At 62.1% G+C, this 113,000-nt stretch carries 104 protein-coding genes and 20 pseudogenes; 67 read left to right on the forward strand and 57 right to left on the reverse strand.

What is annotated here, in order from left to right; translation table 11 throughout:
* Nucleotides 1–368 precede the first annotated feature (368 nt).
* The 3 genes from AC07UH_RS18450 (at nt 369) to AC07UH_RS18460 (ending at nt 2,495) form a co-directional block, all read left to right on the forward strand.
* Nucleotides 369–1,088, forward strand: coding sequence for a 4'-phosphopantetheinyl transferase family protein (locus AC07UH_RS18450; RefSeq protein WP_495181668.1), 720 nt, complete (start codon nt 369–371; stop codon nt 1,086–1,088).
* A 547-nt stretch (nt 1,089–1,635) separates the two neighbouring features.
* Complete coding sequence (locus tag AC07UH_RS18455) at nt 1,636–1,944, forward strand: type II toxin-antitoxin system TacA family antitoxin (RefSeq protein WP_495181669.1); 309 nt, start codon at nt 1,636–1,638, stop codon at nt 1,942–1,944.
* Nucleotides 1,941–2,495, forward strand: coding sequence for a GNAT family N-acetyltransferase (locus AC07UH_RS18460; RefSeq protein WP_495181670.1), 555 nt, complete (start codon nt 1,941–1,943; stop codon nt 2,493–2,495). Before AC07UH_RS18455 ends, AC07UH_RS18460 begins: the two co-directional genes overlap by 4 nt.
* Nucleotides 2,496–2,629: 134 nt before the next feature.
* Here the strand turns inward: AC07UH_RS18460 and AC07UH_RS18465 are convergent, their stop codons facing one another.
* The 3 genes from AC07UH_RS18465 to AC07UH_RS18475 form a co-directional block, all read right to left on the reverse strand.
* Entirely contained in the window at nt 2,630–3,310 is a 681-nt protein-coding gene (locus AC07UH_RS18465; RefSeq protein ID WP_495181671.1) for an ImmA/IrrE family metallo-endopeptidase, read from the reverse strand.
* Entirely contained in the window at nt 3,307–3,672 is a 366-nt protein-coding gene (locus AC07UH_RS18470; protein ID WP_495189908.1) for a hypothetical protein, read from the reverse strand. The genes AC07UH_RS18465 and AC07UH_RS18470 overlap by 4 nt, the downstream gene beginning before the upstream one ends.
* A gap of 188 nt (nt 3,673–3,860) precedes the next feature.
* Complete coding sequence (locus tag AC07UH_RS18475) at nt 3,861–4,100, reverse strand: hypothetical protein (protein ID WP_495181673.1); 240 nt, start codon at nt 4,098–4,100, stop codon at nt 3,861–3,863.
* Between the two features lie 380 nt (nt 4,101–4,480).
* Between AC07UH_RS18475 and AC07UH_RS18480 the strand changes: the two genes are divergently transcribed.
* Both AC07UH_RS18480 and AC07UH_RS18485 read left to right on the forward strand, forming a co-directional pair.
* The gene (locus tag AC07UH_RS18480; protein WP_495181674.1) at nt 4,481–4,705 is read left to right on the forward strand and encodes a DUF2188 domain-containing protein; all 225 of its coding nucleotides are present in this window, start codon (nt 4,481–4,483) and stop codon (nt 4,703–4,705) included.
* An 83-nt stretch (nt 4,706–4,788) separates the two neighbouring features.
* Nucleotides 4,789–5,037 carry a DUF3892 domain-containing protein gene (locus AC07UH_RS18485; protein ID WP_495181675.1) on the forward strand — a complete coding sequence of 83 codons (249 nt, stop codon included), beginning with the start codon at nt 4,789–4,791 and terminating at the stop codon, nt 5,035–5,037.
* A gap of 148 nt (nt 5,038–5,185) precedes the next feature.
* On the opposite strand, the gene AC07UH_RS18490 is transcribed toward AC07UH_RS18485, so the two are convergent.
* Nucleotides 5,186–5,470 (reverse strand): hypothetical protein, encoded by a 285-nt coding sequence (locus AC07UH_RS18490; protein WP_495181676.1) that lies wholly within the window; start codon nt 5,468–5,470, stop codon nt 5,186–5,188.
* A gap of 167 nt (nt 5,471–5,637) precedes the next feature.
* Here AC07UH_RS18490 and AC07UH_RS18495 point away from each other — a divergent pair, with 167 nt between their 5' ends.
* The 3 genes and pseudogenes from AC07UH_RS18495 to AC07UH_RS18505 all read left to right on the forward strand — a co-directional run.
* Nucleotides 5,638–6,240, forward strand: a complete 603-nt coding sequence (locus tag AC07UH_RS18495; RefSeq protein ID WP_495181677.1) for a hypothetical protein — start codon at nt 5,638–5,640, stop codon at nt 6,238–6,240.
* A 147-nt stretch (nt 6,241–6,387) separates the two neighbouring features.
* Nucleotides 6,388–6,633 (forward strand): annotated as a pseudogene (locus AC07UH_RS18500) (transposase); the annotation flags it as partial.
* A gap of 112 nt (nt 6,634–6,745) precedes the next feature.
* A pseudogene (locus AC07UH_RS18505) lies at nt 6,746–7,090 on the forward strand (IS21 family transposase); the annotation flags it as partial.
* An 11-nt stretch (nt 7,091–7,101) separates the two neighbouring features.
* On the opposite strand, the pseudogene AC07UH_RS18510 reads toward AC07UH_RS18505, so the two are convergent.
* Together AC07UH_RS18510 and AC07UH_RS18515 are read right to left on the reverse strand one after the other, a co-directional pair.
* A pseudogene (locus AC07UH_RS18510) lies at nt 7,102–7,533 on the reverse strand (transposase); the annotation flags it as partial.
* A 108-nt stretch (nt 7,534–7,641) separates the two neighbouring features.
* A complete protein-coding gene (locus AC07UH_RS18515) occupies nt 7,642–8,319 on the reverse strand; it encodes a PAS domain-containing protein (protein ID WP_495181678.1) in 678 nt (225 codons plus the stop codon).
* Nucleotides 8,320–8,649: 330 nt separating this feature from the next.
* On the opposite strand from AC07UH_RS18515, the gene AC07UH_RS18520 reads away from it, so the two are divergent.
* A complete protein-coding gene (locus tag AC07UH_RS18520; RefSeq protein ID WP_495181679.1) occupies nt 8,650–9,093 on the forward strand; it encodes a hypothetical protein in 444 nt (147 codons plus the stop codon).
* A 192-nt stretch (nt 9,094–9,285) separates the two neighbouring features.
* A pseudogene (locus AC07UH_RS18525) lies at nt 9,286–9,577 on the forward strand (integrase core domain-containing protein); the annotation flags it as partial.
* A gap of 17 nt (nt 9,578–9,594) precedes the next feature.
* Here the strand turns inward: AC07UH_RS18525 and AC07UH_RS18530 are convergent.
* Complete coding sequence (locus tag AC07UH_RS18530; RefSeq protein WP_495181680.1) at nt 9,595–10,584, reverse strand: LysR family transcriptional regulator; 990 nt, start codon at nt 10,582–10,584, stop codon at nt 9,595–9,597.
* A gap of 121 nt (nt 10,585–10,705) precedes the next feature.
* Between AC07UH_RS18530 and AC07UH_RS18535 the strand changes: the two genes are divergently transcribed.
* Together AC07UH_RS18535 and AC07UH_RS18540 are read left to right on the forward strand one after the other, a co-directional pair.
* Nucleotides 10,706–11,845, forward strand: coding sequence for an MFS transporter (locus tag AC07UH_RS18535; protein ID WP_495181681.1), 1,140 nt, complete (start codon nt 10,706–10,708; stop codon nt 11,843–11,845).
* Nucleotides 11,846–12,085, forward strand: coding sequence for an epoxide hydrolase N-terminal domain-containing protein (locus tag AC07UH_RS18540; protein WP_495181682.1), 240 nt, complete (start codon nt 11,846–11,848; stop codon nt 12,083–12,085).
* Here the strand turns inward: AC07UH_RS18540 and AC07UH_RS18545 are convergent.
* The 3 pseudogenes from AC07UH_RS18545 to AC07UH_RS18555 all read right to left on the reverse strand — a co-directional run.
* Nucleotides 12,086–12,259 (reverse strand): annotated as a pseudogene (locus AC07UH_RS18545) (integrase core domain-containing protein); the annotation flags it as partial. It abuts the gene before it with no gap.
* Between the two features lie 234 nt (nt 12,260–12,493).
* Nucleotides 12,494–12,886 (reverse strand): annotated as a pseudogene (locus AC07UH_RS18550) (transposase family protein); the annotation flags it as partial.
* A 214-nt stretch (nt 12,887–13,100) separates the two neighbouring features.
* Nucleotides 13,101–14,293, reverse strand: a pseudogene (locus tag AC07UH_RS18555) (IS701 family transposase).
* Nucleotides 14,294–14,945: 652 nt separating this feature from the next.
* Between AC07UH_RS18555 and AC07UH_RS18560 the strand changes: the two are divergent.
* A pseudogene (locus AC07UH_RS18560) lies at nt 14,946–15,062 on the forward strand (IS481 family transposase); the annotation flags it as partial.
* Nucleotides 15,063–15,107: 45 nt separating this feature from the next.
* Nucleotides 15,108–15,525 (forward strand): annotated as a pseudogene (locus AC07UH_RS18565) (IS3 family transposase); the annotation flags it as partial.
* Nucleotides 15,526–16,204: 679 nt separating this feature from the next.
* On the opposite strand, the gene AC07UH_RS18570 reads toward AC07UH_RS18565, so the two are convergent.
* Genes AC07UH_RS18570 through AC07UH_RS18580 form a run of 3 tightly spaced genes read right to left on the reverse strand, consistent with a single transcriptional unit; the run spans nt 16,205 to nt 19,367 of the window.
* A complete protein-coding gene (locus AC07UH_RS18570; RefSeq protein ID WP_495181684.1) occupies nt 16,205–16,867 on the reverse strand; it encodes a TadE/TadG family type IV pilus assembly protein in 663 nt (220 codons plus the stop codon).
* A complete protein-coding gene (locus tag AC07UH_RS18575) occupies nt 16,864–17,427 on the reverse strand; it encodes a TadE/TadG family type IV pilus assembly protein (protein ID WP_495181685.1) in 564 nt (187 codons plus the stop codon). Before AC07UH_RS18575 ends, AC07UH_RS18570 begins: the two co-directional genes overlap by 4 nt.
* Nucleotides 17,428–17,444: 17 nt before the next feature.
* Nucleotides 17,445–19,367, reverse strand: coding sequence for a TadE/TadG family type IV pilus assembly protein (locus AC07UH_RS18580; protein ID WP_495181686.1), 1,923 nt, complete (start codon nt 19,365–19,367; stop codon nt 17,445–17,447).
* Nucleotides 19,368–19,554: 187 nt separating this feature from the next.
* Between AC07UH_RS18580 and AC07UH_RS18585 the strand changes: the two genes are divergently transcribed.
* Nucleotides 19,555–20,727, forward strand: coding sequence for an IS110 family RNA-guided transposase (locus AC07UH_RS18585; protein WP_495181791.1), 1,173 nt, complete (start codon nt 19,555–19,557; stop codon nt 20,725–20,727).
* A 167-nt stretch (nt 20,728–20,894) separates the two neighbouring features.
* Nucleotides 20,895–21,054: pseudogene (locus AC07UH_RS18590) on the forward strand (IS3 family transposase); the annotation flags it as partial.
* 215 nt (nt 21,055–21,269) lie between these two features.
* Here the strand turns inward: AC07UH_RS18590 and AC07UH_RS18595 are convergent.
* Together AC07UH_RS18595 and AC07UH_RS18600 are read right to left on the reverse strand one after the other, a co-directional pair.
* Nucleotides 21,270–22,428, reverse strand: a pseudogene (locus AC07UH_RS18595) (IS110 family RNA-guided transposase); the annotation flags it as partial.
* A pseudogene (locus AC07UH_RS18600) lies at nt 22,427–22,819 on the reverse strand (transposase); the annotation flags it as partial. The pseudogenes AC07UH_RS18600 and AC07UH_RS18595, both read right to left, overlap by 2 nt.
* A 144-nt stretch (nt 22,820–22,963) precedes the next feature.
* On the opposite strand from AC07UH_RS18600, the pseudogene AC07UH_RS18605 reads away from it, so the two are divergent.
* A pseudogene (locus AC07UH_RS18605) lies at nt 22,964–23,715 on the forward strand (IS5 family transposase).
* An 88-nt stretch (nt 23,716–23,803) separates the two neighbouring features.
* On the opposite strand, the gene AC07UH_RS18610 reads toward AC07UH_RS18605, so the two are convergent.
* Nucleotides 23,804–24,682, reverse strand: a complete 879-nt coding sequence (locus AC07UH_RS18610) for a LysR substrate-binding domain-containing protein (protein WP_495181687.1) — start codon at nt 24,680–24,682, stop codon at nt 23,804–23,806.
* 76 nt (nt 24,683–24,758) lie between these two features.
* Here AC07UH_RS18610 and AC07UH_RS18615 point away from each other — a divergent pair, with 76 nt between their 5' ends.
* On the forward strand, nt 24,759–25,607 hold the full coding sequence (locus AC07UH_RS18615; RefSeq protein ID WP_495181792.1) for an NmrA family NAD(P)-binding protein: 849 nt from the start codon (nt 24,759–24,761) through the stop codon (nt 25,605–25,607).
* Here AC07UH_RS18615 and AC07UH_RS18620 read toward each other — a convergent pair.
* On the reverse strand, nt 25,602–25,817 hold the full coding sequence (locus AC07UH_RS18620; RefSeq protein ID WP_495181688.1) for a hypothetical protein: 216 nt from the start codon (nt 25,815–25,817) through the stop codon (nt 25,602–25,604). The two genes, AC07UH_RS18615 and AC07UH_RS18620, sit on opposite strands and share 6 nt — an antisense overlap.
* 65 nt (nt 25,818–25,882) lie before the next feature.
* On the opposite strand from AC07UH_RS18620, the gene AC07UH_RS18625 reads away from it, so the two are divergent.
* Both AC07UH_RS18625 and AC07UH_RS18630 read left to right on the forward strand, forming a co-directional pair.
* Entirely contained in the window at nt 25,883–26,122 is a 240-nt protein-coding gene (locus AC07UH_RS18625) for an SDR family NAD(P)-dependent oxidoreductase (protein WP_495181689.1), read from the forward strand.
* A gap of 56 nt (nt 26,123–26,178) precedes the next feature.
* Nucleotides 26,179–26,346, forward strand: coding sequence for a hypothetical protein (locus AC07UH_RS18630; RefSeq protein WP_495181793.1), 168 nt, complete (start codon nt 26,179–26,181; stop codon nt 26,344–26,346).
* Here the strand turns inward: AC07UH_RS18630 and AC07UH_RS18635 are convergent.
* A pseudogene (locus AC07UH_RS18635) lies at nt 26,287–26,656 on the reverse strand (integrase core domain-containing protein); the annotation flags it as partial. The gene AC07UH_RS18630 and the pseudogene AC07UH_RS18635 sit on opposite strands and share 60 nt — an antisense overlap.
* 153 nt (nt 26,657–26,809) lie before the next feature.
* Here AC07UH_RS18635 and AC07UH_RS18640 point away from each other — a divergent pair.
* Nucleotides 26,810–27,055, forward strand: a pseudogene (locus tag AC07UH_RS18640) (IS110 family transposase); the annotation flags it as partial.
* Nucleotides 27,056–27,119: 64 nt separating this feature from the next.
* On the opposite strand, the pseudogene AC07UH_RS18645 reads toward AC07UH_RS18640, so the two are convergent.
* Nucleotides 27,120–27,452, reverse strand: a pseudogene (locus AC07UH_RS18645) (response regulator); the annotation flags it as partial.
* Nucleotides 27,453–27,578: 126 nt separating this feature from the next.
* Complete coding sequence (locus tag AC07UH_RS18650) at nt 27,579–28,505, reverse strand: DUF3313 domain-containing protein (RefSeq protein WP_495181690.1); 927 nt, start codon at nt 28,503–28,505, stop codon at nt 27,579–27,581.
* Between the two features lie 129 nt (nt 28,506–28,634).
* Between AC07UH_RS18650 and AC07UH_RS18655 the strand changes: the two genes are divergently transcribed.
* Together AC07UH_RS18655 and AC07UH_RS18660 are read left to right on the forward strand one after the other, a co-directional pair.
* Nucleotides 28,635–29,327 (forward strand): response regulator, encoded by a 693-nt coding sequence (locus AC07UH_RS18655; protein ID WP_495181691.1) that lies wholly within the window; start codon nt 28,635–28,637, stop codon nt 29,325–29,327.
* Nucleotides 29,324–30,511, forward strand: a complete 1,188-nt coding sequence (locus AC07UH_RS18660; RefSeq protein ID WP_495181692.1) for a sensor histidine kinase — start codon at nt 29,324–29,326, stop codon at nt 30,509–30,511. The genes AC07UH_RS18655 and AC07UH_RS18660 overlap by 4 nt, the downstream gene beginning before the upstream one ends.
* A 124-nt stretch (nt 30,512–30,635) precedes the next feature.
* On the opposite strand, the pseudogene AC07UH_RS18665 reads toward AC07UH_RS18660, so the two are convergent.
* Nucleotides 30,636–30,773, reverse strand: a pseudogene (locus AC07UH_RS18665) (IS481 family transposase); the annotation flags it as partial.
* A gap of 212 nt (nt 30,774–30,985) precedes the next feature.
* Here AC07UH_RS18665 and AC07UH_RS18670 point away from each other — a divergent pair.
* The gene (locus tag AC07UH_RS18670; protein ID WP_495181693.1) at nt 30,986–31,441 is read left to right on the forward strand and encodes a thermonuclease family protein; all 456 of its coding nucleotides are present in this window, start codon (nt 30,986–30,988) and stop codon (nt 31,439–31,441) included.
* A 218-nt stretch (nt 31,442–31,659) separates the two neighbouring features.
* Here the strand turns inward: AC07UH_RS18670 and AC07UH_RS18675 are convergent, their stop codons facing one another.
* A complete protein-coding gene (locus AC07UH_RS18675; protein ID WP_495193962.1) occupies nt 31,660–32,430 on the reverse strand; it encodes an AraC family transcriptional regulator in 771 nt (256 codons plus the stop codon).
* A gap of 101 nt (nt 32,431–32,531) precedes the next feature.
* Here AC07UH_RS18675 and AC07UH_RS18680 point away from each other — a divergent pair, with 101 nt between their 5' ends.
* From AC07UH_RS18680 to AC07UH_RS18700, 5 genes are read left to right on the forward strand one after another with little or no spacing between them, the layout of a single operon-like run.
* Nucleotides 32,532–33,470 carry an NmrA family NAD(P)-binding protein gene (locus AC07UH_RS18680; protein WP_495181695.1) on the forward strand — a complete coding sequence of 313 codons (939 nt, stop codon included), beginning with the start codon at nt 32,532–32,534 and terminating at the stop codon, nt 33,468–33,470.
* Between the two features lie 14 nt (nt 33,471–33,484).
* On the forward strand, nt 33,485–34,627 hold the full coding sequence (locus AC07UH_RS18685; protein WP_495189905.1) for an oxidoreductase: 1,143 nt from the start codon (nt 33,485–33,487) through the stop codon (nt 34,625–34,627).
* A 10-nt stretch (nt 34,628–34,637) separates the two neighbouring features.
* Complete coding sequence (locus tag AC07UH_RS18690; protein WP_495181697.1) at nt 34,638–35,051, forward strand: hypothetical protein; 414 nt, start codon at nt 34,638–34,640, stop codon at nt 35,049–35,051.
* A complete protein-coding gene (locus AC07UH_RS18695) occupies nt 35,038–35,925 on the forward strand; it encodes an alpha/beta fold hydrolase (protein ID WP_495181698.1) in 888 nt (295 codons plus the stop codon). The genes AC07UH_RS18690 and AC07UH_RS18695 overlap by 14 nt, the downstream gene beginning before the upstream one ends.
* 2 nt (nt 35,926–35,927) lie before the next feature.
* Nucleotides 35,928–36,839: a hypothetical protein gene (locus tag AC07UH_RS18700; protein WP_495181699.1), complete on the forward strand. Its 912-nt coding sequence runs from the start codon at nt 35,928–35,930 to the stop codon at nt 36,837–36,839.
* A 55-nt stretch (nt 36,840–36,894) separates the two neighbouring features.
* On the opposite strand, the gene AC07UH_RS18705 is transcribed toward AC07UH_RS18700, so the two are convergent.
* Nucleotides 36,895–37,143, reverse strand: a complete 249-nt coding sequence (locus AC07UH_RS18705) for a DUF885 family protein (protein ID WP_495181794.1) — start codon at nt 37,141–37,143, stop codon at nt 36,895–36,897.
* On the opposite strand from AC07UH_RS18705, the gene AC07UH_RS18710 reads away from it, so the two are divergent.
* Nucleotides 37,033–37,479 (forward strand): aromatic-ring hydroxylase C-terminal domain-containing protein, encoded by a 447-nt coding sequence (locus AC07UH_RS18710; protein WP_495181795.1) that lies wholly within the window; start codon nt 37,033–37,035, stop codon nt 37,477–37,479. The two genes, AC07UH_RS18705 and AC07UH_RS18710, sit on opposite strands and share 111 nt — an antisense overlap.
* Nucleotides 37,480–37,528: 49 nt before the next feature.
* The gene (locus tag AC07UH_RS18715) at nt 37,529–39,127 is read left to right on the forward strand and encodes a hypothetical protein (RefSeq protein ID WP_495181700.1); all 1,599 of its coding nucleotides are present in this window, start codon (nt 37,529–37,531) and stop codon (nt 39,125–39,127) included.
* 331 nt (nt 39,128–39,458) lie between these two features.
* Here the strand turns inward: AC07UH_RS18715 and AC07UH_RS18720 are convergent, their stop codons facing one another.
* Both AC07UH_RS18720 and AC07UH_RS18725 read right to left on the reverse strand, forming a co-directional pair.
* The gene (locus tag AC07UH_RS18720; protein WP_495181701.1) at nt 39,459–40,184 is read right to left on the reverse strand and encodes a hypothetical protein; all 726 of its coding nucleotides are present in this window, start codon (nt 40,182–40,184) and stop codon (nt 39,459–39,461) included.
* Between the two features lie 569 nt (nt 40,185–40,753).
* On the reverse strand, nt 40,754–41,539 hold the full coding sequence (locus AC07UH_RS18725; protein ID WP_495181702.1) for a TetR/AcrR family transcriptional regulator: 786 nt from the start codon (nt 41,537–41,539) through the stop codon (nt 40,754–40,756).
* 219 nt (nt 41,540–41,758) lie between these two features.
* Between AC07UH_RS18725 and AC07UH_RS18730 the strand changes: the two genes are divergently transcribed.
* Together AC07UH_RS18730 and AC07UH_RS18735 are read left to right on the forward strand one after the other, a co-directional pair.
* Entirely contained in the window at nt 41,759–42,871 is a 1,113-nt protein-coding gene (locus AC07UH_RS18730) for a BPSS1187 family protein (protein WP_495181703.1), read from the forward strand.
* A gap of 137 nt (nt 42,872–43,008) precedes the next feature.
* Complete coding sequence (locus AC07UH_RS18735) at nt 43,009–45,438, forward strand: TonB-dependent receptor (protein WP_495181704.1); 2,430 nt, start codon at nt 43,009–43,011, stop codon at nt 45,436–45,438.
* A gap of 217 nt (nt 45,439–45,655) precedes the next feature.
* Here the strand turns inward: AC07UH_RS18735 and AC07UH_RS18740 are convergent, their stop codons facing one another.
* The 8 genes from AC07UH_RS18740 to AC07UH_RS18775 form a co-directional block, all read right to left on the reverse strand.
* Nucleotides 45,656–46,315: a response regulator transcription factor gene (locus AC07UH_RS18740; RefSeq protein ID WP_495181705.1), complete on the reverse strand. Its 660-nt coding sequence runs from the start codon at nt 46,313–46,315 to the stop codon at nt 45,656–45,658.
* A gap of 63 nt (nt 46,316–46,378) precedes the next feature.
* Nucleotides 46,379–47,323: a DMT family transporter gene (locus AC07UH_RS18745; RefSeq protein WP_495181706.1), complete on the reverse strand. Its 945-nt coding sequence runs from the start codon at nt 47,321–47,323 to the stop codon at nt 46,379–46,381.
* A gap of 115 nt (nt 47,324–47,438) precedes the next feature.
* Nucleotides 47,439–48,188: an SDR family NAD(P)-dependent oxidoreductase gene (locus AC07UH_RS18750; protein WP_495181707.1), complete on the reverse strand. Its 750-nt coding sequence runs from the start codon at nt 48,186–48,188 to the stop codon at nt 47,439–47,441.
* A gap of 79 nt (nt 48,189–48,267) precedes the next feature.
* Entirely contained in the window at nt 48,268–49,413 is a 1,146-nt protein-coding gene (locus AC07UH_RS18755; RefSeq protein ID WP_495181708.1) for an AAA family ATPase, read from the reverse strand.
* 96 nt (nt 49,414–49,509) lie between these two features.
* Entirely contained in the window at nt 49,510–49,992 is a 483-nt protein-coding gene (locus AC07UH_RS18760) for a hypothetical protein (RefSeq protein WP_495181709.1), read from the reverse strand.
* A gap of 131 nt (nt 49,993–50,123) precedes the next feature.
* On the reverse strand, nt 50,124–50,543 hold the full coding sequence (locus AC07UH_RS18765; RefSeq protein WP_495181710.1) for a hypothetical protein: 420 nt from the start codon (nt 50,541–50,543) through the stop codon (nt 50,124–50,126).
* A 95-nt stretch (nt 50,544–50,638) separates the two neighbouring features.
* Complete coding sequence (locus AC07UH_RS18770; RefSeq protein WP_495181711.1) at nt 50,639–51,991, reverse strand: ATP-binding protein; 1,353 nt, start codon at nt 51,989–51,991, stop codon at nt 50,639–50,641.
* Nucleotides 51,988–52,722 (reverse strand): response regulator, encoded by a 735-nt coding sequence (locus tag AC07UH_RS18775; protein WP_495181712.1) that lies wholly within the window; start codon nt 52,720–52,722, stop codon nt 51,988–51,990. The genes AC07UH_RS18770 and AC07UH_RS18775 overlap by 4 nt, the downstream gene beginning before the upstream one ends.
* A 128-nt stretch (nt 52,723–52,850) precedes the next feature.
* Between AC07UH_RS18775 and AC07UH_RS18780 the strand changes: the two genes are divergently transcribed.
* Entirely contained in the window at nt 52,851–53,852 is a 1,002-nt protein-coding gene (locus AC07UH_RS18780) for an aspartyl protease family protein (protein WP_495189904.1), read from the forward strand.
* A gap of 249 nt (nt 53,853–54,101) precedes the next feature.
* On the opposite strand, the gene AC07UH_RS18785 is transcribed toward AC07UH_RS18780, so the two are convergent.
* Nucleotides 54,102–54,818 carry a TetR/AcrR family transcriptional regulator gene (locus AC07UH_RS18785; RefSeq protein ID WP_495181714.1) on the reverse strand — a complete coding sequence of 239 codons (717 nt, stop codon included), beginning with the start codon at nt 54,816–54,818 and terminating at the stop codon, nt 54,102–54,104.
* Between the two features lie 100 nt (nt 54,819–54,918).
* On the opposite strand from AC07UH_RS18785, the gene AC07UH_RS18790 reads away from it, so the two are divergent.
* A complete protein-coding gene (locus AC07UH_RS18790) occupies nt 54,919–55,770 on the forward strand; it encodes an SDR family oxidoreductase (RefSeq protein ID WP_495181715.1) in 852 nt (283 codons plus the stop codon).
* Nucleotides 55,771–55,786: 16 nt separating this feature from the next.
* Here AC07UH_RS18790 and AC07UH_RS18795 read toward each other — a convergent pair whose 3' ends face one another.
* Nucleotides 55,787–56,671 (reverse strand): LysR family transcriptional regulator, encoded by an 885-nt coding sequence (locus AC07UH_RS18795; protein ID WP_495181716.1) that lies wholly within the window; start codon nt 56,669–56,671, stop codon nt 55,787–55,789.
* 94 nt (nt 56,672–56,765) lie between these two features.
* Here AC07UH_RS18795 and AC07UH_RS18800 point away from each other — a divergent pair, with 94 nt between their 5' ends.
* Nucleotides 56,766–57,869: an aldo/keto reductase gene (locus AC07UH_RS18800; RefSeq protein ID WP_495181717.1), complete on the forward strand. Its 1,104-nt coding sequence runs from the start codon at nt 56,766–56,768 to the stop codon at nt 57,867–57,869.
* A gap of 165 nt (nt 57,870–58,034) precedes the next feature.
* A pseudogene (locus AC07UH_RS18805) lies at nt 58,035–58,163 on the forward strand (IS5 family transposase); the annotation flags it as partial.
* Nucleotides 58,164–58,179: 16 nt separating this feature from the next.
* Here the strand turns inward: AC07UH_RS18805 and AC07UH_RS18810 are convergent.
* The 4 genes from AC07UH_RS18810 to AC07UH_RS18825 all read right to left on the reverse strand — a co-directional run bounded on the left by AC07UH_RS18810 (nt 58,180) and on the right by AC07UH_RS18825 (nt 60,669).
* The gene (locus AC07UH_RS18810; protein WP_495181718.1) at nt 58,180–58,776 is read right to left on the reverse strand and encodes a nuclear transport factor 2 family protein; all 597 of its coding nucleotides are present in this window, start codon (nt 58,774–58,776) and stop codon (nt 58,180–58,182) included.
* A 99-nt stretch (nt 58,777–58,875) separates the two neighbouring features.
* On the reverse strand, nt 58,876–59,265 hold the full coding sequence (locus AC07UH_RS18815; protein ID WP_495181719.1) for a DoxX family protein: 390 nt from the start codon (nt 59,263–59,265) through the stop codon (nt 58,876–58,878).
* A gap of 31 nt (nt 59,266–59,296) precedes the next feature.
* The gene (locus AC07UH_RS18820; RefSeq protein ID WP_495181720.1) at nt 59,297–59,602 is read right to left on the reverse strand and encodes a PEP/pyruvate-binding domain-containing protein; all 306 of its coding nucleotides are present in this window, start codon (nt 59,600–59,602) and stop codon (nt 59,297–59,299) included.
* Between the two features lie 149 nt (nt 59,603–59,751).
* Nucleotides 59,752–60,669: a LysR substrate-binding domain-containing protein gene (locus tag AC07UH_RS18825; RefSeq protein ID WP_495181721.1), complete on the reverse strand. Its 918-nt coding sequence runs from the start codon at nt 60,667–60,669 to the stop codon at nt 59,752–59,754.
* Nucleotides 60,670–60,961: 292 nt separating this feature from the next.
* Between AC07UH_RS18825 and AC07UH_RS18830 the strand changes: the two genes are divergently transcribed.
* From AC07UH_RS18830 to AC07UH_RS18855, 6 genes are read left to right on the forward strand one after another with little or no spacing between them, the layout of a single operon-like run.
* The gene (locus tag AC07UH_RS18830) at nt 60,962–62,074 is read left to right on the forward strand and encodes an S-(hydroxymethyl)glutathione dehydrogenase/class III alcohol dehydrogenase (protein ID WP_495181722.1); all 1,113 of its coding nucleotides are present in this window, start codon (nt 60,962–60,964) and stop codon (nt 62,072–62,074) included.
* On the forward strand, nt 62,074–62,805 hold the full coding sequence (locus AC07UH_RS18835) for a CoA transferase subunit A (RefSeq protein WP_495181723.1): 732 nt from the start codon (nt 62,074–62,076) through the stop codon (nt 62,803–62,805). The genes AC07UH_RS18830 and AC07UH_RS18835 overlap by 1 nt, the downstream gene beginning before the upstream one ends.
* Nucleotides 62,805–63,446 (forward strand): CoA transferase subunit B, encoded by a 642-nt coding sequence (locus AC07UH_RS18840; RefSeq protein WP_495181724.1) that lies wholly within the window; start codon nt 62,805–62,807, stop codon nt 63,444–63,446. The genes AC07UH_RS18835 and AC07UH_RS18840 overlap by 1 nt, the downstream gene beginning before the upstream one ends.
* The gene (fghA, locus tag AC07UH_RS18845; RefSeq protein WP_495181725.1) at nt 63,443–64,285 is read left to right on the forward strand and encodes an S-formylglutathione hydrolase; all 843 of its coding nucleotides are present in this window, start codon (nt 63,443–63,445) and stop codon (nt 64,283–64,285) included. Before AC07UH_RS18840 ends, fghA begins: the two co-directional genes overlap by 4 nt.
* A 2-nt stretch (nt 64,286–64,287) precedes the next feature.
* A complete protein-coding gene (locus AC07UH_RS18850; RefSeq protein WP_495181726.1) occupies nt 64,288–64,605 on the forward strand; it encodes a 2Fe-2S iron-sulfur cluster-binding protein in 318 nt (105 codons plus the stop codon).
* 60 nt (nt 64,606–64,665) lie between these two features.
* Entirely contained in the window at nt 64,666–65,931 is a 1,266-nt protein-coding gene (locus AC07UH_RS18855) for an NAD(P)/FAD-dependent oxidoreductase (protein WP_495181727.1), read from the forward strand.
* A gap of 414 nt (nt 65,932–66,345) precedes the next feature.
* On the opposite strand, the gene AC07UH_RS18860 is transcribed toward AC07UH_RS18855, so the two are convergent.
* Nucleotides 66,346–66,531 carry a serpin family protein gene (locus AC07UH_RS18860; protein ID WP_495181728.1) on the reverse strand — a complete coding sequence of 62 codons (186 nt, stop codon included), beginning with the start codon at nt 66,529–66,531 and terminating at the stop codon, nt 66,346–66,348.
* On the opposite strand from AC07UH_RS18860, the pseudogene AC07UH_RS18865 reads away from it, so the two are divergent.
* A pseudogene (locus tag AC07UH_RS18865) lies at nt 66,467–66,828 on the forward strand (transposase); the annotation flags it as partial. The gene AC07UH_RS18860 and the pseudogene AC07UH_RS18865 sit on opposite strands and share 65 nt — an antisense overlap.
* Before the next feature lie 24 nt (nt 66,829–66,852).
* Here the strand turns inward: AC07UH_RS18865 and tnpC are convergent.
* From tnpC to tnpA, 3 genes are all read right to left on the reverse strand, one after another.
* On the reverse strand, nt 66,853–68,406 hold the full coding sequence (gene tnpC / locus AC07UH_RS18870) for an IS66 family transposase (RefSeq protein WP_495181729.1): 1,554 nt from the start codon (nt 68,404–68,406) through the stop codon (nt 66,853–66,855).
* Between the two features lie 61 nt (nt 68,407–68,467).
* Nucleotides 68,468–68,815: an IS66 family insertion sequence element accessory protein TnpB gene (tnpB, locus tag AC07UH_RS18875; protein ID WP_495181730.1), complete on the reverse strand. Its 348-nt coding sequence runs from the start codon at nt 68,813–68,815 to the stop codon at nt 68,468–68,470.
* Nucleotides 68,812–69,174 carry an IS66-like element accessory protein TnpA gene (gene tnpA / locus AC07UH_RS18880; RefSeq protein ID WP_495181731.1) on the reverse strand — a complete coding sequence of 121 codons (363 nt, stop codon included), beginning with the start codon at nt 69,172–69,174 and terminating at the stop codon, nt 68,812–68,814. The genes tnpB and tnpA overlap by 4 nt, the downstream gene beginning before the upstream one ends.
* A gap of 137 nt (nt 69,175–69,311) precedes the next feature.
* On the opposite strand from tnpA, the pseudogene AC07UH_RS18885 reads away from it, so the two are divergent.
* Nucleotides 69,312–69,612 (forward strand): annotated as a pseudogene (locus tag AC07UH_RS18885) (transposase); the annotation flags it as partial.
* A gap of 402 nt (nt 69,613–70,014) precedes the next feature.
* Here AC07UH_RS18885 and AC07UH_RS18890 read toward each other — a convergent pair.
* The 7 genes from AC07UH_RS18890 to AC07UH_RS18920 all read right to left on the reverse strand — a co-directional run bounded on the left by AC07UH_RS18890 (nt 70,015) and on the right by AC07UH_RS18920 (nt 78,728).
* Complete coding sequence (locus AC07UH_RS18890) at nt 70,015–70,818, reverse strand: SDR family NAD(P)-dependent oxidoreductase (RefSeq protein WP_495181732.1); 804 nt, start codon at nt 70,816–70,818, stop codon at nt 70,015–70,017.
* A gap of 51 nt (nt 70,819–70,869) precedes the next feature.
* Nucleotides 70,870–71,850: a 3,5-dioxohexanoate:acetyl-CoA acetone transferase gene (kce, locus tag AC07UH_RS18895; protein ID WP_495181733.1), complete on the reverse strand. Its 981-nt coding sequence runs from the start codon at nt 71,848–71,850 to the stop codon at nt 70,870–70,872.
* The gene (locus tag AC07UH_RS18900; RefSeq protein WP_495181734.1) at nt 71,847–74,582 is read right to left on the reverse strand and encodes an alpha/beta fold hydrolase; all 2,736 of its coding nucleotides are present in this window, start codon (nt 74,580–74,582) and stop codon (nt 71,847–71,849) included. Before AC07UH_RS18900 ends, kce begins: the two co-directional genes overlap by 4 nt.
* Nucleotides 74,583–74,593: 11 nt before the next feature.
* Nucleotides 74,594–75,445: a fumarylacetoacetate hydrolase family protein gene (locus AC07UH_RS18905; RefSeq protein WP_495181735.1), complete on the reverse strand. Its 852-nt coding sequence runs from the start codon at nt 75,443–75,445 to the stop codon at nt 74,594–74,596.
* An 89-nt stretch (nt 75,446–75,534) separates the two neighbouring features.
* A complete protein-coding gene (locus AC07UH_RS18910; protein WP_495181736.1) occupies nt 75,535–76,461 on the reverse strand; it encodes a VOC family protein in 927 nt (308 codons plus the stop codon).
* 37 nt (nt 76,462–76,498) lie between these two features.
* Nucleotides 76,499–77,701 carry a cytochrome P450 gene (locus AC07UH_RS18915; protein WP_495181737.1) on the reverse strand — a complete coding sequence of 401 codons (1,203 nt, stop codon included), beginning with the start codon at nt 77,699–77,701 and terminating at the stop codon, nt 76,499–76,501.
* A 64-nt stretch (nt 77,702–77,765) separates the two neighbouring features.
* Nucleotides 77,766–78,728 carry an alpha/beta hydrolase gene (locus AC07UH_RS18920; protein ID WP_495181738.1) on the reverse strand — a complete coding sequence of 321 codons (963 nt, stop codon included), beginning with the start codon at nt 78,726–78,728 and terminating at the stop codon, nt 77,766–77,768.
* A 286-nt stretch (nt 78,729–79,014) separates the two neighbouring features.
* On the opposite strand from AC07UH_RS18920, the gene AC07UH_RS18925 reads away from it, so the two are divergent.
* The 4 genes from AC07UH_RS18925 to AC07UH_RS18940 all read left to right on the forward strand — a co-directional run bounded on the left by AC07UH_RS18925 (nt 79,015) and on the right by AC07UH_RS18940 (nt 85,053).
* Entirely contained in the window at nt 79,015–79,935 is a 921-nt protein-coding gene (locus AC07UH_RS18925; protein WP_495181739.1) for a LysR family transcriptional regulator, read from the forward strand.
* A 109-nt stretch (nt 79,936–80,044) separates the two neighbouring features.
* On the forward strand, nt 80,045–82,354 hold the full coding sequence (locus AC07UH_RS18930) for a TonB-dependent receptor (RefSeq protein WP_495181740.1): 2,310 nt from the start codon (nt 80,045–80,047) through the stop codon (nt 82,352–82,354).
* Nucleotides 82,355–82,407: 53 nt separating this feature from the next.
* Nucleotides 82,408–83,805, forward strand: coding sequence for an MFS transporter (locus AC07UH_RS18935; protein ID WP_495181741.1), 1,398 nt, complete (start codon nt 82,408–82,410; stop codon nt 83,803–83,805).
* A 121-nt stretch (nt 83,806–83,926) separates the two neighbouring features.
* Nucleotides 83,927–85,053, forward strand: a protein-coding gene (locus tag AC07UH_RS18940; protein ID WP_495181742.1) for an IS3 family transposase whose coding sequence is annotated in 2 segments (ribosomal slippage) — nt 83,927–84,188 and nt 84,188–85,053 — 1,128 coding nt in all. Because the reading frame shifts where the segments join, the coding sequence is not laid out codon by codon here.
* A gap of 279 nt (nt 85,054–85,332) precedes the next feature.
* On the opposite strand, the gene AC07UH_RS18945 is transcribed toward AC07UH_RS18940, so the two are convergent.
* Entirely contained in the window at nt 85,333–86,460 is a 1,128-nt protein-coding gene (locus tag AC07UH_RS18945) for a hypothetical protein (RefSeq protein ID WP_495181743.1), read from the reverse strand.
* Between the two features lie 176 nt (nt 86,461–86,636).
* Between AC07UH_RS18945 and AC07UH_RS18950 the strand changes: the two genes are divergently transcribed.
* On the forward strand, nt 86,637–87,869 hold the full coding sequence (locus AC07UH_RS18950; protein WP_495181744.1) for an integrase: 1,233 nt from the start codon (nt 86,637–86,639) through the stop codon (nt 87,867–87,869).
* Between the two features lie 499 nt (nt 87,870–88,368).
* On the forward strand, nt 88,369–88,638 hold the full coding sequence (locus tag AC07UH_RS18955; protein WP_495181745.1) for an HU family DNA-binding protein: 270 nt from the start codon (nt 88,369–88,371) through the stop codon (nt 88,636–88,638).
* An 808-nt stretch (nt 88,639–89,446) separates the two neighbouring features.
* On the opposite strand, the gene AC07UH_RS18960 is transcribed toward AC07UH_RS18955, so the two are convergent.
* On the reverse strand, nt 89,447–89,887 hold the full coding sequence (locus AC07UH_RS18960) for a hypothetical protein (protein WP_495181746.1): 441 nt from the start codon (nt 89,885–89,887) through the stop codon (nt 89,447–89,449).
* A 215-nt stretch (nt 89,888–90,102) separates the two neighbouring features.
* Nucleotides 90,103–90,285: a hypothetical protein gene (locus AC07UH_RS18965; protein ID WP_495181747.1), complete on the reverse strand. Its 183-nt coding sequence runs from the start codon at nt 90,283–90,285 to the stop codon at nt 90,103–90,105.
* A 215-nt stretch (nt 90,286–90,500) separates the two neighbouring features.
* On the opposite strand from AC07UH_RS18965, the gene AC07UH_RS18970 reads away from it, so the two are divergent.
* Nucleotides 90,501–90,683: a hypothetical protein gene (locus tag AC07UH_RS18970; RefSeq protein WP_495181748.1), complete on the forward strand. Its 183-nt coding sequence runs from the start codon at nt 90,501–90,503 to the stop codon at nt 90,681–90,683.
* Between the two features lie 795 nt (nt 90,684–91,478).
* Here AC07UH_RS18970 and AC07UH_RS18975 read toward each other — a convergent pair.
* Nucleotides 91,479–91,961 carry an acyltransferase gene (locus AC07UH_RS18975; RefSeq protein WP_495181750.1) on the reverse strand — a complete coding sequence of 161 codons (483 nt, stop codon included), beginning with the start codon at nt 91,959–91,961 and terminating at the stop codon, nt 91,479–91,481.
* Between the two features lie 942 nt (nt 91,962–92,903).
* Between AC07UH_RS18975 and AC07UH_RS18980 the strand changes: the two genes are divergently transcribed.
* The 9 genes from AC07UH_RS18980 (at nt 92,904) to AC07UH_RS19020 (ending at nt 105,641) form a co-directional block, all read left to right on the forward strand.
* Nucleotides 92,904–93,368 (forward strand): hypothetical protein, encoded by a 465-nt coding sequence (locus tag AC07UH_RS18980; protein WP_495181751.1) that lies wholly within the window; start codon nt 92,904–92,906, stop codon nt 93,366–93,368.
* Nucleotides 93,369–94,475: 1,107 nt separating this feature from the next.
* The gene (locus tag AC07UH_RS18985; RefSeq protein ID WP_495181752.1) at nt 94,476–94,748 is read left to right on the forward strand and encodes a hypothetical protein; all 273 of its coding nucleotides are present in this window, start codon (nt 94,476–94,478) and stop codon (nt 94,746–94,748) included.
* On the forward strand, nt 94,745–95,146 hold the full coding sequence (locus AC07UH_RS18990; protein WP_495181753.1) for a hypothetical protein: 402 nt from the start codon (nt 94,745–94,747) through the stop codon (nt 95,144–95,146). Before AC07UH_RS18985 ends, AC07UH_RS18990 begins: the two co-directional genes overlap by 4 nt.
* 481 nt (nt 95,147–95,627) lie before the next feature.
* Nucleotides 95,628–97,478, forward strand: coding sequence for a methyl-accepting chemotaxis protein (locus AC07UH_RS18995; protein ID WP_495181754.1), 1,851 nt, complete (start codon nt 95,628–95,630; stop codon nt 97,476–97,478).
* Nucleotides 97,479–98,167: 689 nt separating this feature from the next.
* Entirely contained in the window at nt 98,168–100,630 is a 2,463-nt protein-coding gene (locus AC07UH_RS19000; RefSeq protein WP_495181755.1) for a bifunctional diguanylate cyclase/phosphodiesterase, read from the forward strand.
* A 571-nt stretch (nt 100,631–101,201) separates the two neighbouring features.
* Nucleotides 101,202–102,350 (forward strand): DNA adenine methylase, encoded by a 1,149-nt coding sequence (locus AC07UH_RS19005; protein ID WP_495181756.1) that lies wholly within the window; start codon nt 101,202–101,204, stop codon nt 102,348–102,350.
* Nucleotides 102,351–102,353: 3 nt separating this feature from the next.
* Nucleotides 102,354–103,061, forward strand: coding sequence for a hypothetical protein (locus tag AC07UH_RS19010; protein ID WP_495181757.1), 708 nt, complete (start codon nt 102,354–102,356; stop codon nt 103,059–103,061).
* The gene (locus AC07UH_RS19015) at nt 103,021–104,052 is read left to right on the forward strand and encodes a beta-ribofuranosylaminobenzene 5'-phosphate synthase family protein (RefSeq protein WP_495181758.1); all 1,032 of its coding nucleotides are present in this window, start codon (nt 103,021–103,023) and stop codon (nt 104,050–104,052) included. Before AC07UH_RS19010 ends, AC07UH_RS19015 begins: the two co-directional genes overlap by 41 nt.
* Nucleotides 104,040–105,641 (forward strand): non-canonical purine NTP pyrophosphatase, encoded by a 1,602-nt coding sequence (locus tag AC07UH_RS19020; RefSeq protein ID WP_495181759.1) that lies wholly within the window; start codon nt 104,040–104,042, stop codon nt 105,639–105,641. Before AC07UH_RS19015 ends, AC07UH_RS19020 begins: the two co-directional genes overlap by 13 nt.
* Before the next feature lie 222 nt (nt 105,642–105,863).
* Here AC07UH_RS19020 and AC07UH_RS19025 read toward each other — a convergent pair whose 3' ends face one another.
* A complete protein-coding gene (locus tag AC07UH_RS19025) occupies nt 105,864–106,820 on the reverse strand; it encodes an AraC family transcriptional regulator (protein WP_495181760.1) in 957 nt (318 codons plus the stop codon).
* A gap of 60 nt (nt 106,821–106,880) precedes the next feature.
* Between AC07UH_RS19025 and AC07UH_RS19030 the strand changes: the two genes are divergently transcribed.
* Nucleotides 106,881–107,630: an SDR family oxidoreductase gene (locus AC07UH_RS19030; RefSeq protein WP_495181761.1), complete on the forward strand. Its 750-nt coding sequence runs from the start codon at nt 106,881–106,883 to the stop codon at nt 107,628–107,630.
* A gap of 60 nt (nt 107,631–107,690) precedes the next feature.
* Here the strand turns inward: AC07UH_RS19030 and AC07UH_RS19035 are convergent, their stop codons facing one another.
* Nucleotides 107,691–108,557, reverse strand: a complete 867-nt coding sequence (locus AC07UH_RS19035) for an SDR family oxidoreductase (RefSeq protein WP_495181762.1) — start codon at nt 108,555–108,557, stop codon at nt 107,691–107,693.
* Nucleotides 108,558–108,658: 101 nt separating this feature from the next.
* Between AC07UH_RS19035 and AC07UH_RS19040 the strand changes: the two genes are divergently transcribed.
* A complete protein-coding gene (locus AC07UH_RS19040; protein WP_495181763.1) occupies nt 108,659–109,552 on the forward strand; it encodes a LysR family transcriptional regulator in 894 nt (297 codons plus the stop codon).
* 90 nt (nt 109,553–109,642) lie between these two features.
* Here the strand turns inward: AC07UH_RS19040 and AC07UH_RS19045 are convergent, their stop codons facing one another.
* Nucleotides 109,643–110,539: a LysR family transcriptional regulator gene (locus AC07UH_RS19045; protein WP_495193963.1), complete on the reverse strand. Its 897-nt coding sequence runs from the start codon at nt 110,537–110,539 to the stop codon at nt 109,643–109,645.
* Between the two features lie 125 nt (nt 110,540–110,664).
* Between AC07UH_RS19045 and AC07UH_RS19050 the strand changes: the two genes are divergently transcribed.
* The 4 genes from AC07UH_RS19050 to AC07UH_RS19065 all read left to right on the forward strand — a co-directional run bounded on the left by AC07UH_RS19050 (nt 110,665) and on the right by AC07UH_RS19065 (nt 112,925).
* The gene (locus tag AC07UH_RS19050) at nt 110,665–111,222 is read left to right on the forward strand and encodes a peroxiredoxin-like family protein (RefSeq protein ID WP_495181765.1); all 558 of its coding nucleotides are present in this window, start codon (nt 110,665–110,667) and stop codon (nt 111,220–111,222) included.
* A 164-nt stretch (nt 111,223–111,386) separates the two neighbouring features.
* The gene (locus AC07UH_RS19055; protein WP_495181766.1) at nt 111,387–112,055 is read left to right on the forward strand and encodes a glutathione S-transferase family protein; all 669 of its coding nucleotides are present in this window, start codon (nt 111,387–111,389) and stop codon (nt 112,053–112,055) included.
* A gap of 234 nt (nt 112,056–112,289) precedes the next feature.
* A complete protein-coding gene (locus AC07UH_RS19060; RefSeq protein ID WP_495181767.1) occupies nt 112,290–112,529 on the forward strand; it encodes an NADPH-dependent F420 reductase in 240 nt (79 codons plus the stop codon).
* A gap of 132 nt (nt 112,530–112,661) precedes the next feature.
* On the forward strand, nt 112,662–112,925 hold the full coding sequence (locus tag AC07UH_RS19065; protein WP_495181768.1) for an NAD(P)-binding domain-containing protein: 264 nt from the start codon (nt 112,662–112,664) through the stop codon (nt 112,923–112,925).
* Nucleotides 112,926–113,000: the final 75 nt, after the last annotated feature.

The following is a 113,000-nucleotide window of genomic DNA, read 5'->3' on the forward strand; positions in this document are numbered from 1 at the left end:
TACAGGTCGCTCATTCACGGTCTCCTCACGGAGCCTCAATCAGATCGCGCCTCTCCCATCAATGGGTCCTGACCCTAGTTGACGACGACCTTGTACGATGTCGTATAGTCTGATGTCGTAGCCATCCACAGTCCTTTTCTAGGCTTTCCCGGACAGCGCCGCGCCTGTCCACGCCTGACGCGATCTAATGTCGGCAGATGACGGACGAATGACATTCCTGTTGCAGAAATTATTGCATATCGCCGAACGGCTGATTCCGTATTGCTTACGCCGTCGCCGGCATGCGATCGGGATGGCATGGCTCGGGACGGGATGCAGCGCGCAGGCGGACTCGCCCTGAGAGTGAGGGGTTAGGGCTACGCCGGCAAATGGAGCCTGATCCGTTTCCGCCAATCCCGATGATGCGGCGCCTGGCACTCGACCCGTCCCTTGTGCCCGAGGACGTCGAACTGTGGTGCGTCGAACTCGACCCCGAATATACGATCGCCACCGAAGCCCTGAGCCTCCTCAGCGCCGACGAAGAACGCCAGCTCTTGCGCTTCCGTTACCAAGAGGATCGCGCGAGATTCGCTATGACCCGGGCCGCGTTGCGATGGGTCCTGGCGCGACGCCTGCGCGTGCCGCCAAGGTCGCTCTGGTGGGTCTACGGTCCTCATGGCCGTCCCGAACTCGGGCCTGATCGGGCGTTGTCGTTCAACGTCTCGCATTCCGGCCGCCGCGCTCTCATCGGTCTATCGGATCGGAGATCGATTGGGGTAGATATCGAATTCGTGACGCCTACGCTCGACTGGCGAGAATTGGCACCCATGGTGCTTACCGATACCGAGCGGGCAATGGTGGCTGCGCAACCTACGGGCGCGCAGGCTCGTTCATTCTATCGGATCTGGGTTGCGAAGGAAGCGGTAGTCAAGGCGACCGGCCTCGGCTTGTCCCATCATATCAGGAGCTTTTCGGCTTTTAATATAGGCGAAGAGATTGCAAGCCGGTTATATTTTCCAGAATGGGATATTGTAAAAAATATTAACACAATACGGGTATTGATCGACTTCAATTATGAAGCGGCGTTAACATGTTTGCCATCTGTATAAATAGAATATTTTAGAGTCGTGCCCGTACTTTGAACAAGTGATCTTGCAATAAAGATCTATTTAGAGACTCTCAATTACCTGATCTATTACGTTCGAATGTCAAATGGAAACTGGCGAGCCTTGTCGACCTCGGCTGATGACCCTTTGGTTAAGGAGGCACATCCCCTCCAAATTGACCTTGGTTACGACACCGTGGATACTGGCTCCATCGCGGAAAGTTGGTGCTTTGATTGCGCCAAGCCGGCATACCGCATCCCGTTCAATCGAGCCGATCTCATTGTGGCGCTTGCCGCAGCTGGACGAGACAAGGAATTGCCAGAAGGGTCGTCGAGACGATAGCGTCTACACACGAAAACGGTCAGAGCCATATCGCTCCCATTCTACCATCCTGCCAAGAGAGGCGATCACGGTAGCGTCTGGCTTTTTCAACAGCCACGGACGTTTGTGACACTACAGTGGATTTAATCAAATCGAGCGACTTTCAACCTTTTGTTGAAATGTACGCCACTAAGACGTACATGGGGCTGCAGGTTGAATGAGGTGTGCCATGCTTGGCTTTCAGGATCAGGTCGGCGCCATTGAGGAGCGCAGCAGCGAGCGGATGAACTTCCGCACCAAGCCGCGCATCAAGCAGGCGATCCAGCAGGCTGCCGCTCTTTCTGGCGTGGACGATTCCGTCTTCACGATGAACGCGGCCTATCGTTCCGCAATGGAGACGATCGCGGCGTACGAACGCACCACCCTGCAGCCGGTCGACCACGTGCGGTTCTTCGCGGCCCTCGACACGCCGCCGGCAACCACCGATCGCCTTCGGGCAGCATTCGCGCGGCATCGTGAGACGATCGTCAGCAGGTGACGGCGACAGAAGACACAAAGCCCTTCACCATCGAACCGCTCGATCCTGCCAAGCACGATCGAGCGGCCTTTTCTTGTGGCATCACGCAGGTTGACAATTTCTTTCGTCGAACCGCGAACAAGCTCGCCAAGGCGGATAACGTCCGCACCTTCGTAATGGTCGGCCCCGAAGGCCAACTGATCGGCTTCTACGCCACCAACGCCCATGCGATCGACTATACCGAGCTGCCCGATCGGTTTGCCCGCAACCGGTCTGCGCACGGCAGTATCCCTGCCGCGTATATCTCGATGATCGGCGTCGATAGCCGCTTTCAGCGGCAGGGCTATGGCGGCGATCTGTTGGTTGATTGCCTCAAGCGCTTGGCCATGGCGGCCGATGCGCTCGGCATCGCCGTCGTCATGCTGGACGTGCTCGACTGCGGCGACCCGGAGAAGGTGGCGAAGCGCATCGCGCTCTATACCGGCTATGGCTTTGAGCCGCTGCCCTCCAACGGCTTGCGGTTGTTCCTACCGATCGCGACGGTTCGGACTCTTACGCAAGCGGATGCGTAGGTTGGGAATTGCCGGCGCGTAACTTGCCTAGTTCAAAGCCCCATGCTGCGCGGTCCTAATCGAGCATCTGATCTTTCAGCGTCAGAAGGGCGAGCACATCATTCCCGAAGCCTTTGACGCACTCCTCAGTCAGCTTAAACCGATCGGCGCCCCGGTGATCGAACCATGCGTCCGCCCCGATGATCGTCGGCCGCGACCGATCTGTCTTTCCGTGCAAGTTTCATCGCCTCTGACTCGGGATCGAGATCACCGCGGGGAAACCAGTAATCCGGAATGCCGCCATTGCGTCGAAACCATCGGCGTCCGTTCTGACCGTGGCAAACGATCATACTGGGCCAAGGGCTATGGTCGATGAACCGTAGCGCCGTTGCCAACCGGCTGGTGGAAAAGGCAGCAGCCAGAACGACGATTGCTTCGAACGACGGCCGCCGGTGAGCGGCTGCAAGCGGTCGAAACAGATAGGCCGGCATCAACAGGTCGGCAGCATAATTATCAGCTTGCCGCTCAATGCCGGCACCGCTCTGGCTGAAACTCCCGATCTCACTCGCCCGGCAGACCGACGACCGGCCGCGATGATGCTGCCAGTGGCCCAGCTCATGCGCGATCGAGAAGCGACGGCGACGCGGATCGCCATCGCCTTTCACAGTGATGATCGCCTGATCGCGGAAGCCGATGATCCGGGCTTCGCAGCTCTCCAGAATGCCGTTGCGCACCTTCGCACCCATCGTCCAGGCGATCGCCTCGACATCGATTTCATCCGGACTGGTGACGCCGAAGGACTGCAAGAGCTTTTCGGCTTGGCCGAGCCCCTTCAAATCGGGTTGCCATCTTCATCGATGGCGCCAAGCTCTCGCAAATCAGCGAGAATATCATCCATCTCTTTTTCGGTGATGCCTTGGCCATTGCGAGCAGCCATCGTCAGCCGACTTTTCAGCTTGGTGTCGTCGTTGGCGAACCAAGCGAGGACAGCAGCCCGATCCCTGAGAGGAAGCTGGTGGACTTGCCCCCGGCCCGTTCCGGCTGCGCGATCGATCTCCGCTCGCGCAGCCTGGAGGCGCGATTTTCCAGATCGGGCGGTTGCGGTCGAGATGATAGCGCGGATGCGGTCGGCTTCATCCTTGGCATTCAGTCCTTCGGCCTCAACCTCCGCCAGTAATTCTGCGTCCGACATAGCCATGATGTCTGCGACCAGTTCATCCGCCAGACGATCGAACGGTGGGACAGGGCGCCCAGCCCCACTCACGATGACAATCCATTCGGAAACGCCGCATCTATCGTGCGACGGACACGGCGTTGGATAGTGGCATACGCCGTCATATCGACACCGATCATGGTCATGATCTCCTCCTTCGGCAGGTCGTCCAGTTACGCCCACAGGAACAGGGTTGCTTCCTCATCATCGACAAACAAGGTTTCCAGCGCGTTTCGCCGAGCCGACGCATCTTCACTTGAAAGCGCCAGTTCCTCGGCATTGGGTTTCGTTTCTACCGGCTCATACAGGCACCGGCCCTCGGCGTCGGTGGCATCGGCCGACACCAATTCGGGTTCGACCTTCTGTTGTCTGCCCGACGCACGGCTGCGCATGACGCCGATCAGGAATGGCACCATTTCCATCCCACGCGGACAATTCCGAACGCCCTCAATTGTCTGACATACCGCTTCGTTGAGTAGATCGTCGGCCTCACACCCGGCCGCAAACGCATATTGTCGTCCCGCCTTCCTCAATTTGAGGAGGTCGGTCGAAGTCAGGCACTCGATCGCCTGCCGCGCTTCCGCAAGATCAAGGTTGGCTCACTCAACTCCGCCGGCTTCCTAACGGAGTAGGCTGACTTTCAGCACGGCTCGGACACGACACGAAAAAAATCGTGTCGAGATGTCCGAGGGCACCCGCCGTTTCAGCCTACCCCCTTGATAGTCAATGAAGACGATCGGGAGCGGGGTCGCAAGCCGTCTTACCCTTAAAGCGCGAGGAAGGAGGTAGAATTATGTCCGGAAAGAACCAGCATGTCGTCCCGCAAGCAGGTGGTTGGGCTGTTCGCGGTGCCGGCAACGGTCGTGCGACGTCGGTCCATGACACCCAGCGTGACGCGATCGATGCTGCGCGAGGCATCGCGCAGAACCAGCACAGCGAACTTCTGATCCACGGCCGCAATGGCCAGATCAGGGATCGCGACAGCTACGGCAGCGACCCCTTCCCGCCGCGAGGCTGACCAAGCGGGCCTTGCCCCAAAGGCACGGCCCGTCCCACTGATGCGTGCAATGAAAGGACAAGACGATCATTGTCAGGCGCCAGGTGACCAAGAGCGGCAATGACAAGGACGGCGACATCACAAAGCTCTGCAATGCCGGGCAGAGCTGGTCGCCCCGCCTCAAGGCGGATGCGATCCGTGATATCGAGAACGGCGACCACCAATATTACGTCGCGTGGACTGATGGCCAGGAGACGCCGGTCACGGTCGTGAATGGCACGACGGGGAAGTATCTCCGCACCCGCCGCGATAGCTCGACCAGGAACAACCTCGACGATCTGCCCGATTGCTAAGGAAGGAGCAGGGGGCAGCCGCCCCCTCCCGCCTCGTCGATCAGCGGAAGAAAGGTAGACCTTTTTGCCGTCAGCCCTCAGCCGCCAGGGCAGTAGCCGCCGCATGGAGCCGGGCAAAAGCCACCTCAACGGTTTCACGGTCCCGGCGTCACAGGCGAGCGTTGATCCACTCCCAAGTCGCCTTGTTCAGCCATCCCTGATGTTCGCCGCTGTTGAGCTTGGAGACGAAAAGCCGGTCATTGTTATCCAGCTTCTGGCGAAGGTCGGTATCGATTTGCGTGGCCGTCGAGCTTGTCGAAATCCACCGCACCGTCTCCAGTCCGGAATCCTTGACGTTCTGGTAGCGTTCAAGATGCTGGATGAAGGCCTGTCGCGCCTGCGCGTAGTTGGATCGCTCCTGGTTGAGATTCCACGTCACCACGTAAACGGCCATCGTACTCTCCTGTTTTTATGACGGGGTAGGTATCGAAATCGGGAAGTCGGGCCAACACTTCGTCGCCCGGCAGTACCGGTTCACGCCGGCGTCATCGATAACACGCAAAGGAACGAACGACGCCCGATAGCGTCCTGCCCGTTCCTGATAACCGAAACGAGAGAATCATGAGTTTCCGCAAAGCGACGTTCCCGATCCTCGCGGCTCTGGCCGTGACGGCCGGGCTTCAGACACCTGCCTCGGCGCAGCGGCAAGGAACGTCGGCGCAACGAGTCGAAAACGCCCGTGCCGCAGCCGATCTTCAAGCTCGGATCGGGACCACGGAAGCCCGGATCACCGCGGCGCAGCGCACCGGCAAGATCACGCGGGCGCGCGCCACGGCATTGCACCGTCAGGTGACGCAGACCGGGGCGAGCATGACACAGCTGTCGCGCCAGCAAGGCTTCGTCAGCGCCGCAGAGATCGCATCCTACCGGCGCACGCTGGGCGCGATCGACACTGAACTTGACCGCCGCGGTGTGAAGCGCAGCTACGGTAACGACATGCTTCCTGCCGCGAACGGACCTGTGCACAGCTACGGCAACGACGCGTTGCCCAGCGCGGAAGTCACCGCATTCCAGAAGGTCGATGCCCGGCTGGGTTATCGCAATGCGCGGATCGATTACGACGCGCGCGGCTGCGCTGTCTATCAGGGCACTGCGCGAGGCGGTCAGGCGCGAACCGAGCAGCTTCTCTCTCCGAATGGCCGCCCGATCTGCACCCGTCGCTAGCAGAGTGCGCACCGCCGCCGTGATCTGCGGCGGTGCGCAACAACGACTTGGGTCATGGTGTCACAACCGAACAAGACCGTTGAAAACGCATGCTTGCTACCGCCCGGGCAGCGTGATTCATTCCTGCGAACAGCGGTGAGTAGGGACATGATGGGTCGGCAGGTAGCGCAGGGCGCGCTGTTCTACGGGTTCCGGCTCGATGATCACGTGCCCGCTGACCACCTGCTCCGACGTATCGACGGCCTCTTTGATTTCGGCTTCGTGCGCGACGCACTGGCGGCGAGCTACAGCACGACCGGGCGACCCTTGATCGATCCGGAACTGATGCTGCGGATACTGCTGGTCGGCTACCTGTTTGGCATCCGCTCAGAACGGCGCTTGTGCGAGGATGTGGATCGGCGTGGAAAAAGGACCCCGGTAGCGGGGTGATCGGCGTCGAAAAAGGACCCCTCATCCCGGTGGTCTAGGCTGCACTCTTGGCGGTGTGTCAGGCGGCGAGATCGGGATGTTGGTATTGGAGACGGTGTTGAGGATCCGGCGCGAGCATGCGGCGGGGAAAGCCATCAAGGCGATCATGCGAGACCTGCATTTATCTCGCAAAGTGGTGCGCAAGGCGATCCGGTCGCCGGAGGCGGACATGGGCTACCGGCGCAAGGTGCAGCCGCTGCCCAAGCTGGGGCCGTTCCAGGCGCGACTGGACGCGTTGCTGGAGGAAGACGAGGCGCGGCCGCGGCGCGAGAAGCCGCGCATCACGCGCATCCACGATCTGCTGCTGCGCGAGGGGTTCGATGGCTCATACGATGCGGTGCGTCGCTATGCAGCCCGCTGGCGGCAGGCACGTCGTCGGGACGTGATGACTGCGCGGGCGTTCACCGCCAGCAACTCGCGCCCGAACAGGTCGAGCTTGCGGCACAGCACCACGAACGCGCGGAACACCGCCTTGAACGCGGCCCGGTTGTCGCGGCGGAAGTCGGCGATGGTCCGGAAGTCCGGCCGTACCCCGCGCAGCAGCCAGAGCAGCTCGAGATTGCGGCCTGCCTCCGCCGCCAGGCGCCGGCTCGACCGCACCCGGTTGAGGTAGCCGTAGAGGTACAGCTTGAGCATGTCGGCCGGATCGTAACCGGGACGTCCCGTTGCCTTCGGTCGCGACCGCTGGAAACCCGCATGCCCCAGATCGAGGTCGTTGACGAAGGCGTCGATGAACCGCACCGGGTTGTCCGTCGTCACATAGTCCTCGATCGATGCCGGCAGCAGCAGCGCCTGGTCGCGAGCATGACCTTCGATGTATGCCATGCCCGAAGACTACACCGCCTGACACGCTGCGGAATCCAGACCGTCCTTCTTTGGGCGATCCCTCATCGTCCTCGAGAAACGTACATTTCCGCACGCCTGCGTTGAGTTCTACAGATCATCACTATGCCGGCTCACCATGTGGGAGGCCCTATTTGTCGCTGCCTTGGTGTCGCCCGCCAGCCGCTTCACCTCGTTCGCCACGACAGCAAAACCTCGGCCCGCGTCTCCCGCGCGCGCCGCCTCTATCGTTGCGTTGAGCGCAAGCAGATTGGTCTGCCCCGCAATCCCGGAGATCGACGTCACAATCTCGCTCAGGTCGGCAACCGTCGCGCGTAGCGCAGCTTGGCGATGCTCAAGCGCGCGTTCCAGCATGACCTTTTCTGTTATATCCGTTGCGATCTTCAATATGCGATGGACCTGCCCGTCTCGGAACATGGGGGTATAAGCAGCTTGAAGCCATAACTCCGCTCCATCTCGTCGGCGCCGCGGATAGGCACCGCGGTCGAAGCGACCGGCACGCAGCTTGGCCCATAAGTCGGTATATTCCGGCGACGCGGCATATTCCGCTACGCACAGCACCCGATGATGCTGACCGACCAGCTCTTCCCGACTATATCCGACGACGTTCAGAAACTCGTCGTTAGCCCAGGTTATAAGGCCTGTTACGTCGAACTCGATAACCGCCTGCGAGGCACACACGGCGTTCCATGCCTCGCGACAGTAACCGTCGCTTGGCCCCTGCTGTGAACGCTCCTGATCGCGAGCATGACCTTCGACGTACTTCATGTTCCCACGCTACACCGTTCCACTGTGCCATGGTATTCAGAACGGCGTTTTCGGACGGTCTGGAACGGCGCGCGAGACGGCCGGGGCATTCATTGGGATGGAGACCGTCCGAAAACTCTCCGCAGGAGGGGCCGAGCGCGCGCAACGCGGTAAAGCGGTGCAAGGACGTATCTTGAGCCTCAAGGCGTGGTGAGGCCGGCATGAGTGTCGTATGGAACCATATCGATCGCGTAACCCGATTTTAAGATGTAGTAGGTCATGATCCACGCTTGAGAGTTCAGAATGAGCCGATCTTTCACAAGTTGCGTGGATCAATGGCAGGAAATTGGCATGCATCTCTATCAAGGAATGATGGATTGTCACCGCTGCCTCCTCTCTGCAGCCGAAGCATTGCGTGAAGAAATAAGTGGAAACGAGGTCACGCCCAGACTTCTCCGTCTACGATATGAGATGGCTATTGTTGCGCGTGATAATTCAGCCATGACGCAGCGGCTCTGGTCCCGTATCGAGCGAGAGGTTCCGGACATCAAAAGGCGTATACGGAACTACGATCGCCTGAAGGCCGCGGAAAGTGATCTGCATGTTCGGTACGCCAATCACATAGCAGTATGGCCCGTTGACGCCATCTCCTCCGACTTCACGGCGTTCGCGCGTAGTAAGAGGCAGTTCCTCGACGATCTGCGTGACCACACCCTTAGGCTGGAAACCCAGCTGTTCGAACCCGCCAGCCAAACCCTGAAAAAGCAAGCCGGTCGAGAGGCCCGAGTGGCATAACTGGACTAGCAGAACGACCGTTCCGTCGCATTGACCACCGAGATGCGCCCGATTCCTGAAACTTGATCCTTTGGGAAAGCCTCGGCCGTCTCGCCCACCCTTCCTCTGCGGAAAACCGGGTCGGCCCCGCAGCAGCCCCGCAACCGTAATACCGCCTGGTCGCGCCAGATGCGCTTCGACATGATCTGCGAGGCAAACGACATCGAACATCGCCTGACCAAACCCAACCACCCGTGGACGAACGGTCAGGTCGAGCGGATGAACCGGACCATCAAGGAAGCGACCGTCAAACGCTTCCACTACGAGAGCCACAACCAGTTCCGGACCCACCTCGCCGACTTCATCGCCGCCTATAACTTCGCCCGCCGGCTCAAAAACGCTGAGCGGCCTCACACCCTACGAATACATCGCCAAGATCTGGACGTCAGAGCCAGACCGGTTCATCGTCAATCCGATCCACCAGATGCCGGGACTAAACACCTAGTTTGATAAGCTCTGATCTCAGCCGAGTTCGTCTATGATGAAGTCGACAAACGCCCGCACCCGGGCGGGAGTACTGACGCCCGCAAAGATGGCGCTCAGCGGGTCGGTATCGCCAGGATTGAAAGCCTCAAGAAGCGGGACCAACCGCCCATGGGCGATGTCTTCGTCACAGATATACGATCCGACGCGGGCGATCCCGACGCCGGCGACCGCGAGTTGGGCAAGCGTCTCTCCGTTGTTCGCCTCAATCGTCCCGCTCACTGGAAGCGTGAAATCGCGGCCATCGCGGCGAAACGGCCATGCCGGCTCCGCTCGTCTGAAATTGAAGTTCAAACAATTATGCCGATGCAGGTCCTCGGGCGCTTGCGGGATCCCGCAGCGGGCGAGATAGGAAGGCGAGGCGACCACGACGCGACGGTTCTCCCCGAGTTTGCGGGAGATAAGGTCGCTATCCGGTAGCACGCCGAACCGCAGCGCAACGTCCACCTCGCCGGCCGCGACATCCAGCACGGCGTCGGTCAGCATGATATCGACGAGGATGTGGGGGTGAAGTTCACTGAATCGTCCGAGGAGGGGCACGACCTTCAACCTGCCATGCGCCATGGCGGCGCTGACCCGCAGCCGCCCACGGGGCAGACCTGTATCGGCAATGCGCTGTTCCGCTTCGTCGAGGTCGGTGAGGATCTGGCGTGCGGCCAGATTATAGGCGCGTCCTTCGGTCGTCAGCGACAAGGAGCGAGTAGACCGGAGGATCAGTCGAACGCCAAGTCGTTCCTCGATCCGGTCGACCGCGCGGGTTACCGTCGATGGCGTGACGCCCAACGTACGTCCAGCCGCCGAGAAGCTTCCCTGATCGACCACGGTGACAAAGATCGCGAGCGTACGGGCGCGATCCTCCCTCGCGATCGCTTTTGCAGCCTTCGCAAAGCTGATCGATCCCTGGTGGCCGTTCTCAAGATACAAAGCAGACCTCACATGACGGATCGTAGCGTGAGTGAGGTAGATCATGGGTATCGGACACGATCAACCGAGCAGCGCGGGCGTCCCCTTTCGACCCTCGGTCGACCACCATCGGTCATCCCGTTCACTGAACCGTCGAGATCACCCCACGACCGCGCCAGCGTACGTCTTGGCGGCGCTCTGCCTGGGCGCCTTCTCGTTCGGGACGGCCGAGTTTTCCGTCATGACCTTCTTGCCGCAGCTTGCTCGCAACCTGCATGTCTCCGAGCCTCGAGCCAGCCTGCTCGTGAGCCTCTACGCCATTGGAGTTGTGATCGGTGCGCCGGTGATCACGTTGGTAGCAGCATCTCTCCCCCGGCGCGGACTGCTCCTCGCGCTCCTCGCGTGGTTCGCGGCCGCGAACGGGCTGAGTGCGGTGGCGACCAGCTTCGGCGAACTCGTGGTCTTCAGGTTCGCGGCGGGCCTTCCGCACGGCGCTTATCTGGGCATCGCCGCCCTCGTTGCGGCGGGTCAAGTGGAGTCGCGGCGCAAAGCGTGGGCCGTGTCCCGGGTCTTTCTCGGATTGACCGTCGCCACGCTTGTGGGTGTCCCGCTAGCAAGTTGGTTGAGCCAGGCGTTCAGCTGGCGGCTGGCGCTGTGGATCGTCTCCTGCCTCGCCGCAGTCAGCGGCCTGTTGTTGTTCTTCGCCCCGACATTACTCGCGTCAGCGCGAGGACGACCGCTGCAGGAACTCCGGTCTCTCCGCAATCCGCAGGTATGGCTGACGCTTGCAATCGGAGCGATCGGGTTCGGAGGCATGTTCTGCGTCTACGCCTATCTAGGCTCGACGCTTGTCGAAATCACCGGGCTGCCTTCGAGCTACGTGCCGGCTTTCTTCTGCCTGTTCGGCCTCGGCCTGACGATCGGCAACATCGTCGCGCCGACCTTCGCCGACAGGGCGGCGCTGCCATCGGCAGGCGGTGTCCTGCTCTGGAGCGTGGCTGCGCTGGTCGTCTATCCTCTCGCCGCGCGATCTCCCATTTGGATCGGGGTGGACATCCTCCTGATCGGCGGGAGTCAGGCGCTTGGCGTCGTGTTGCAGACACGGCTGATGGAGGTCGCCGGAGACGCGCAGGCGCTACCGGCGGCGTTGAACCATTCGGCCTTCAACATCGCCAATGCGATCGGCCCCGCCATCGGCGGTCTCGCGATCTCTCGCGGGCTGGGATGGACGGCAATTGGACCCGTCGGCGCGAGTTTGGCCGGCTGCGGCCTATTGGTGTGGGTCGTGGCGATGAGCCTGAATCGTCGAACCCGGAAAGGCAATTAGATGACCAACGAAGCAACCGAATGGGCCACGGGCGCAACAGGAGCCGCCATCCGGCCTTTGACAATAGACGTCGCGGATGACGTGATTGCACGGATCCTGGAGAAGGTTCGACAATTTCGGTGGCCGGCCTGGCGGGAGCCAGTCGATGGGACGGATTGGCGTTACGGCCCGCCCGTTTCGTACATGCGCGACCTGTGTGCCTACTGTGAGCAGCCCCCACCGGGTGGTCCCGGTAGATAGTTATTGCATCGTCGTCTCCGCCGCCATTGCCGGGCGTAGGTGGAGCGAAGCGGAACCGGAGGCCGGCAATGGCGGTGTCGCCGCCTCCGGTGCCGGCGGGCGGTAGCCCAGGCTGGTGTGCGGGCAGACGGTGTTGTAGTGACGCCGCCACGCCTCAATCAGCACCTTGGCTTCACGCCGTCATCAAGACGGGGACAGAGTACCGGCCGTTTGTCGAACGGTCGGATGCCAGGTGGAAGGCCCCCTCTCTGCAAGTGCCGTGAGGGCGCTCGTCGAGCGACCCTGTAGATAATGTTCGGGCCTTCCACCTGGGTGCGTATCTCGTTTTAAGGATGGTGAGGACCACGGCCGCCCCGGCGCCGCTGGATCTTCGTATTTGCTATGGCAGGGAGCGATCCCGTTGACGGTGGGGTAACGCTTGAAGCGCTGCCGCTTTGGCTTGTCGCCCCCGATATCCGGTAATCGTGAGATGCCGTGCCGCTGCAGGCACCGATGCAGCGCTGATCGTGTCAGGTGCGGGATCGATGGCTGCAAGGCGTAGAGGCAGTCGTCGAGCGGCAGCAGCGTGTGGCGCCGGAACGCCACAACCATCGCCTCCTCGACTTCAGTGAGGGTGGTCGAATGAGGGGCCTTCGGCCCGGTCTTCAAATCCTCGACCGTCGCCCGCTTCCGCCACTTCGCGACCGTCTTCGGGTTGATCCCCAGCTCCCGGCTCAACGTCGCGAGCGAAGCTTGCGATCGCTGTATTGCTGCTCGGACGGCGTGCGTGGTCGTGGCGCTCCCGTGACGAACTTGTCCCATACGGCTTCCTTCCATTCCAGCGAAAGCATCGCACCATCAAACCGCGGGATCAAACACCTAGCATTACAGTTGCATTTCGCCTGGAGGTGAGCGTGGCGGGCGGCGGCTTGGTGCGCTCGTCGCCATAACGACCATGCGATGATGTGGGCGGGCGCGATACGGCGCTGAGCGAGCCGAACAGCAATGCGTCTAACCTCTTGTATGGACCAGCGGATCAGCGCCGGAGTGTCGTGCGCATGCTTTTTGGGGGCGTCACCTCGTTTGCGTGGTGGCGGATCACCGCCATCATGGCGAACGCGAGCATGACCAGCGATACGTGGCGATGCCATCCATGCCAGGACCGGGTTTCGTTATGGTCGAGGCCGAGTTCGTTCTTGGTCGTCTCAAAGCTGTCCTCGATCGCCCAGCGGTGGCCTTCACCCTGCACGAGCGCGTCGATCCCAGTCCCGGCCGGGCACCAGGTTGTGAAGAACGCCAGTTCACCGTCCGCGACATGTCGTCGGATCAGCAAGCCGCGTGTCCACATCCCTCGGCGTCCTTCACCGTAATTGGTAGCCTCGATGCCGGCGAGTTCGAGATAGGCCCAGTCGTGCAGTCTCGCTCCCTTCGTGCCCTCGCCTGCCGACAGGCGATGCCAGGCGGCGGGATCGAGATGCTGTACGATCTCGCCTGCAGTGCCGAAAACAGCGGGTTTCCCTACCCAGGAGCCAAAGTGATGGTTGGAGCCAACGCCAAGGACATAACCTTTTCCAGCTTTGCGTAGCGCCTGCTCGACGTCGCCGACGCCGTACACACTATCAGCGGCGACCCAGGCGAACGGGACGTTGGCAGCAATCGCGCGTGCGATCATTTGCGCTGCCAGTGCGGGCTTGGTCGCGAACCGCGTCTCCGTCGGGCCATGGGCCGCATCCATGCGCGCGCTGTCACTCGTCCAAACCTTCGGCAGACACAGCGCCCGGTCGATAAAGGCATGACCGCTGTGCGAGACATAGGCGGCAAAGACGCCGATCTGGCAGTTGGTGATCTTGCCCGCAGACCCGGTGTATTGGCGCGAGACACCACACGACGCCTTGCCCGCTTAAGGAAGCCCGTCTCGTCGATCACGAGCACCGCATCCTCGGCAGCCAGCGTCTCGACGACATAGTCGCGTACGATATCGCGCAGCGCGTCAGCGTCCCACCGACCGCGGCCGAGGATCGCCTGCTGCCGCCACGGTCCCGGATCGCCTGCCGCTTCCGCACGCATCCAGCCGGTCTTGCGCCGTTCGTCGCCTAGCACCCCCTCCAAGAACAACCCCGCGGACGCCGCGACACGTTCCTGCGTGAACAAACCCCGCATCCGCGCCTTCACATCACGCAGCGAAGTCGCCCAAAGCTCCAGCGTCGTCTCAATCGATGCACCCGTCATCCACGGCCTCCTGCCATGGCGACCCATTAATTCAGACTTTGATCAAATGCGCAACTGTAATGCTAGGACCATGGGACGCCAAGACAGCCTACACGCGGGAGATCTTACGCAATATAAATGTATAAATGACTCACATATTTGATGCTGATCAAGCCGATCGCCAAGCTGATCACATCAATTTGTCCGTTGTCTGGCCAGCGGACAAAAGACGCAGGCGACGCACGCAAGAACTGCTAGACTCCGGGGCGCTTCAAGTGGTGAAGACCTTTACCACGCAGCCTTTATATTTCAGCATGGCAGCAAAGCTGATGATTATTTAAAGGCCCAACTATTATCAATGGTAGCCGCAGCTAGAGGGAATGCGGGAGCGATCTGGATATCTGCCGCGACGCTCGACAGATATCTTTGGGCCATTGGCAGACCGCAAGTGCTGGGTACCCAATTCACGGCACCTAAGGGCAGCCTGGCAACTCAAGAGCCTTACGACCGCAACCTTATATCCGATGCCATGCGCAAGGCGCTTCGTGTCCCACCATTGGCGGAGCAGGAGAAGTATCGGCAGGACTACGCTATGCACGAAGCGAAGAGCAGAACTCCGTGAGGTCGCGGCGGAGAGAGGTGGCTCGGGGGATCTGAACAGCGGGGAAAGTTGGATTGCCTGTATGCTTTGCAGCCGTCGATCCCGCATCTGACACGGTTGGCGCTGCGCCGCTGCCTGCAGCGGCACAGCATATTCCGTCTGCCAGATATCGAGGGCGACAAGCCTAAGTGACAGCGCTTAGGGTGTCATTCCGCCCCCAGCCGGAACCGACCCCAGTATGGACGCTACGGTTACCGCCGAGTGACCGCGCTGTTGCATGCCGCTGGGTGGTCGGTGAACCACAAGTGCGTCGAGCGCATCTGGCGGCGTGAGGGGCTGAAGGTGCCACAGAAGCAACCCAAGCGTGGCCGGCTGTGGTTGAACGACAGCTCGTGCATCCGGCTGCGGTCGGAGTATCCGGGGCATGTCTGGGCATACGACATTGTCGAAGCGCGAACGCACGACGGGCGCAAGTTCCGGATCCTTACGATTATCAACGAGGCCAGCAGGGAATGCCTGGCGCTGATCGTCGCACGTCAGTTGAAGCACGAAGACGTGCTGGCGGGGCTTGCCGAGCTATTCATCGCGCGGGTCCCCAGCGCATATTAGGTCGGACAATGGCAGCGATAAACTCGTCGCCATAGCGCATTGGGAGGCACTGGTTCGGGCTGGTTACGATGCAGACTGATCAGGAACTCCTCAAGATCTGGAGAATGAACGTCCAACGGCTCAAGTTCGGCCGACAGTTCAAGCTCGAGGCAGTGAAGTGAGTGAAGGAACGCAGGGTTTTGGTGTCGCACGCCGCCCGCAATTTTTTGACTGCAGTACTGTTACATTTGTCGCGGCCTCGGCTGTGGCCGGTTCCGACCTGAACACTTCCGTCACACCCTCAAACAGCCGCGACCGGGACTGGCTGATGGGGTTGGGGGGTGCACGTCATACTGCTACGGCAACTCGGCCAACGCTACCTTGGCCTTGAACGCTGGATTGAGGTTTCAATGTGGTCGCTTGTTATTTTGCCTCCTGCTCGCAGCCATAATGGTCGCCGTCAGATCGGCAAACCTTTTATCCCTCTGTCAAGCTCCCCAAGCCACCTCTATATCGGTCGTCCGATATCCCACGAATGACATGCTGCCATGAGAAAACAGCGCCCGTGGCAGACGCTTTACATAGAACGAGCCGAAAACGGCCCCTATGACTCCCACGCTCTCGTCAAGCCGCCACCAGAACAATCCCATACGTTGATGTAGGCAACAAAGTGCGTGAAAGGTCTCTGAAACGATCGCCGACAACGAGTATAGAACGTCCTGACGCCCCGAAAATTTCTAAAACTAAAGTCCATCCGATGACGCACAGTTCTTTTTTGATGCGTGTTTACCGTCTGCAAGAATATTGAACTGGTTCTTCCTCATGCGAAATACTGCGGTACGCGATATTATAGATGGTACACGAAAATAGCTCAAAGCGTTGTTCGGTATGAACAACGGTTCGTAACGATAGCTGATCTGAGCATGTACCATGATTTCATTAGGTGGGAGTATTCGACTATAGATTGGTAAGCTTGTCACGCTATGACAACCGAGAACAGAGACAGCCTCGGTGAAACCGCCATCAAATTGTTGTGAAAATGCGTTGTCATCGGCATATTCATTGCGAACCAGGCCATTATTTTGGACAACACCCTTTATTACGGTGAATATTACTCTTCCCCGACGACGGAGATCAAGGCGATCTGCTGAAGCATCGAGCGAGTAGAATAAGTCCCAAATATCACCTTCAGTAGTCTCGGAATTATTAACGCCAGATTGCGCTAGCATGTCAGCCGAAGCAGTTGCCATGCGCTGAACCGTATTACTTGATATGATATAGTTTGCCATCTCAAGTCCACCCAAACCAAAACCAAGCAGGATCGGTAAGGTTAACGCAAATTCTAAGAAAGCCACGCCGCGTTTATCGACGCGAACTTCGCAAAAAGGTGAAGATTCAAGAGTCATTCTGTTTTAACCGCCTCATTACGAACAACCGTCGTACTTTTAAGTCTAATTGAGGTATTGCCGAGAATGCCAAACAAATGCCCGACTTCTAGGGTTGCCGTATAATTCACTACATCACCTATGTCGCCCATCGCGTTTCCGGAGCCACCCTTTGGTTGTGCAGTGTCCCAAAAGCCGTTGCCATTGCGATCTGTAAATGGCTCGCCCGACGAACTGCTGGAAGGTGCATCGTAGGCTCCATTATGATTAGTATCGATATAAGGTTCAGGAGTGCTATCGGCGAACTTACGGTAGACCATCGTACGGATGACGGGCTCCCCCGCGCCAAAAGGGAGCATGGCTGCCTTAATGCTGGCACGCAGCGAGGAATTCCGCTCGTTCTCGCTTATGTCCATCTTAGTGGCGGCTAAGCGGGCACTCTGCAGGACGGCACCATTTAAAGTCGTTTGCGCAAAGTAGAGGTATCCCAAATCCGTCAGTCCGCAAATAAGAAGTAGCAAAACAGGTGATAATATCGCAAACTCTACTACTACGGATCCTTTTTTTCCAAGGTTTGGCATGGCCCGTTCCTCCTATATTATCTAGTAAGATGAACGTCTGTCAGAGTTCGGGCAATGTCGCGAAAGGCTGTGTCGAGCGCGATTGGCGATGTCGTTAAATAATACCCAGAGCTTCCACAATTCTTTAAGCGATTACTATCGTCCGAGTTTAAATCTGACCCTCTGTTGATTGCAATTGTGAAAATCATCGGCGCTTTACCATTATCGGGGGCGGGTGTTTGGTTCGCGAGCGCGCAAGCTTTCGTGAAACGTCCCTTTGCTGCGCTTGCATACCCCCCAGCATCGTTGGACCCTGTGATCAGTTTTTCGCTCGGCGAGCCATAAGCTGCAAAATTGCGGTTAACGCCATCGTTTGCGTCAACGGTAAATGCAGTGTTGCCATCCGTCATAAATACAAGAGCGCGACGAGGCTTCCCTGCACCTGCAGGGGGCACGCGAGTAAAGACATCGTATCGGGTGAGTAAGCGCCACCCCCAAACAAACCCTATATGATGCATTGTGCCATTTGCGGGTTTGACGGGCCATACCTTTGTATCGACGTAGTCGTCGTAAACCGACTTTGGTATACCGTATCTAACCTTTAGGGACGCTTCGGGACACTGCCAGTTTGGACTCGGATTGTCGGTGTTCGCGGAGGTAACGTCGTAATGAGCGGCTTGCTTGAACAGCGATAAATTTGGTATCTTGTCGGTTCGAACCGTGAAACTCATATCCCCGGCTCCAGTAGCATCGTTATACGCTGAACTTACCGTCGGGTCATAAAAACCGCCACTACTTGAAACAATTACATCGTCGTTCATAGTGTTCGGGCTATCATTGAGCCCCTTGTAGAGACGGTATAAATATCGCTTATACGTTACCGAATTGGCAATCGAAAAGAATGACGATGGGTTTTTATCGTAGTATAGATTGTTACCATATTCAATATTTCGAGCGGAGTAATATTGACTAGTGCCGCTATTGACCGCTCCCGCCGCCCCGTTCGCGGGCATGACCTTTGGGATGTATGTCGGCGGATAGAAGAAGGGGTGAATAGCTGGCATGGGCTGGGAGTTAGGTCGCGGCTTCTCCCCTGGAAGAGTATTATAAATATCATAGGCGCCCGGTTCGAGCGTCGACGTTCCTGCGGTCATCGTGTTGATGGTATCGTCACCAGCTACGCACCCCTTCCAGCCCAGATTGTCACCGGCTGACCAGGAGCGATCGGTGAATTGTGGAACCTGCGCTATTTGAACACCACTCTCTTTAAGTATATCACCTACATTTGCGGTAACTGTATAGTTGACAATACCGATTCCCAAATAAGGCTGATTCGATGCACCCTGATACAATACGTTCAAAAAGCTGTGCATCGCATTTTTGAGGGAGGTCATTTTGCTGACGCCATCGATAGTGTCGGTCATAGATCCTGTGTTATCGAGGACTATCATTACCTCAAGGGGGTGGGGTTGAAACTCAGCAACGCTTGCGACCAAGATTGGCAGATTTTCGAACCCAAATATTTTCATAAACGTCATAGGTAATACGCCGTTTGCAGTAACCGTTGTGCGGCTAATTCCATTGACAACAGCGAAAGCCGGCCGTCGTAACGTTTCACTAGTTCCGTAAGGAGTGCCAGAGCCGGCTGCTAAGCCCATGTAGCCATTCGGCAAATTGTCAATATAGTAATGAACTGCTTGTTTATAACGCCCGGTCTCGTCTGTTTCCGAGTCGTTATCAAATGCGTTTGCCGCAGCCAAAGCCGCGGCATCTACGCCGGCCTGCATCTGTGACTGTACGATATGAAGGCGACCTATATCGATCGCAGCACCGATCATTCCTATGATTACAATGAGACCGGCCGCCATTAATGGCAACGTTGCAGCAGATCGATCCGCCGCAAAAATCTTACATGACCTGGCAACTTTGGCTCCCAGGCAGGGCGCTAATTGGCTAGACATACAACCATATTGGCGTGTATATTTTGATTATTTGTTAACGCGCCTGCTGGACTATGCGCCGTAACCAACTCAGATATTGGCGAGCTTAACTGAGGTGGCTCCCTGAATGACCTGACAGGCCCCGCTCTTAAATAAGAGTAAGATCCCATGGGGATGAATAGCGGCTGCGCTGTGACACAGTAGGTTGCTGAACGCCCCTCAGGAGACAGAAGGTGAATCAACCCACGGAAGCGCCGCAATCCGCGTTAATCTCGGCGCCATTTTTATCTCATTGGAATTGAGCAAATCGAGCTGGCTGGTAACGGCGCTGTCACCAGGCAGTACGAAGATGACGCGCCATTTGGTGCCCGGTGGAGATCTGCCGGCTCTGCTAAATTGCTTTTCAGGTTTGCAGGACAAGGCTTGCGCACGTGAGGGCAAATTGTATCCGCTGATCGTCGTGCAGGAGGCCGGACTGGATGGCTTTTGGATCCACCGCGCGCTGGAGACGGAAGAGAATATCACAAGTCATGTGGTAGACGCTGCGTCTATCTCAGTCCCTCGCCGGAGCCGTCGGGCCAAGACAGATAGGATCGATGGCGAAACGCTGGTCCGCACGCTGATGGCGTGGGTCCGAGGCGAGCCTCGGGTCTGTTCGATGGTGCGGGCACCGACGGTCGACGATGAAGATCGGCGCCGCATCAGCAGAGAGCGCAAGACATTGGTCGATGAGCGGACCTGCCATACCAACCGGATCAAGGGATTGCTTTTCAGCATCGGCGTTCGCGATTACCGGCCGCTCCGCCGAGATCGTCGTGAAAGGCTTGAAGAACTACGAACCGGAGATGGGCAGCGCATACCACCACACCTCAAGGCAAGGCTCGTAAGGGAATTGGACCGGCTCGACCTGATAAACGAGCAGATCGAGAGAGTGGAAACCGAGCGTGACGCTCTGAACGCTGAGGCGAGCGAGATTGCGCCGCAGAGCATGCTTGGGGTTCTAAGGGGGATCGGGCCTGAGTTTGCCAACGTGCTGACGAGCGAAGGCTTGTTTCGCTCGTTCGATAACAGGCGACAGGTCGCTGCTTACGCCGGGCTGGCAGCCAGCCCATGGCAAAGCGGAACCATCGATCGAGAGCAGGGCGTGTCAAAGGCAGGGAGCCCACGATTGCGAACGGCTATGATCCAGGTAGCTTGGCTGTGGCTGCGCTATCAGCCGAATACATCGCTATCTCGCTGGTTCCATGAACGGGTTCGCGCCAACGATGGCCGCAGTAAGAAGGTCGCGATAGTGGCTCTCGCGCGGAAATTGCTTGTCGCCTTATGGAAATACGCCACCCGCGGTGTCGTGATTGAGGGTGCGGTCTTGAGCCCCACTTGACTCCTATGCCGCTAAACCTCTCGGAGAAGTAACTGCTCCGTAGACCCAGGCAAAACGGACCGAATATGCCTCTGGCTTTCAAAGCCGCTCATTGAGAATGGTCCCGTTTTCCTGAACCCTTGCCCGCCGGATGCGGGATTATGGTGCAGCCGCTGAGAGCGGCGATGGCCACGGGGCGGCGGTTCCGTATCCTCAACATCGTCGACGACGTGACACGGGAGTGTTTGCGGGCGGTGCTCGACGTCGATCTCGGGCAAGCGGGTGGTGCGCGAGCTGGGCGACCTGATCGCCGAGCGTGGCGCGCCCAAGATGATCGTCAGCGACAACGTCCTATGTTGGGAAGCCGCGGCGGGTTTTGGCCAGCAGATATCTATGCGCCGACAACCATCGGCGCGGCATGCAATCTGAGCCAGATGGCTCCCACCGTCAACGGGATCGCTCCCTGCCATAGCAAACACGAAGATCCAGCGGCGCCGGGGTGGCCGTGGTCCTCACCATCCTTAAAACGAGATACGCACCCAGGTGGAAGGCCCGAACATTATCTACAGGGTCGCTCGACGAGCGCCCTCACGGCACTTGCAGAGAGGGGGCCTTCCACCTGGCATCCGACCGTTCGACAAACGGCCGGTACTCTGTCCCCGTCTTGATGACGGCGTGAGCCACGCGCGCCATCTTGGCGGTGAGCGCCGTCATCGCCTTACGGCGACGGTCGGCATCGTCCGCGTCCCTCCGCCTGCTTTCCAACGATGCTGCGCATCGCCGGAACCTTGGCAGGCTCCGCCCGGCTACATATCGTCCGAGCTTATCACGGAAGCTGTTGTCGCGCTGACGCGCGGCGATCTGGGCAGCCATGCAGAAGGTGCGACGCAAGCGCGCGTTGCCGTACTTGGACAGCTTGGTGCGGCCGCGGAATGTGCCCGACTGGCAGGTTACGAGATCGAGGCCGCAAAACTTCAAAAACTGACGATGGTGACCGAAGCGGCGCAGATCACCGGCCTCGGCCAGAATGGTCAGCGCGTTGATCGGACCGATGCCTGGAATGTTGCGCAGCAGCTGGTAATCGACGTCATCGGCGAGCCGCGCATGGGCCAACCGTTCGATCTCGTCGCGCTAATGGATGAGGCTGCGGCCCTGCCCGATAACCATTCGGAACATGGTGATGGCGGCTGAGTCCTCCGGTACCGGCAGTGCCGTGGAAGCGGACGCCGTTTTGTAGATGTCGTTGATAAGGCGTGCCTTGGAGACCTTGCGGCCGATGAGCGGCCACGCTGCGGCCGAGAACGCTTCGCGGTCCAGCGCCGTGATGGTGGCTGGTGTCGGAAACCGCTCGATGAGCGCGAGAAACCAGTCGGACCGGCTGTTGCCTGCGAAGCGGGCAATCTTGGGGAAGTACAGCGGCAGGTAGTGGGTCAGGATCCGGTGCCAGGTTTGCGTCTTCATCCTGGAGATCGTCTAGTGGGTCTTCGAGAGCTGCTGCAGGTCATTGATGCCCGCAGCGAGCGGGTCGACGTAACGCTGCGTCGCGCCGATCCGCAGCATGTGCAGGATGACCTGCGCGTCCTTGGAGTCGTTCTTGTCCCAGCCGTTGTGCAGCGCCTCGCGCGTTCGGGCGAGCGCAACCGACGAGATGAGGCGCAGCTCGAACCCTGCCGTTAGCAACCGATGTGCCAGCGTGCGATGGTAATTACCCGTCGCCTCGATTGGTGATCTTGCCCGCAGACCCGGTGTATTGGCGTGAGACACCACACGACGCCTTGCCCTGCTTGAGGAAGCCCATCTCGTCGATCACAAGCGCCGCATCCTTGGCAGCCAGCGTCTCGACGACATAATCGCGTACGATATCGCGCAGCGCGTCAGCGTTCCATCGACCGCGGCCGAGGATTGCCTGCTGCCGCCTCGGCCCCGGATCGCTTGCCGCTTCAGCACGCATCCAGCCGGTCTTGCGCCGCTCGTCGCCTAGCAGTCCGTCCAGGAACAACCCCGCAGATGCCGCGACACGGTCCTGCGTGAACAAACCCCGCATCCGCGCCTTCACGTCACGCAGCGAAGTCGCCCAAAGCTCCAGCGTCGTCTCAATCGACGCGCCCGTCATCCACGGTCTCCTGCCATGAAGACCCATTGATTCAGACTTCGATTAAATACGCAACTGTAATGCTAGGGTTCAAACTCAATCAGCGGGTTGAGGCGGGGTGGTTTTCCTGATTGACTACGGTGGTGGATCACGGGAGGTGCGGGCATGGCGCTGTTCTGGTTGTCGGATAAAGCGTGGACGGCGATCGAGCCGCACCTGCCCAAGAACCAGCCGGGCGCGCGGCGGGTGGATGACCGCCGGGTGATCTCGGGCATCTTGCACGTGCTGAAGGTAGGCTGCCGCTGGTGCGATTGCCCGGCCGAGTACGGGCCGTCGACGACGGTGTACAACCGGTTCAACCGCTGGTCGCACCGAGGCTTCTGGCTCAAGCTGCTCGACGCGCTGGTGGATGCAGGCGCGGTGACGAGGAGCACCGCGATCGACAGCACCTACGTGACAGCTCAGCGCGCGGCTTTCGGTGCAAAAGGGGGCGCTCGCACCAAGCGATCGCCGCTCGCGCGGTGGATGGACGACCAAGGACCACGCGCTCACCGACGTCATTGGCTGCCCGTATGCGCTGATGCTGACCGCCGGCAACGTCAGCGACATCAAAGCGGCACCGGTACTCCTCGAACGCGCCGGGCGCATGCACTACCTGTTTGGCGACAAGGGCTACGATGCCGACCGGCTGCGCCGCTCGCTGCGCGACGCGGGTACCGTTCCGGTCATCCCTGGCAGGCGCAACCGCAAGCGTACCATCCGCTACGACAAGGACCGATACCGCGGTCGGCACCTCATCGAGAACGCCTTCTGCCGCCTCAAGGGACTCTGGCCGCGTTGCCACCCGCTACGACAAGATCGCCGCCAACTTCCTCTCAGGCGTAGCCCTCGCCACCGCCTTGACCTTCTGGCTCTGAATGAGCCTCGACCCTAAATTAGATTGCGTCACTCACATCAAAGGTCTCTGACCCTAATCTAACGAACTTTGCTGCTGACGCTACTTCGTCACGCAGCCAAGCTTGGGGGGGGGGCATTTAACAGCGCCGGGGACCAGAGCAGACTGACCGAGAAGGGAGAACCAGCCACTGGCGTTTCCCTGCGTTCAAGTTCAAAAGCATTGGCGAAGCGTTCAGCTACACTCAGCGGCAGAGTGACAAGCAAATCCGTAGCGGCGCAGATGGCTAGAGCCGCATAGAAATGGGGCTGGTGCAGCACAATCCGTCTTCGCAAACCTAATTTTGCAAGCATGTCGTCGACCATCCCGGGTTTGCTGTTGGAGACGGAAACCACCGCATGATCGAATGCCGCATAGCGGACAGGCGTAAGAGGTGCATTTGCGGCGGGATGACCCGAGCGCATCAGCGTCACTAAGCGGTCTTGGTAAAGCGACCTTGTATGAAGGCCTGTGGTCGTGGCGTCAGTGACGCCGAACCCCAGATGGATCCTGCCTGTACGCAGCAGGTCGATTGCGCTGCCGTCCATACCGCGCACCTCCAAGCGTAAATCAGGTGCGGCGACGCGCAATCTGGCAATCAGTGCAGGCAGTAGAGTGATCCCCTGAATGTCGGTCGCTGCGAGAGTTACTTGGTCAACCCATGTTGAAGGATCAAATCTGACGGGCGTGAGCATCCCGCGCACGTCATTGAGAACTCGGGCGACAGGTTCGGCAAGGGCAAGCGCTCGCGGCGTCAGTTGAGGTGCTCCGCCGGCATGTACCAGCAGCGGATCGTCGAACAGGACGCGGAGGCGCCCCAGCGCTCTACTGGTGGCTGACTGGCTGAGGTTCACCGCTGCTGCTGCTGCCCCAACGCGTCCGTGACGTAGAAGGGCGTCGAGCAATGTCAGGAGATTGAGATCAACGCCGCGTAGATGCTCTTCGTGCATACGACATTTTACTAACATGCATTGGACGCATTTCCAAGTGGCAGGTATGATCCCGTATTTGTTGGCGGAGTTAGCTATGTTCGTTGTGGCAGGAGTTAGTGGAAAGAGTGGGTCAGCAGCAGCTCGTGCTCTTGTGTCCGAAGATCGAAATGTTCGTGGTCTGACTCGTGATGGCAAAGGTGTCGACGTGCCTGGTGTTGAACCGTTTAAAGCAACGCTGGATGACGTCGAAGCGCTGACACGCGCCTTTATGGGTGCCGAAGGTGCCTACGTCCTTTGCCCGACCAACCCAAAGCACCCCGACCCGATCCAGTCCGATGTATCGATCGCGACCGCGGTAGCCCAAGCGGCCAAGGCCACGAACCTTCCGAAGTTGGTTCTCCTGTCGTCGCTAGGCGCTCAGCTTCCGTCGGGAACGGGGGTAATTTTAGGACTGCACAAGGCGGAGGAGATCCTCGCGGATGCAGCACCTCATGTCACGTTCCTGCGAGCGGCAGGCCTGATGGATGACTGGAGTAGCTATGTCGATGTTGCGCGAGGCGGAACGCTCCCAAGCTTTGTCGCCGATCTCGATGCGCCCAGTCCAACGATCTCGACAAAGGACATTGGTAGAATCGCGGCAACGCTTCTGATGGACCCTCTTCCGCCCCGCGTCGTCGAACTTGAGGGCCCACAGCGTTACAGCGTGCGAGATGTCGCGGCCGGTTTCGCAAGAGCGTTCGGACAGAGCGTGCAACCTGTGTTCGTACCGGCCGAGCAGTGGCGCAGGGAGCTGGAGAAGCTTGGGTTCAGCAACGCCTTCGTTGAGCTAATGATGGAGATGTATACCGCCATCAACAATGGTCAGCTCCACGCAGAAGGCGTTGCGGATCAGCGTAAAGGCACGGTGACGATCGACTCGGCCATTGAAGATTGGATTTCATGAATGATTGGCCGCATAGCCGTCATAACAGGCGGATCGTCGGGCATCGGCGCAGCGACCGCGCAAGCGATGGCGGGCGCTGGTGCAGACGTTCTTATCGTCTACGGCAATGATGGCGACGGTGCCGCGAGAGTGGTCGATCGGATAGCCGCTACAGGGTGAAAAGCATTCAGCGTCTCCGCCGACGTCGGTGATGCCGCTGCTGTCGACCATGTTTTCGATCAGGCCGATCGCTTGTTGGGAACTGCCGATATCTGGTGAATGCCGCTGGTCTGAACATGAAAGACGTGGCGGTCGCGGACATGCCTCCTCAACAATGGGATAAGCTAATCCGTACAGACCTGACGGGTAGCTTCCTGACCTCACGTATGTTCGTGCGGTGCCTTCGTTCCAATCGCCGCCCGGGAGCGATCATCAACATCACCTCGATCCATGCTTTCGCGATGCGAGCGGGTGGCGCGGACTACGCCGCCGCCAAAGGGGGGACAAACCAACCTCACGCGCGCCATGGCTCTTGAGTGCGCCGAGGCAGGGATCACAGTCAATGCGATTGCCCGGAATGATCCTGACGCCGATGAATGACGACGTAGCGGACAACTCGACCGCCTTGGCGCAGGCGACGGCCGCAATTCCCGCCCGGCGGGCCGGGACACCCGAAGAGGTCGCGAGGCTGGCGGTGTTTCTAGGTGTTCAGTCCCGGCATCTGGTGGATCGGGTCGACGATGAACCGACTTGGCTTTGACGTCCAGATCTTGGCGATGTATTCGTAGGGTGTGAGGCCGCTCAGCGTTTTTGAGCCGGCGGGCGAAGTTATAGGCGGCGATGAAGTCGGCGAGGTGGGTCCGGAGCTGGTTGTGGCTCTCGTAGTGGAAGCGTTTGACGGTCGCTTCCTTGATGGTCCGGTTCATCCGCTCGACCTGACCGTTCGTCCACGGGTGGTCGGGTTTGGTCAGGCGATGTTCGATGTCGTTTGCCTCCCAGATCATGTCGAAGCGCATCTGGTGCGACCAGGCGGTATTACGGTTGCGGGGCTGCTCGGCGAACTGGCTGCCATAGCACATCGGGAAGCGCTGGTTCGGGAGCCGCTATGGCCCGGATGAAGACAAGGCCGCGTGGCGGCCGCAGGGTTCATCAGGGCAAGCATGGCCGGCCCGCGGGTGTCTAAAGTGAAGTTGTCGAGACAACACTTTGGAGGCCGACCGACCATGACCAAGCTCACCCCTACGCCTGCTGGCGCCGTGCTGGTAGCCATAGACATGTCCAAGAACCGGCAGGAAGTCCTCATCGAGCGACCCGAAGGCGGCCGGCGCCGGCGGATGACCGTCATGGCGACCAGGAAGGACTATGACGACTTTGCCGAACAGCTCGCTGCCATCGGCCGTCCCATCGTCGCCGGGTTCGAGGCGACGGGTAATTACCATCGCACGCTGGCATATCAGTTGCTGACGGCACCCTGATCGTCTCGTTGGTCGCCAAGTCCCCACCACGGCGAAGCACGGGATTGACGCGCGAAAGCAGAACGCGTGGGTTGAACGGCTTCGACACGTAATCGTCGGCGCCCCCGTCCAGCCCGGCAATGCGGTCGGCGTCTTCATCCCGGGCGGTCAGCATGATGATCGGCGGCCCACCCGCCGCGCGCAGCCGTCGGCAGATCGCCAGACCGTTCTCGCCGGGCAGCATCCAGTCGAGGATGAGCAACGCGACCGGGGACGACGCGAGCAAGGCATCCAAGGCCGTTGCGTCGCCTGCGGTCGCGAACTCGAAACCGCTGGCGACCAGATAGGCAGCGAGCAGCTCCCGAATGTCGGCATCATCCTCGCACACGGCGATGACAGGTTTGTCAGCCATGGGAGAAAAAGGCCAGCTCTACTCATCAAAGCAAGAGCGGTGACAAAATGTTACGCTTACCGGAAGTCCTGTTCGTCCCGAGTTGACCGAGCGGCTGCGTCGGCGCCCGGGGCGGAGCAGAGATGCTCAGCGGCTTGCCGATACAGCCTCGATGTTGACCGGTGTCGAAACCCGAAAAGAGGCCGGGTCGGAAGAGATTTCGCTTAACAGCTTGGAAGCATGGGTGAAGGCCGCACGCGCATGGTTATAGGGCACATAAGAGCCCGAGACGTCCCACGGCTTGCCGTTGCGATAGGTGGCGACCTTGACCAGCACGCGCCCAGTGACCGCGTCCTCAAGCTGCATCTCCTCGCTCGCGCCGCCTGAGGACGGACGAAATAGGCCGAAGCCGCCTAGCGCAAGCTGCGCCGCCTGCACCGGAACATTGTAGTACCAGCGTGCTGGACGCGTGCCGGTAATGGCACTACGCAGCCTCATCACGCCAGGACCGGCCTGGGCGGCGTGTACGACCTGATATCTGCTGGACAGGTTGCGGGTCAGTCGGTCATGAAAATCGGCTTCGAGCTTGGCCTTAGTTCTTTCGTCTCGGCCAGGAGCATACCACTCTACGGGGTCCACGATAACTTTACTGAAAGCCCCTTCATCGTAACCGGGGTCGACAAAGATCGCGTCCTTTTTGTGACCCTTCGTAGGTTGCATTTGCAAATAGTCGCTGAGGAACCCCGATCGGGTGAGCCGCTGGCCTCCCGTCGAGCAAGCGGCTAGCAGCGCGAGGGGCACGACGGCGAGCGCCACCGTTGGACGGCGAATAAAAGCGGGGAAGCGCGGTGACGGAGCAAAGCTCTTGCTCGCTTCGCTATCGATTGAGGCAGCGCCCAATCCTACATTGAAGACGAGATCGCCGCAGTCGAGCCGCCGTGTGCCTTCACTATCGTGCGACCGGTAGAAACTGCGTTGCTGCTCATAAGCTTCGGTTACCGCGGCACGATCCGCTGCCGCAGCGACGAACGCACCATAGTTATATCGGCTGAGCAAATGGCTATATAGGATCACGCGGCACTCCCTCGAAAGACGAGGCAGTCAATGCCACCGGGTGATGGAGGGATGATGGAGGGATGATGGAGGCTTGCCTCCATCATCCCTCCATCTTCTCACCGTAAGGCGGCATCAGGAGACGTTTCGTTGAGCGAACGCGTGCTGATCGTCGAGGATGAACATGATATTGCCGATCTGTTATCCGCCTATCTGAGCAAGGCCGGCTACCAAGTTTCGCTGGCCGGCGACGTTCAGAACGCGATCCGATGCCATGTGGCCACGGCGCCGGACCTCGTGCTACTCGACATTGGCCTGCCCGGCGGCGGCGATGGCTTGGACGTGTTGACGGCCGTACGGCGCCGTGGCGACACGCCCATCATCATGGTGACGGCCAACGACGACGACATCACCAAATTGTCATCGCTTCGTGTCGGGGCAGACGATTATGTCGTCAAGCCGTTCAACCCGGCCGAGGTCGTGGAGCGCGTACGCGCCGTGCTACGCCGAAGCCATGGCCGCGCCGACCGACGCACGATGATCCTTGATCGTCTCGTGATCGATCTCGACCTGCGGACAGTGTCGTGCCGGAATGACGACGATAGCGAGATGCGGGTCGATCTCACCCCGACGGAGTTCGACCTGCTCGCCTTCCTTGCTCGTCAGCCTCGGCGAACATTCGCGCGCGCGGAAATCCTGACGGCAGTGGCTCCCGACAGCGATGCTTACGACCGGGTCGTCGATAGCCACCTGTCCAAATTACGCCAGAAGCTGATCGCAGCCGGCTGCCGGCATATGATCGAGCCAGTGCGCGGTGTTGGCTATAGGCTTTGGCCCGCGTGAAACCGCTACGAAACCGCATCGTCACGCGGCTTGTGCTGCTTGCCGCCATCACGACGATGGTGACGATCGCGGCAGGTACCATAGCCTCCTATGCCACGCTTGGTGGGCGGCAGCGCCTGATGATGACGCGGGTGCCCACCGCGGCTAGGAAAGAGATGCGGCAGTTGATCGCATCTGGCGAAAGTGGCGGCCAGCGGTTTACCTTCCTCTACGACCTTTATCGCGATGACGGTCGTGGGCGCCGCGATTCCGACTTCGTCCGTTACGTGTCGGTCTTGTCAGCGGTCCTGGGAGGCGCGCTTTTCGGCGGTGTGGCCGCGATCATGATGGCACGTCGTATTAGTCGCCCGATCGTGTCAGTAGCCTCAGCTGCGGCTCGTGTAGCGGCCGGTGAGAGGTCGGTTCGGATCCAAGGCGAGCTCGCATTCGGCGAGGTGGCGACCTTGATCGACAGCTTCAACGCTATGGCGGCTGAAATAGAGTTTTACGAGCGCGAGCGTAAGGTCTTGACGGCCGGTATCGCCCACGAGCTTCGCACTCCGCTAACCATCCTCAAGGGGCGGCTTCACGGCTTGACGGATGGCGTGATCGAGCCGGCAAAGAATGAGAGCGAGCGCTTGCTGCGGCAGGTCAATCAGCTCTCCTTACTGGTCGATGATCTGCGAACCTTCTCGCACGCCGATGCAGGCGAACTGCGCATGAGCTGCGTTTCGATTGCGATTGACCTGCTCCTTCGTGACATCGTGGCTGATTTGCGCGACTCTGCCGAGACTGCCGAGGTGACCCTTGATGGGCGTTATCTGCCCGCGACGATCCATGGCGACCCACTCCGCGTCACCCAGATCCTCACGAACCTATTGACGAATGCCATCAAGCACGCGCCGCGCCTCAGCACGGTGACGATCAGTATGAGAAAGAACGGCCCGAGGCTGGCGATTGATGTACTGGATCAGGGGGAAGGGTTTGCACCTGGCGAATTGAGCCAGCTCTTTATTCCCTTTTGGCGAGGTAGTATCGACCGTAAATTGGGTCGGCCAGGTAGCGGTCTGGGCCTAGCGCTGGCCTCGAAGCTCGCGGAAGCGCATGGCGCCGAAATCCGAGCTACCAACAGGCCGGACGGCTTGGGCGCACATTTCGAAGTCAGCTTTCTGACGGTGGCTCCAACGCGGAACCGACAAGATTGAGTATCGTCGAGCTGCGGTGGACCAAGTGCGCAGTCCCGGAAATTTGGTGGATTGGGGTGGTGATGCCCCGTCGTGACTGCCAATCTAGGCGGAGACGGAGAGATGGGAAAGCCTCGACCGTCGCCCTCTTACGCCACTTCGCTACCGTCTTGGGGTTGATCCCCAGCTCCCGGCTCAGCGTCGCGAGCGAAGCTTGCGATCGCTGTATTGCTGCTCGGACGGCGTGCGTGGTCGTGGCGCACCCATGACGTACCTGTCCCATATGGCCTCCTTCCATTCCAACGAAAGGATCGCACCATCAAACCGTGGGATCAAACACCTAGCGTCGGTATATCAAAGACCGCCGACGACGCCGGGTAGGTATCGACTGCCGGCTGACCGTTGCCGGCGTCACCTACGAGGTGTCGCCCGAGGTGGCCGGTGAAACCGTCGTAGTCTGGTGGGGCCTGTTCGATCAGGAACTCTGGGTCGAGCATGGCGAGGAACGACACGGTGGAGTTTCCGAACGGGCGCGTGCGGATCGTCGGAATCGATGCGCCCGACGACGATCGACCGCAGTTCAAGGCGATCGCGACGGACGTCTTGCAGCGGTTGGCGGCGCGCGATGGCGGGTTGGACTGCTCGGTGTCGATGTTCGACTACGCGATGCGGCGCGAGAAACAGTGCCGGACCGACCCGCAGAGCTATGGCCGGCTGAACCTGTCCTGTCGTTTTCCCGCGAACAAGGCGAGCGTGGGCGCGTCGATGGTCGCGCAAGGCTACGCCGTCGATTACCGGATGTTTTCGGGCGGTGCCTATGTCGACCTGATGCAGAAGGCGGCAGCGCAGCGTGCCGGTCTCTGGGGCATCGACTACGAAGGGATGCGGCAGCTCGCGATCGCGCGGGCGACGGTGCCGCCAGGGTGCGAGGTCGGGACGATCAAGAAATGACCGGGGCCTGCCTCGCGACCCGCGCTTTACGCCGCGCCGTGCCGGCGCGTCCCAGAACCCGTTGGGTTTCCCCTTGCCGGGTGACGATCGCTACGCTCAAGCCGCGCCATTTGCTTGTCCGTCAGCCAGTACAGCTCGCTCATGCCCGGCCTTCTCACATAGCCTGAATCAGATCGCGACGCTCACATCAATGGGTCCTGACTCCGATTGAAGTGTCGTCAGCTAATGTAACGTGCTGGCGTCGTGCCCATCGATTTCTTGAACATGACGATGAAAGCGGTGGTCGACTCGTAGCCGAGATTGCCCGCGACTTTCTGAACCGTTGCCCCGCCGGCGAGTTCGCGCAGGGCGAAGATCAGATGGAGGCGCCGCCGCCAGCGCCCGAAGGAAAGACCCGTCTCCCTCGCGATCAGCCGCTTGAGGGAACGCTCGCTCATGGCGAGGTGGGCGGACCACTCGCTCAGCGTCCGGCGATCGCCCGGCGTCGCGGCCAGTGCCGCGGCGAGGGCGGTGATCTTGGGGTGGTCGGACACGGGCAGTTCCATCCCTCCGCGCGGCATCAGGGACAGTTCTTTCAGCGCGACGCGCATCAAGCGCTCGACGTGATCGCCCGGCGCACGGCGATCCGGAATGTCGGCGAGGCGCAGGATCATCTCGCGAAGCATGGGCGAGATGGACAGTGCGCAGGCCTCGTTCGACAACGACGCCGCGTCGGGTTCGACGAACAGGTAGACGAGGTGCGCTCTGGCGGTGGCCTGATTGCTGTGGGGCACGCTCCCGGGGATCCACGCCGCGTATCCGGGCGGGACGATCCACATGCTGCGTGTCGTCGTGCAGGTGACGGCGCCGCGAAGAGCGAGGATCAGCTGTCCCTGACGATGCCGGTGCCAGGGCACCTCGGCGTCATGGTCGCCGAAGTCGACGCGGAACGCGGCGGCCGGGCCCTTCATCTGATCGAAATCCGGGTGGGTCGCGCAGGGAGGAAGCATTGGGATTGGCCTCTTTTAGATATGATATGGCCTGATCTCCAATTTATATAGCGCCGCGCCGCCCTAGATTCGAGGGGTCACGAACTCGATTGGAGGTTCTTATGCGTATCGCCGTCGTCGGTGCGACCGGAAGGATCGGTGCGAAACTGACCCGGTCACTCCTTGCCGCAGGGCATGAGGTGAAGGCGCTTTCCAGGGGAGGCGCGGCCTTGGACAAGCTGGTAGCGGATGGGGCCGAGCCGTTCATCGGCAGCTTCGATACCGGCGCAGGCGACCTGAAGGCCTTCTTCAACGACGTCGAGGCGGCGTTCCTGATGGTGAAGACCGATTGGGACAATATCGAAGGCCACTATTCGGCAGTCGCACAGCGCTTCGTCGACGCGCTCCGCGGCTCACCGGTCAAGCGTGTCGTCAACCTATCGGCAATGGGTGCCGAGATCGACGGCCAGACAGGCCATTTCGAGGTGTTCCATCAACTCGAGCAGAAGTTGAACCAGCTGGACGGCACCGATCTCGTGCACCTGCGGGCGGCTTGGTTCATGGAGAACACGCTCGTCTGGACCGACTCGGTCGCGCAGTACGGACGTCTCGCCTGGTACTACCAGCCGGACCTGAAAATGCCGTGGGTCGCGACCGACGACATCGCCGAAGTGGCCGCCAGGGAACTGCTTGGTCCGTCGGGCGGCTACCGGGTCATCCGGGAGCTCGGCTCGCACGAACTGACGATGCGCGAGATTGCGGCGATCATCGCCGACGAGATCGACAGGCCGGTCGAGTATCGCATGGTCGATCGGGGCAGCGCCGACGTCAAGGACGTGTTCCTCCAGCGCTTCGGCAAGCCGGAGACATGGATCGACGACGACAGAACCGCGGATGCGATGAACCACCGCGTCGTGCGCTTTCATGGAGACGACACGATACGCCCATCGCTACCGACCTCGATGGCGGCGTTCATCGCCGACGTCTGGAAGCCGGCGTATTTAAAGGCTCTCGACGGGGAGAAGCCGCCAGTATCCTTCCTTACGTGGAACGCTCGCTGAGGAAATCCCAAAAGATGCAGATCGAGTCTGCCCCTCTGCGCCCTGCCCATGGGACGGATGCGCTGTTCCGCCGTTACCGGCTGAACGGGCTCGATCTGCCGAACCGCGTCGTCATGGCGCCGATGACGCGGTCATCGGCGCCGGGCGGCGTGCCCACCCCGGCAATGGCCGACTATTATCGACGCCGCGCGGAGCACGGCGTCGGCCTGATCCTCACCGAGAGCGTCGGGATCGATCGACCGGGATCCGTGAACGAGCCCGATATACCTGTCCTCCATGGCGATGCCGCGATCGCCAGCTGGCAGCGCGTCGTGGACGCGGTCCACGGCGCTGGGGGGCGGATCATGCCGCAGCTCTGGCACGTCGGTGGGAAGCGCTCCAAGGTCACGCCGGAGTGGACGCCCGCCGCAGGGTATGAGAGCCCGTCGGGGCTCTCCAGCGCCGGCGAGAGGGTCGACGAGCCGATGAGCGACGCCGCGATCGCCGACACGATCGGCGCCTATGCGCGGGCGGCGGTGACGGCGGAACGGATGGGCTTCGACGGGGTAGAGGTACACGGTGCCCACGGTTATCTGATCGACCAGTTCTTCCAAGCGAGCCTCAACCGGCGCGGGGATCGCTACGGCGGCCCCACACTGGTGGCGCGGTCGCGCTTCGCGCTGGAGGTGTTGAAGGCCGTGCGATCCGCCGTCACGGCGGGCTTCCCCGTCCTGCTGCGGCTGTCGCAATGGGCGCCCAAGGACTTCTCGGCGCGGCTGACGCCCACGCCGCAGGCGCTGGCGGAGTGGTTGGAGCCGTTCATCGCGGCAGGCGTGGACGCGTTCGATATCTCGGGGCTTCACTACGGCGCTGCGGCCTTTCCCGATATCGATCCCCTGCTGAGCCTTGCCGGATGGGCGAAGAAGCTCACCGGCGCCACGGTCATGACGGTCGGTTCGGTCGGTTTGGCTGCGGACACCTACCAATCCTTCGCCGGGCGTGTCGCGCCCGTCGCGCCGCTCGACGATGTGCTGGACCGCCTCACGCGGGCCGAATTCGATCTCGTGGCGGTCGGTCGTGCCCTGCTGCAGGATCCGGCGTGGTTGGAGAAGGTGCGGCAGGGGCGACAGCGCGACCTTCAGGACTTCACGCCCGATGCGTTCGCGACCCTCTACTGAGTCGACGCTCGTGGCTTATGCCCAGCAGCTCGGGCCGGTTGACGGCGACTATCCCGAGCCTGGACGAGACACAGGCCGCGACGAACGACGACGCACCGCCGTCGATCGCGAGGCCTCCACGCCGGTGCTTGCGTCGGCGCTGGCCTATCATGACGGGCTTCGCGCCGAACGCTCGCCGGCGAACCTTATTCAGGCGCTTCGCGACGAGTTCGGCGCCTATGGCTACCGCCACTTCGGCGAGCGAAAGCCGGCATACCGACTGGTGCGGGGATGGGACCGAGCCCAGGTGACCGCCTCGATCGATAGCGAGGGATTCTGCGCTACCTTAAGGGTGGATCAGGCAGTGCTCACGACGTGGCCCCGCCTGAAAACGATTTTGGCTTTCATTCGAAACGGACGAGGAGGTCGGAGTGAAGACCGTTGATGCTGGCGTGCTCGCCATCGCTTATCTGGAGAACGGACCGGAGGATGGCTGGCCAGTAGTCCTGGCGCATGGCTTCCCCTACGACGTTCATGCGTATGACGACGTCGTGCCGCTGCTCACCAAGGCCGGCGCCCGCGTCATCCGTCCCTACCAGCGCGGGTTCGGCCCGACCCGCTTCCTTTCTGGCGATACGCCCCGGGTCGGTCAGCAGGCGGCACTCGGGTCCGATCTCACCGCGCTCATGGATGCCCTCTCCCTCGAACGACCGATCCTCGGCGGCTATGACTGGGGCGGGCTGGCGTCGTGCGTCGCGACCGCCTTGTGGCCTGAACGCGTGGGCGGCCTCGTCAGTTTAGCAAGCTACGATGTCATCGACATAGCGGCTCAGCGGCATGCCTCCTATCCGTTACAGGAGCACGTCGTCTGGTATCAGCACCTCTTTCAGACCGAACGGGGAAGAGAGTGCCTCACCCTCCATCGGCGCGAACTGTGTCGGATGCTTTGGGAGCAGTGGTCTCCAGCCTGGGACTTTAGCGACGCGACCTTCGAGCGGACCGCCCGATCCTTCGACAATCCCGACTTCGTGGACGTGGTGATTCACGCCTACCGCCACGACTTCGGCCTCGCAGCGGGACTGCCCGAGTATCAACGTCTAGAGGACCGGCTCGCGGCCAAGCCGGGAATAAGCGTGCCCGCCGTCACGCTCGACGGCGCGCGCGATCCACTGAAACCGGGTGGAACGGCATCCCAATCGGACATGTTCGTCGGCTGGCATGAGCATCGCACCATCGAATGCGGCCACAACCTTCCGCAGGAGGAACCCGAGGCCTTCGCCGACGCCGTGCTGACCCTGCGCCGGTGGATCGAACGTTGAGAGTGCGAGACGCCGCGATCGTAGCCGCGGCACTCGTCGGCATCGCCATAGTATCGCAAGGGGTGCACGACGTTGCGATCGAGCACCTGGGCATCCCCTTTCCCGCGCTCGTCGACCAGCCATGGTGGCTTCCGCTCCTTCAGCATTTCGAGCGCCTGGCCTCACTCGTCATCCTCTCCCGACTGGCGCGGGGAACGCTGGACCGACTATCGTTCGCCCACGCGGGACTGCTGGTGGGCCTTCTCGCCACATGCCTTGCCGAGAGCTTCCGCAACGCGGTCATACAGATGGTGCTTACACACGGTTGGATCGACGGCCGGTGGCTCTATCTCCTGCTGGTTCTCCTCAAGGACCTGGCGGTCGGTCTGCTGTCGGGCTCAGCAGCCGTGCTTCTGGCCCGCTTCGTGCGATCCAAGCCGGTCCTGCTCGTCGGAACGCTGCTGATGGCATCAGCCGTCGCCATGATCGTCGTTCCTGCGCTCCGCCAGGCAGCTACGTCGCTGGAGGCCGAGCTAGGCCTTGGCCTAACCGCCGAGCTGTATCAGCCCCCCTATAAGGGGGGCGTTCTGGTTGCCATCTATCTGGGCTATCTCGAGCCGACTATCGCCGCTTTCGTCTTCGCTCGGCTGACGTGGCCGGGGCTGCGCGAATCCGATATGGTGAAGGCCCTGTCATTCGGCCTTCTGATCCTCGGCGCATCCAGGCGGATCGTGTTCCTCCTTCTCGCCAGCTTTTGGTTGCCACAGCCTTTCTGGCTGGCATTTCTCAGCACTGGACAATTCTTCGCAGAGACGTTGACGATGGCGATGCTTACGGGTCTTCTATGGGCGCTAATCGCGAGTAAATCGTCTCGACACGGGACGACGGCCGACGACCAAAAGGCGGAGAGGTTCTGCGGTTCGGCGGACACGTAGATCCTCTTTGGGCGGCTTCTCGCGCCGGCAGACGACCTATTGCTTGGCGAGCCGGTCATTCGATAGGCTTATTGAACATTAGTACCCGCAGCAACCGGACTGGTGGCATCCCATGAGCTAGGACCTCGTCATTGTAAGCGCGCAGATCAAAGGCCTTACCTTGGCGGCCTGCCATTTCATCACGCAAGGCGATATGTTCCAAATAGCCAACGAAATAAGTGAGTGGCTGAGTGGAGGTGAGCGTCGCGCGATCCCATCGGGCAGCAGCTTCGGACGGTCGCTGGAAGCAGCTGGTCGTGAGCAGATCGGCGACCTGTTGCTAGGTCCAGCCCTCCGTCTGAATGCCGATGTTGAGAAGGGCGCTGCACGCGGATGGCACCGGCGTTCACGAGCAACTGCGCGATGGACGCAGCCTGTTACTCGTGTTCGCCGAACCGATCCTCGCGCCCCTCTCGGATCGCCGAGCGACGGGATCCGCTTTCTCACGGGCGTCGATCCTGGTCCGCTGGACGTCACGGTCGCTTTAGTCCGCCCGGACGGCGTCGTGGCCTGGGCTTCGACCGGCGACATCGATGCGGACGAGGTCGACCAGGCCGTTGCCGGCTGCTTCGGCGCTGCGGTCCACGGCGACGATCGGTAATGATCGCCCGACCAACCCTTCTCCTCGATCCGGAAACCAGGAAAAGCCAATGCCCGATCTTCCTCTGACGGCTCTCGTCCTCGTCGCCCTTCTACCCGGCGTCGCGACCCTCATTCTCGGCTGCAACGGGCGGCCTCGCTCGGCGGCACGGATTACCCTCGTCAGCGAGGCGTCAGCCGCTGCTGAGCGACCGTCACCGTCTGGCCATGCGCGCGCGTGGCTCATCCCGGCATCGCTGATGCTCCTGCTCGCCGTCGCGGGTTGCAGGGACGATGACGAGCCGGTTGACGCTGGCCCGCCGCCCGCGGCCTACTCGGTCGGCGGCACGGTCACGCATCTTGATTCCGGTCCGCTCGTCGTCAGCAACGGCGCGGAGACGCTGACCGTGCCGCAGGGCGCGTCGACCTTCGCGTTCACCAGACCGCTGTCTACCGGCGCCGCCTATGCCGTCACGATCGCGGCCCAGCCGACCGGCATGACTTGCGTCGTCGCTAACCCCTCCGGAACCATCAACGGCGCGGCCGTCACGAACGTGGCGATCACATGCAGCACGCTGGTGTCGCAGCCGCTCGCGATCGGCGTCAGCGCGGCAGGATCGCTTGATTCGAACGCATCGCGCATCTTCCTGCCGGTCACCCAGGTCGGCACCAACGCGACGACCATCAACGCCATTCTCGACACGGGATCGTCGGGGACCGTCCTGCGTGCTGCTGACATCTTCCCGGCGAGCATGCTGACGGCGAACGGCTTCGTATTTCCCGCCGGTCAGACCAGCCTGACCTATAACGGCATCACCGTCACCAACGTAGTGGCTTCCCGGACCTATGGTGCGCAGAGCGACCTTGTCACGGAATTGACCGGCAATCTGGGGTTTGCGCAGATCACCTTCGGCCGCGGCGTTCGCGCGACGACAACCGTCGTCCCGATCCTGTTCGTCTTTCAGATGAGGTCGAACGGCAACGTCGTCTCGACAACGAATTTCGCCAACCTGATCGGGGTCAACCCTTCGCTGTCGCCGATCGCCGTCATGGGCACGCCGCAACCGACGACGCCGACCCCCTGCACGCCGCAATCGACCGGCACGTGCGGCTTGGCCAGCCCGTTCCGCTACTTCAGCTATGGCGCCGGGATGGACAAGGGGTTCGTCATCGACCGGGTGACGTTCGCCGCCTGCAACATCGCAACCGCCGGTGCCTGTCCGGTGACGCCGTCGTTGACGCTCGGGGTGACCAGCAGCGTGTTAGCGGGCTTTACCGTGGTTAACCTTTCATCCTGCAGCACCGTGACTCTGGCCGATTCCGCCAGCGAGCGCGTCTGCTCGCAGGTGATCTCGTCAGTGACGGTGACGAGCGGCAACGCGACGTTCACCGGCCCGGCGATCTTCGATTCCGGCTTCCCGTCGACCCGGTTGTCGGTTCCCGCAGGCATGACCTTTCCCGATACTCTTTCCAATGGATCGACGGTCCGCGTCGCGGCGGGTGCGGGCTTCGCCTACGCATACCAGACGGGAACCGGCTATTTGAGGACCAACATCGTCACCGGCGCGGCGACGGGAGACTTCTCGAATTTGGGTATAGGCTTCTTCGCTCAGAACTCGCTGCTCGTCGACTATTCCAGGGCGATCGAGGGGTGGCGGAACGGTGCTTGAGCAGTCTTGCTTTAGCTGTTTGGTGTGCTGAAACGCGCCGGGCTTGATGTGCCGGCAGACGACTGTTCCGAGGCAGCGCCTATGTCGTGGGCGGGCCGTTCCCGACGCTGGCCCGCAAATCGCGGAATGATCGCCTTTCCTCAGGACTGTGCCGCTCTAACTGCTCCGCAGCGCTGGAGCAGCATGGGCCGCTTCAGTGCCGCAGATTGCCAGATCTTCTGCGACCAGGAGAGTGCGAAGGAAGCCCGCTAACCCGGCTCCATCTGCGCCGCTGCCACATACGTCCGTCATCGGCGTGCAAGGCGCGAGGGCGGTCAGTTAGCCTGATCAGCTAAATGCTGGCAATGATCTGCTGGATGGCGGCGATGACGCGATCCGTGCCGCCAGCATCGATGCACGCCGACGTGTCCCCGTCGGCATGGTGGAAGCGGTGCGCGCCGAAAATCCCCAGAGCGCTCTGGTAGCCGGCGGCGATGACGTTCGACAGTTCGCCGGCCGTAAAGGAGCCAGTAGCCTTCGGCGCTTCCAGCCCGGGCTGCCCGGCGAACGCGCGAGCCGCTCGTCCGACCAACGCCGGGCTCGTGACGAGATACCGCTGCGAGTCGCTGCCGGGCAGAGGGAGCAGCGTGCCCGTCAGTTCCTGCCAGTCCCGCGCCGCCACGTTGGCACCCAAGTGCAGCCACATCGCGGTGACGGACGGCGCCGGCAGCGTGTCCGCCAGCGAATGTTCGGCGCCGAGATACTCATATTCATGGCCGCTGTTGCAGAGGAACGCGAGGTTCATCCGGGGCAGCGCGGCCGGTGCCCAGCGGGCGAGCGCGAGCCATGCGGCGACGCCGCCGCCCCGCTCGCCGGCGCAATCGGTCCAGCCGGAACGCGGCGTGGAGACGACCAGCCACCGGTTCTTGCCACGGTCGAGCGATCCGAGCATGTTGAAGGCAGGGCGCCGGCCGCCGCGTCCGTTAACGACCAATGTCGCGGATGCACGCGTGGTCGCAGCGACGAGGAAGGGCGCGGCATCGCTGGGTGCCAGGACCGCCACGGGCCTGTCGAACATCGGCCGCTTGCCATCCGCATTGAGGGCGGTGCCTGGCCGGTAGGACCGTTGGTGAGAAGGACGGCCGCACCGGCACCTGCCGCAAAGGCGGCAGCAAGCGTGTCGCGGATTGGCTTGGCCAGCGCGCTTGACCAGCGGTTGTAGGGCAGGTCGACAAGCGCGATCGCGCCGGCAAGGAAAGGCGGCACGACGCCGGGTGCCACCCGCACCAGCGGACCGCTGAAGCCGTCGGCGGCGGTCGGGATCACGATCGCCTGCGGCCGGACGGCCACGCGAGTGGCGCCGACACTGAGCGATGCGACAGTCACGTCGAAGAACGGAGCCGTGAACGGCGTGCGCCGCGTCGCGAAGCCCGCCTGCCGCAACTCGCCCTCCAGCCAGAGGCCGCATGTCTCGTCGGCGGGGCCGCCCGAGGCCTTGTTGCCCAGGCCGGCATACCGACGCAAGTCGGCCTCGACACTTGCCAGGCGGCTGTCCCCGCCCGCACGGGCCATTGCCGGCGCGACGCCGACCATTGCACCCGCAGCCGCGAGCACGTTGCGACGGGAAGGCGGCATCATGTCTGCACCTCAGACGGGCTCCTCAAGGATTTCCTCCACCAGCGCGTTGGCCGGCAAGGGGTCGAACGGTCGCTCGTCCAGATCCGGGCCCTGTTCGCACATCGCCCGGATGCCGGCGGCGAGAACGATCGGAAGGCGCCTTGCGATGGCGGCGAAATCGCCCGAGGAAACGCAGCCCGCGGAGATCCAGTCGATCCGCTCGGTCTGCCCGAGAGAAAAGGTGTAGGAACCCGTCAGGAAATGATATGCCCAATACAGGTCATCGTCGCGCGCGTGCGGCATGACGATGCGCATGTCCGCAATCAGTTCGCGTGAAACCTCGTCGAACGCCTCCGACATGAGCGAATGGAGCCATCCTTTGGAGCTGTTGACGAAGGTGATGATCGCCCCGTAATTGCGCCAGCCCTGGTCGTTTACGCACAGTTCGAAAGAGGGCCGCGTGAAGGCGTCGACAATGCCTTCCAGCGTCATGTCATCCCCTGCCGATTCGCGGTAGGCCGCCATGGCGCGCAGCCGCAGCCGGTTGGAGGCAGGAGCGCGGCGCTTCACCACCGCGACGAACAGTTTCTCCTTGTCGCCGAAGTAATAGCGCATCAGCGCCGTATCGGTCCCCGCCAGCTTTGCCACGGCGGACAACGTGGTGCCGTCATATCCCCTGCGCGCAAACTCGGCCTCGGCGTTGTCTAGGATCAGCGCCATCGATTCACGGCGGCGATCGGCCTGCCGCCGGCGACCAATATCGAAAGAGTCCTGCGAGGGCGCCTCCATGCGAACCGATCCATCCTCCTGGCTCATGCGAAGCCTGTTCCGAACCCTTACCATCAGGCAGGAGCCGTACACGTGCCGACGCTGCCGTCGCTACCCGGAAGCACATCTTTTCCCAGAAAGATATAAATTGACAAGCGGAAAGCGACGGATCAGCTTCACGCAATAGATGCCACGCCGTCTGCGCGGAAACTTGTCCGGGTCCGCGATTCCAGCAGGTGAAGGCACAAGCGAGAGGAGGCGATTGCAATGGCGAGGCGTCATCTGTTTTCCGTGGCTGGTGCCGTGGCCGGCGCGGCCGCTGCCATGGCGGCGGTGTCTACCGGAACGAGCTCCGGCAAGCCTGGTGACGACAACGTCGTCTCCGTCGTGAGGACCGGGCCGGCGCCTCCCGCCTCCCGTTCTGCTATCGCCCCCATCAGCAGCGAAGCGCGGGCCACGTCTCTCGTGGCCGCTGACGCAGCGCCGATCCGGCACGACATCGCCGTGAATATCGTCGATCCTGCGGCGGTGCAGCAGCCGAATGCACACACCAACGTGCCCAACAAGCATCTGGTGCTGGTGCCGTCCGATCCAGCCCAGCGGAAGGGCCGTCTGATGCTGTTCGTCAGCGGCACCAACAGCTCGGAGACGTTGACCCAGGAGATCGTCAAGGCAGGTGCGCGCCGCGGCTATCACGCGATCGCCATCGCCTATCCGAACTATGATGCGGTCGGGATGCTGTGCCTCGCCTCCTTGGACGACGAATGCTCGGCCAAGGTGCGCGAGGAGGTTCTTACCGGCGTTGACCTGACGCCGCTCGTCACCGTCGGCTCGGCAAACGGGCTCGAACCCCGGCTGCGCAAGCTGCTTGCCTATCTGGCAGCCACCTATCCCGACGAAGGTTGGGGAGCGTTCCTTGCCGCCGGCGACGTGAACTGGCCCTCGATCAGCCTAGTCGGTCACTCGCAAGGCGCCGGCCACGTGGCCTATATGGCGAAGCGCCACCTTTTCCTGCGATCGCTGATGATCTCCGGCGTGGCGGACATCACCGCCCTCGGCCAGCCGGCGCCGTGGCTGTTCCGGCCGAACGTGACGCCGGTCGCGCGGCAATACGGCTTCACGCATCTGGCCGACTACGTCGTTGCCCTCCCGATCGCGCTGGCCAGCTGGCATGCGATCGGATTGCAGACGTTCGGGCCTGTCCACGGCACCGATGGGCAACAGCCCGGCTATGGCGGCTCGCATATGCTGACAACAGCGCTTCTTCCCCGCTCGGGCGTCAATCCGCACGTCAGCATGTTGGAAGATGCGTCCATGCCGCGCGAGGCGGACGGCACGCCCTCCTTCCGGCCGGTATGGGATTACGGAGCACTGCCCTGACAAGGAGGCGTGCTTGCAATCGGGCGCCCGGGTGACGGCTGGCGCGCGGTTCGGGACATAGGCTGGGCTGCAACGACGGCCGGGCGGGCAGGGACAGGTCGCATCGGCGATCAACAGAAGGGAACAAGGGGGGGATGATGCAGAGGCGCAAGACGGTGTGGGCGTTGTTGGGCGGCGTGGCGGCGGTGCTGCCCGGGGTCGCGGTTGCTCAAGGCGTGCCGGCCGCGACAGGTGCCACGCGGATCGACGGCCAGGTTGCGGCCGCGCCGCAATCCCGATCCGCCACCAGCACCAACGCCGCCCAGGGCACCGATCCGCTGCCGGTCACCGCACAGACGCAGGCGACCGGCGACGAGACCGCGGCGTCCAATCCATCGGCGACGGCCGACGGCGATATCGTCGTCACGGCCCAGCGGCGCTCCGAAAGCGCGCAGCGGGTGCCGATCTCACTGGTCGCCTTGCCGGCCGCGACTCTGGTCAAAGACAATATCGTCTCGGTGCAGGACCTTGGCCGCGTCGCTCCCGGCTTCAATGCGTTCCGCTCGGCCCAGGCGGCCAATACGCGATTGTCGGTGCGCGGTATCGGCTCGCCGGGTAACGCAGCGATCGAGCCGAGCGTCGGCGCGTATGTCGATGGCATCTACATCCCTCGCCCGGGCCCGCTGCTCGCCGCCCTCAACGATGTGTCCAGCGTCGAGATCCTGCGCGGACCGCAGGGCACTTTGTTCGGGCGCAACGCGTCGGTAGGCGCGCTCAGCATCCATACCACCGAGCCGACGAATGAACTCGAAGGCGCCGCGTCCGTCGAGGGCGGTAATTACGGACGCTTCCGCGCCAAGGGCGTCGTGAACCTGCCCGTGAACGACAGGCTGTCGACCCGGCTGGCAGCGTTGTACGACGAGTATGACGGATATGGCTACAATCTGCTCGACGGTCGCCGGTTCGGGCGCAATGCGACCTTCTCCCTGCGCGGAGCGGTGCGGGCGGAGATCACGCCGGCGCTGACCTGGCTGTTGCGCGGCGACTATCAGCAGCAACGCGGCGACGGATTGAGCCCCGTCACCGTCGATGCCGCTACCGTGACGCCGGCCTTCGCCACCCTGTTCAGCAACCGGCTGAACGGTCTGATACCCCGGCTCGACGCGACCTACGACTATTCGGTGCGCCAGATCAGTCAGGGCCGGTTGCGGGACAATCAGGGTGGCGTCTCCAGCGATCTCTCGCTCAAACTGGGCGGCTCAACCGTGCGCCTCATCAGCGGCTATCGCGACTGGAACAACCGGCAGTCGGAAGTCGATATCCCCTATACCCAGGCCTTTCTGTTCGGCCGCCAGGCGCAGTATCGCAGCAAATCGCATTCCGAGGAGCTTCAACTGCTGACGCCGGCCGAAGCACGCCTGAGCGCGGTGGGCGGGCTCTACTATTTCCGCGAGCATTATTCCTTTGATACGATCATCAATTTCGGACGGGATTATTGCAACATCTACATCCGCAACACGGCGCCTGCGCGCGTTCCGGCGTGCCTTGCGGGTCCGCAGCAAGGGGCCGGGCGGCAGATCTTCAGCCAGGTGACGGAGAGCTATGCCGCCTACGGACAGGCGACCTTCAAGATCACGCCGCAATGGGACATCACCGGTGGCATCCGCTATTCGCACGACGACAAGGACGGCGACCTGCTTGATACCGCGCCCAATCCATTGGTCACCTCGCTGATCGCGCCGGATCGCGCGACGCTCAACTATGACGGCGGCAAGGTCACGTACCGGGCGAACACCACATATCGGCCGTTCAGCGATGTGCTCCTGTATGCGACCGTTTCGACGGGGTATAAATCCGGCGGCTTCGACACCAATTCGGCCAGCACGCTCGGCAGCAACCGCAACTTCGATCCGGAGTTCGTCAAAAATTACGAGGTCGGCGCGAAGACGCAGTTCCTCGACCGGCGGTTGACGGCGAACGCGACGGTGTTCCGCATGGACATCGACGATTTCCAGCTGCGCAGCTTCAATGGCAGCTTCTACGTCGTCCGCAATGCCGGCTCGATCCGGCAGCAGGGCGTGGAGTTCGATCTGTCCGGGCGGCCGGCACGCGATCTGACGCTCGGCGTGACGGGAACGTATCTCAACTCCAGATACACCGACTTCCGCAACGCGCCGCCGCTGCCGGGACTTACGGGAACGCAGGATCTGACGGGACGGCGGGTGCCCTATTCGCCGCGTTGGCAGGGAACCGTCACCGCCGACTACAGCCATCTGTTCACCGGCGGATACCGCGTTGGTCTCAACGGTCATCTGGGCTTCAACAGCGATATCGATGTCGGCATCGCCGGCGACGGCAACCGGCAGGGCGTGCAGAAGGGCTATGCCCTGCTGGGCACGCGCGTCAGCCTCGCGCTGCCGGGCGATCGCTTCGAGATCGCGTTCCTTGGCGAGAACCTCACCGGCAAGGGATATTGCGTGACCAAGTACGGCAACGGCATCGGCCTCAGCGCAAACGGCACCACCGTGCTGCGCTGCGTCCTTGGCGAACCCCGGACACTGCGCGGCTCGGTCAGCTACCGTTTCTGACTTCCCGTTCACCTCGTTCAAATGCCAGCTTCAGTGATAGAAGCGACGCACCCGGTCCACCCGCTGCTGCCGAACGTGCACCCGCACAGTGGATTAGGCCTATCCCACCGCAGCGGCGCCATCTCACCACAGATGACCATCCCACGCTTGAACAGCAGGTTCGACAGGTCGAGCACCCTCAGGGTGAAGCGGACGTGCATCAGCACGGTTAGGCGGATCACCTCAGGCGATAAGTTGAAGCGGCGCGACGCAGACGGCTGACCTGGATGTCGAGCGAACGATCGAAGGCGACGGTCTCGCTGCGCTCCGGCAGCAGGGCCTCGCGGGACAGGACTTGCTGCGGCGCCTTGATGAAGCGCGACAGCAGCCGGAACTCCGCGGCCGACAGCAACACAAGGCCACCCTCGGTGTCGATGAGCCGGCGCTGCACACGATCGAGCCGCCACGGGCCGAAGCGCACGATCCGCGCCACCGATACGGCCGCCGACGCCTGACCCGCGCGGCGCGCGAGATTGTTGACGCGCGCGATCAGCTCGCGCGGTTCGAACGGCTTCGTCAGATAGTCGTACGCACCGAATTCCAGCCCGAGTACCCGGTCCACCGCGCCGCTTCGCGCAGTGACCATGATGATCGCGACATCCCTCCCTTGCTCGCGAAGGCGGCGGCAAAGGTTCAGCCCGTCTCCGTCCGGAAGGTTGAGATCCAGGACGACGACGTTCGGCCGCCACTCGGCCAGCGCGGCTTCGACTTCGGCCACACTGCCGACGCCGCGCACTCGATGGTGCGCACCGGCGAGCTGATCCAGAATTAGCGACCGGATCACTGGATCGTCGTCGGCGACGAGAACCCGGGCCTTGGGGACGGGCGGCAGCGACATACCTGAATGATAGCGGCGTTCGATGTCGAGGTCTTCCACCGACAGCCGGGCCGCTACAGAGTGTTACAACACGCGTGGGCGATGTCCGTCTTCTGCGCGAGCCGATCGCGGAAGCGTAACGTTGTCTGCCGCAGGCGCCACCTTCGCTCCGGTTCGCGCGAGAAGCACGCCGGCGAGCGCGATCGCGAAGCCGAGAAGCTGTAGCGCGGTCAGGTGCTCACCGAACAGGATGCGTGCCTCCACCGCCGCCAGGGGCGGCACCAGCAGGAGCAACAGGCTTACCCTCGTCGCGCCCTGATGACGTGTCATCCAGACAAGAAGCGACAAGGCTGCCGCCGATAGCATCAGCACCGACCAAGCAAGGGCGAACCAGAGCGTGAGCGAGTTGTCCCATCGAAGGTCGCCTTGGGTCGCCGTTGCGATCAGCGCGATGGCCGCGCCTCCGATATTCTGAACGGCGCCCGCGACGCATAGATCGTCATGCGCGAGCGAGCCGCGTTGGATCATGGTGCCGGCGGCCATGGCGACGATCGAGCAGATCGAGCCTGCGACCACGACCGGAGAAACGCCGACGCCCATCCCCTTACTTAACAGCGGCAGAAGGACGAGTACGACGCCGGCCAACCCGACCCCGAGGCCCGCCCAGCCTCGAAAGGGCAGCCGCTCGGACAGGAACAGGGCACCCGCAACCGCGACGACGAGGGGCTGCAGCGCGCCGAGCAGGGCCATGATCCCTGCGGGCATGCCCTTCCCGATCGCCCACCAGCTCGTACAAAGGTAGATGCCGTTGAGCAGCGCGCCGGCAAGGAGATGCAGCGCCAGTCGCCGGCCACGCGGCAGACGCTGGCGAAGCAGCAGCGCCGCGACACCCAGTGCGAGCGCGGTGAGCGCCATGCGTGCAAGCAGGACTAGCTCGGGGGCCGCATGGGGAGCCACCGCCCGCGCGACCACGAAGCCGCTGGACCAGATCAGGACGAAGAGAATGGGGGCGAGGGTGGTTAGCGTCATGCGATCGCGTTCTGGTTCAGGGCGCCCGTGCTATCGCGTCTCGATACGCGAGGGCAATCAAGGCCGCCGATCCCGCTTCGAACGGTGCCGGCACTGGCCGAGCCTCGAACGTGCGTCACAGGCCGCCCGACGCCTCGAGGATCTGGCCCGTCACCCACCGCGATGCCTCGGACGCCAGGAAGACCGCGACGGACGCGATATCGTCAGGCTGACCCAGGCGACCGAGCGGCGTCGCGGCGGCGATGCTCCTCTCCACGTCCGTTCCTACGACGCCGGCCGCGTGACTGCCCTCGGTCGCGACGACGCCGGGGCTTATGGCGTTGACGCAGATGCCTTGGGGCGCGAGCTCCTTGGAGAGAACCCGAGTGATCGTGTCCACTGCACCCTTGGAGCCGGCATAGACGACGGCGCCAGGAGCGGCGAGCCTGACCCCCACGGACGATATATTGATGATGCGGCCACCCCCCGGACCGATCTGCCTTGCGAAAGCCTGGCTGCAGGCGATCAGCCCCCAGACGTTCACGTCGAAGTGGCGCCGGTATTCCTCGGCCGTGACGTCGGTGAGGGATACGGTGCGATAGACGCCGGCATTGTTGACCAACACCGTGACGCGCCCTCCCAGCGCCTCGACGGCAGCGGCCATCAGCCGGTCGGGAACACCTGGAAGGCCGATGTCACCCGCAAGCGCGACGGCTTGGCCGCCTTTGCTCTCGACGCCGGCGACGACCGCTTCGGCTCCCTCCCGATCGGTAGCGTAATTGACCGCCACGGCTGCGCCCGCCGCAGCAAATGCTTGCGCGATACCGGCACCGATGCCTTTGGAGGCACCGGTCACAAGCACGTTGGTCCCCGAGAGGTTCATCATCGATACTCCCTAGCTGAATACGCCACCCACCGTTCAGCGATGGGTACACGCGCGGGTGCAAGCCGTACAAAGTAGCTCTTCATCGCGATGGCCAACGCCAATTATCTACGCTCGCACCGCCTATCGTCTCGCCCAACTCCTTGCGAAGTTCGACCATCACGCAGCCGGGCGAGCGCCCTAGTGCCGAAACCAGCCCGGCGGCGTGCGTCACGACGACGATCTGACAGCTTTCCGCAGCCTTGACGACGAGACGCGCAAGCGGATCAAGCAGGTCGGGGTGGAGGCTCGCCTCGGGTTCGTTCAGGATCATCAGGTCCGGGGGACGCGGTGACAGCAGCGCGGCCGTCAGCAACAAGTAGCGCAGCGTGCCCTCGGACAGTTCCGACGCGACGAGCGGCCGAAGCAGACCATGCTGCTTCATCTCGACTTCGAAACGATCGTTCACGGCAAGGCCGGCGCCGTCGAACGCATCGGCGACCGTATCCACGAGCGTGGCGGCATCGCCGATCTCGGAAATGGTCTGGAGGGCGGCGGCGACGTTCGATCCGTCGTTGGCGAGAACGGGCGTGAAGGTGCCTACCTGTGGGCGTCTGGCCGGCGCGTTCAGGTCGGTCCGCAGATCATCATAGAAGCGCCATGCCCGCATCCGCTCTCGGAGCGACAGGAGCTCCAGTCCGTCGGTCGTATCGGCGCCATGGGTCATCATGCTGTCGGAGGGGGGCAGGTTCGAGATACCATCGCGCCACGCACCGGTGGCGGCGCTGCGCAGGCGAACGAGCGAGCCGCGACGCTCCGCGATGATGCTCGCTCGGTCGAGGACTCCGCCGGTCCATATTGCTTCGGCTTTTATTTCGGGGTCCAGCGTGAAACGTGTCCGCCGCCGACCTGATGGACCGAGGTCGATCGCGTAGCCCAGCTCATCCGAGGAGAAGCCCAGCCGGAGCTGGATAGGGTCGCTGCGGACGGTTCCTTGAACAGGCGAGGCACCTGTGCGCATCGCCTTGCTGAAGCGTTCTGGTCCCGCCCACAGCGTGGACGTCAATCCACCTTCGGTCGCCAGCGAGGACACCACGCGCCCCTGCGCCGCATCCGAGAGGAGCCGCAGCGAGCGATAGAGGCTGGATTTCCCGCTGCCATTCACCCCGGTGACGACGGTGAGCCGGCCAAGCTCGAGCCTGACGTCGCGCAGCGAGCGGTATCCGAAGACCGCCAGGGTCGAGATCACGGTGCGCCGTCCTCCCGGCGGCCGTGCCGATCGGTGTGATCGAACCAACGCATGAGCGCGGTGTCGAGGGTTGCGGGATGGCGCATCGTCGCCTCGCTATCCGACGCGGCGCAGCTTCAGCAGGCCGCCGTCGAACCACCAGAGTGCGATCGTCCCGTCGCGCAGCGCGAGGATGGTCGGTGTCGGTGCGGCGTTCGGACCCCAGGGCCCCGCGGTACAGGTCACGGCGAAGGCGCGCAGGGCCGGGCCGCCTATCTTGCGGACCATCGCCCGAGCATCCGGGTCGGGGTCGCGCGGGGTGGCGGCGATCCTGGGCTGGCGGCATGGGGCTTCCGTCGAACTCTGCCCGGGTTTGTCCCAGGACAGCTGCCCGGCCGTGAAGGTAAGGCGACGGCCCATGTACGACGGATCGTCGGCCGACAGCGCCTGAACGCCCGCGTCCGGCGCGGCCACGCCGACGACCTGCCAGTGCCCGTAGAGCTGGGTGACGGCCGCGACCGGCGACCCGGCTCGGGCCGGCGCAGCCATGGCCGCGATCGCGCTCGTGGCGGCGACGAGGGGGAACGCGAGCTTCATCATGACCTGATCTCCTTGTGTCTTTTCACTGGCGAAACGAAAGGTCGCTGCCGCCGGTCGAGCCGTTCGGAAGACCGGCGATGCCGCCGCCTTCCCTATCGGACAGGACGTCGTGAGCGTGGAACGGCAGGACGCTACGACCCGCAGCGTCTGTAGTGAAGACGCACTGTCCCAGTGCCGGCGTAGATGTCGTCGGTAACCAGCCTGCGGCCGTTGTCGGCAAGCGTTAAGGTCATGCGCTTGCGCCACTGCTCGCCTTCACCGGCAGCGTCGAGATCGATCACGAAGACATTGGCGGATGTCCGTCGAACCTTCGTCGGCATCGCGCGCGCCTCCCAGTAACGAAAGCCGTTTCGATCCGCGGTCATCGAACGTTTGGCGTCGTCTGGATGGCGCGGGCGGCATGGCTCCACGATCGTATCGTAGCTGGCGGCCCATTTGCCCCTGAGTTCTACAGGCACCGGAACGGATGCGCGCGCGGCAACAGCGGGTTCCGAAGGTGTCACGATCGCCCCGGCGAACGCGAACAGCGGAGTGAGGAATGTTCTGCTCATGGGCCTGCTTTTGGCAGTGGCATGTATCGGGGCGATGACCGTCGGCGGCCTCATGTAACATCGTGTCACCGGCGAGCGGCCCGCGTTCGATGCGCTTATCCGCACGCGTCCGCGATGTCCCGACACTCGATCTCCACGGTCAGCATTGCCCCTCCAAGATCCGAATCCGCGATGGTGACCGTGCCGCCATGCGCGCGGATGATCTGTTGGACGATCGCGAGGCCCAGCCCCGATCCGGCAAGGCGGCGCTGCTGCGGGTCGGCGCCGCGATGATAGGGCGCCAGGACGGCGGTCCGTTGACCGGGCGGAATACCAGGCCCGTCATCCTGGACATCGAGCCTTACCCGCTTTCCGATCGAGGACACCGACAGGTGGACGCGTCCGCGTCCGTACTTGACCGCATTGTCCAGAAGATTGGCGATGACGCGGCGAAGCGCGTGGACGTCGCCCAGGCATGGAGCATCGTGCAGGTCGACGGTGAAGATCGTTCCGCCGTCCCGCGCTTCCCGCTCCGCGACCTCGGCCGCCGCGATATCGGCCAGGTCGATGGCAGTGCGGACGCTGGCACTCGTACCGCGCGCGAAGGCCAAGGCATCCGCCAGCATCGCATCCATGCCGTCGAGATCGGTCTCAAGCCCGGTGCGGACGATACCCTCGTCCAGCGTCGCCGCGCGCAGCCGCATGCGCGTCAGGAGCGTGCGCAGGTCATGCGAGATCGCGCCGATCATGAGCGAACGTTCGCCAAGCAGGTCGACGACCCTCGCCTGCATGTCGGCGACCGCGGTCGCCGTACGGCGGATGTCCGACGCGCCGTCGATCCCGGTCTCGACGGTGACGGCCGTACCGTCGAACCGCCTCGTGGCGCGGGCGAGGTCGCGCAAGGGGCGCGTCTCGCGCGCCGTCAGCAGAAGTGCGAGCAGGGCGACGAACGCGGCCAGGGCGCCCATCCACAGGCTCGCCGGCAACTTCAGGAACCGTGGCCGCTCCTTGTCGGGCCCACCATTGGCGGTCAGCGTCAGGAATCGACCGTCCGGCAGTCGCGCCACGGCATAAGCCAGGAAACCTTCGACCCGCCCCCCTGTGTCCCTCGGGCTGAAGTCGGGACTGACGAAGGCCCTCACCGGTGTCGGCGTGTAGGTGAACCTGCGCAGCTCCGCCTCCAGTCGCGGAGCCCGGCGCAACGCCCCGATCGGCGGAAACGCGTCAGCAAGGCGGACAGTGAGGTCGACGCCGTTGGCTGCGCGCAGGATCGCCGCACGGTCTCGCCCGTTGGCCTGAGCCAGGAGGTCGATGATGCCGCCGACCTGACGCACTCGGGGGAAGGACACGGGCGCGTCCCGTGCCTCCTCCCGCAGCACCAGCAGCGTGACGCTGCCGGCTGCGAGCAACAGGACGCTGCCGAGCAGGATCAACAGCAAGCGCCCGAGCAGGTCGAGGCGCCACGTCATCGGCGACGAACCGGAGCGGCAAGCATATAGCCGGCATTGCGCACCGTCCGGATCAGTTTCGCCGCGTCGCTGCCCGCCTCCTCCAGGCGTCGGCGCAGCCGGCTGACCTGCATGTCGATCGTGCGGTCGAACACATCGGCGGTCCTGCCGCGCGTCAAATCAAGCAGATGGTCGCGCGACAGGACGCGCTGGGGCGCGCGGGCGAGACACAGCAGGAGGTCGAACTCCGCGCCGGTAAGTACTACCTCGGCGCCGGAGGCGGTCGTCACCCGCCGCGCCTCCACCTCGATCGCGAGATCGTCGATGACGAGCGTCTCGAGCGTACCGATCATGCCGCCCCGGCGCAGGACCGCATTGACGCGGGATAGCAGCACGCGGGGATTGAATGGCTTGGACACGTAGTCGTCCGCGCCACCGTCGAGCCCGGCGACGCGGTCGGCATCTTCGTCACGCGCGGTCAGCATGATGATAGGCGGGCCACCGCTCGTGCGAAGGCGCCGGCAGATCTCCAGCCCGTTCTCACCCGGCAGCATCCAGTCGAGGATGACAAGCGAGACGGGCGCTCGCGCCAGAACGGCATCGAGCGCGACGGCATCGCCGGCGGTTTCGACGTGGAAGTCGCTGGCGCTCAGATAAGCGGCGAGCAACGCGCGGATATCGGCGTCGTCTTCGCAGACGGCGATGACGGGCTTGTCAAGCATCCGATCATGAAGGCAGCCGGCCGCCCGCAAGGCAAGGCCTGTGACAAAACGTTACGCCCGCCGGCACCGCGTCACCGATCGGTTACCTCGAAGCGGCAAACGATCAACAGTCATGAGGATGTTCGATGCTTCATTTTAGATCTTTGCCGATAAGTCGCTTGCCTCGCTGGTCGATGGCCGCCTGCGCGCTCGCCGTGACGGCACCGGCAGCAGCACAGCAGGCGCCGCGTTCCGTCCTGCCTATTCGCGAGGTCGTGATCCGACCTCTGGGAACGCCACGGTACGCAATCACGATCATCGTCAATGGCGTACCGATCGAAACTGGATTGGACACGGGGTCGGTTGGACTACGCATTCTGCCCCGGGCGGCAAAACGCGCTGGCATTGAGGCCGAGCCGCAGTCGGTCCGCTACAGCTACGGCGGCGGTGTTCAGCTTGACGGCCATCGAGCGGCGATTGATCTGGCGATCGGCGCGGCCCGCGGTCGGGTGCCAGTCCAGGCGATCGATGAGGTGTCCTGCGTCAATGGCGGCAATTGCCCTGCCGCGAACGTGCCCCCGGCTGCCTACGGGCTCATGGGCTCAGGTCGGCCGGGCCAGGGGTTCCAGGCCATCATGGGGACGCGGCTCAACGATGGCGACATCCCGAACCCCTTGATCGCCCTAGGGGTCAAACGCTGGATCGTTCACCTGCCGCCGCGTGGCGGTGGTGGCGGCGCCTTGATCCTCAATCCGGACGAGCGTGATATGGGCGGGTTCGTCCCGCTCAGGTCCGGGGTGGGGACGCCCGGAACCGTAGCGGGTTGCCTGATGGTCGCCCGACCGGGCGCGCGTCGCTTCTGCGGGCCGACATTGCTGGACACGGGCGCGCCTGAAATGGTCGTCCGGGGCGCCGAGCGACCGCCTGGCTGGCAGCCGGGCGTGCCGGCGAGGCTGGCGCTGCCGGGTGCCAATGACGAGCGGGTTGTGGGGGTGTCGTTTCGCATCGGTGACGAGGCGCACGGGGGCAAGGCGTCGTTCCGCCAGGGTCGGGGCAATAGTGTCTCGCTCACGGGCGGAATACTGCCCTTCTACGCTTATGATGTGCTGTTCGATCAGGAGCGGCGGGACATCGCCGTTCGTTCGAACGGCTCCGGAGGTGGCGCCATACGGTCCGACTGAGGTCGACGTGCTTCGTCGCGGAGCAAGCGATCGCTTGAACCTGCAAGGAAACGACGCTGCTCACCGGAATGGATGCTCCGTGCGCGGTCTGCAGGACGTGTCGCTCATGCGCAGGCGCGCGACATCGGCGGTCCCATGCGGTCGAGCCCGATCCTCGCCGCGTATTGGGGGGAGAATGGAGCAAGATCGGTCGATGTAATGGAACGGATCGCGATCGACCGGACGCGGTATACCGCAGGATGGGATATCTCACTCAGCGCGGGAGAGCTTATCCAGCAATTCGGTGAGCAACAGGCGTTCCCCGGGTGTGATGGCCTTGGCGTCGCCGAGGCGCGCACCAAGCGAGATGGCGAGCGGTGCGATACCGAGCTGATCTTGCTGCAAGGCGGTGTCGGCAATGATCGCGGCCAATACGGCTTCGCGTGCCAAGTCGGCCAACTGCGGGTCGCGTTCTTCGTTCGGCATCGCGAGAAGGGTGGCGACTGTGCCGACACCGGCCGCATGAACCAGCCCCACGGCGCTTTCCACAGGCAAACACAGTCGTCCAGCCCGTGCGATCCGGCGGACCTTCTCCCGCAGCATGTCGAGTCCGACGAGCGCCGCCGGGGATGCCGGTCCGGGCGTCCCAATCTCGTTCATGATAGCGAATACGGCCGGGTTGGCGAGACCAAAGGTGACGTAGTCGTCCCAGCCGTTTCGCAGGTCTTGCACCGGATCGGGGTGCGGCTCAGCCGATGCCTTGCGGGCGACGAAGGCCGCCAGGCCATGCTCCGCCACCGCGTTCAGCAGACCACGCTTCTCCCCGAACAGGCGATACAGGGTCGGGGGCTGAACCGACGCGGCGGCCGCCACCGCCCGCGTCGTGAGCGCCGCCGTGCCGCCTTCCGCGATCAGCCTGGACGCCGCGTCCAGCACGCATGCGCGGATGTCCTGCGTCTGCTTCGTCGGATCCGGATCACCAGTCATTCCTCACAGTAACATCGCTCTCACGGAAATCGTAGCGCCGGTTTCGAAACTGATGTATCATCGATAACAATGTGACCTTTCCATCGATAAGGACTATATCATGATCGTCGTAACAGGCACCAACGGCCAGCTCGGGTCAGCGATTATCGAAAGCCTTCTGGGTCGGGTGTCGCCGGCCGGCATCGTCGCCGTGACGCGCGCCCCCGGGAAGGCCGCGATGCTCGCCGATCGCGGCATCGAGTTTCGTGCCGGCGACTTCGCCGCCCCGGACAGCCTCGGGGCCGCGTTCCGGGGCGCGGACCAGGTGCTGATCGTGTCGGCCGACAAGCTGGGCGACGAGGCGCTGCGCCTTCACCGCGCCGCGATCGAGGCCGCTCGCGGAGCGGGCGCCCGCCGCATTCTCTACACCAGCCATATGGGTGCGCGGGCGGACTCGCCGTTCCTGCCTGCCGAGCAGCACGCCGGCACCGAGGCCGACCTTGCCGCGAGCGGCACGGCCTACACGGCGCTGCGGCACGGCTTCTACGCCGAAAGCTGCCTCCACATGATCGGCGACGGATTGCGAAGCGGAGAGCTTCGCACGCCCGAGGATGGCCCGATCAGCTGGACGGCGCGGGATGACCTCGCAGAGGCGGATGCGGCGATCCTCGCCAGCGAGGGTATGTGGGATGGCGTGACGCCGCCGCTGACGGCAGCGGACGCCGTCACCATGGCGGAAGTGGCCGTCATCGCCTCCGAAGCGACCGGGCGCGAGGTGCGCCACACCACCGTGACCGACGCGGAATGGCGCGATGCCAAGATCGCGGGCGGCATGCCGGCCCTGTATGCTGACATGCTGCTTGGCACGTTCCGCGCCGCGCGCCGGGGCGATTTCGCAGCGACCGACCCCGCGCTGGGAGTCTTGCTCGGACGGTCCCCCAGGACCATGCGCGAGATGTTGATGGCGAGGTAAGTCCGGACGATCCGGATCACAGGCGAAGCGCGTCGATCAAGGCTCGAAGTGCGGGAGTGACGCGGCGGTCAGGGTAGTAGAGACGGCATCCCGGATAGGACGGGCACCACGGCCCGAGCACCTGGATCAGCCGGCCGTCGGCGATCTCGTCGGCCACGTCGTGCTCCATCATAAAGCCGAGTCCCGCACCGGCGCGGACGGCCGCCGCGGCCAGCACCTCGTCGTTGACGATGAGCTGCCCCGATACCTTGAGCTTGAGGTCACGGCCTGCGTCCTCGAACTCCCATGGCAGGAGGCCGCCGCCGCCAACCAGGCGGTAGTTGATGCAGGCGTGACGATCGAGGTCCGACGGCGTCTCGGGCGGCGCGTGGTGCGCGAAATAAGCGGGCGTCCCGACCACGACGGTGCGCAGCTCGGGTCCGACCGGCACGGCGATCATGTCTTTATCGACGGTTTCGCCCAGGCGGATACCGGCATCGAACCCGCCCGCGACGAGGTCGATCAGCCGATCCTCGACGATGACCTCAACCGACACGTCTGGATGATCGAGCAGGAACTGCGGCAGGCGTGGCGCCAGGATGGTGCGTGCCGCGTAGCCGAAGGTCGTCAGCCGCACCGTGCCCGACGGCGCGCCTCGCCAGTCGGCCAGCGACGCCAGCCCCTGCGTCACCTGAGCCAGGGCAGGGTCGAGCGAGCGCAGCAGCTGTTGTCCGGCTGCGGTGGGAGCGACCGATCGCGTGGTGCGGGCCAGCAGCCGAACGCCCAGCCGGTTCTCCAACGCCTTCATGGCGTGGCTCAACGCCGAGGGTGAAAGGCCGAGTTCGGCCGCCGCTCGCGTGAAGCTGCGTGCACGAGCAACGCTGGCGAAAGCCGCAAGATCGTCGAGGTCGCTGCGGCGCATTGCTGCATCATGCTCACAAGCCCTTGTGGTGCGCAACGCCTAATCCGGCGGTCGTTCGGCTCCTATCTGGCATGCCGAACGAGGAGAGATGACCATGGACCTGACCAACTATCGCACACTCGGTCGCTCGGGACTGGCGGTCAGTCCGCTCGCGCTCGGCACGATGACCTTCGGTGCCGGCCGCTGGGGCGCCGACGAAGCCGGCTCGCGCGCCATCTTCGACGCCTATGCCGAGGCGGGCGGCAACTTCGTCGACACCGCCGACGTCTACTCCGGCGGCGAGAGCGAGGCGATGCTCGGCCGCTTCCTGCGCGAGCGCGGCAATCGCGACCGGATGGTGATCGCGACCAAGTCCGGCTTCCCGCGCGGCGCGGACAATCCGCTCGCGGGCGGCAATTCCGCGCGCAACATCCGCGACGGCCTTGATGGTTCGCTGAAGCGGCTCGGCACCGGCTACATCGACATGTATTGGACGCACGTTTGGGATCGTACGACGCCGGCGGAAGAGGTGTTGCGCGCGCTGACCGATGCCGTGCGTCGCGGCGACATCCTCTACTATGGTTTCTCGAATGCGCCTGCCTGGTACGCCGCCCAGATTGCCACGCTCGCGCGCACGCACGGCCTGCCCGAGCCGGTGGGTCTACAATACAGCTACTCGCTGATTGATCGCGGTGTGGAGCTGGACCTGGTGCCTGCGGGGGGGGCGCTAGGCCTCGGGCTGGTTGCCTGGAGCCCGCTCGGCTTCGGCATGCTGACGGGCAAGTACGGCCGCGAGAAGCTCGCCGACTTCGGACCGGCCGGTAGCCTGCCGAACAAGGGCGGCGAGCATGGCGGCGGTAGCGACGGGCGCCTCAACGGCGACAATCCCTATGGCGGGATGCTGTTCACCGAGGCGAACTTCGGCATCGTCGACACCTTGCGCGCCGTGTCCGGGGAGGTCGGTCGACCCATGGCTCAGGTCGCGCTCGCGTGGGTCGCGAACAGGCCCGGCGTCTCGTCTGTGCTGATGGGCGCAAGCCGGGCGGAGCAGATCCGGGAGAACGTCGCCTCGCTGGACATCGTGTTGTCGTCCGAGCATCAGAAGCGGCTCGATGCGGCAGGCACACCGCCGCAGCTCAACCCCTACTTCATCTTCGACCTGCCGCGCGATCGCATCTTCGGTGGCAGCGCCGTCCAGGTTTGGACTAAAAGCGGCTGACCAAACGACGGCTTGCAACAACGGCTTCATCAGCGTGGATGGCCGCTATCGGGTCTACAGATGAGAAGGAGCAGCTAGCCGAGATCGTTCCGAGGTTGGCCTCTCGATTGGTCAGCGCGGCATACGATACCAGCGCAAGTAGCAGGCCCGACGTGCCGGCCTGCTCGGCGTCGCATCGAGATCATGTTCGGCCGTCTCAAAGACTGGCGGCGCGTTGCCACCCGCTACGATCGCTGCCCCACGGCCTTCTTTGCTGCCGTCGCCCTCGCTGCCACCGTCATCTTCTGGCTGTGATCAACGAGTCCTGACCCTAGCCCGATATAGGTGTTGTACCATCCTCAAGCCACCGACGACCCTTCTCGTAGAGCGCTTCGACTTCCGGTCCCTTGATGCCGGGCAGATCAAGCTGCACATCGAATCCAATCAAGGATTGAATGTACCCGAGATGGCGATAGCCCTCCGGGAAACGGGCTAGTAGTATCGGCTCAAGCGAAAGTCCCGCACCCGGCTCCAGCATATCGATACGGTCATACTCGTAAATCGGCTGACGAAAGAGGATGGCCCAATGCTCGTCGCGTTTTTCCAGAAAGTCGAAGAAGCGCCCGCGGCAAGTGACATCGACCCAACTGCCCTGAACGAGGGCGCGCTGGATGATCGACATCTTGGTCTGAGCAACAGCGCGGACACCGTTTAGATCGACGCTTGTGCCGGCGAGCGTGTGCAGAACCTTTACGCCAGCGTGCCAGGCCTTGCGGCTTCCCTCGATGAAAGCAGTAAATGGAGCGGTTTGCCACGTAGCCGCCATCCAACCGTCGGGGTGAAACGTGGTCGCGAGGCGCTCCCAGTCGCCACTATCGCGCCAGACGGCCCAGTTGTCGATCAGCTCGCAAATGTCCAGCCGATCCATGTGGCGAGATTTCACCTTACCTGCTCCCGTTGACGTGACGACTGCTTGCCTGACTGCGAGCTCCCACGAGTCGAGCTGCTCGCACAAAGCCCCTTCGGGTCATTGCCTTGCTAGCGGATCGCTTGCCCGGTTTGCCTGGAGCCAAATCAGGAGCACGAGCGGGATTGCGACCACGATGACGTGGATCCAACCTTTGTGCAGCACCCCGAGCTGCGCCACCAAAGCCCCGACGTCGATCAAGAGAAGAAGGATAGCGCCGAGGACGGAAACTCGCGGAACGAGGACGGCAACGGCGCCGGCGAATTCTAGTACCCCCGTTAGGTATTGTAGCCACTGTCCGAGTCCGATCTCGGCAAACTCGCTGACCATCATCGGCTGACCGCTGAGCTTCATCACGGCGGCAAGGAGGAAGAAGAGGGCGACGCCGATGCGAAGCGCCCAAAGGAGCACCGCAATACCGACCGATGGTCTTCTCCGCGTGATAGTCATCCGTTTCTCTCCCGTTCAGCGGTTGTCGAGATCAGCCGGAGGCATTGGCTGGCTCGCCGAAAAGACGTCCAGTCGCCTTCTCGATGGCAGCGATCCCCCACTCGATCTCCGAAGTCAGAGAAGAGGGGATATTTTTCCCCTCTGTGTAGAAGATCGAGCATGCATCGGTAACGATGGTGAAGCCGGGTGGCACCGGGAGGCCGAGGGTGGCCATCTCGGCCAAGTTCGCTCCCTTGCCGCCCAGCAATATGGCGGATAGCCCGTTGGTGCTTACCTCGCCGACCCCGAAGGTGTGAACGAGCTGCCTTTCCGACAGGAGATCGACTGCACTAACCACCAGAGTCCCCTTCGGAGCCGCGCGAACGTACACACCGGCAAAGCTGGGGAGCTGCCGACTGTCAGATGATTGCTTCAAAGAGGTGAGGAAGAGCAGATGGTAAAATGCTTGGGCTGAGACCCAACAGGCATAGGGTGATCTCCATCTGGTCAGTCGAGAGTATCCCTCGTTTGGACGTGCAGCGCGGCCGCTCGGCGCGCCAAGTCGTCGGCATGTTGCGCGGCAGGAGTCAGCGGCAGATCGGCGCGTCTCACGGCACAAAAAGCGGGTGCGTTGGGAACCTCAATAATCGGGATCCTCATCAATAGTCCTGTTGCGCGAATGACCTCGGTCCATTGTTGCGGCAGCGGCGCAAGCAGTTCCGTCGTCGCCACCACAGCGGTGACAGCAAGCCCGGATGCCGCCTGAACAACGATCCTTGGCGGATGAAGCCCGGCGGCCTCGAACACAGAGTTCACCTCGTTATCGCTGTCGAACATGATGGGCGTCGTGACCCACGAGGCTTCAACGAGCTCGGTCAGCGACGTCGCGCTCTGCAGTGGATGATTACGCCTGCAGACGATCATCCGTTTATTCTCGAACAACCTGTCGATCACCAAGGCGGGAGCTGAAATCATCCGCGCAACTGGACCATAATATGCATCGATGAGACCATCCCGAACATCGGCGGCAACTACCGGGAACGTGCCCTCGATCAACTTGAGCCGCACGTTGGGAAAGCGGTGGTGGAAGTTGCGGACGATTGACGGTGCGATAGCCAGCAGCGCAGATCCGGAGCAAGCAAGCGTGACCGTTCCCTGCTCTGCGCCTCGTAGCTGAGCCATCGCGTCCCGCGTCCGCTGGAACTCGGCCTCAAGCGATCTGGCGCGCCGAACGAAAATCTCTCCCGCCTTGGTAAGGGCCATACCAGCCATACTCCGCTCGAATAGGATGACACCCAAATCCTCCTCGAGTTCGCGAATGCTGCGCGACATCGCCGGTTGGGCGAGGCCAAGGTGCTTCGCGCCGGCACGAAGGCTGCCGTGCTCGACCACGGCAATTACATTACGCAGATGGTGAAGCTTCATCTCGCTCGTTCCTGTTCTCGGCCATAGCTGAACGACCCTATGCCTTCTAGGTAACGCCTGCCACAATGATGCATCTGCTCGATAGAGGCGCGAACGGCTACTAGGTCCTAGTGTCGTGCGTGGGTTTGCTGGCTGGCCTACACCGCAATGCATTTCGTCGCGGCCTTCTTTAGGCGATCCGCGAAGAGCGGCGGCGCGGAGGCGATCGGCAGCAAATCGGTGCCTCGGCCGCCCCGTCTTCGGGCGGGTAGCCGGGAATGCAGCAGACCAGACGCAGATTACGGAGTAGAAAATGAAGACCCGCGCCGCCGTCGCCTTCGAAGCCAAGAAGCCGTTAGAGGTGGTGGAGCTCGACTTGGAAGGTCCGAAGGCCGGCGAGGTGCTGGTCGAGATCATGGCGTCCGGCATCTGCCACACCGACGCCTACACGCTCGACGGGCTGGACCCGGAGGGGTTGTTCCCGAGCGTGCTGGGCCATGAAGGCGCCGGCATCGTCCGCGAGATCGGCGTCGGCGTGACCAGCGTCGCGCCGGGCGACCACGTCATCCCGCTGTATACCCCCGAGTGCCGCCAGTGTAAGTCGTGCCTCTCCGGCAAGACCAACCTGTGCACCGCGATCCGCGCGACGCAGGGCAAGGGGCTGATGCCCGACGGCACGACGCGCTTCAGCTACAAGTGCCAGCCGATCTTCCACTACATGGGCTGCTCGACCTTCTCGAACTTCACGGTCCTGCCCGAAATCGCGGTGGCGAAAATCCGCGAGGACGCGCCGTTCAAGACGAGCTGCTACATCGGCTGCGGCGTGACGACCGGCGTCGGCGCGGTGGTCAACACCGCCAAGGTCCAGCCCGGCGAGAGCGTGGTCGTCTTCGGTCTCGGCGGCATCGGGCTCAACGTCATCCAGGGTGCGAAGCTCGCGGGCGCGGCGGTGATCGTCGGCGTCGACATCAATCCCGACCGGGAGGAATGGGGCCGCCGCTTCGGCATGACGCACTTCCTCAACTCGCGTGGGCAGAGCCGCGAGGAGACGATCGCAGCGGTGCTGGGGCTCACCGATGGTGGGGCCGACTATACGTTCGATGCGACCGGCAACACCGAGGTGATGCGCACCGCGCTGGAGGCGTGCCACCGCGGCTGGGGCACCTCCATCATCATCGGCGTCGCCGAAGCGGGCAAGGAGATCGTGACGCGTCCGTTCCAGCTCGTCACCGGACGCAACTGGCGCGGCACGGCGTTCGGCGGCGCCAAGGGAAGGACGGACGTGCCCAAGATCGTCGACTGGTACATGGCCGGCCAGATCGCGATCGACCCGATGATCACCCATACGCTGACGCTGGACGAGATCAACACCGGTTTCGACCTGATGCACCGCGGCGAGAGCATCCGCTCGGTAGTGATCTATTGATGAAGAAGCTCTACCCCGATGCCGCGGCGGCGCTCGACGGGCTGCTGCGCGACGGCATGACGATCTGCTCGGGCGGGTTCGGCCTGTGCGGCATTCCCGAGCGGCTAATTGACGCGATCCGGGACTCGGGCGTGACCGGGCTGACGATCGCGAGCAACAATGCGGGCATCGACGGCGAGGGCCTCGGCAAGCTGCTCCGCACGCGCCAGATCGCCACGATGATCTCCTCTTACGTGGGCGAGAACAAGGAGTTCGAGCGCCAATATCTGCTGGGCGAGCTGGAGGTCGAGTTCTGCCCGCAGGGGACGCTGGCGGAGCGTTGCCGCGCCGGCGGGGCCGGCATTCCGGGCTTCTACACGAAAACTGGCGTCGGTACCCAGGTTGCCGAGGGCAAGGAGGTGAAGACGTTCGACGGCGAGGACTATGTCCTCGAACGCGGCATTCGCGCCGACCTGTCGATCGTCAAGGGGTGGAGGGCCGACGAGAGCGGCAACCTCGTGTTCCGCAAGACCGCGCGCAACTTCAACCAGCCGATGGCGACTGCGGGTCGCATCTGCGTTGCCGAGGTGGAGGAGGTGGTGCCGGTCGGCAGCCTCGACCCCGATGCGATCCATCTGCCCGGCATTTACGTGAAGCGGATCATTGTCGGCAGCCCCTATGACAAGAGGATCGAGTTCAGAACGACGCGCGCGCGCCAGACCGCCGGCGCCGCCCCGGGGAGTGAGGTCTGATGCCCTGGGACAGGAACGGCATGGCGGCGCGCGCGGCGAAGGAGCTGCGCGACGGCTATTACGTGAACCTCGGCATCGGCATCCCGACGCTGGTCGCGAACAACATCCCCGACGGCATGACCGTAACGCTGCAGTCGGAGAACGGTATGCTCGGCATCGGGCCGTTCCCGTACGACGACGAGGTCGACCCCGACCTCATCAACGCCGGCAAGCAGACGATCAGTGAACTGCCGCAATCAGCCTATTTCTCCAGCTCCGACAGCTTTGCGATGATCCGTGGCGGGCATATTGATCTGACGGTGCTGGGCGCGATGGAGGTGTCGGAGGCCGGCGACATCGCCAACTGGATGATCCCCGGCAAGATGATCAAGGGGATGGGCGGCGCGATGGACCTTGCCGCCGGGGTCAGGAAGATCATCGTCGTGATGGAGCACACCTCCAAAAACGGCGACCCCAAGTTCATCTCCGAATGCACGCTCCCGCTCACCGGCAAGAACGTCGTCGACATGATCGTCACCGACCTGTGCGTGTTTCAGCGCGCCGATCACGGCTCGCCGTTCCGCCTCGTCGAGTTGGCGCCCGGCGTCACGGCCGCCGAAGTGCGGGGAAAGACCTCAGCCGCCTTCGAGGACGCTGTATGATCATCGAGACGCTATCAGTAAATCGAGCGTTCGGGGGGGTGCAGGGTGTGTACCGCCACCGATCTGACAGCACCAACAGCGACATGACCTTCTCAGTCTACGTCCCGCCCCACGATGCAGGCACGAAGATGCCGGTGGTCTGGTATTTGTCCGGCCTTACCTGCACCCACGCCAATGTCACCGATAAGGGTGAGTACCGCCGCGCTTGCGCAGAACTCGGTCTGATTTTTGTCGCACCTGACACGAGCCCGCGCGGCGACGGAATGCCTGACCATCCGGACTCATGGGACGTTGGCCAAGGAGCGGGATTTTACGTCGATGCGAACCAACCCAGGTACCGTCCGAACTACCGTATGTGGAGCTATGTCACAGAGGAACTGCCGCAAATTGTTGCCGCCAATTTCCCGGTCGACGCTCGAAGGCAGTCGATCATGGGCCACTCCATGGGTGGTCACGGAGCATTGATCGCTGCACTCTCCTACCCGGAGCGTTACAGGGCAGTCAGCGCCTTCGCGCCAATCAGCTCGCCTTCCACGGTTCCCTGGGGACGGAAAGCCTTTAGCATCTACTTAGGATCTGATCGCACGTTGTGGAGGCGATACGACGCTACCGCCTTAATCAACGACGGTGCTCGGGTGTCCGAGTTGCTGGTCGATCAAGGCACTGCCGACCCGTTCCTCGAAGAGCAGCTCCGGCCGGAGCTCCTCCAAGACGCATGTGCGCGCGCCGACGTCGATCTCACGCTACGCATGCAGGACGGCTATGGCCACGGGTATGAATTCGTATCGACCTTCATGGCAGATCACCTGCGCTGGCACGCGCACCGCCTTAGGAACTGAGGATGCCGCATTTACATGTGACCAATAGGTCCGGGGACCTGAAAACCATCGAGGCGCAGCCGGGTCTCAGTGTCATGGAGATCATCCGCGATGCCGGGCTGGACGAGCTGCTAGCCCTCTGTGGAGGGTGCCTCTCGTGTGCGACTTGCCACGTCTATGTCGATCCCGAGTTCGCCCGTGCGCTTCCAGCGATGAGCGAGGAGGAAAATGACCTGCTCGACAGCTCCGACCATCGGACGACGACCTCACGCCTTTCCTGCCAGTTGACGTTTTCCGACGATCTGGACGGACTCACGGTGGAGATCGCGCCCGATGACTGACCACGGTGGAGAGCGCTACGTTTCGGCAGCCGTCATCATCCGCGGGACGGGGCGAAGCTCGTGAAATTCGATGTCGTAATCGTCGGCGCCGGCCACGCGGGAGCGCAGGCGGCTATTAGCCTTAAGCAGCGCGGTTTCGAAGGAAGCATCGCGATGATCGGCAGGGAGGCAGAACCGCCATACGACAGGCCCTCTCTCTCCAAGGAGTACCTTTCCGGCAGCAAATCCTTCGAGCGGATGCTGCTGAGACCCGAAGCGTTTTGGGCGGATAGGGCGATCACCCATATTGGCGGGCAAACGGTCGACGCGATCGATCCGGCCGCTCGGACCATCCACACCAGCGAGGGCGAAGCATACGGCTACGGTCGCCTTATATGGGCGGCAGGAGGCGATGCGCGCCCGCTCGGCTGCGTAGGCGGCGATCTCTCGGGCGTTCACTCCATTCGATCACGAGCAGACGTAGACCGGATGCTGGAGGAGCTACCGAACATCTCGCGCGTCGTCATCGTCGGCGGTGGCTACATCGGCTTAGAGGCCGCGGCGGCGCTGGTCGGGAAAGAAAAACAGGTCGTCCTGCTCGAGGCGCAGGACCGGGTGCTCGCCCGGGTCGCCGGCAAGGAACTGTCGCGGTTCTACGAGGCCGAACACCGTGCGCACGGCGTGGATGTCAGGCTGGGGGCTGCTGTCGATCATTTGGAGGGGCTCGATGGTTGGGTCTCGGCCGTGCGAATGGCGGATGGCGAGCGGATCGAGGCCGACCTCGTCGTTGTGGGGATTGGCATTGTCCCCGCGGTTGAGCCGCTCCTGAAGGCGGGCGCGGACGGCGGGAACGGCGTACTGGTGGACGAACTCGGACGCACCAGCCTACCTCACATTTTCGCTGTTGGAGACTGTGCCCTACATCCCAACAGGCATGCCGGCGGTACGCACGTACGGCTCGAGTCCGTTCAAAACGCGAATGATCTTGCAGTCGCGGTCGCGAGCGCAATTTGCGATGACCCCAAGCCGTATGACGCAGTCCCCTGGTTCTGGTCCAACCAGTACGACCTGAAGCTGCAGACTGTCGGGTTGTCCGCTGGTTACGAGACGGAGGTCGTCCGGGGTGATCCAGCTAGCCGCAGCTTTTCGGTGATCTACCTCAAGGCCGGCCGGGTCGTCGCGCTCGACTGCATCAATGCGACAAGAGACTATGTGCAGGGTCGCAAGCTGGTCGATGAGCGACTTGCGATCGAGCCTGAGGCACTCGCACGGGCCGAGGTGCCGCTGAAGGAAATAAACGCTTCCAGTCCAAACCTGGTTGATCGCGATATGGGCGACAGACCCTAGATGGAACGGAAGCTTTGGCAACACTGATATAGGCGAGTTGGCATCCAGCGGCCCGGACAGCAGGTGCAACAAACCGCCCATAGCCGTTAAGGGATTTAAAACGATTTCGGGAGCGGCGGACGTCGAAGTCGTCATTTCGCTAGGCCACCAGCAAAGCGCCGAATGTCGGCCGCACCGCTGGAGGTTGCGCCGCTCGACAGGGCCAAGATCAGCTGCAAATCGCCCCAGTGCCTGCGGCGGCAGACCGGCCGAGGCGACGTCGGCGAGTTGCCTGTGATTCGGCCATCTCGGGAATAGGATGTTGCTGCTATCCTGGCGATGGTCGCGAACTTGGCGGCCTTCGAGGGCGCATCGGATGAGACGCGGCCGTATGCGAGTAAACGTCCGGGGACCACCGTATCGTGGTGAAAGTCACTACCGCTGTGTTGATGTCACGTAGCGACCCATAAACAGGATCAGGTTGGTCCAACGGTCTCTCAAGAGAAAAAAGAACGGCTTGTCGGCCCGAAATACGAACAGTGGCGGTGGCGGTGGGCAGCCCGACCCGATGCTGGAGGAGCTGCGCGAGATACTGGCGGTGCGCCGCGTGAGCGTCAGCATCGTCACGTTGTGGCGCTTCTTCGCCCGGCACGGGATCACGCGCAAAAAAAGACCAGCCACGCGACAGAGCAGGACAGCCCCAACGTCCTGAAGCGACGCGAAGAGTGGTTCGACAGCCAGCGTGACCTCGATCCGGAGCGGCTGGTGTTCATCGACGAGACCTGGGCCAGCACCAACATGGCGCGGCGGCACGGCCGCTGCCGACGGGGCAAGCGCCTGCGCGCCGGTGTCCCCTTCGGCCACTGGAAGACGACAACCTTCACAGCCGGCTTGCGCCGCACCGGCATGGTCGCGCCGTAAGCGTGGCGTGGAGACCGCAGATTATGCTGCTTGTGCAATCGGCTGATCTGCCGGCTGCATCCAGTTCCAGGGCATGATTTCGTCCCATCGGCTGGCAGACCAGTCGCCGGCGACCCTGGCGATGACATCGGCGATATAGGCCTGCGGGTCGACGCCGTTCGCCTTGCAGGTCTGGATGACGGTGTAGATGGCCGCGGCCCGCTCGCCGCCTGCGCGAGAGCCGGCGAAGAGCCAGTTGCGGCGTCCGACGGCAACACCGCGCAACGCACGCTCTGCGATGTTGTTGTCGATCTCCAGGCGGCCGTCGTCGAGGAAGCGCGACAGCGCCGGCCAGCGCTTCGTGCCATAGGCGATGGCCTTTGCCATGTCGGACCTGGGCGACAGATGGCGAAGGGCGGCGTCGAGCACCTCGCGCAAGACCTCGACCAGCGGCCGGCTGTTCTCTTGCCGGGCCCGGCATCGCACATCGGGTGGTTGGTCGCGGACCTCGGCCTCGACAGCGTAAAGGGTGCCGATCCGCTCGAGGATGTCGGTGGTCAGCGGCGTGGGCGACCGCTCATGCAGGTCGAAGACCTTGCGCCGGAAATGGGCCCAGCAGGCGACCTCGCTGACACCACCCCGGTAGAGACCGTCATAGCCGGCATAGGCATCGGCCTGGAGGAAACCGCGGAAGCCGGCGAGATGGGACATGGGGTGCGCGGCGGTGCGGTCGGGGGTGAAGCGATACCAGGTTGCGCGCGGCGCCGTGCTGCCCGATGCCTGGTCATCGGCCGCGTACACCCACAGCCGCCCGGTCGCCGTCTTGCCACGACCGGGGTCGAGCACCGGCACCGGCGTGTCGTCGGCATGGATCTTGTCGGCTTTCAGGACTTCGTCGCGGATGCGGCTGACGATGGGGTCGAGCAGTGCGGCAGCCTGTCCGGTCCACCCCGCCAGCGTCGAGCGGTCGATGTCGAGCCCTTGCGCCGCCATCATCCCGGCCTGGCGGTAGAGCGGCAGATGGTGGTCGAACTTCGAGACGACGATGTGCGCCAGCGTGGCGAAGGTCGCCTTGCCGCGCGCAATGGCGCTGACCGGTGCCGGTGCCTGGACGATCTTATCGCACACCCGGCAGCTGTATTTGGGGCGGACGTTACGCACGACCCGCCAGCGCACCGGCACGATGTCGAGCATCTCGTGCGCATCTGACCCAAGCGGGCGCAACGCACCGCCACAGTCCGGGCAGGTGCAGGCACCTGACGCCGGCTCGTTGACGACCTCTTCGCGCGGCAGATGCTCCGGCAGGTTGCGGACGGGCACCGGCCGAACCGCCACGCCGCTGTCAGCCGCCTCGGGCACAGGCGCATCACGCTCCGTCTCCAGTTCCTCCAGCGCCAGTTCGAGTTGCTCGATCTCGCGGCCCAGCTTCTCGGACGAGGCGCCGAACTGCATCCGCCGCAGCCGCGCGATCTGTCCGCGCAAGGTGTCGATGAGCAGGTCGCGGGCGGCGAGCGCGGCATTGGCCCGGGCGAGCGAGACCTCCAGCGCGGCGATCCGCGCGGCGGCATCAGCAGGGGAAACAGGCGCTTCCGACACTTGGATTTCATAGCAGATTGCATGGCAACGGGCGAGCAAAAGCGACGCAAAACCGCGGTTCTTACCCCGCCAGCGTCGGCGCAAACGTCCGCTCCGGGCGTCGCCAGTCGATGCCCTCCAGCAGCATCGACAATTGCGCCGGGGTCAGCGTCACGGCGCCGGTCGCCGTCACCGGCCAGACGAAGCGGCCCCGGTCGAGCCGCTTGGAAAACAGGCATAGGCCTTGCCCGTCGAACCACAACAGCTTGACCAGATGCCCGCGCTTGCCGCGAAACGCGAACAGCGCACCCGAATGCGGATTCTGCGCCAGAATCTGTTGCACCAGCACCGCCAGACCGTCGAACCCCTTGCGCATGTCGGTCACGCCGCACGCCAGGAACACCCGCGTCGGCAGCGGCACCGGGTTCATCGCAGCACCGACAACACCCGTGCCAGCGCGTCCGCATCCACACCTGCGTCGACACTCACCCGTACGCCGCCCGGCAACTCGATCTGGATGAGCCCCGATGAACATGGTGCCGGCTGTGGCACTGGCGGCGTCAGTTCCGCCACCTGCACCTTGGCAAACACCGGCAGCGACGGCATCGCCCCGGCCAGCTTGCCTTCGCGCAGTTGCTTGCGCCACGTGTAGATCAGGCTGCTCGATACCTCGCGATGCGCGATGACATCGCAGACCCGAACCCCCGGCCGGAACGCCTCGGCCAAAATCTCCAGCTTCTCCGCGTCCGACCATCGGCGCCGGCCTGACACCCGGCTGACAACCTCCATCCGACCAGTCTTACGAGTGCTCGTATGACTGGTCGTAGAACCTACAACTTCCCGCACCGCACGCGCCCTCATCAAAGGCGACAAACATCTCCAACACTGGCGCTACCGCAAGGCGGCCTGCTGAACACGCTTACGTCGCGCCCTGGGTGCTGGACGGACCAATGAACGCCGATGCGTTCCTCACCTACGTCACCCGCATCCTGGTGTTCGAACTCGCCCGCGGCGACGTGGTCATCATGGACAACCTGTCGAGCCACAAGGCACCCGCCGTGCCCACCGCTATCGAAAGCGTCGGCGCCAAGCTCCTCTTCCTTCCGCCCTACAGCCCTGACTTCAACCCCATCGAGCAGGCCTTCTCCAAGCTGAAGGCGCACCTGCGAAAAGCCGCCGAGCGCACTATTCCATGGCCTCTGGAACGCCATCGGGCGCATCCTCGACGTCTATTCGCCGACCTTGGGCAACGTGACCAGCAGCATGCGGCGACCGGGTGTATGGCCCGGCGCGTTCAGCAGGCCGACCGTTCCGCCGCCGAAGACCTCCTCGTCCTGGTCCGAAGCCTTGACCTTCGATCGCGCGGGCGGGGCGATCGCCAGGTCGCCAGGGCCCAGAAGCTAAAAAGCGGAACGTGGAGGGTTCCAGCATTGATAATTATGTGTCGAGGATGAGACGAACTAGCGGTCCGGGCAGGATCTTTTCAACGCGCACGATCGGTAACTCGACCTGCGATGCCAGATCGCCAGCCGTGATCCCGCGTTTGTTCAGTAGGATTTGGATCCTCGATCCAAACCGATGACGCGGGTTTATGCTTGTTTGCACTTGAACTCCAACCGAGACTACCGCTCAAGCAGTCTCAACGTCTCCAGGTCCACCGTACGCGAGCCAACCTCCATCAACCGGCAGCACCGTTCCTGTGACGAACCGGCTCAGGTCTGAAAGAAGGAAGGCCGCCGCGTCTGCCACCTCTGCAGGCTCGCCGAGGCGGCGCATCGGAGTTCGCCGCCTTAGGCGATCAACATCGATCTTCCCTTCGGCTTCGAGCCTGTCGATCATCGGCGTTTTGATATAGGTCGGAGCTAGCGAGTTCACGCGTACGCCGTGCCGCCCCCACTCACACGCAAGGGTGCGAGTGAGTTGCGCGATCGCCGCCTTCGCCGGCCCGTAGGCGTGGCGGCGCGGAATACCGTTTATACCGTTCACGGAAGATACGGTTACCAGGGCACCACCTCCAGCTTCGACCATCGATCGGCCAAGGCTCCGGGCAAAGAGGAATGTTCCCCGCAGATTAACATCCACTACTCGCTGCCAGTCCTCCAGCCGGAGTTCCAGAGCCGGCTTTACCGGATCGCTGATCCCGGCGGAGTTGAAGCCGCCGTCTATCCCACCGAGCGCCTCGGCAGCTGCGTACGCCAGCTGTTCGCAAGAACTCTCGTCCGATACATCAACGCGGGCGCTTCCTTTCGCGCCCACTGCAGCTGCGGTAGCCGCAACCCCCTCCTCATCAAGGTCTGCAAGGAAGAGGGTAGCGCCGTAACTGGCAAAGACACGTGCAGCCTCAAGGCCGATACCGCTTGCTGCTCCGGTGATTATAACCCGCTTCCCGGCAAGCAGCCCCTTCGATTGCAGATCTGTTGCCGATGTAGACATTTACTTCTCGTTTTACTGTTTAACAGGAACGGAGCGCACGTATTCGCGGCGTTAGAATTGAACAGCATCGCCGCCTTTTAACCCGAGCATGGCGCGCGCTTCTTCCGGGTTTGCCGGTTCGAGCCCCATTTCCCGGAGGATGCGCACGATCTTCTCGACTTGCTGCGCATTCGATGCGGCGAGCACGCCTCGTTCGATAAAAAGGCTGTCCTCCAAGCCTACGCGGACATGCCCCCCGAGCAGCGCCGCTTGGGTCAGGAACGGCATCTGATGCCTTCCTGCCGCCAGCACTGACCACTGGAAGGTATCCCTGCCGAAGAGCCGGTCTGCGGTCTGCTTCATGAAGGCGAGATTTTCGAGATCCGGACCTATGCCGCCCAAAATACCGAAGATCATCTGAACAAAGAAGCCCGGCTTCACGAGGCCTCGGTCCAGGAAGTGCGCAAGGTTGTAGAGGTGACCGACATCGTAGCACTCGTGTTCGAACCTGGTGCCGGCGCCTGACATGGTCTCGAGGATGTAGGCAATGTCGCGGAAGGTGTTGCGGAAGATGTAGTCGTCGGACTCTTTGACGTACCCCTCCTCCCACTCGTGCTTCCACGAGTGGATCCGTTTCGCCGCGGGGAAGAAGGAGAAGTTCAGCGACCCCATATTGAGTGAGCAGAGCTCGGGCTGGAACGCTGCCGCTGCCTTCAGGCGCTCGGCGACGCTCATGGTCGCGGCTCCGCCCGTGGTGATGTTCACCACGGCGTCAGTGGACTGCTTGATGGTGGGCAAGAACTGTCGGTAGACCTCGGGATCTCCGGTGGGTCGGCCATCCCCTGGCACTCGGGCGTGGAGATGCAGGATAGCGGCGCCGGCTTCCGCGGCGTCGATGGAGGCACGTGCGATCTCTTCGGGCGTGACCGGAAGGGCATCGGACATCGTCGGTACGTGTGCGCTGCCGGTGACGGCGCAGCTAATGATCACCTTGCCGGCGGCTGGCCGGCACGCCGCAGTGCTTGAAGCAGATGCGGTTCCGACTTCGCTCACAACGCGGTCCCTTCGTTCCCCGCGGGCGGTAATCTCGACGCCCACTCCTTCAGCGTCCGGGAGAATTGCTCGGGGTCGGTCGTGTGCATCGCGTGCATCGCGTCCGGCAGCGACAGGTATTCGAACGACACGCCGGTCGTCTCGATCAGCTCGCGAGCCTTTTCAGCCTGGAAGTCGCTGAGCGCGCCGATAAGGTTGCCCGTCACCGGATGGATAGCTCGCGCATGGTGCGTCAGGAGAACGGGGGTCCGAACAGACGCGAGAAGCCGTTCGTTTCGGAGCGTCTCCGACATCTGTCCAGAGAGGAACGAACTGCTCCACTCGGGATCATATTCCTTGAAGTTCTGCGGCACCTCTTCGAACGAGCCCATCATCTGCGCTAGCGGGGAGGCCGAGGCTTTCGCCGCTCGCGTAAAGCCTTGCCAATCACCGATGCTCCACTGGTCGCCGATGTGGCGCTGGAACAGCTCAAGGATCGGGCCCGACGACTGACGCATCGACTGGCCATAGAGCGGCACCCGCTCGCCGGAGAAGAGGGGTGGGTCCTCGAGCAGCGCCCCGCGGATCTGTCCAGGCAGTGCGTAGGCGGAAAGCCATCCAGCGAGGATCCCGCCGGATGAGTTGCCACTGACCACCACCGGTCGGCGAATGACCTGAGTGATGAAACGAACCAAGTCGTTCCCCATGTTGTCGAAGCTGTATCGTCCGGGCGTCCAGGTGGTGCGCCCCTGTCCGCGCACGTCGACGGCGAAGATGTGGAAGTCGCTCGCGAGGAGCTTCATAGCCGCCTCGTAGCCCCACCAGGACTCCGACTGGCCCGGGATCAGGAGCAGTGCCGGCTTCGCCGCATCGCCTGTTTCGGCGTAATTCATGGAAATCTCGCCGAGGTCGATCTGGCGCTCTTCGAAGCTGTGTTTCACGAAGACGCTCGGATCGGCGCCCGTACGGTCATCGACCGGGCCGCCGCCGGTCGCTTGGCTATTTTGCTGCATATCTGATGATCTCCGGTTCTTCTCTATGGTCATTTCGTCACTCCCCGAGGCAAGGGCTACGCTCCGAACGCTGGCGTCAGAGCCGGAGGCCCGGTTGGCGGGTTCAGACCCATGACCGGTGGCGATGCCGAGAACGTCCGACCAACAATGGCCGCGCCAGGCAACATGCTGGTCGGGACGGACCAGCACGAGCGTCGCCTCGCAAAGAGCCCGAACATCGACGCCCTCCGGTCGTACGACCGCGAGCGGTACCCGAAGCGTCGCCGCGTCCCTCTCCGCGCGAGCAAGCTCTTCCTCGGCAGCGTCAGTTGCCGCGAGAAGCGAAAATCCGTTGCCGAGTAAATCGTAGAGCGACCTGCCGTCCGGCAGCCAAGCGTGCGGCAGCAGGTGGCCAGGGCGCGACGTGGGAGAGTAGGTCTCCAAGTTCCGTACCAGTGGATCGTTCGGCTCGCGGACGGTCAATGGCGAATCCTCGTAGCCCAAGCCCAGCACTGTTCCGAGGGTTCGGAACTCTCGTCCTTTGCTCGCGAGAATAAAGTCGCCCAGGCGTTTGCGCGCCTCGTCGCCCGCAATGCCCTCGTCCTCGATGGCGGGATCGATGTCCGCAACGTAGATGGCGAAGTTTGCCATTGCCTCTGCGATGACGTGCTTGTGCACGGGGCGGCGTTCGGCTTCGTAGCTGTCCAACAGCAGAGGGCCGCCCCAACCTGCGAGCATGGCCGCGATTTTCCAGCCGAGATCGACACCGTCGCCGATGCCCATGTTCATCCCGTAGCCGCCTGCGGGCGGGTGCAGATGGCAAGCGTCTCCTGCCAACAGCATTCGGTGGTCCCTGTAACGGTCCGCGACGAGCTCGTTGGCCGTCCACGAGTCCGCACTCAGAATCTCGTATGGCAAATCGATGCCCGTCCTCTGAACGATCAGAGCCCGAGCCGCAGCCTCATCGAGGTGCTCGTCAGGGCGCGCGCCACTCGGCATGAAGAACCAGATGTCATCCTGGTCCATGGGGCCAATGGTGCTGAACCCGTCCCGGCTCATCTGCCAATAGGCGGCAGCCAAACCGAAGGAATGAGCAGCAGCCAGCCCAGGTGCGCGGAAGATGATGTTGTAACTAGTGTGCAGGCCTCGCCTGCCGATCATGCGGGCGCCAATCAGTTCGCGCACCCTGCTTCGCGCACCGTCCGCGCCGATCAGGTAGCTGACGTTGACGACCCGTTCGGTTTGCCCCTCGAGCAAAGTCGCCGCTACGGAACCGTCGTCCTGCGTCGCGCTTACCAGTTGCGTGCCGAAATTGATGTCGACGCCGGAGAGTTCGGTCGCTCGCTCGAGGAGAGTGCGCTCCAACGTGTACTGCGGCACCCATTGCGCGTGCTCGGGATAGAAGGGCGAGCGCTCCGGCGAAGCGTTGAACGCGTCGTCGAAACGCGCCAATTCGCGGCCGGCGAGCCTTGTCACAAAAATCATGTCGTTCGGGTGATGAACACCAAAAGGCGCGGCGGCGGCAAGGCGGTCGGCGATGCCCCAGCGTCGAAGGTGCGTACGGGTACGCACGTTCGTCGTCTTGGCACGGGGCGCCATTCCCGAACGCGGGTTGCCGTCGACCACGAGGACCCGAACGCCTCGTATCCCGAGCTCAATCGCCGCAGCAAGGCCGGTCGGCCCGGCGCCGACGATCAGCACGTCGACCGCTTTGTTCGGCGACACGGTATTTTCGGGGTCGCTCGCCGGCGACGTGTTCATCGAGGCGCGGCTCACAGCACTCGGTTTTCAATGACGCCGATCCCATCGACCTCGCAACGGACGACGTCTCCAGACTGAAGGAATTTGGGCGGAGTCATCGCGGCGCCGACGCCCTCCGGCGTCCCCGTCGCGATGATGTCTCCCGGCTCGAGCGTAAACGCGGTCGAGAGATAGGATATTTGTTTCCAGATGTCGTGAACAAGCGATGCCGTCGTGCTGTCCTGCCGAAGTTCATCATTGACCCAGCAGCGCAAGCGGAGAGCGTGCGGGTCGACTATCTCGTCTGTCGTGACCAAGCAGGGACCGACAGGTCCGTGCGTGTCGAAGGACTTTCCCATCGTGAAGGTCGGCGAGTGATGCTGCCAGTCCCGCGCGGATACATCGTTTGCGACCATGTAACCGAAGACATGCCGATGCGCTTCCGCCTCCGTCACGCACTTTGCCGATCGTCCGATTACAACGGCCAACTCGACCTCGTAATCGACCTGCTCGCTGACCCCGCGATCGATCGGATCGAACGGGCCGGAGAGGCAGGTCGTCTGCTTGTTGAACCAGAGCTGTTGTTTCGGTCGCGGCACACCGACGCGCTCGGCCTCCTCGGCATGCTTGGCGTAGTTCATCCCGATCGCGAGGAACTTGCCAGGACGCTCGACCGGAGCGAGCAGCTCGACGCTGTCGAGAGGCAACGTCTCGACCTGATCGCCAATCGCGTTCACCACCGCGGCCAAGGCATCGTCGCCTCCTTCGATCAGCGACAGCATCGTCGGGTAACTTTCCCGAATGTCTTCGAGCGAGACGACGCCGCCGTCGCGCATCACTCCGAGCTGAACCCTGTCACCTTGCCTGAAGCGAACTAGCTTCATCGTCGATCTCCCAGCACGGGCGTCCACCGCCCGCCAAATCAGTTGAGCCTGCGGTTCCCCGCAGCCAGCATTGTCGAAAGGGCGTTCGCCTAGGTGGCGAAGTCGGCCGGGGACGACGGACCCCATTGAAGACCCATCATTGTCTGCACGCTGGCGACGTTCATCGGCGCGTCGGCGGCAAACAGGTCACCGTCCGTCCAGTGCTCGACCCGATTGCCCCACGGATCCTTCCAATAGTCGAAGACCTGGCTCCCAAGAACGTGCCGTCCGACCCCCCAGTCGTGTTGAAAACCTGAAACCTTCAGGTGTTCGTGCCCAGCCATGAGATCGTCGAGATCGCCGACTTCAAAGGCCGCGTGATGGAATTTCGGCGCGTCCGCCATCGCGGCAAAGTTCAGACTGTGGTGGTCGGTCGACTCCTCACCCCGATCGCAGCGGATGAAGGCGGCTACGAGTTCGTCTTCCTCATTGCGCACTTCATCGGACATGAGCAGACCGAACCTGCTCTCCCACCAAGCCCAAGTCTTGGCGACATCGTGGACACCGAGAACGACATGACCGAGACGGACGACATGGGCCGGTCCCGCTGCGACGCGCTTAGCGACGTTTGTACGCGCACGGGAAGAGGCGATGTTCCAGGCGTCACGGACGCCCGGCTCTTCCAGGGTTACCTCTTGTTGTCCGGCGACGATCTCCACGAGGATCCCGTCGGGATCGCGTAGGCTCAGGACCTTGCCGCCGCCAGGCGTCGTCGCCTTCCGCACCGTTCCGCCCTCGGCCGCGGCCAGTGCGTCCAGATCGGCTACAGAGGCGGCCCGGAGCCCGAGGGCGACAAACCCGGGTGCGCCCAGCACGGTCTCATGGATGTACGGTGCCGATCCGGCCCCCCGCATGCGAAGAACGCCGTCGCCGACGTCTTCGGCGGGAACGAGCCCGAATGCTACGAGGAAGTCGCGCATTCTGCCGAGGTCCGGCGCGCTGAAGCGGACATGAGAAACATCCTGCACCTTGATCATCTGGAACCTCCTGCAGCCCTGCGCGACCGTACCTTGCTCACAACCTATTCCCGACTGCCTGCGGCCCGCTCTCGAGCTGAAACGGGAGCTCGGCGAAACCGTACAAGCCTGCGTTCGTGGCCAGGATTGGTTCGCCCGCGACGAGGGTCGCATCGACGGCAAGCAGGGCCTCGAGCAGAACCTCCATTTCCAGCCGTGCGAGGTGCATGCCGGCGCACATGTGTGGGCCGGTGCCCCAGGCGAGATGGTCACGCGCATCGCGCGTAATGTCGAAGCGATCAGGATCAGCGTAACGCCGCTCATCGCGATTGGCGGCGCCGTAGAGCAACATCACCCGTGCGCCCTGCGGTAGCGTTGTGTCCCCGACCTTATAGTCCTCCGCGGCGACCCGGGCGAACCAGCGCAGGACCGAGTCCCGCCTGACACTTTCCAGGACGGCAGATCCGACGAGTTCGGGCCGGCTCCTTAGCAGCGCCCACTGGTGAGGATGGACGGCGAGATTGTTGAGAAGGTGCCCCATCGCAAAGATCGTCGTGTCGAGGCTCGGGATGACGTAAGCGCTCAGGGCTGCCATCGCTTCTGCCAGTGATAGCCGTCCACCTTCAGCGGCCGCGAAGAGGTCCGCCGCCCAGCTCCCGGGCCGGACGTTGGCCGGATCAAGGCTCGTCATGAAAGCAAACGCTTCCTTCATCGCCTGCTGATCCGCTGGATCCTGGTTAGGGCCGATGAGATTGAAGGTAGCGGCCGCCCAGTCGAGCATCCGGTCACGTCCCTCCTCGGGCAGCCCGACCAGCACCGATACGGCAGTGACGGGGAGGAATTGTGCCAGCTCCTTCATGGCATCGAACCATCCTTGGTCGACCAGGCTGCGCACTTTCCTCTCGACCCTGGCCCGCAGGTCGCCGCGCACCTCCTTCAATCGGGCCGGAGTGAGAGGCCGCATCACGACAGATCGCAACCTGCTGTGAAATGGCCCGTCCGACTGTAGCACGTTCATGCCCTTGGGAGCGTTGAACGCATCGCTGAACCCGACACCCTCTCCGCTGATCAGGGCGGCGGGCGAGCGCGAGGCAGCCTGCACATCTTCGAACCTGGCTAACGCGTAGACGTCCGGACGGGACAGCCTGACAAGCGCTCCCGCGTCGCGCAGGCGCCGGTAATCCGCGAAAGGGTCTTTGAGACTGGCGCTCTCAAAAAGGTCAACGTCGACGAGCGGCGCCCCCGAAGTGTCGTGAGTCACTCTACCCTCCTGCTTCGGCAAGCCTCGATGCCGTCCGTGCGCGCACGCGGCTTGGACGAGACGATCAAGACGAATGCGCTCGGATGAAGTCGTTGATCTCCTCGAGCATGAGCGTGCGGGAGGGTGGAGAGAAGGAGTGCCCCTCCTCGGCAAACACCCTGAAAATCACGTCGACGCCCGCGTCGCGGAGCCGATCCGCCCACGCCTTCGCCTCGTCGTGAAGCACGTCCCACTCGCCCTCGACCACGAGCGTCGGCGGCAACCCGCGGACGGAAGGAGCGAGAATAGGCGATGCTCGCCAGTCGAACCGGTCGCGGTCGTCGCGTAGGTAGAGCTCGGTGACGTAACCGGCCGTGTCCCGGGTCAGCGTATAGCCGTCTGCAAACTCGTAATATGAGCGATATTGTTCGCGCGTGTCTGTGACGGTCGCGTACATGAAAAGGTAGCGAAGCTCCCGGCCGGCGTCGCGCGCCATCAACGCCATGACGGCGGAAAAAACTCCGCCGGTGCATCCGCCGCCGATGCCGATCCGGCTCGGATCGCCGCCGTGAGCGGCGATGTTGTCGAACGTCCACTCAACGACCGCCCAGCAGTCTTCAAGACCGGTCGGGAACTTGTGCTCGGGGGGCAGGCGGAAGTCAGGTGCGACGACTATGCAGCCCAGGTCGTGAGCCATCTTGCTCAGGGTGGCCGCCTCCATATCGAGGCCCGCCAGCATCACGTAGCCGCCAGCATGCATATGGAAATGAACGGGTAGCGCGCCCTCAACGGAAGGGCGGTACACCCGCGCGGGCACGGGCCCGTTGGGACCATCAACCGACACGTCGGTAGTAGTGACGTCTTCGTGGACGGCAGTCGGGCCAGCGAGCTTGCGTCCCAGCTCCGCGAGACCCTCACGTCCAAGTTCGCGCAGCCCTTTGCCGGGAGCCTTCGCAAACCATTCGCGCTTTTCCGGCGTCAGCTTGGCGAACCGCTCCTGCCTAAGCGCGTCGACGTCGATGTTGAGGTTTTCGAATGTAGCGGACATACTTTTTGCCTCGTTCAGCGGGTTGGACGTCGGAGGGTGAGAAGGCGTTTCGCCACCGACGAAGATGGCCGATCGCCGACGCAGCTCACGCCGAGGCCGGCTACGAAGGCCGGGAGACCACGGCGAGCTCTTGCAGCCCAGATTTTCACCAAACCCATAGCTCCTCTCCGGCACCGGTTATCTCCGGGCGCTCCTTGCAGCGGTGTACAGCAGCACCCGATTGCGACACAGATAGCAGATTGGCGAAACCTCCACCGGTATCGTATCACCAGGATCGGAGGTGCCAATGAAGATCAATCATCTACGCGACATCGTTATGGTGGCGGAGAAAGGTAGCTTGCGCTCTGCGGCACGGGAGCTCGGCATCGCGCAGCCGGCGATTACGCGCAGCATCCATGAGGTCGAAAGCGCACTGGGAGCGGTCGTTTTCGAGAGGAGCGCCCGCGGCGCTGTGCCGACTCCGGTCGGGGAACGCTTCATCGTTCGCGCGACCGCTATCCTGGCCGAGCTCGATCGGGCCAAGGAGGAAGCAGCTCATATGAGCATAGGCACGGGAATCACGGTCTCGATCGCTCTGTCCGCCGCTTCGCACATAGCCCTATTGCCGCGTGTCCTCGAACGCTTCCGCTCTCGCTACCCCAATGTGCTACTGTCGATCCGGGATGCGTTGTTCCACGCCGTGGAGCATGACATCGAGCGTGGCGCCCTGGACTTCTTCATCGGTCCGTTACCGCTGGAACCGCTCGGGAGCGACTTCATCGAGGAATTTCTTTTCGACAATCGCCAGATCGTAATCTGTCGGAAAGGGCACCCGCTCGCAGACGCAAGGACACTCGCGGAGTTGGAGGGCGCCCAGTGGGTTGCCACGCTTCCGCCGAAGAATGCAGGGCTCGATGCGAATTTCGCTGGCCATCACATTGATCGGTCGAGCGTCGCCTTGCACGCGGACTCCTCGGTCACGATCCTGCTCGCCGTTGCGAACAGTGACCTCCTGGCCATGCCCCCGCAGCAGTGGGCGAGCTTTCCGCTCGCAAGCGATCAGCTGCAACAGATCGTGATCGAGGACCCGCTGCCCGGGCCGTCGATCTACTCGATCCGGCGCCGCCGTCTCCCGCTTACCCCACCGGCTCAGTTCCTCTTCGATCAGCTGGTCAGGGCAGGGGAGAACATCAAAGCTGCAGCCACCGAGCAGGTTCATAGCGAGTGATACGCATTCAAGGGCAGTTTTGAGTTTCTGCCATCTGCTCGCGCAGTGGGTAGCGTCCTAAGCAGATGGCGGAAGCGTCCAAAAGAGGCGCTGGTTCTGGGGAGGATATATGCACCGCTCGGTAGCTCTGTCTATTGGATCTTCGTTGGCTGCGGTGGCGTCCCTGCTCGCCAGCCCTGCGCAGGCGCAGGAGAACCAGGCCCCAGCTGCGACCTCGCGACCTGCTACGGCACCTCAAGCTCCTGATCAAGCCGTCGCGCCAAGCGCCGCCCCGACAAGCGCGAACAGCTCTGCCTCCGCCGATATCGTTGTCACGGCGCAGCGCCGTTCGGAGCGGCTCCAAGAGGTTCCCCTCTCGGTGACCGCGCTCTCCCCAACGGAGCTGAACCGGCTGAACGTGCGCGACACTCGCGATCTGATGCAGGCTATTCCTGGATTGCAGGTTGCGACCCAGACTGGTGGCGATGGTGCAGGCTCGGCGGTCTACTTTCTGCGTGGTATGGGGCAGGAGAGGCAGGGCAACGGCGCAGAGCCCGCGGTCGGGGTCTATGTCGATGGCTTCTACTACCCGACCCTCTATGGATCGGTCTTCAAAATCGTCGATTTGGCTCAAGTCGAGGTGCTCCGCGGCCCGCAGGGAACCCTTTTCGGGCGGAACACCATTGGCGGTGCCATTCAGTATACCTCAGCCGGTGCGGAACTCGGAAAATTCAGTGGGCATATTAGCGGGACGCTCGGCAACTACGATCGCCAGGACATCACGGGTGCCGTGAACATTCCAATTGGCGATTTCGCGGCGATTCGCGTTACCGGCGGCCACCTCGAGCAGGACGGATGGGTCCGCGTCCAGTCGGGCGGACCGGATGCGGGCCGCACGCGCACCGACCTAGTGCGTGTCCAAGCGCGGGTAGAGCCCACAAGCAGCATCTATGTGGACGGATCCGTGCTCTACAGCAGAGATCGTCTGTTCGGCTTCACCTATAATCTCCCGGGCCCAATCACGCCCGCACCTCTCAAGCCGGGCGAGTCTCCTAGCCTACCGTTCGCCTATAACAACGTGGCACCCCTTCTGGGCCTCCCGTTCTATAACGACGCGTTTCGATCACAGTGCTTCTACTGTCAGCCCGGCTCGAGCATTCCCGAGTACAGCGACTCGACCTACAAAAACGCCCTTCTTACGGCCGGGTGGGATCTGGGGGGCGGTCTATCTCTGAAGTCGCTGACTGGTTGGCAATCGATTGACACGGATTTGGGAGTTGATCCAGACGGAACGCCCGCGCCTGTGTATTTCTTTCAGCTCCCGGTCAGGACTAGGACGTTTTCTCAGGAACTGCAGCTTAACGGCAAGGTCTTTGATGACCGGCTGAACTTCGTGGCCGGGGCCTTTTACTATAACGAACGCTTTCCTGCTATTACGAACACCCGCTCCAATCTTTTGTTCGGTAATCCGGTGCCGGCGCCTGTCGAGGGCCGTACTCTCAAGTCGTACGCCGGCTATGTGGACGCCACCCTCCAGCTAGCCGACAAGCTCAAGGTCATCGGCGGTTTCCGCTATGCTGAAGATCATAAGGGAGCCTTCGCGGTGCCGCCGACGGGCGGTGCGCGTATCGACGCCAAGACATCGACGTTCGACAGTTCGACGTGGCGAGCGGGACTTCAATATCAGTGGAAGCCCGACGTCATGACCTACGCGACCGTCTCGACCGGTTATCGTGCCGGCGGGTTGAACCGATACGTTTCAATCCCGCAGCTATCATTCTTACGCTTCGAGCCGGAGAAGTCGACGAGCTACGAGGTCGGCGCTCGCATGCAGTTTGCCGACCGCCGGGTGACGATCAACCCAACGGCCTTCTACGTCGACTGGAAGAACATCCAGGTCCAGAATGTCGTAATTATCGACGCATCGACGGCTACGGTCGGCACCGTCATCCAGAACGTGGCCGCCGCCCGCAGTTACGGGTTCGAGCTCGAGTTCGCGGTCCAGCCGACCGACAATCTTCGCCTCTTCGGCAACTTCGCTTACCTGAACATCAGGTACAAGAGCATCGGCGCGGCCACCGGGCTGACGACTGACTCCGAACTGCAGCGCTCACCCCCGATCACGTTCGCACTCGGAGCCACTCACACGCTCGATCTCGGAAATGCAGGTTCCGTGGAGACAACGCTCAATTACTCGTTCGAGGACGACCAGCAGAGCTCGCCGAAGACGTCGCTGCTGCTCCCCGCCTATGGGCTGCTGAACGGCCGGATCGCATTCACGCCGACGGACAAGCGTTTCACGATCTCGCTGTTCGCCACCAACCTGACGAACGAGAAATATTACATCGGCGGTGTCGACTATACCGGCCTGGTCGGAACCAAGCACTACGACGTCGGTCGCCCGCGTGAGGTCGGGATCTCGGGGCGGGTGAACTTCTAGTCAACTCCGCCCACTGCGCCGCGGACCTATGGCATCAGGCTGAGCATAAACCTATGATCGAGAACGATCCTACCAGCCGCGGAGCACGCAAGGGTGTAGCGCTAAAAGCCCCTGCCGAGGCCACGAGTATACACGATCTGGTAGAGGCCGGCGGATTCGGCGGGACACAGATACGCGTTTGTCTTCTTGCTACAATGGTGATTGTGCTGGATGGCCTAAGCATGCAGATGCTTGGCTTCGCAGGACCGCTCATCATCCGTGAGTGGAATATCGACAAGCTGGATTTCGGAGCAGCGGTTGCAGCCGCGCTTGTCGGCATGGCTTTTGGCACCTTCTTCGGTGGCCCGACAGGCGACCGCTTGGGCCGCCGCCCTGCATTGATATGGTCGGTCGGACTGTTTGGCGTTGCGTCGATCGGCTGCGGCTTCGCTCAGGGCTTGGGCCAGCTCTCGGTACTGAGGTTCGCCAGCGGCCTTGGATTCGGCGCGTGCTTTCCGGCCGCCACCTCCCTGATATCGGAATGGACACCGCTGAAGCACCGGTCGCTAGCGATCGCGATCATGACGATCGGCGTGCCGTTGGGGGGCATGCTGGGCGCGGGAGTTGCGCTGGCCGTCCTGCCCACGTGGGGCTGGAGGGGCTGTTTCATTGCGAGCGGTTTGCTCGCACTGGCGCACTGCGCCCTCCTCTTTGCTTTCCTTCCTGAATCGGCCGCCTGGTTAGCTTCGAGACACGATCGGCGACGCCAGCTAGAAACCCTGCTTAGAAAGTTCTGGCCCAGCGTGAGCTATGCGTATGCCACGACAACATTCGAGCCAGGCTCGTCGCAGGAGGCTCGTGAGCGCGTACTCACCCGGGCGAACCTCCGCAGTAATGTCGGGCTGTGGCTGGCATTCATGGCAAACATGCTGACCGGGTTTGCGTTGGTCAGCTGGAGCACGGTGATACTGACTGCTCTTGGCATCCCCCTCAACGTGGCGGTAGGAGCAGCTCTTCCGTACAGCGTCGCCTCGATCGTGATGGCGCTCGGCGCGTCGTTTCTCATCGCTCGCTTTGGGACTCTTCGTTCCGTCCTAGTTCTTGCCGGCGCTGGCGTCGCGGCCGGCGTTGCAGCCGGCTGGTTCATAGCCTTGGACCCGCATTCACCACTATTAGGAGTGGTCACTGTCGCGGCTTTCGCCGGTATGGGCGGATGCATCAGTGGGATCCAATCACTGCTCTTCGTGCTCGCGGCAAATGCATTCCCGACGAGCTGCCGCGCAACGGGAGTTGGGTTCAGCGTAGCGGCAGGTCGTGCCGGCGCGGTCGCTGGCGCGTTCGGCGGAGGGTATGTGCTCACCGCTGCGAGTCCGCCCCTATTTTTCGTGCTCGCCGCTGCGGGGCTCGTGATCGTCGCTGTCGGCGGACTCACGGTCGATTGTCATATCCGGCCGCGTGGTGGTGGTGCTTGATGAGCGCCGAACGCCAGGTGCTGCGTTCGGTCACCATTTGACCTGAGCCCTCCGGATTGGTCCATTCTTTGTGAGAAATTCCCGGTTAGGTTTGGCAGGTGCCGGACGGGGGAATCCACCGATGAAGAAGTCGAGGTTCAGCGAGCAGCAGATAGCGTTCATCCTCAAGCAGGCTGAGGATGGAACAACCGTCGAGGAGGTTTGCCGGAAGGCGGGCATTTTCATCCAGACCTACTACCGATGGCGTAGCAAATACGGAGGGCTGATGCCGTCGGAGATGAAGCGCCTCAAGGTGCTGGAGGAGGAGAACGTCCGGCTGAAGCGGCTGGTGGCCAACCTCAGCCTGGACAAAGAGATGCTGCAGGATGTCATCCGCCGAAAAATGTAAGGCCTGATCGAGCCCGGGAGATCGTCGGCTATTTGCAGGCGAGCTACCAGGTCAGCGAACGGCGAGCCTGCGGCGCGTTTCCGATCAATCGATCGACCCAGCGCTATCAGTCCCGCCGCCTCGATCAGGCCGGCCTCAAGATGCGGATCAAGGAGTTGGCTGCGACCCGTGTTCGCTACGGGTATCGACGCATCCATGTGCTGCTCCGGCGGGAGGGCTGGGAGATCAACCACAAGCGCACTAATCGGCTGTATCGTGAACTCGGGCTGCAGCTGCGCAACAAGACACCCAAGCGCAAGGTGAAAGCAAAGCTGCGCGATGACCGGACGCCGGCGACGGCGCCCAACGAGTGCTGGTCGATGGATTTCTTGTCGGACCAACTGTTCGACGGGCGCAAGATCCGGGTGCTGTCGATCGTCGACAACTTCACCCGTGTGTCGCCAGCGCTCGACGTACGGTCGAGCTACCGCGGCTCTGACGTGGTGGATACCCTCGACCGCATTGCCGCGGCACACGGTCGTCCCAAGCGCATTCGTCTGGATAATGGCCCGGAATTTATCTCGAAGGATCTCGACCTGTGGGCGTACCAGCATGATGTGGTGCTGGACTTCAGCCGTCCTAGCAAGCCCACCGACAATGCGTTCGCGGAGGCGTTCAATGGCCGGGTGCGGGCCGAATGCCTCAACGCATACTGGTTCTTGAGCTTGGACGACGCACGGGTAAAATGTGAGGCGTGGCGGCGCGACTACAACGAGCACCGTCCGCACAGTTCCCTCGGCAACCAGACCCCGATGGAGCGCGCTTTTTCGTCAGGGCAGGCATGCATGCCCCTGACGAAAAAAGAGCCGGTTTTCTCATAAAGACCGGACCAGAGACGGGGTGAGGCTCACCTTGATCCAGACTGTCATAGTCGATGGACCATTCAGAAGGGGGCAGATCACCGGTGACATCCGTGAGTTGCAGGGCGAATGAAGGTCGCCCGAGCGCTTCCAATCATTGAAGAGACTGTTATCTGCCCGCACTGTGCTGCGCCGACCGTAGTCGGCAGCGCCAGCGGCCTGCTTGAGGAACAGGCGTCCGTGGCGATCGCGAGTTTCTTCATCCCACAAGCTGACAGCAGAACAGCTAACGCTTGGTTGTCATCGACCACCGCCGTTCTCCTTCGCGGCAGCTGCAGCGTGTGGAGCAGGTCGAGGTAAGCCGGTTGGGGGCGTGGCCAGAAGCCGATCGACCAACGCCACGCTGGCATCGAGATCCTTGGTTGCGACAGCGAGGGCGAGGTCATCTAGGCGGGTTGGCGTGCGGCTGATTGCCGAAGACCGCGTCGGATGGATGCGCCCACCAGTCTCAAGCGTGGCAAGCTGCGGACGCGCGAGCGCATGCGCCTGAATGTCGGCGCCGGCGCGCGACAAAGCGAGGGCGCGCGCGACGTGGATCCGCCGGAGCGGCCCCAGCGCGACGATCAGCGCCCACGCGTCGCGCGCGCGGGCGTTGCGTGAGCGGTCCGCCAGCGCCGCGGTGCCGCGGACATAGCGCCGGTGGATCTGCTGGACGCACAGGAAGCTTTCTTGCGCCGCATGGGTCCAGTGGTTGCAGAAAAAGGCGGCGCGCTCGCCAGCGTCGAGATCGCGCCGGAACACCGCGCGGGGGATGGCGCCAGCCACGCACGAAAGGTCAGCGGTACGCTCGCCCAGCAGCGCGAGGTTGAGCGCCCAGCAGCCAGCCGGCGCCGCGGTGACATGATGATGGAAGGCCCCGGCCGGCAGGTCGATCAACGCCTGATGTCCCTGCGCCTCTGCAAAATTGGGATCGTCAAAGAGCGCGTCGATCGCCCCGATCGCGGCATAAACCATGTGCAGCGGATCATCGCCGCCCGGGTCGGGCAAGCCCGTGGCGCCAGCCAGCGCACCCCTGGTCCTGCCGGCCCGCAACGCGGCCTGTGCGGTCTCGATCAGCGTCATGGCGTCGGGCGCGAAGCGCTGCCGCGCGTCGACCATGCGCGCGATGGTGGCCGCCGCTGCGGCGATCGCCGGCGTGCCGTGGTCGGCCAGCCACAGCACGACGCCATCACGGCGCGGATCGTCGGTGAGCACAATCGATGCGGCATCCTGTGAGCCGGCGTAGGCGATCCCTGTGTCGCCGGCGCCGGCATCGCGACGGAAGGCACGCCAGGCGGCCGCGACGCTGGCCTGGGCGATCATCGCGCGATGCAACGCATCGGCGAAGTGCACCGCGCCTTCGAGGCGCCCGAGATGATGCGCGAGCATGGGCTAGCCTCGAGTCATCAAGGTTCGATACGCCAGTAATCAATAGATTGCTAGGCCACCACGCAAAGGCTTTTTACGCACTTACCATAATCGGACATTATGGTAACAGCAGAGGCCAAATTTGGGAGCAAAGGCGCCATGCAAAATGTGGGTTTGACGACAGGTGGTCCGCGGCGATGAGCGAGGTCGTTATTCACCGCACCGACGGCGCCGGTCTGCCGACCCGGGGGCGGCGGGGGGCCGCGGAGGCCACCGACGTCCGGCTGACCCGGTTGATCGCCACCGCGCTGCCGGCTGACGCCGCGCCGGTCAGCGAACTCGGCTTTACCACGCAACTCGCCGCGATTGCCGCGGCGAGCCAGGCGGCGCTGGCGGCCGATCTGGCCTGTTACATCACATGGTGCAGCGACGAGCGGCGGCTGCCATTGCCCGCCGACCCCGAGACGCTCGTCCGTTATCTCGCCATGCTCGAGGCGCGCGGCGCGCAGCCGGCGACGCTGGCGCGGCGGATCGCGAGCCTCGCCAGCATCCACCAGCTTTGCGGCCTCACCGCGCAGGCGCTGCCGACCAGCCATCCGATGGTGCGCGCCGCACTGAAGGGCGTGCGCCGGCGTCGCGGCGCGGCGCAGCGACAGGCGGCGCCGCTCCGCCTCGGCGCCGCGCTGGATCCACATGCCAAGGGGTTCACGCTGTCCGCGTTGCTGGCGGCCTGTGGCGGCGATCTGCAGGGGCTGCGCGATGGCGCGCTGCTGTCGCTCGGCTATGATGCAGGTTTGCGGGTCAGCGAGCTGGTCGCAGTCGAAGAAGAGCGGATCGATCCGCACGACGACGGCTCGGCGCTGCTCTTCATTCCCTCGTCGAAGACCGATCAGGAGGGGCAAGGCGCCTGGGCATGGCTATCACCCGACACCATGCGCCGGGTCGGCGCCTGGCTTGAGGCGAGCGAGATTCGTAGCGGCCCGATCTTCCGGCGGGTCGGGATTGATCGTCGGCGCGCGCGGGCGGCGGTCCCGCCAATGGCGTATGACGCCATTCCTGGGAACACCCGCCATTGGCAGGAACGCCTGCGCGGTACGCCGGCGCGCGATGCGCGCACGGTCTATACCGTGGGCACCACGGCGCTCACACGCCAAGGCGTCAACGCGATCTACCGCCGCGTGGCGTTGGCCGCTTACGATCAGGGTCTGGTTGTCATGCCGGTCGGGGATGTCGAGGCGGAGGTGCGTGCCCTGTCGACGCATTCGTTACGGGTCGGGCTGACACAGGATCTGTTTGCCGCCGGTGAGGACGGGGTCGGGATCGCGCAGGCGCTGCGCTGGTCGTCGCCATCCACCGCGCTGCGCTACGGGCGCAAGCTCGCCGCGCGCAGCAACGTCGCGGCAAGGGTGCTAGCGCGGCTGCGGAGTTGATTTCACCCTTGGATTGAGCACGCTGCTATTCGAAATTCTTCTGCTAGCGTCCCTCGCTTGCGGCACATAGATCGCGTAATCTTCTGACAGTGCTGTCTGCTTGGCTTGCGCGTCGGAACCTATTTGTGGCGGTGTCACGCCCATGGCAACGAGTAGCTAATTGAACCGCCAAGATGGTGAAGGCAGATCAAGTTCGGCCGTCCCGGCATGCTCGATCGTGCCAGTTCGTCTGCACCGTCAGGTGTCAGCGCTGATGGCACTGTTCTGTTTCATCCATAAGCCGGCCGAGCATCCGGATGAAGTTGTGAAACCTCTTGATGGGGGCGATCTGTTACTGGCATCGGCGACGTCGTGCACAAAAGGGGTCAAGGGTAGGGTCGATGCAGATAATCGGTATACCTGCCATGTGGCGAGCTCCATCAATGGGGCTGCGTCCCGCCTTGCCGCGGTAGCGGTGGCAAGGATAAGGAGCATTTGATCTACTGGGAGCATCATCCACATGAATATCGGTGAACTAGCGAAGAACGTAGCTGGTGCGACAAGTTCCAGCGAGGCCAGCGCACGCGCTGCGGTTCTCGCGGTGTTCGATCAAATCTCTATCGCGGTGGCGAAGGGCGACGAGGTGTCCATCAATGGTTTTGGTAAATTCCTCGTCAAGGACCGACCGGAACGCCAGGGCCGTAACCCGGCTACTGGGGAGGCAATGACGATCCCGGCATCCAAGAAGGTGTCATTCACTCCGGCCAAGAGTCTCAAGGACAAACTATGACTGGCTACAAAAGCTAAGAGGTTCTCCGTCGCGCTTGCACCCAAAAGTCCGCGGGGGGGTATCGCACCGACGTCGTTTAAGTATCCTCTCCAAAAATTCAGACCGGCTTCCGCCGGTCCTTTTTTTTTACGGGACACAGTAGGAATATTGATCAAAAGCATCATATGGCTAAGCTGATGAGAATTGAAATAATATTTCACAGCTCTTATGTTCGTTGCATGGCGGTACGGCTTCGCATCTACTCCCCCATCGAGCAAGAACCTCCAGGCAACGGTAGGTCGCTCCTGTTAGAAGCGCGCGACCCCCTTGACGATTGCGGTGAAGAAGGCACCCTTGCCGCATGCGGCGTCTCGCAGGCGCTAGGCCAAATGCTTTAGTCTTGGATTGACGTGATGGGGGGGGGCGGCTCATCGCCAAGCCGATGTACCAGATGCTCGCACTAAACACCTGGATGGCGGCAAATTTGAACGGCGCGCGCTGACGAAGCCGTGTCTGCAGGCGAATCGACTAGAGGCTGATGCTGCGCCTGGTCATCTCTGCCTGAACGATCTGGCCCAGTACGCTGCCCGGCATTGCTCTGAAGATGTCGGCAAGGTCGAGGACGTCCTCGTCGTCTAGGATTTTGATCGAGGCCCTGATCCCGGCAAGGCGTTCAGTGGCATGATCGCCTTGGGCAGCTAGCCGCCGCATTCGTATTTTGAGCATTGCCGGCCTGTTAGCATGCAAGATTCAGCAGCGGCAGGGGGTTTCCACCTCATCGTCTCATAGGTGTGCCGTATCTCAAATGCGGCATGTATGCGATCTTAGATCACGCCGTCTGTGAATGAAGCGAAGCGGCATCGACCGTTATCGCACTCACGGTAATGGTGCTCGCCGCCTTGCTGATCAGATCGGCACCGGTCAGCGTGCGGTGATCGATCCACCACTTTGCGTCGATGATGGTCAGGCAGCTTTGCCAGCCGGTGCCAATATCTGGGATGGCGAGCATGGAGGCCAGGCAGCCGGCCCGGATCGTCGTTGCCCAGGCAATTTGCCGATCGCTACCGGCAAGTGCAGGCAGTTCGAGATGGGCGATGGCGGCGTCATTCCGAAGCGCGGCCTCGGTTTGCTCTGCCCTTTTGCCAGCAATGTAGCAGGACCGGCAGTCGGTCGTCTTCAACCAGCGCGCCTTGCGCTCCTGCTGGCTAGCATAGCCGTCGAGGTGATGCGCCTGCACGTGACCGCAGGCATGCGTGATCAGCTGTTCCATGCGCCCACGATGCGTCGCTGCCGTTCCCACGCAACAGCTATGAGTCGGGTTGAATCATCCTTGCGGTGGACAGCGCGGGGGCAGGGCCTCGCCGAAGAGTGCACGGTAAGGCAGGCGTCACGCCGGCGTCGTCGACCAGTGCAGCTTTGCACGAGCTTGCTGACCAGTAGCACCCGCTTCTTGACCAAGTTGACCGGGGTGCAGTGCAGCGTCAGTTAACAGCGGCCGCCTTGGTCGCACCGCAGGTAGAAGGCGCCGCCATCGCGGATCAGCGCCCCCGTCTCGTCGATCCGGCTGCCAACCATCGTCCTGACTGCTCGCACCCGCCCGTCGCCGATCACATTCGGTGCGTTTGCAATCTGCCTTGGACGCACACGTAATTGCCACTGCTCGGTCACGTATGCGCTTCCCCAAGGGCTTGTCGTAATAACGGCGCAGCCTCATCTCACGGCAGACGCCCTAGAAGTGTTGCTTTATGCCAACACCGTTCGACGCCATCTGCGTTCTCGCATAGGCTCCCCCATGACCCAAAATACGCGATCGTCTGCATCTTTTACGCTAGCATGTCGTATCTCTACCTTGCCTGCCTCCCGTGGCTAAACGGGAGGCACACGTGCCTGCGCCAATCGACTACGAGGCGCTTGTCCTCGCCGAACTCAGTGCCGCGTCCAGCGCGCACAGCGCTGAAGATCGAAACCAGAATTTGAATATGGCGGCAGTCCATGCCTTCGATGGGGAAAAGGGGCTGCTTTCCGGACCTGTCTCTAGCATGCTCACACCCATGACTGAAAATTAAGCGGCGCACTGATAGGCGAATGCAACAGGCGCAACTGTGTTCACGGTCTTTGCATTCGCCAGCGACAAGAGCGTTTGGCATACGGAGTGTGCCTTTCAGGCATCCTCTCCTAAAACCTTTTCGGGTCGCTTCGGCGGCCCTTTTTTTGGCGTCATTCGCTATTAGCAGCCGCGGATTTACTCCACAGCCCATCGCAACTAGCCCTAAATTGCGATCTTTTGCCGAAATGGTTTATTAGCAAATCAGTAACGTGCGCCCTCAACAACCGAGCTTCAAGGAGAGCGTAATGAAAGTTGAGGGCGTCGAGGCTTTAAGGGTGTATCATGAAGCAAGATGCGAGCAGGAGAAGAAGTATAGTCGTCAAGCTACCTGCTCCAAATCAGCCGCGGCGCATGAAAATCTTTATATCTTGCATCGCATGATGAGCATCAACCTTGTGGCGGCTCCTTTATAGAGATTGATCATTCTGACATTGGTAAACTCAAAAGGTATAGGTAGATGCAAATCACTATCCTATGTGGGGGACAGCCATTTCTATTGAGCTAATATGAATTTGCCTGGCTGATTCAGACCTCCCAGACATGCAACCTTGGAGCCCGCCGACGCACCCCTGCGGGCGGGCTTCCTTTTAGGTTATAATACAAGCTTGTTATCGTTAGCCGCAATCGCACGGCTGTCTGTACCGATATCGGGATGGATGCCCTCCAGATCGACACGGTCTACGACCGCAAGCATTATCACGCGCAAAACGCAAGCTGGCGGGTTAAAGCTGCCACGCTCGCGACATTCTCTCAGCTAACGAGGCAAGTCCTTGATGCGCCGCGCTCGCACCGTGCCTGATGCACCCGCCATATTCACGTACAGACCATAAGGTTGCGTATCTTCCACGACCAACGCGGCAGCGTCGATCTCGCAACCTTCCGCGATCGTAACCCCCGGATTGATCGAGACATCTTGCAATACCCGGCTGCCGGCCTTGATCGTAATTGGCGAATTGATCGTTTCCGGTGACGAGCGGCGCGCAGGGTTGCCGCTATGATGATGTGTGCTGGTGGTGAACGTTACACCGGATGACACTCGCGCTCCGTCCTCAAACGTCAGGCGCGCAGCGCCGTCATAGCGCGCAAAGCTGTCCAGCAGCGTGTCACGCCCCATGGCGATGTCGGCACTATCCAGCCAACAGGAATGCCGAATTGTGGCCGTTGAATGAAGCTCGGCGCCAGCCAAATTGAGAAGCCGCCGCCGCAGTCCATTCCGGATAAAGACGCTGCCCTGCACCCTCAGGATGATCGCGCGAAGCCACGTCCTTTTCCACGCCGCACCTGCCACTCAGCCAAAGCCCTCACGTTTCACATCGCGAAAAGATGCGGGTTACTCGAAGATAAAGTTGTTGTCACTATGCCGTCGCCTCTATTGATTTTCGTCTCGACGTGCATTTATCGGCCGGACAGGGGGGCGCCACAAGATCAACGTCAAAGCATAAGAGCGCCGAGCGCAACGGGGATGTCAGATGAGAAAGTACCTGATTGAAACAGTAGAGGTGATCGTAGGCCTCCCGCTGCTTATAATCGCATGCATGGGCAGCGTGGCTATGGCGCTCTTTGGTCCCGGCTTCGACTAACCTGCTCCCATGAATCGGTTCGGGGACGGCGGCATCCGGACTCAATCAAGATGCGATCTAGTGTGAGTACCTTCCCCATGAATTTGTTGCGGCGCATGCTAGCGGCCTTCGCCTCATCGGAAAGTTGTCCTCATGGCGGCCAGCTTCCCGGCAATTATTCGGGATGCCATCGCCGACGCGCGCCCTTCGGCCGTCACGATGCATTCCTGCAGCCGTTCTTGAAATGATTGCGGCCTTCCGTCGGCGCGCTGTCTAGGCGGCATACTGGCTGTCGGATGATCACCCTCCGGCGGCTGACGAGATCAAGGAGCGATCGAACGCCATCGTAGTCGAAGCGGTGCTGTTCGGCACGGCAGCGACGACCGTCGAGGGTGTCATCGTGAAGCTTCGTACCCTCTACCCCCACATCAGCCAGGACGTTTTCGCAGAACACGCTGTGACGAACCCTTGGCATCCGGATTTTCGGCGCGGTCTAAAGGTCGCCGATGGCACGACGAAGTCCTCTGGGCTTGCATCGAGGATCTCGCCTGCATCGGCGGCATCAACCTCACAGGGCAGAGCGCATGATCGGCATGTTCGACTTGGCCTAGCAAACGTCGATGCCGCTCTCAAAGATCGAGAGGATCGCGTACACCAGCAGCGATAAGCATGGCCAGCCTAAGTACCACGTATGCATGGATGGCGGCGGGAGGTGGGAGCTCAGCGGGTTCGCCTACACTCGGATCGCATCGACACCGCTGCAGTTCGTCCCTGCAAACCCAAGCATCGAGGCCTTGATAGGCGATGTGGACGGTGACGAGCCTCACGTAAGCCGGTCGCCGGTCATTGCTTGGGCGAAGTGCTTTGATAGTCCGGTTCGCATCGTCACCCCCGTTGGCGTCGGCGATGGCCATAGGTGGAAGGAAGGTCAGGGCTATGCCCTAATGCCTGACAGCTCCGCGCATTCGGTCGGCCAGTACCTCGACGTCATCCGCTTCGACGATCTGCATGCCTATTTCGCCTATGAAGTCGATCAGCATCGGGTGAGCGCTGAAGCGCGCAAGCTCACGGAGATACGTTCGTGAGTGGCGACATTCCTCTCGCCACGTTCATGTTATGTTGGAACCACGGCTTCTACGGCGCCACCCCAAGTTGCAAGGTCGTGTTGTGGCCGGACGAGGCCGGCGCGTCTTATCCTTACCTGTCCAGCCTGGGGCCTACTTCGCCGATTTTAGCAAAATGGATGCTCGCGGTCAGAAGCTGCAGTTGATGATCGACGCTTGGCACGTCGCCGCGTGTACGATGTGCCGATTTTGATGGTTCAAGAAACGCTGCTCGTCATTCCCGAATATCGATTCATGCTCGCTGACAACTGCCTGCCCCGGCAGTTCGCCTGCGAGCGCAGCAGGAAAGCAAGATGGCATGCTCGTCGTGCATTCACTATCTGTCGGGCGCCCCCGCAGCTTACGAAGCAGGCCCATCTTTGCGTGAACGACCTTCCCCTGAGGGTCAGGGCATTTTGTCGGTGTTATCCGCCCCGATGGTGACCAAATCTGGAGCATGGCAACACCACCTCCGTCTTCCAATTTGTTTACCGCGATCAGGATTGCGGCGAATACCAGTCGCGGATGCCGCTATGCTAATGGGATGCGTCGGCCAGAGCTGCAGCTCCTGCGCCTGGTGGGAGCGGCAAGGTCCGCAGCTGTCGAAGGCGACCCGTGATCCGTCAGCAGCCGCGGACACAGGGACGTTTCAGGCACACGCGCCGGTCGTCATTCAGGGCAATAGTCCCTTTCCGGTGTCCATGTTCCCGGTGACGCACGAGACGCGATGCTGCGGCAAGTGTCAGGGCATCGGCAGCAACGGTCCTGACGGCGGAGAGACGGTCGTGCCATTCCCGACGGCTACGAAGCTGGCGGCATGTAGCCACAGCCGTCACAAGCCAGCTGGCTTAGTACTCAGGCGTGCTTCGATCTCGCACGCTCGCCATCGCGGCGAATCCAGCCCCTGCAACGAAGGACGTAGCGAACCATGCACCCAGTACACCGATAACGAACATGCGAACCTCTCTCTCCAGCTCATTGATCGGCTGGCTGTCCATTACCTCGAACAGAATTATCGCGATAACAAGTGAGCAGAGTTGCCGTATTGGTTATAGACGTATCATAGGGCAAGCTCGGCCTGTGGCTGTCATGTCACAGACCGACGCACGTCCAGCGCAAGCGTCACCGGTTCATCGCATCGTCGTTGAAAAGCAGCGGTTCGGCACTGAAGGATCTGGGCCGTTATGGACCGCGATCAACTACCAGCCCGGCTGTCGGATCTTCCGCGCGATGAGTGCCTTCGGGCTCTCCACCAGCGCGCTGCCGATGCACGTGCGCAGTGGCTGGAACAGCGGACACCGCAGCCATCCCTCTGGAGCCGCCTATTCGGCTGACATTCGAGATTGCGGGATGGTGGCATGACGCCCCTGCCTCCGTTCGTCTGCGAGGTGGTGCAGGTCCACGATGGCGACGGTCCGCTGTGGTGCCGATCGGGCGAGAAGGTCCGTGTCGCCGGCATCCAGGTGTTCGACTTCGAGAGAGTGCCGAACCTTACCGTCGTCGTGCCGCTCGCCGGGCAACGTACACCTGCGACTACGCAGCGGCTCAGCGCAACCAGCAGAGTCAGCCACCTGACGCTGAACCAGCGCCTGTGTTCAGTCCTGCCCTCAAAGGCCGACCTACGACGACCTGATACGCGCCCCTTTAAACTAACAGCTCTGTGCCACATTGCCCACATTGGTAATTATGGCTGTTTCGGACTGGAAATCACGCTATACAACCAGAATGGTGGAATGCGTGCGGATGAAGGATCGAAGTGAGCGCGCAACTGCGATGGCGCGTGGCGAATTGGCTCGCCGCAGATTGCGGTGTGAGATATTTGGTCCGACGCTAATCGATGATGCAGCTTGGAACATGATGCTCTTCATGTTCGTGGAACGACAAGCCGACCTATCCATATCTCGGGTATGCGCCGCGGCGCTTGCACCACGAACCACAGCTTTACGGCAATTGAGTGTCCTGGAAGCCCGTGGCTTAGTCGAATCGCATGAGAACCTGGAGGATCGCCGGGGGCGGTTCGTTAGGCTGCAAACCGAAGGGCTTGCTACTTTGAAGGCGTACCTCGACACAATTGCTGATATGCCGCCCGGCCTTTCCAAATAAAGTTAGATGATAGGCCGGGCCAACACCTGCCGCGCCTCACCGCGGGCGAACCAGGACATCTGTCCAATGAAATAGTCCGAAACGGTTTGTTAATGCACCAGCAATAGAGTGTATCCGTCTCCCTTGAGGAATCGGATCATGAAAAACGTGCGGATCAGCAACAAGCTGCTGATCGCCTTTGGCGGCGTCGGGCTCTTGCTGGTAGCCCTCGCCTGGTTTTCCATCGCTGAGATGGGGTCGATCAATGGCCTGATGAGCCTTGCCCTTCGCGACCGATTGCCGAAGGTCATGCTGACCGATGATATCAATACGGCAACGTCCGACTTCCGCATTGCAGAAGCTGAGCACATCCTTGCGCTTGATCCAGGCGCCATGAGCACTGCGGAGGCAAAGATCAATGCGCAAAAGGCATTGATCGATCAGAACTATAAAAGCCTCGACGAGAGCCTCCATAAACCACAGGCGCGTGCGTTGCTCGGGGCATTTCATGAAAGGTGGGCAGCGTACCTTGCGGCAGACCGTGCGTTATTAGTATTGTCGCGTCAGAACAAGAATGCGGAAGCGACAGCTTTAATGCGCGGCACCTCGCAGCGGCAGTTTGATGCTGCGTCGAAAGTCGCAGGTGATCTAAGTAAGTTTGAGGCGGGATTAGCGACGGCATCAAGCGATGAGGGTGATGCACTGTATGGCCGCGCACGCACCATGCTGATGATTGCTGTGGCAGTCGCCTTCCTTGGTCTTGGCCTGATTTTGACCGTCCTCGTCAAACAAATCGCGAAGCCGGTGTCACAGGTCACAAATGCGCTTGGCGAGCTGGCCAGCGGTCGCATGGATGTAGCGGTGTCAGCTGATGATCGCACCGATGAAGTCGGCCAGCTCGCTGCCGCGTTGAAGCAGTTGCGCGACCAGCTTGTCGCGGCAGAAGCTGCAAAGACCGAACAGACCGCCATGATCGTCGACAGTATTGGTTCGGCGTTGTCGAAGCTGGCTGATGGGGATTTGATCTCGCGCGTTGAAGCCGATCTTCAAGGACCGTTTGCTAAGCTGAAAGCTGATTTCAATGCCGCCGCGGCATCGCTGCAAACCACCTTGTCTCAGGTCACCGAAGCGGCGGGTGGAATCAACTCAGGCGCATCAGACATTCGACAGGCATCGGACGATCTGTCACAGCGGACTGAGCAGCAGGCAGCATCCCTTGAGGAAACGGCGGCAGCAATGGACGAGATAACCTCCACCGTTCGCAGCACGGCCGACAAAGCTAACAGTGCAAACGCAGCGGTGCAAAGTGCCCGTCAGGAAGCAGTGCATTCCGGTGAGGTAGTTCGCCGTGCGGTGGAAGCCATGGGGGGTATCGAGCGCTCATCATCAGAAATCTCGGAGATCATCTCCGTCATCGACGGCATAGCGTTCCAGACCAATCTGCTTGCCCTGAATGCCGGCGTCGAGGCCGCGCGCGCCGGTGATGCAGGTCGAGGCTTTGCAGTGGTTGCTTCGGAGGTGCGGGCTCTCGCGCAGCGTTCGGCCGAAGCTGCAAAGGACGTCAAAACTCGTATCAGTACCTCCTCCCTGCAAGTCGAAGCAGGTGTCCAGCTTGTCGGCGAGACCGGAACGGCTCTCGAGCAGATCATCAATCGGATCGGCGAGATCGATGGCCTGGTGTCCGAGATCGCGCAGGCGACCATCCAGCAATCCACGGGGTTGCAACAAATCAACACTGCCGTTTCGGAGATGGATGGCGTCACCCAGCAAAATGCCGCGATGGTCGAGGAGGCCACTGCTGCTGCCAGGAGCCTTGCCAGTGAAGTCGATGGTATGTCGCGCCAGATCGCGCGTTTCCGCACGGGCGCCCCATCGATGTCTGTGGCGCAGCCGGTACATCAGCTACAGGCTCGTGCCGCAACGACAGGGCGGCAGATCGGCAAAGTGGCGCTACGTTCGTCAGGCAACGCAGCCGTCGCTCTCGTCAAAGACGACTGGTCGGAGTTTTAATTGATGGTTGATTATGGCCCGCAGGATGACACGCGTCGTAAAGATGCTGTCCTGCAATGTCTAAACTATGATCTAGTCGAGCTAGAAGCGGTACTTGCCGACGCTAGGCGGTCGCTGATGCAGCTAAAGATGCTGGCATGTGGCGGCACCAGACATTCCATCGTTAACGCTACTATTGATAAGCTACAATAAGGCCACTACCCGAATACCCCCCCACCCGGTCACGAGCCGGGGGGGGTATTAGTTGTTAAATGACGCCAGGACAGGATACGCCAATTTGTTCGATGGCGAGAGAAATGCTGCAGGCAGCCAAGGCAAGCGATCCTTCACGCGAGGCATCGATAGCCTCCAAAGCATCGGTCAAGATACGTCGGATGATTAAAGGTAGATGCCCACTCGGGTAACCCGTGATTGTTAGGTCGCCCGATGCTTGGGGGTCAATGTAAGCCATACGGTAGGTCCTCGATATGTCGCTTTCCCGGCGTATGACGCTACCACCTGTTTGGTTAACAACCCGTTTTGGTTCTATTTTACATCGTATGCACTGTCGGCCTAGCGGCATGGTTTCGCCGCTCGCTGAACTACAAGCAGCAAGTGCCTGCGTTTCAACGATGCGTATGTCACCGCTCTTTCGGCAGGATGACTACCCTATGCCGAAATAGCGGCCAACTTCAGCGTTGAGCTAGGCAATGCATTGGTTGATCGACAAACATGGCGCGACTCACGGTTTATTAGCATCTGCGCGCTATCAAAGCTATATGGCCGCCTCTGTGTCCACCGTCATCCACTGCATCCGTGACATGCACGATGCTCGATTGATGATCATCGCGAGCTTTGTCTGCGCGACTGGCATCTACGCTTCTTTCGCGATCGGCCATCATGCCGCCAGAGCTATCGGTTCGGCTCGCACTGGATGGGGTTTAGTGAGCATCGTAGCGAGTGGGAGCACCGCTTGGGCAACCCACTTCATCGTCCTACTTGCGTTTAAACCCGGTATGCCGGCAGCTTTCGATCCATTGCTGACAGCCATTTCGTTGACCTGCGCAATCGTTGGCATCGGCGCTGGCGTCTGGGTCTCCATCCACTCGCGGCAGCGGTGGCAGAAATTTATAGCAGGGCTGATTGTCGGGGTCGGCGTGGCAGCGCTGCACTACGTCGGGCAGGCGGCATATCTCGTCCAAGGAATGGTCGCTTGGAACCTGAGCTTGGTGATACCATCCGTTATCGTCAGCCTACCCATCACAGGGTTTGCCATGATGGCGGTAGGAAGCCGAAATAGGCGCGTCCGATCGACCGCTGCGCCGTTGCTATTGCTATCGATTGGAATGCTGCACTTTTGCGGCATGGCCGCCATGACGCTTCACGCTAACCCGGCGGTGAAATTTCCAACTCACGCTGTTTCGCCCCAAGCAATTACGCCTGTTGTCGCAGGCGTGTCTCTCGCTCTCATTGTCTTGGCGGTATTTGGCTGGCGGTTCGATCTCGGAGCCAAAGTACGTTTGCGGCAGGATCGACGTCGTCTTCGCGAGCTAGCCGATGTAGCGCTCGAAGGCTTGTTGATCTGCCAGGATGACATGATCGTTACCGCCAACGACAGCATCGAATTTCTATCCGGGCACGAACCAGGCTCCTTGTCCGGTCGTTTTGTAAGCTATCTGCTGCCTGGTCTTGATGTATCCAGCATGCCAGAACGCGAAGAACGCGAAGTCGATCTGATCTGCGTCGAAGGCAGGCATGTTCCTGTCCGCGTACTCCGCCGTGAGGTCGCATTGGGGCACAAAATACAGACTGTGATCGCCGTCCGGGACCAGCGCGAGCGCCTGCAGATGGAAGCCAAGATGCGATTGCTCGCGTTTACGGACTCTCTGACCGGTCTTGCCAACCGAACACGTTTCTTCGATCTTCTGGCGCTACACACAGCATCGCGCCGAAATCAGGATAAATCCTGTGCAGTGCTGATGCTCGATCTGGATCGCTTTAAGGCGATCAATGACACCCTGGGTCACCCAGCGGGGGACATCGTGCTAGGCATGGTGGCAGATCGCTTACGGTCCACCTTGCGTGACGGCGACATCATTGCACGACTTGGGGGAGATGAGTTTGCGATTTTGCAGTTGGCTACCGATGAGGTCGATGCAGCCTCTGCGCTGGCGGCACGCATTGTCGATATTATCGCCGCACGGCCCTTCATGCTTGATGGGCAGGCAATCTACCTCAGTGCAAGCATTGGCATAGCGCTTGCGCCAGATGATGGCGACGATCCGGCAGGGTTGATGCGCAACGCTGACCTTGCCCTCTACGCTGCAAAAGCGAGCGGCAGGGGGGGCTTCAAGCGATACAACATCACGCTTGACGAGCAAATGCGCGAACGGCGTGCCATAGAGATCGGGCTGAGGCTTGCTCTCGAGGAAGGGCAATTGGAGCTACATTATCAGCCTTTGGTCGACGCTAAAACAGGACGTATTACCTCGGCCGAAGCTCTCGTACGCTGGAACCACCCCGCGCGCGGGCTGGTATCACCGGCTGACTTTATCGGCATCGCCGAAGAAACAGGTCTTATCGTACCGCTGGGTGAATGGGTAATGCAGACGGCGTGCGTAGAAGCGGCAACGTGGCCACAGAGCATGAGTGTGGCGATCAACCTGTCACCAGCGCAATTTCGTGATCGCTTGCTGGTTACTCATATTGTGCAGGCTTTTGAAAATAGCGGCCTGGCTCCTGAGCGCTTAGAGCTCGAAGTTACCGAAGGCGTTCTGTTGTCGGATGAGATCGGTACCCTTGAAACGTTGAACCAACTCAAGTCATTGGGGGTCCGGATATCAATGGACGATTTTGGCACCGGCTATTCATCGCTCAGCTACTTGCGTAAATTTCCATTTGACAAGATCAAGATTGACCAGTCTTTTGTACGCCAGGTACCTGATGACGCCGAGAGTTCGGCTATCATCCGCGCCATCATCACCATGGCCAAGTGTCTTGGCATGTCAACAACGGTTGAAGGTGTCGAGACACCCGAGCAGTTCGACTTTTCCGTCGCGGCAGGCTGCGACACGATCCAGGGTTACCTGATTGGCCGTCCACTCACCCGTGCCGATCTTGCTTCAATGGTTGCTACTAGGGGAAAGGCTGCAGACCTACCCGCGGCAGCCTGAACCCTTGCACCTCAGAACGAGCCGCTCCGCCATTTGACCGCCACCACTAGGCAGCAACTTCGGTCAATTGGCTGTCCGAGGCGGCGGAAATGCAATAGTTATCTTTGTTTTGATGAGGGAGGTCAACCACTATTAAGCTTATGCTTATAGATATCCTGCAGACCGATGCCTTGGCTTGATATTTATTGGCTGTCGAGACACCAACTCACGTTAGTCCTCATAATTACTGCCCCATTTTCCTTGCGGGGTAGTGTCAGCGCCTAAATTGCCCATATTTCAAAACTTTTTTATGAACCCATATGCTCCGCCTTTTGCGGCAGCGGGATAGCGGAATGGCGGCTTCGGAACAGTGATCCGGCGTAAGCTGACGTTCATTCAGGCAGAGTACGACAGCAGCTATGCGCTCTGGTATCGGCCATTCGAGCGTTTCGGCGAAATTCTGAAAGCCGCCGGCCGTTCAGCCAACGCCGATTGGCATGATAGGCGGATTTCGGATTGGATGCCGCAACAGGCAGCCGACATTTACAGAATGCCAAGCAGCTCATAGGTTCCAGTATCAACGAGCGCACGCTTGATTGAGGGGGGTACTGTCGATTTGACGATTTCTGCAATTCGACACGCCGTGCCCACGCTCCTCGCCGCACCTCCGCGTGCGCTAAATAAGGAATTCGTAGAGGAATTCCTGAGGCGAACACCCACGACGCGATACTATGGCAGCAAGAGAAAACTGCTGGCTTGGATCTTCCAGGTAACGTCAAACATTAATTTCAACACCGTACTCGACCTTTTCGGAGGTACGGCATCGGTGTCGCTCTTGTTCAAGGCCATGTCCAAGCGCGTGACCTATCACGACGGTTTCGTCTTCAATTCCGACGTGGCTCACACCCTGCTTTCAAACGAACTTGCGTTGGACGAAAGTTGGATTACCGACTTCTTGGAGCGTCTTCGCCCATGCGATGGCGTGGTCTCATCGAACTTCGAGAACATCTTCTACATCGCCGAAGAGAACAGGTGGATTGATGGGTACATGGTCGCCCAAGCGGCCAAGACGTTGGGCGACGGCGAACGCCGGCTTCTTCGATACCTTCTATATCAGGCTTGCCTCAAAAAGAGGCCCTTCAATCTATTTCACAGGGCAAACCTCAACATCCGCACCCGCACAGACGTGAAGCGATCGTTCGGCAACCTCACGACATGGAACAAGTCCTTCGACCATCATATCGTGGCGAGCCTCAGGGAATTGCGAAAGGCTCTCATCACTTCGCCTGTACAGTTCGAGGTGCTTACCGCCACCAATGCAGAGGAAGTCGCTGCAGGATATGACCTTGTCTACATGGATCCACCTTACGTCGGGCATAATCAAGCCCACAACCGTGACAACTATTGGATGAAATACCACTTTCTAGAGGGCATTTGTCGCTACGAAGATTGGGAGCAGGGTATTTCATCGAATTCCGCCATCAAACATCTTGAGGAGCCGGCTTGGATGCGTGACTGGTCGGATAAGCGATTATTCAAAGATTTGCTCTTTTCGACCGTATCGAGGCACAAGGAGTCGATCGTCGTTCTCTCATACGTGGCCGACGCCGTCCCGGGTTTTGAGGAAATCGAAGCTTTCTTCAAGACCATTTTTTCAAGGGTTTTGACCTACCATCAAATACACCGATACGCTCTCAGCGGCAGAGACAAAAGCGAAATCCTTTTCGTGGGTTATCCCTAAAACATGCAGCTAGATTTCAAGAAGTTTCAGTTTCCGATTTGGGGCCTGATCATCGCCGCGTCCGTCGTGGTCCTGCTGCTGGTCGGCTACTGGTATTGGGCCATGGATGACAAAAGCACGAAGATGGTGGGCTTAGTCGGCGGAGTCGTTAGTGGTCTCGCCGTTTTTCTTATCACCTATATCACCGTGATTGGTCCATCTATTCGGCTCGAGCACTTCACTCGTATGGGGATAGTCGACGTGCTGAATAACCGGCATGACAAGGACTATTACGAGAAGCTCGTCGCGAACGCACGGTATTCGGTTCGCGTTATGGGCGCATCATGCACCCGTTTCGTGAACGACTTTCTGGACCCGGACGCCGACGACAAGGTTCTCTTCGATCAGCTACAGCGCCATGGCCAACTGAAGGTGGAGTTGCTGGTGCCGGTGGAGCGACATCTCGCGCCCAGCGCCAAGGCAAAGACGCCGGAACTCAAAAAGAAGCTGGAAACGCTCGAAGCTAATTTTCCTGGGCGGGTGATCCTAAAGCGTTTCGACGACAAAGCACATCACAGTTTTGTGATCGTCGATGACGATCTCGTCGCCGGGCCTGTCTTCGAAGGTGACAAAAGCCGCCATGCTCCTGCCGTGCACGTAAAGATGACCACTACCTACGCCATGAAGTATCGTGAGTTCTTCGAGCAGGAGTGGTCGAAGATTGTCACTTGATGGTCGGATCCGGATCGCCGGTCGTCCTCGAATACACGTCGGACTGATCTCGATGCACAAGGCGCCCCTTCGTAGAAACGGAGGCATCGGCTTCGCCGTGGCGTCGCCCGAAGCGATCCTGTCGTTCGACGGCTCGGAGGACTTCGTTGTCGTAGACCGCAGGGCCCGTCCGCTCCATGATGTCGAGATCGATCGGCTGATCGAAACGCTTCGGAGCGCGAAAACGGAGTTGGCATTGAAACACGGCGTGATCGTCGAAATCGACGGGGCGTTGGCGACCCATGTGGGTATGGGATCAGGATCCGCCATCAGGCTGGCCTGCATCGAGGCACTGCTGGCGATCAATCGCACCGAGCTGTCGCGTGAGCAGATAGTGCGGCTGTCGGGTCGAGGAGGCACGTCAGGAATTGGAATTAATGCCTATTTCGACGGCGGCCTCGTCTTCGATCTTGGCGTCCGGCATGACGGGGATGGCTACGCGCCATCGTCCGCTATCCGTCCAAAGGCATTGCCGCTGTCGCTTCACCCGACCTCCTTGCCGGAGTGGGCAGTTTTGTTGGCCATGCCAAGACGCATTCCGGCGAAGAGCCAGCAGGAGGAGCTCGCCTTCTTCCAGAGAACACTTCCGTTAACTCCGGAGAATTCCTATCGAGCCTGCTACGACGCTCTCTTCGGGGTCTTCGGCTCGCTCCACGAACAGGACCAAGGTGGTTTCGCGACTGCGATCGAACGCATGCAGGAGACGGAATGGAAGCGCCGAGAGTGGCAAGAGCATGGAGACGCGTTGATAGCGCTACGTGACGGACTGCGAGCGCTCGGAGCAGATTACGTCGGGATGTCGAGCCTCGGTCCGATGTTATTCTCCGGCGGATCCTCGGCGTTTCTTGCGGCCGCTGCGCAAGCAGCGGAGATGCTAGACTGCGACGTGTTTTTGTCGCGGATGACTAATGAAGGGCGCACCCTCAGCGCAGAACCTACATGCGCCCTCTGACCTTCTTCACCGGCAACCAGACCAAGCTCGCCCACGCGCGGTACATTGCGGAGGCCTATCCGCTGCGCATCGTGAGCTTTCGCCAGCGGACCTATCACGCTGGCTATGAAGAGCCGCGGCTGGAATCCCGGGAAGAGCTTCTCGAGCAGAGCTACGAGAGCGCTAGAGAGCAATGCGAAAAGGCTGGAATTTCGCTCGATGGAAGTGCGTTCATTCTAGAGGATACCTCCGTCAGGATAGAGGCCTTCAGCGATGCCGTGCGGGAGTATCCCGGAACGGAGGTCAAGTTCTGGATGGCGGAGCAGTCCTTCGGGGATCTCGACCGCCAGCTAAAGGAGCGCGGAAACGATCGTCGCGTCGTCGTCCGATCCGATGTCCTGCTCCATGTGCCAGCATCGCTGCAGGAAGCTTGGCGTACGAAGAAGAGATATCTCGTTTTCGTCGGGCGTCAGGGCGGATCTATCATCGAGCGCGAGCAGGAGTTCGAGAGTAATCTCGTTTTCCCGTGGCTGGAAAACGGTTCCTTCAACAAATGGTTCGTGCCCGAGGGTGCCGATGCACCCTTTGGATCGCTTCCGATAGAAGAGGCGGACAACGTGGACTTTCGCCGACAGTCATTCACACGGTTGTTCCAGTTTCTGAAGGACGTCGGCTACGCATCGATGGAGCGACAGCTCAAGCTGAAGATCGAGTCTTCGCCGACGATCCTCCTTTGTGGACCGACGTGCTGCGGGAAGACGACGGCGGCGCAATGGCTCACTCGGGAATTTGGCTTTCTTCATGTCGAAGCCAGCGATTTTATGCATCTCAGCTATCTTCACCGGCACGGATACAAGGGCGAGATCAAGATCGGCGATTATGCGGAGGAGGCTCTGAAGCAAAAGCCGCACATCGCCGCCGAGAAAGTCGTCGACTACGTTCTGGAGCATCCGGCGACCCCGGTCGTGATCTCCGGCTTCAGATCACCAGCCGAAGTGGAATACGCGGAGAAGCGGCTCGGGGAGGCGGGTAAGAAGCTCACCAAGTGCTTCATCAATGCCGATCAAGACAAGCGGTTCGAGCGATTGAAAAGCAGGATGCGCGCCGGCGATGAACTCGATGTCGAAAAGCTGGCGCGAAGAGACGCGCAGCAGGGCCGGATGGGGCTAGACGTCATCGCAACAGACTCCTCATTTCGTCACATCACTAACAACGCGACGATCCCGGACTATACAAGGAAGATCGCGCGGCTCGTATCGACGATCTCACGGAACGCGATGGACATCCCTGAGCAGCTCGCTGCCGTACGCCAAGTTCGGGAGGTAAAGCTGGAGGACGCGATCAAGATCGCACTGCTTGCGTCGTGGGAGGATCATGAACGGCGTGCAAGCTTCACGACCACGGATATTGCGAAGTCTATTAACGATCAATTTCCGAACATCAGGTCGAAGTACAAGGACAATGTTAGCCGATACTTCAATCAGGACTTCTACCCGTACTATGAAATTAGCGGGAATGGAGACCGGAAGCGATACAGACTGTCAAACACGGGTTATGGCGAGGGCGTCAAGGCGCTTAGGGACGTGATCCACAGTATCCGTGAGGGCTGATCAGTTTGGGTATCATGCGCGCGAAGCGCCCATTGCGATATCGATAGAATTTGGGAGGATGTCCCGCCTTTCGCTCAAAGTGTCCGAAACTGCCTGTCGGCAGTCGGCCCAGTTCCGGTTAAGCAGCATATTTCGAATGAGCGTCTGCTTTTGGAAAGTCGGTACTGGCCCTTTAACGGCGAGTTTTGGGTCTTCGCCCCACAGGGCTGTACCGCTCCTCCGTCATTGGGCCGTGTCACACACTCGCGCAAAGCGCACTGGCGGCATGCCGACGTGCCGGGTGAAGGCTGTGCTGAACGTGCTGGCCGATCCATAGCCGACTTGGGCAGCGATCTGACCGATCGCGAGATCGCGTGTCCGTAACAGGCGCTTCGCCAACGCCATCCGCCAGGTAAGCAGATACTCGATCGGCGGTATGCCGATCGTGCTGGTGAAGCGTGCGAAAAAGGCGGAGCGGGACATGGCCGCTTCGGCCGCCAAATCCGAGACCGTCCACGGATGCGCGGGGCGCGCATGCATGACTCGCAACGCCGCAACCAGTCGTTCGTCAGACATGCCCCGGGCGAGGCTCGGCATGGCGGCGGGACCGGAGCCGCAGCGCAACGCCTCGATCAGGAGGACCTCGAGCAGGCGTTCCAGCACCAATTCGCGCCCAGGCCTTGCCTTACGGGTCTCGTCCCCGACCAGATTCATCAACGTGGCCAGCCGTGGCTCGCCGCGGGCCACCACCATCGCGGGCAGCAGCGACAGGAGCAGAGCGGCGTCGGGTGATGCGAAACTGCAGATGCCAACCTGCATGCGCAGATTGACGGGCTGATCCACCTGTCCGATGCGGAACCGGCCCTCGCCGATCTCTGTCGGGGTCATCACGGCGCCGTCCGGCGGTGGGTCCATGCTCTCGATGCCGTCTATGGCCCGATCGCCAGTAGCCGGCAGCAGCACGAAGTCGCCGGCCCGCACAACGATCGAGGCCTGGCCGGCGTTCACCACCCGGCATTCGCCTTCCAGCACGGCGAAATAGACGGGCTTGCCCTCGACGTCGCGGCGGATGCGCCAACGACCGGCATATTCGACCAGTTTCGAGAAGCTCGCGGAGGGCCGCAGCAGGGTTACGATCTCGGCAAGCGGATCAATGGTCATATCAGGACGATCGCCAATGAATTCGGGATTGTCGACCATAGCCAGTCTTGATCCTGGAAACCATTTTCGGCGCTCCCCCACTCATCAACGGAGCAAGACATGCCCAGCGTCCTCATTACCGGCTGTTCCTCGGGCTTTGGTCTCGAAACCGCAAATCTGTTTCTCGACCGCGGCTGGAGCGTCATCGCGACGATGCGCACGCCTGACCCCGGCCTGCTGCCGTCGTCGGACCGGCTCACCATCCTGCCGCTCGACGTCACAGACCGCGACAGCATCGCCAGCGCGTTTGCGCAGGCGGGGCCGGTAGACGTGCTGGTCAACAATGCCGGTTTCGGCGCCGCGGTCCCGATCGAGCTCATCGAGTTCGAGACGGCGCGCCAACTCTTCGAGACCAATACGCTTGGCACGCTTGCGATGATGCAGGCGGTCCTTCCGGCTTTCCGCGAGCGCCGATCAGGCGTGATCATCAACGTGACCTCGACCGCTACGCTGAAGCCGCTGCCGCTGGTCAGCACCTATCGCGCCAGCAAGGCCGCAGTGAATGCGCTCACCGAAAGCCTGGCGGTCGAGATGCAGCCGTTCGGCGTACGCGTCCATATCGTGCTGCCCGGCCGCTCCCCGACGACGCAGTTCGGCGCGAATGCGAGACCGCATCTGCGCGGTTTCGACGATCCCGATTACAAGCCGATGATCGAGGGCATGATCAAACAGTTCCAGGAGGACACAGGGCCGGTCACCCATGCCCAGGACGTTGCAGCTGTCGTGTTCGAGGCCGCGACCAACCCGTCCGCACCGCTTAAGATACCCGCCGGCGCCGATGCGATTGCCTGGATGGCGGACGCCGCCTGACGTGTGAAACGGCGGCCGGCGGGTACCTACCCGCCGGACACCGGGCCACAGCCCCGAACATTAGGCGGAAGCCAGCCGGACTGCCGTCTCGCGATAGTCGTGCAGGGGCCGGCCGAGCAGGCTCGCCAGGCGCTCGCGGTCGCCTGCCTCCGGGATCATCCCGTCGCTGACGTAGCGCTCGGCCATCAGTCGCATCTCATAAGCCATCCAGCGCGGCATGAACGTCGCCATATTCTGTTCGAAGCCGTTTGGATCGTCGCCGCCATAGGCGACGGGGCGGCCGAGGACGTCGGACCATATCGCTGCCACGTCCTCGCCGGTCAGCGTCTCCGGACCGACCACGTTGATCGTCTCGATCGGAAGCCTGCCGGGTGCGCGGTCGCGCCGGATCAGCTCGATCGCGGCGACCTCGGCGATGTCGCGCGCATCGACCATGGCCACGCCCTTGCCGCCGATCGGCATCGGATAGACGCCGTGCTGAAGGATCACGTCCTTCACCATCGCCTCGTTGTCGATGAAATATGTCGGACGCAAAATGGTGGCGCCGAAGTTCATCGCCTCGAGCATCCGCTCGGCACCCGATTTCACCGCGAAGTGGGGTACGTTGACGGCGCGGTCAGCATCGAACACCGACAGATAGACGACGCGATCGAGACCGGCCTCTCGCGCGACGTTTAGCGTGACGATCGCTTGGGTAAATTCGTCACCGGTCACCGCGTTGAGTAGGAACAGCGTCCTTACGCCGACAAAGGCCCCGCGCAGGGAGTCGATGTCGAGCAGATCGCCCTTGGCAACATCGACGCCAGCCGGAAACGCCGCCTTGGTAGGGTCACGGGTGAGGACGCGGACAGAAGCGTCGCGAGCGACGAGCTGTTCGACGACATGGCGGCCGACGCGTCCGGTGGCGCCGATTACGAGGATGGTCATGAGGCTTCTCCTTGGGTCTTGCTGACCCGAGCAAGATGCGTGATCCATCTTCAGGCAAATAGACGCGCAATCTGGACGCGCCGTCTCATGGGTGGAACGATATGGACCTGCTCGCACTTGCCGATTTTACGCTCGTCGCCCGCCATGGTGGCTTCGGCAAGGCCGCGCGCGCCGCGCGCAGACCTAAGGCGACGCTGTCGCGCCGCGTGTCGGAGCTGGAGGCCGCGCTCGACCTGCGCCTGTTTGAGCGCGGCAAGCGCGACCTCAAGCTGACCGAGGAGGGGCGGGCGCTGGCCGAAAGGGCAGGCGCTCTGCTCGCCGAGCTTGAGGAGACGACGATCCAAATCGCATCGGGCAGCGCGGCGGTCCGTGGACGCCTCAGGATTAGCGCGCCGCTTCTCTTCTCCCAGACCGCGATGGGGCGTCTGGCGGCCGGGTTCGCGCAGCGCCATCCCGATGTTCGGCTGGAGGTCACGACCGACGATCGCGCGGTCGACATGATCGAGGAGGGCTATGATCTCGTCATCCGGGTGAACCCGGCAGCGGACGATGCGCTGGTGGGCCGGCCCTTCCTCCACGACCGACTGGTCGTCGTTGCTGCACCTGACCTATCGCCGCTGACAGGCGGCATCTTTCCTGCCGTAGTGCGCGACCGCGACTTCGAGAGCAGCTGGATGATCGCCACCGCAGATGGGCAACGCACAATGGCGATCGATCCGGTGCTCCGATTGTCCTCGCTGGTGATGATCCGGGATGCGGTGCGTCTTGGTGCCGGCGTGGCGCGCTTGCCCCTCTCGCTGGTCAGCCGGGACATCGCAAGAGGGCGGCTGATTGCGTGGGGTGATGTTCCGACCTCACGCGTCGCGCTATGGGCGCTCTACCCCTCGCGACGCCTGCTCAACGCCAGGGTGTCGGCATTCTTGGAGTACCTGCGGCAATCTTTTCCGAACGGGACGGCCGAGGAACTCGCAGCCTATCTGGATGATCGGCGCTGACCGTCAGCGGCTCGCCGGTCACGACGCCTGACATGAACGAACGGCGGCTTCCGGGCAGCGTCTGCCTCGCTGCGAATGTCCGGATTTGGGTCACGGATGACCGCACAATGGCGAACCATCCATACCAGGCGACGTGGCGAGGTGATCAATGATCGCCCGCACCTTGGCGGACCGTCGCGGCCCCGCCGGAAACACGGCATACACCTCGGCCGGATCGAGTCGGTAGCCATCGAGCAATTGCGTGAGTTGTCCGGAGCGCAACTCCTCTCCCGCCATCACGCGAGTTCCGAGCGAGATGCCCAAGCCCGCTACGGTCGCCGCAAGGACGCCTGGAGCCGAGTTGATCAGGAGACGGGGATGGACCTCGACCGAGGTGACGGTCTTGTTGCGCCTGAAACGCCAGCTCTCGCTGCCGAATGAACCGTGCTGAAGAATGCAGTCGTGCCTGGCCAAGTCCGCCGGCGTGGCCGGTGCGCCATGGCCGGACAGATAGGCCGGCGCGGCGATGACCAGTCGCTCGACCTGCGCCAGCTTGCGGGCGCCAAAGGCGGAGTCGTCAAGCGGCCCGACCGTGATGCGGATGGCGAGATCGACGCCATCCGTGATGAGGTTCTGGCGCGCGTCGCTCATCACCAGCTCGACCTTCAAGTCGGGATGTCGGGCCAGGAACGGCGCGAGGGCAGGGATCACCGCGCGCGTGCCGTACATCAGGGGCATCGCGAGGCGGATCACGCCATGCAGCGAGTCAACGCCCCGGGTCGCCTGTTCGGCCTCCTCCATCTCGGCGAGCAGGTGTTTCGCGCGTTCCAGGTAAAGGGCGCCGGCGTCCGTCAGCGAGATGCTACGCGTGCTGCGGAGCAGCAGCGTCGTGCCCAACCGCGCCTCCAGCGCGCCGATGATGCGCGAGACGGACGGCTGCGACAGCTTCAGCTCGCGCCCTGCCCGTGAAAGGCTGCCGCTGTCCGCGACGCGGACGAACACGGCCATCTCCTGCCATCGATCGCTCATTCGTTATCCGGATATATGTTGTTTGCATCGGACGGATACACGTCTTTTCACGAGCAACCTAAATCCCGCTCACGGCACTTCCGCCGCGGAGTTGGGGATCGGATATGAAGCTCCAGGACAAGATCGACGCGATGCGCGAGGACTTCGAGAACGGACGCTTTCCGCTGGTGCCGACCCGCTCCCAACTCGACACGATGAGCCGCGCAATCCGGGCGCTGATCGACGGTCGGCAGGCGGACAAGGCTTTGGGCGCCGGCGACAAGGCACCCGAGTTCACGCTTCGCGACGCGGACGGTGCAACTGTGAACTCGCGCGAGCTGCTCGCGCGGGGACCGCTGGTCGCGACCTTCTATCGCGGCGTATGGTGCCCCTACTGCAATTTCGACCTGCAGGCGCTGGAAGAGGTCCGGCCCGGGATCGAGGCGCGTGGCGCCAGCCTGGTCGCGATCTCGCCGCAGACGCCGGCGAACAGCCGCAAGTCGCAGCGTGACAACAAGCTCGGCTTCCCGATCCTGAGCGATGCGGGCGCGGCGCTCGCGGCCGAGTTCGGCCTGCGCTTCTCGCTGCCGAACGATCTGATCGAGGTCTACAGGCAGTTCGGCAACGACTTGGTGACGATCAACGACGATCCGTCGTGGGTGCTGCCGATGCCGGCGCGCTAAGTAATCGGGGCGGACGGCACGATCGCCTATGCCGAGGTGAACCCCGATTACACCCGGCGCCCGGATCCTTCCGAACTGCTGCCGGTGCTCGACCGCCTACGCGCCCGCGTTCCGGCCTGACCGACTCGGCCGCCACCCCCACATTCGAACAGAAGGAGCATGCAATGGCCATCATGATCTACGGCGATCCCGGTTCGGGCAGCCGCCATCGCGTCACCGCCGCCGCGGCCGTGATGGGCGTCGACATCGAGTTCGTGGACATCGATCTGTTCAACGGCGCGAGCCACACGCCCGAGTTCCTCAAGCTGAACCCGCACGGGCTGTCGCCGGTGATGGTCGATGGCGACTTCGTCCTCTACGAGTCCGCCGCGATCAACCTCTACCTCGCCGAGAAGGCGGGGAGCGACCTGGCCGGCCGCACCCCGCAGGAGCGGTTCCAGATCCTCCAGTGGATGTTCTGGTCGGGCGAGCAGTGGCGCATCTTCGCGACGCTCACCTTCGACGAGGTGCTCGTCAAGAAGCTGATGAACCAGCCTGCCGACGAAGCCATCGTCGGACTCGCGGCCGACAAGCTTCGCGCGGCCGCCGCGGTGCTCGACGCGCATCTCGCCACGCACGACTACATCGTCGGCGACCGACTGACGCTGGCCGATTTCGATGTCGCCGGCCCGTTCTCCCAGAACGAGCGCACGAAGATCCCGCTGGGTGAGTTCCCGAACCTGGTCGCCTGGCAGCAGCGCCTGCTCGCCACGGTCCCGGCCTGGGCGGTGACGAAGCGGGAGGTCGATGCGCGCATCGACGGGGTGCTCGAGGCGGCCGGCGTCACGTTGTGAAACCGCTGCCCGATCGGAAAGGCAGAACCATGCATATCGACCTGAGCGGCCACGAGGCCATCGTCACGGGCTACACCGCCGGCGTCGCCCAGGCACCGGCAGAGGGCGTAGCGGGGCCGCCTTGCGCGTGGACGGTAGCATAGTGCGGTACGTCGCCCGAACCTCAGCGCGCGATGCTCCACGCACGCCGGGCAGCGGCGCGCCATCCTTCAACACCAACAGGCAGGATTGACCATGAAGATCGGAATCGTCGGCAGCGGCAAGATCGGTGGCCTGGCCGGCACGCTCTGGGCACGGGCCGAGCACGAGGTGCTGTTCTCCTCGCGTCATCCGGAGACGCTGGGATCTCTGGTCGAGCGGTCGGGCAACGGCGCGTGGGCGGGAACACCGGGGGAGGCGATCGGCTTCGGCGAGGTCATCCTCCTGTCGATCCCTTTCTTCAGCCTCCCGGAGTTCGGCCGCGAGATAGGCTAAGCGCTTGAGGGCAAGGTCGTCTTGGAAACCTCCAATCCCTATCCAAAACGCGACGGCCAGATGGCCGAGGACGTGCTAAGGTCAGGACGGGGCACGGGACCCCATCTGCGTGACTGGTTTCCGGGCGTGAGCATGGTCCGCGCTTTCAACACGGTGTGGGACGGCACGCTGGCGAGCGAAGCTCATCGGGCAGGACCGCGAGTCGGCATCCCGCTCGCGTCGGATGACGACAAGGCGTTGCAGGTAGCCGCGACGCTCGTGACCGACGCCGGCTTCGATCCCGTCATCGTCGGTCCGCTCGACCGGTCGAGCGAGTTCGACATCGGCACGACCGTGTACGACACCGGCATGTCCGGACCCGAGGTGCGCGCCGCCCTCGGCCTGCCAGCAGCTTAGCCGTTGTCGAGCCGGCATCCCTGTCCACCGACGCCCCACATTCCAGCGAAGAGGAAATCCCGATGGTCGACCGCA

This window comes from Sphingomonas sp. GW821-FHT04B01 (assembly GCF_059420425.1).

Coding starts and splice junctions, on each gene's coding strand:
- AC07UH_RS18450 (WP_495181668.1), top strand. CDS start 369: ATGGAGCCTGATCCGTTTCCGCCAATCCCGATGATGCGGCGCCTGGCA.
- AC07UH_RS18455 (WP_495181669.1), top strand. CDS start 1,636: ATGCTTGGCTTTCAGGATCAGGTCGGCGCCATTGAGGAGCGCAGCAGC.
- AC07UH_RS18470 (WP_495189908.1), bottom strand. CDS start 3,672: ATGGCTATGTCGGACGCAGAATTACTGGCGGAGGTTGAGGCCGAAGGA.
- AC07UH_RS18480 (WP_495181674.1), top strand. CDS start 4,481: ATGTCCGGAAAGAACCAGCATGTCGTCCCGCAAGCAGGTGGTTGGGCT.
- AC07UH_RS18490 (WP_495181676.1), bottom strand. CDS start 5,470: ATGGCCGTTTACGTGGTGACGTGGAATCTCAACCAGGAGCGATCCAAC.
- AC07UH_RS18495 (WP_495181677.1), top strand. CDS start 5,638: ATGAGTTTCCGCAAAGCGACGTTCCCGATCCTCGCGGCTCTGGCCGTG.
- AC07UH_RS18515 (WP_495181678.1), bottom strand. CDS start 8,319: ATGAAGTACGTCGAAGGTCATGCTCGCGATCAGGAGCGTTCACAGCAG.
- AC07UH_RS18520 (WP_495181679.1), top strand. CDS start 8,650: ATGCATCTCTATCAAGGAATGATGGATTGTCACCGCTGCCTCCTCTCT.
- AC07UH_RS18530 (WP_495181680.1), bottom strand. CDS start 10,584: ATGATCTACCTCACTCACGCTACGATCCGTCATGTGAGGTCTGCTTTG.
- AC07UH_RS18540 (WP_495181682.1), top strand. CDS start 11,846: ATGACCAACGAAGCAACCGAATGGGCCACGGGCGCAACAGGAGCCGCC.
- AC07UH_RS18570 (WP_495181684.1), bottom strand. CDS start 16,867: ATGACTCTTGAATCTTCACCTTTTTGCGAAGTTCGCGTCGATAAACGC.
- AC07UH_RS18575 (WP_495181685.1), bottom strand. CDS start 17,427: ATGCCAAACCTTGGAAAAAAAGGATCCGTAGTAGTAGAGTTTGCGATA.
- AC07UH_RS18580 (WP_495181686.1), bottom strand. CDS start 19,367: ATGTCTAGCCAATTAGCGCCCTGCCTGGGAGCCAAAGTTGCCAGGTCA.
- AC07UH_RS18610 (WP_495181687.1), bottom strand. CDS start 24,682: ATGCACGAAGAGCATCTACGCGGCGTTGATCTCAATCTCCTGACATTG.
- AC07UH_RS18615 (WP_495181792.1), top strand. CDS start 24,759: ATGTTCGTTGTGGCAGGAGTTAGTGGAAAGAGTGGGTCAGCAGCAGCT.
- AC07UH_RS18620 (WP_495181688.1), bottom strand. CDS start 25,817: ATGGTCGACAGCAGCGGCATCACCGACGTCGGCGGAGACGCTGAATGC.
- AC07UH_RS18625 (WP_495181689.1), top strand. CDS start 25,883: ATGAAAGACGTGGCGGTCGCGGACATGCCTCCTCAACAATGGGATAAG.
- AC07UH_RS18630 (WP_495181793.1), top strand. CDS start 26,179: ATGAATGACGACGTAGCGGACAACTCGACCGCCTTGGCGCAGGCGACG.
- AC07UH_RS18670 (WP_495181693.1), top strand. CDS start 30,986: ATGGCGAGGAACGACACGGTGGAGTTTCCGAACGGGCGCGTGCGGATC.
- AC07UH_RS18675 (WP_495193962.1), bottom strand. CDS start 32,430: ATGCTTCCTCCCTGCGCGACCCACCCGGATTTCGATCAGATGAAGGGC.
- AC07UH_RS18680 (WP_495181695.1), top strand. CDS start 32,532: ATGCGTATCGCCGTCGTCGGTGCGACCGGAAGGATCGGTGCGAAACTG.
- AC07UH_RS18685 (WP_495189905.1), top strand. CDS start 33,485: ATGCAGATCGAGTCTGCCCCTCTGCGCCCTGCCCATGGGACGGATGCG.
- AC07UH_RS18710 (WP_495181795.1), top strand. CDS start 37,033: ATGTTCCAAATAGCCAACGAAATAAGTGAGTGGCTGAGTGGAGGTGAG.
- AC07UH_RS18715 (WP_495181700.1), top strand. CDS start 37,529: ATGCCCGATCTTCCTCTGACGGCTCTCGTCCTCGTCGCCCTTCTACCC.
- AC07UH_RS18720 (WP_495181701.1), bottom strand. CDS start 40,184: ATGTTCGACAGGCCCGTGGCGGTCCTGGCACCCAGCGATGCCGCGCCC.
- AC07UH_RS18725 (WP_495181702.1), bottom strand. CDS start 41,539: ATGAGCCAGGAGGATGGATCGGTTCGCATGGAGGCGCCCTCGCAGGAC.
- AC07UH_RS18730 (WP_495181703.1), top strand. CDS start 41,759: ATGGCGAGGCGTCATCTGTTTTCCGTGGCTGGTGCCGTGGCCGGCGCG.
- AC07UH_RS18735 (WP_495181704.1), top strand. CDS start 43,009: ATGCAGAGGCGCAAGACGGTGTGGGCGTTGTTGGGCGGCGTGGCGGCG.
- AC07UH_RS18740 (WP_495181705.1), bottom strand. CDS start 46,315: ATGTCGCTGCCGCCCGTCCCCAAGGCCCGGGTTCTCGTCGCCGACGAC.
- AC07UH_RS18745 (WP_495181706.1), bottom strand. CDS start 47,323: ATGACGCTAACCACCCTCGCCCCCATTCTCTTCGTCCTGATCTGGTCC.
- AC07UH_RS18750 (WP_495181707.1), bottom strand. CDS start 48,188: ATGATGAACCTCTCGGGGACCAACGTGCTTGTGACCGGTGCCTCCAAA.
- AC07UH_RS18760 (WP_495181709.1), bottom strand. CDS start 49,992: ATGATGAAGCTCGCGTTCCCCCTCGTCGCCGCCACGAGCGCGATCGCG.
- AC07UH_RS18765 (WP_495181710.1), bottom strand. CDS start 50,543: ATGAGCAGAACATTCCTCACTCCGCTGTTCGCGTTCGCCGGGGCGATC.
- AC07UH_RS18770 (WP_495181711.1), bottom strand. CDS start 51,991: ATGACGTGGCGCCTCGACCTGCTCGGGCGCTTGCTGTTGATCCTGCTC.
- AC07UH_RS18785 (WP_495181714.1), bottom strand. CDS start 54,818: ATGACTGGTGATCCGGATCCGACGAAGCAGACGCAGGACATCCGCGCA.
- AC07UH_RS18790 (WP_495181715.1), top strand. CDS start 54,919: ATGATCGTCGTAACAGGCACCAACGGCCAGCTCGGGTCAGCGATTATC.
- AC07UH_RS18795 (WP_495181716.1), bottom strand. CDS start 56,671: ATGCGCCGCAGCGACCTCGACGATCTTGCGGCTTTCGCCAGCGTTGCT.
- AC07UH_RS18800 (WP_495181717.1), top strand. CDS start 56,766: ATGGACCTGACCAACTATCGCACACTCGGTCGCTCGGGACTGGCGGTC.
- AC07UH_RS18810 (WP_495181718.1), bottom strand. CDS start 58,776: ATGGATCGGCTGGACATTTGCGAGCTGATCGACAACTGGGCCGTCTGG.
- AC07UH_RS18815 (WP_495181719.1), bottom strand. CDS start 59,265: ATGACTATCACGCGGAGAAGACCATCGGTCGGTATTGCGGTGCTCCTT.
- AC07UH_RS18825 (WP_495181721.1), bottom strand. CDS start 60,669: ATGAAGCTTCACCATCTGCGTAATGTAATTGCCGTGGTCGAGCACGGC.
- AC07UH_RS18830 (WP_495181722.1), top strand. CDS start 60,962: ATGAAGACCCGCGCCGCCGTCGCCTTCGAAGCCAAGAAGCCGTTAGAG.
- AC07UH_RS18835 (WP_495181723.1), top strand. CDS start 62,074: ATGAAGAAGCTCTACCCCGATGCCGCGGCGGCGCTCGACGGGCTGCTG.
- AC07UH_RS18840 (WP_495181724.1), top strand. CDS start 62,805: ATGCCCTGGGACAGGAACGGCATGGCGGCGCGCGCGGCGAAGGAGCTG.
- fghA (WP_495181725.1), top strand. CDS start 63,443: ATGATCATCGAGACGCTATCAGTAAATCGAGCGTTCGGGGGGGTGCAG.
- AC07UH_RS18850 (WP_495181726.1), top strand. CDS start 64,288: ATGCCGCATTTACATGTGACCAATAGGTCCGGGGACCTGAAAACCATC.
- AC07UH_RS18860 (WP_495181728.1), bottom strand. CDS start 66,531: ATGCTGACGCTCACGCGGCGCACCGCCAGTATCTCGCGCAGCTCCTCC.
- tnpB (WP_495181730.1), bottom strand. CDS start 68,815: ATGAACCCGGTGCCGCTGCCGACGCGGGTGTTCCTGGCGTGCGGCGTG.
- tnpA (WP_495181731.1), bottom strand. CDS start 69,174: ATGGAGGTTGTCAGCCGGGTGTCAGGCCGGCGCCGATGGTCGGACGCG.
- AC07UH_RS18890 (WP_495181732.1), bottom strand. CDS start 70,818: ATGTCTACATCGGCAACAGATCTGCAATCGAAGGGGCTGCTTGCCGGG.
- AC07UH_RS18900 (WP_495181734.1), bottom strand. CDS start 74,582: ATGAACACGTCGCCGGCGAGCGACCCCGAAAATACCGTGTCGCCGAAC.
- AC07UH_RS18905 (WP_495181735.1), bottom strand. CDS start 75,445: ATGAAGCTAGTTCGCTTCAGGCAAGGTGACAGGGTTCAGCTCGGAGTG.
- AC07UH_RS18910 (WP_495181736.1), bottom strand. CDS start 76,461: ATGATCAAGGTGCAGGATGTTTCTCATGTCCGCTTCAGCGCGCCGGAC.
- AC07UH_RS18920 (WP_495181738.1), bottom strand. CDS start 78,728: ATGTCCGCTACATTCGAAAACCTCAACATCGACGTCGACGCGCTTAGG.
- AC07UH_RS18925 (WP_495181739.1), top strand. CDS start 79,015: ATGAAGATCAATCATCTACGCGACATCGTTATGGTGGCGGAGAAAGGT.
- AC07UH_RS18930 (WP_495181740.1), top strand. CDS start 80,045: ATGCACCGCTCGGTAGCTCTGTCTATTGGATCTTCGTTGGCTGCGGTG.
- AC07UH_RS18935 (WP_495181741.1), top strand. CDS start 82,408: ATGATCGAGAACGATCCTACCAGCCGCGGAGCACGCAAGGGTGTAGCG.
- AC07UH_RS18945 (WP_495181743.1), bottom strand. CDS start 86,460: ATGCTCGCGCATCATCTCGGGCGCCTCGAAGGCGCGGTGCACTTCGCC.
- AC07UH_RS18950 (WP_495181744.1), top strand. CDS start 86,637: ATGAGCGAGGTCGTTATTCACCGCACCGACGGCGCCGGTCTGCCGACC.
- AC07UH_RS18955 (WP_495181745.1), top strand. CDS start 88,369: ATGAATATCGGTGAACTAGCGAAGAACGTAGCTGGTGCGACAAGTTCC.
- AC07UH_RS18960 (WP_495181746.1), bottom strand. CDS start 89,887: ATGGAACAGCTGATCACGCATGCCTGCGGTCACGTGCAGGCGCATCAC.
- AC07UH_RS18980 (WP_495181751.1), top strand. CDS start 92,904: ATGCCGCTCTCAAAGATCGAGAGGATCGCGTACACCAGCAGCGATAAG.
- AC07UH_RS18985 (WP_495181752.1), top strand. CDS start 94,476: ATGTCACAGACCGACGCACGTCCAGCGCAAGCGTCACCGGTTCATCGC.
- AC07UH_RS18990 (WP_495181753.1), top strand. CDS start 94,745: ATGACGCCCCTGCCTCCGTTCGTCTGCGAGGTGGTGCAGGTCCACGAT.
- AC07UH_RS18995 (WP_495181754.1), top strand. CDS start 95,628: ATGAAAAACGTGCGGATCAGCAACAAGCTGCTGATCGCCTTTGGCGGC.
- AC07UH_RS19000 (WP_495181755.1), top strand. CDS start 98,168: ATGCATTGGTTGATCGACAAACATGGCGCGACTCACGGTTTATTAGCA.
- AC07UH_RS19010 (WP_495181757.1), top strand. CDS start 102,354: ATGCAGCTAGATTTCAAGAAGTTTCAGTTTCCGATTTGGGGCCTGATC.
- AC07UH_RS19020 (WP_495181759.1), top strand. CDS start 104,040: ATGCGCCCTCTGACCTTCTTCACCGGCAACCAGACCAAGCTCGCCCAC.
- AC07UH_RS19025 (WP_495181760.1), bottom strand. CDS start 106,820: ATGGTCGACAATCCCGAATTCATTGGCGATCGTCCTGATATGACCATT.
- AC07UH_RS19030 (WP_495181761.1), top strand. CDS start 106,881: ATGCCCAGCGTCCTCATTACCGGCTGTTCCTCGGGCTTTGGTCTCGAA.
- AC07UH_RS19035 (WP_495181762.1), bottom strand. CDS start 108,557: ATGACCATCCTCGTAATCGGCGCCACCGGACGCGTCGGCCGCCATGTC.
- AC07UH_RS19040 (WP_495181763.1), top strand. CDS start 108,659: ATGGACCTGCTCGCACTTGCCGATTTTACGCTCGTCGCCCGCCATGGT.
- AC07UH_RS19045 (WP_495193963.1), bottom strand. CDS start 110,539: ATGGCCGTGTTCGTCCGCGTCGCGGACAGCGGCAGCCTTTCACGGGCA.
- AC07UH_RS19050 (WP_495181765.1), top strand. CDS start 110,665: ATGAAGCTCCAGGACAAGATCGACGCGATGCGCGAGGACTTCGAGAAC.
- AC07UH_RS19055 (WP_495181766.1), top strand. CDS start 111,387: ATGGCCATCATGATCTACGGCGATCCCGGTTCGGGCAGCCGCCATCGC.
- AC07UH_RS19060 (WP_495181767.1), top strand. CDS start 112,290: ATGAAGATCGGAATCGTCGGCAGCGGCAAGATCGGTGGCCTGGCCGGC.
- AC07UH_RS19065 (WP_495181768.1), top strand. CDS start 112,662: ATGGTCCGCGCTTTCAACACGGTGTGGGACGGCACGCTGGCGAGCGAA.